Below are 114012 nucleotides of genomic sequence, written 5' to 3' on the forward strand. Positions count from 1 at the left end.
CCCGGCGTGGGGCAGCCGCGGGGGGGCCGGATCTACGAGCTGGGGGCCCGCCGCCACACCGGCGCACGGGGGGGGCCGGACCGGCGGGAGGGGGGTCGACCCCCCTCCGGCCGGTCCGCTCGCCGTACCGCTCAGCGGTCCAGCCATGCCCGCTCCAGCTGCACACGTCCGTAGCCGGGCAGGGTGGGCAGGCCGCGCACCGGGGCGGTGGCCAGGTCGATGCCGTCGGCCATGCCCCACAGCAGGTAGCCGGACGCGTCGTGTTCGATCTGCTGCAGCCTCTTCAGCGCCTTGGCGCGCCGGTCCGCGTCCTTGGTGCCGATGGCCTCGCGGTAGGCCGCGTCGAACGCGGCGTTCTTCCAGCCGGCCTCGTTCTGGGCCGCTTCGGAGACCATCGTCTTGCTGGCGAAGAAGACGACGGAGTCGTTGGTGCCCCAGTACGTGGTGTAGAGATCGGCCTTGAGCCAGGTCTTGTCCCAGAAGGTGGCGGACTCCTGCCGGACCACGTCGATCTTCACCCCGGCCTCGCGGACCTGGGTGGCGAACAGGGTCGCGGACTCGGCCAGGCCGGGGATGTCCTCGGTGGTCAGCAGCCGGTACGTCTTCGAGGTGTCGAAGCCCGCGTCCTTCAGCAGGGACCTGGCCCTGGCCAGGTCGCGGGTGCGCTGCGGGACGGACGTGGCGTAGGCGGGGTCCCCGGTGCCGAGGATGTCGTTGGCGACGGTGCCGTAGCCGGACAGCACCTGCCTGACCATGGCCTTGCGGTCCACCGCCAGCCGCAGCGCCTGGCGCACCTTCGCGTCCGCGAAGGGGCCGCCGGACGTCCGCATGACCAGGGGCATCGCCATGTCGTCGGGGCGGCGGACGATCTGGATGTCCTTGCGCTTCTCCGCCGTGCGCGCGGCCACCGCGCCGGCGTTGGAGGCGAGGTCGATCTGCCCCTGGAGCAGCGCGTTGGACATCGCCTGCGGGGATTCGAAGATCTTGACCTCGATGGCGTCGAGGAGGACCTCGCCGCCGTACCAGTCCTCGTTGCGCACGAGCCGGGCGTTGCCGGAGCGGAACCAGTCCAGCTTGAACGGGCCGGCGCCGGGCGCCTTGCCCACCTCCTTGTCGGTGGTGCCCTTCTTGAGCACGAAGGTCGTCAGGCGGGTGAGCAGGGGCAGTTCGGCGTTGGCGTAGTCGGAGACCAGGACGACGGTGTCGGCACCCTCGGCCTTGATGTTCTCGGCCTTGATGCCGGGCAGACGGGTGGCGCCGGTGGGGGTGGCGCGCAGCCGGCGCAGCGACCAGGCCATGTCCTCGGCGGTGACCGGGCTGCCGTCGTGGAACTTCGCGCCCTTCGCGACGGTGAAGCGCCAGGTCTTCAGATCGTCCGAGGCCCGCCAGCGCGCGGCCAGCCGGGGAACGGTGTTGGTCTTGGCTCCGGGGGCGGTGAGGGTGTCGTGCACGAGGGCGATGACGAGGTAGTCGCTCTCGTTGGCCTGGGTGGCGTGCGGGTCGCGGGTGACGGCGGAGGCCCGGCCGAGGGCGCCGACCCGGAGGGTGCCGCCCCGCCGGGGCTTGCCGCCCGCGGCGCCGGCGGGGGTCTCGCCGCTTCCCGAGCACGCGGCCAGCAGCGCCGCCGCGCCTATCGCTCCACCGGCCCACAGAACTTGACGCCTGTTCATGTCCACGTTCGTCCTCGATCCGCTTCGGGGCGACTGGGGGGTGCTTAGGTTTGCCTACCCTAATGACAACCATTACCGCAAGGGGTTCGGCGCCGATGAACGGATGGTCGAATCGCGGTTCCACTTACAGAGGTGCCGGCGAAGTGGAGTGCGGTGCCTGCTTTTTGACGGACCCTCAGAGATTCAGCCAAAAACCGACCGGACCGGCCAGTAAGGGTTGCCTTGCCTAAGTCTGATGTCTAGCGTTCGGGCCGTTCGTCGGTGAACCACCGCCCCGGCCGCCCCCGCAGCGGCCGCTCCGCCCTGCCCGTCACGGATCAGCGCAGCCCTGACCGCGGCTCCCCACAGCACGCGATTCCCCCTGCCGAACGACGGAACGGAACCCATGCCATGAGCACGGCAGCCGCACCTGTCCGCCAGCTCGACGAGCACACCGTGAGCGAACTCCGCGAGGCCGCGGAGCAGATCCTCACCGAATCCGGCACCTCCACCCCCTCTCCCCGGCTCCTGCGACGGATCGAGCGGACGGCCGCCGGGTTCGGCGACGCCCTGCGGCACCACTGCCGCCCCGTCGACACCGCCGACGGCCTGTTCGTCCTGCGCGGCATCGACGTCGACGACGACGCCATCGGGCCGACGCCCGGCCACTGGGCCACCGCCGGCACCGGCGGGGCCCGCCACGACATCCAACTGCTGCTGCTCGCCACCGTGATGGGCAACCCCCTCGCCTGGAAGGGCCAGCAGGACGGCCGGTTCGTCCACAACATCGTCCCCTCGGCCGGGCACGAGAGCGAGCAGACCGGTGCCAGCAGCACCGTGCTGCTCAGCCCGCACACCGAGGACGCCTTCCACCCGGGCCGTGCACACCTGCTGATGCTCTGCTGCCTGCGCAACCACGACGCCGTCGCCACCACCGCCGCCAGCATCCGCCGGACCCGCCTCGCGGACGAGGACATCGCCGTGCTGACCCGGCCCGTGGTGCCGATCCTCCCCGACGACGCCTACACCGCCGCGCAGAGCTACGCCGAGCAGGCACCGCCCGCGGTACCCGCCCTCTTCGCGGCCGAAGCGGGCCTGACCCTGCGCTACGACCCGGCGTACACCCCGCTCGACGAGGCGGACCCGGCCTACCGGGCCGCCTACGGCCGGCTCACCGCCGAACTCGCCCGGGTGTCGGTCGCCGTGCGGCTCGCCCCCGGCGACGTCCTCGTCGTCGACAACGACCTGGTGGTGCACGGACGGGTGCCCTTCCGGGCCCGCTACGACGGCACCGACCGGTGGCTCAAACGCGCCTCGGTCCGTGTCCCCGGACGCCGCAGCCGCCCCCTGGCCGAAGCCCGTGAGCACGGATACGGTCAGGCCGCCCTCGAAGCGCACACCAGCTGACCACTCGTACGGTTTGGAGGCACCACACGATGACCGACACCTCGATCACCGCCCCCGCCGACCCCCCGATACCCGGCGACGACCGGCACCTGCGGATCCTGACCACCACCGACCTGGCCGGGATCGACATCTCCCTGAGCGACGTGGTCGCCACCGTGGAGAGCGCCTACCGCACCCTGCACGCCGGACGGTCCGACAACCCCCGCAAGCTGACCGTCAAACCACCGGACGGGCACTCGGTCTCCTACGCGATGCTGGGCCGCGACGGCTCCCGCGACGTCGTCGCGATCAAGACCTCGTACAAGCACGGCCTGGACAAGGGCCGTACCGAGCAGCACTACTACACCGCGCTCACGCTCTACGACGACGTCACCGGCCTGCCGGTGGCGATGATGGACTGCTCCCGGATCGGATCGCTGCGCACCCCGGCCGCCTCCGCGCTGCTGGCCCGCGCCTGCGCGGCGCCCGGCGCCCGCAGCGCCCTGGTCATCGGCACCGGCACCCAGGGCCGCCTGGCCCTGCCGTTCCTGCTGACCACCCTGCCGGACCTGGACCGGCTGATGCTGTCCGGCACCCACCCCGGCGGCATCGCCGCGGTCCGCGAGCGGCTGCGCGCGCACTTCCCCGACCGCGACGTGGAGGTCGTCGGCGATCTGCGGGCCGCCGCCGCGGACGCCGACGTCGTCGTCGCCACCGCCGGGCCCCACACGCCCGCCGCCGTCGAGGCCGACTGGCTGCGGCCCGGTGCGCTGGCCGTCCTGGTCGGCCACGGACTCGCCCCCTCGACACTGCACCGGGCCGACCGGGTCGTCGCCACGAGCGAGGCGCAGATGAACGTCACCGGCACCGACATGGCCGACGCCGACGGCCGACTCCCGGCGGTGGACGCCGAGTTGCCGGCCGTGCTCGCCGGCGCCGCGCTCGGCCGGGGCTCGGACAAGGAGCAGATCTTCGCGTACAACAGCGGCCTGGTCGTCACCGACATCGCCCTCGGCCACCGCTTCGCGCAGCTCGCGCTGGCGCGGGGCCTGGGAACCGAGGTGGCGCTGTGGCGGTGAGCACAGCGTCCGCCTGGCCGACGCTGCCCGCCCTGCCCGACCCCGCCACCCGGGCGGTGCTGGACAGCGGACTGCCGGCGGAACTCTCCTACGCACTCGGCGGGCCGTTCCACTTCCTGCTGCCCGACGCGTTCGACGCCAATCTGCGGGCCCTGCGCTCCGCGCTGTCGGACGCGGACGTGGCGGGCTTCGTGTACTTCGCGAAGAAGGCCAACAAGGCCGCCGTGTGGAGCGAGCGCTGCGCCGCGAACGGCGCCGGAGTCGACACCGCCTCCGTCGGCGAGCTGCAGGACGCCCTCGGGCACGGGGTCCGCGGGGAGCACCTCGTCGTCACCGGACCGGCCAAGGACGGTGCCCTGCTGCGCCTGGCGGTGCGGCAGGGCGCGCTGATCGCCGTGGACGCGCTCGACGAACTCGACGCGCTGCTCGCCATGGTGGGGCCGGACCCGGTCCGCCCGGCGCGGGTGGTGCTGCGCTGCCTGCCGCCGGCCCAGCCGCACAGCCGCTTCGGCCTGCACGACGCCGAGCTGGAGGCCGCCCTGGAGCGCTGTGCGCGAGCAGGCGGGGCGGTGCGGATGGAGGGCTTCAGCTTCCACCTGTCGGGATACGCCGTACAGCCCCGCGCCGACCTGGCCGGGCGCCTGGTCGAGCGGTGCCTCAAGGCCCGCGCCCGGGGGCTGGTGGCCGACCGGATCAGCATCGGCGGCGGCCTGGCGGTCAGCTACACCGACGCCGTCAGCTGGCGCACCTTCCTCGCCGGGCAGCACAGCGGGCACTACCACGCGGGAAGGTCCTTCACCGCCGGCGACTTCTATCCCTACCACTCCCCGGCCGCCGGAGCCGGGGCGCTGCGGGCCCTGCTCGCCGCCCGGCCCGAAGGGCACCACCGCGGCCTGGCCGAGCTGCTCAAGGACGCCGGCCTCACGCTGCTGTTGGAGCCCGGCCGCGCCCTGCTGGACAGGGCGGGCGCGACGGTGTTCCGGATCCAGGGGGCCAAGGACCGGGCGGGCTATCAGCTGCTGACCGTCGACGGCACCAGCCTGAGCCTGTCCGAGCAGTGGTTCAACAGCGAGTACCTGCCCGACCCCCACCTGCTCTCCCGCGACCCGGACGCCCCCGCCGGCATCCACCCCGCCAGCGTCGGCGCGGCCACCTGCCTGGAGTCGGACCTGCTCAGCTGGCGGAAGATCCCCTTCCCCCGCCGGCCCCGCGTCGGCGACCTGCTGGTCTACCCCAACACGGCCGGCTACCAGATGGACTCCAACGAATCGCCCTTCCACGACCTGCCGCTGCCGCCCAAGGTCGTCATCGACCACACCGAGCGCCCGCGCCCGCGCTGGCGGCTGGACCGGCAGCGCGGCTGACCCCGGACACCCCCCAGGCCCGTACACCCCCTTCGCAGGAGTACCCGAACACAGGAGTAGTCCGATGCCCGGAGCACTGTCCCGCCCCGCCGTGGTCTCCCGTATATCCGACCTCATCGGCCGCACGCCGCTGCTGGAACTGGCCCGCTCCGAGACCGGCAGCCGACTGCTGCTGAAGCTGGAGATGTTCAACCCCACCGGTACGGCGAAGATCCGGATGGCCCGCCAGATGGTGCTCGACGCCGAGGAGCGCGGCGCGCTGCGGCCCGGCGGCCGCATCGTCGAGTCGACGTCCGGCAACACCGGCCTCGGCCTCGCCGTCATCGCCGCCGAACGCGGCTACACCTTCACCGCCGTCGTCGACCACCACGCGTGTGCGGACAAGCTGCGCGCCATGAAGGCCCTGGGCACCGAACTCGTCCACGTCGCCGACGACGGCACGGGGGAACTCGCCACCGCCGCCCGGGAGGAGCTCGCCGAGGACCTCGCCCGCGGCCGGGACAACACCGTCTTCACCGAGCAGCACAACAACCCCAGCAACGGCGTCGGCTACTTCCCCGTCGCGCACGAGCTGTACGAGGCCCTCAACGGCCGGCTCGACGTGCTGATCGGCGCGGTCGGCACCGGCGGCGCGCTCTGCGGGACGGCCCGCGAACTGCGTACGCTGCTGCCGTCGTTCACCACCATCGGCGTCGAGCCCAAGGGGTCGATCGCCTTCGGCGGCCCGGCCCACGACTACTACCAGTCCGGCACCGGCACCCCCGAGGGCGCGGAGATCGGCGCCCTGGTCGACTTCCGCCTCATCGACGAGGGCGTCAAGGTCGGCGACGTCGAGGCGTTCGCCACCTGCCGGGCCGTCGCCCGCACCGGTCTGCTCATCGGCGGCTCCGCCGGCGGCGTCGTCCACGAGGCACTGGTCCGGCTACCGCAGTTGCCGCCCGGCAGCACCATGGTCGCCCTCGTCAACGACGGCGGGGAGAAGTACCTGGACACCGTCTTCAACGACACCTGGATGCACGACCGCGGCCTCCTCGACCCCGCGGCGGAGCGGGAGATCGAAGAATTGCTGAGCAAGCTCCGCGGGAGCCGCTGACCCATGCCGACCACTCTGCTGCGCGACAGCCGCGCCCTGGCCACGCTCGCCGTCCCGCTCATCCTCACCCAGCTCGCCCAAGTCGCCCTGACCACCACCGACACCGTGATGATGGGCCTGCTGGGCACCGAGGAGCTGGCGGCCGGCGGTCTGGCCCTGGTCCTGTTCAACCAGCTGCGCACCATGGGCGTCGGCCTGGTGACCGCCGTCGGCAACCAGACAGCGGCCGCCGCGGCCCGCGCCGAGCGGGCGGGCGCGGACGGGGGGGACGGGGCCGGCGGGCACGGGGAAGTCCGTGCGATCGTCCGCGCGAGCCTGGCGGTGGCCACGCTCGCCGGTCTCGCCGGCGCCGTCGTCCTGGTCCTCATCGGCCAGGGCCTGACCTGGCTCGGCCAGGACGCCGCCGTCGTCGCCCGCACCCGGACCATGCTGCTCGCGCTGGCCCCCGGGCTGCTGCCCTGCCTGTGGTTCCAGGCCGTCCGCCAGTTCACCGTCGGCATGCGCCGCCCCCAGGCCCTGCTGCGGATCACGCTGGCCTCCATAGCCGTCAACGCGGGCCTGAACTGGCTGCTGATCCACGGCGTGTGGGGGCTGCCCCGGCTGGGCCTGACCGGCATCGGCGTCGCCACGACCACCGTCCACCTGCTGTCCTTCCTCGCCCTGTACGCCTCGGCGCGCAGGGACGGGCGACTGGCCCCCCTGCTCTCGCTCCACGCGGCCGGGGCCGACGCGGCCACCGTCAAACGGCTCGTCGGCCTCGGCGTACCGATCGCCGCGACGTACGGATCGGAAGCCGGGTTCTTCTCCCTCACCGCGCTGATGGCCGGCTCCTTCGGCCCCGCCGCCCTCGCCGCGCACACCGCCGTCAACCAGCTGGTCTACATCGTCTTCCAGGTCGCCGTCGGCCTCTCCCACGCCGCGTCGATCCACGTCAGCCGGGAGCTCGCCCTCGGCCGCGCCGACGACGCGCGCCGCATCAAGAACACCGCGCTCGCCTGCGCGGCGGCCGTCATGACGCTCGTCGCCGCCGGCTATCTGACCGTGCCCCACCTCGTCCTCGCGCCGTTCCTCGACGCCGGCTCCGACCGGGCCCTGACCCTCGCCACCCAGCTGCTCCTCGTCACCGCCGTCCTGCAGTTCTTCGACTGCGCGCAGAACATCGGCGTCGGACTGCTGCGCGGACTCGACGACACCAGGAGCGGATTCCGCATCACCCTCGTCGGCTACTGGGCGGTCGGGCTGCCCGCGGCCTGGCTCCTGGCCTACCCCCTGCACCTGGACACCCTCGGCATCTGGCTCGGCCTGCTCACCGGCCTGGCCACCACCGCCGTACTCCTCCTGCGCCGCTACGACAGGCAGCTGCCCGGCCACCTGAGCCGGCGGATCCCGGCCTGATCACCCACCGTGACATCACGTGCGGTGGCGGCGCGCCTCCGTCCCCCACCCGTTGCGTCTCGGCGCGTGGAACGCCCTGCCGGATCGCAGGAAATCCGCCATCGTGGCCGGATCACCCGCACCGGCTAAGGTGCTCCCGCGAACTGTTCAGGCGTGCGATGAAGGGGAAGGTCTGACGGTGTCCGATCTGGGGCGGCTCATAGCCGGCCGGTACCGGCTGGTGGAGCGGGTGGGCCGCGGCGGCATGGGCACCGTGTGGCGGGCCGAGGACGAGCTGCTCGGCCGGCACGTCGCCGTGAAGAAGCTGCACGTCCCGCCGCATCTGCACGACGACGAGGTCCTCACGCTCCACGAGCGCACCCGCCGCGAGGCCCGCAGCGCCGCCCGGATCACCCACCCCCACGTGATCGTGGTGCACGACGTCGTCGACGACGAGGGCCTGCCCTGCATCGTGATGGAGTACATCCCCTCGGTCACGCTGAGCGACGTGGTCAAGCGGCAGGGCGCGCTGCCCCCGGGCGAGACGGCCCGGATCGGCCGCGCCATGGCCGCGGCGCTGCGCGCCGCACACGGCGTCGGAGTGCTGCACCGGGACGTCAAGCCCGCCAACGTCCTGCTCGGGCACGACGGGCGCATCGTCCTCACCGACTTCGGCATCGCCGTGGAGTCCGGCACCACCACGCTGACCAAGACCGGCGAGCTGGTCGGGTCGATCCACTACCTCGCGCCGGAACGCCTGCGGCCCGGCATCGCCGAGCCCGGCCCCGCGAGCGACCTGTGGTCCCTGGGCGCGACGCTCTACCAGGCGGTCGAGGGGCGCCACCCGTTCCAGCGGGACACCGCCATCGAGACGGCGTACGCGATCGCCGTCGACGCGTACCACCCGCCGCGCAACGCCGGCCCGCTGACCTCGGTGATCGAGGGGCTGCTGGTGAAGGAGCCGGGGCGGCGGATGGACGCGCACGAGGCCGAACGCCTCCTGGCCGACGCGGCCGGAGCGAGCGGCGGGGCCCCGTCGGGGCCCGGGATCGTCCCCACCGCCCCCGCCGCCTTCCCCTCCCCCGCCGACCCGGCCACGCGTCCGGAGCCGGTGGCGGGCCCCGTGCCCCCGGCGCACGGGGGCCGGCGCCGCCGGGCGGCGCTGTGGCTGGCGGTGGCGGCCGCGGTCGCCGCTTCCGTGACCGGCGGCACCCTGCTGTGGCCCAGGGGCGAGACCGATGCGACGGCGAGCGCGCCGTCCAAGGCCCCCGCCTCCGCCTCCAGCAGCCCGAGCCCCAGCCCCTCGCCGCCGCCACCGCTGCCCGCCGGCTACCACCTGGAGAAGGCCGGGGAGGGCTTCTCCGTGCCGGTACCGGACGGCTGGATGCCCAAGGACGTGCCCGGCGGCGAGGTCGCCTACGTCGACCCGACCCGGCTGGTGGGACTGCGGGTCGACGTCGTGGAGTTCGCGGGGTCCGATCCGGTGCGGCACTGGGAGGAGACCGAGGAGGAGCAGACCCGCCGGGACAACCCCGGCTATGAGCGGGTCCGGATGGGCCCGACGACCTTCCGCGGACGGCCCGCCGGGTACTGGGAGTTCACCTTCCCGGGCCAGGCCCGGGATTTCCGCGCCGTGGAGCTGTCCTTCAGCGGCACGGACGGCACGCAGTACGTGGTCTACCTCTCCGCGCCGAACGCCCAGTGGAACCAGTACCGGACGGTCTTCGACAACGCGGTCAAGGGGATCCGGCTGCGGGCCTAGGGGCTGTGCTCCCGGGCCTTCGCGCCTGGGGCCCGGCGTCCCCGCCCCGCGCGCCGCCGGGCGGACCTCACGCCCGGACGCGCGCCTTGAGGACCTGGGTGCCGACGGCGAGCGTGACGCCCAGGAGCAGGACGTAGAAGACGCCGATCTTGTTCAGGTCGTCGAGGAAGAACCAGACCGACCCCAGACCGGTGAACCAGAACGCCACCAGCGGGAATCCGCCGGTGCGTTCGTCCTTGTAGCCGGCGGCGAGGCAGAGCGCGGCGACGACGCCCAGGACCAGGGCGATGATGACGTAGTGGGTGTCCCAGCCGACGTAGCCGCGGGCGAGCTCGGACCAGACCGCCACGGCCTCCGCCACCGGCCCCCACACCACCGCGCACGCCAGCCGCGCCGACCACAGCAGCAGCACCGCCCCCGCCACACCGGCGAGCAGGGCGACCTGGGAGAACCGGCCGACCTCGATCACGTCGGCCCGGGAGATCACCAGCGTCAGCAGACAGCCGAGCAGTGCCACCGCGCCCTCCGCCGTCGGCCGGAACACCACCCGCGCCGGGCTCCGGCGCCGGGCCGGCGGGGCCTGCCCCTCGACGGCCCCCCGCTCACCGCCGGACGGCTGCCCCTCACCTGACGGCTGCTCGCCACTGGACGGCTGCCCACCGCCGGCCGCCCGCTCACCGCCGGACGGTGCCGCGAGCGCCGCCCCGGCCGCGGGGTCGACGGTGGTGGGGGTCCGCAGCGGGACGGCCTGCGCCGCGACCGCCGCGGCGAGCGCCGTCTTCATCGCGGTGGCGTCCGCGAAGCGATCCGCCCGGTCCTTGCGCAGCGCCCGGACGATCACCTCGTCCACGGCGGGCGGCAGCTCCGGGCGCAGCCGGGAGGGCGGCACGGGTTCCGCGGCCAGATGCTGGTGCATGACGGAGAACGGCGAGTCGCCCGTGTACGGGGGCCGCCCGGTCAGCAGCTCGTACAGCAGGCAGCCCACGGCGTACAGATCCGTACGGTGGTCGGTCTCGGCGCCGTTGATCTGCTCCGGGGCCAGATAGGCGGGGGTGCCGACCGCCACTCCGGTTCCGGTCAGCCGGGTGACGGCCTCGCTGAGCGCCTTGGCGATCCCGAAGTCGACGACCTTGACCTGCCGGCCGTCGGTGAGCATGACGTTCGCGGGCTTGATGTCCCGGTGCACGATGGCGTGCCGGTGGCTGTGATCCAGGGCCGCCAGCACCTGGCCCACGATGTCGGCCGCCTGCGCCACCGGCAGCGCGCCGTCCTTCAGCACCTGGCCGAGGGTCCGGCCCGCCACGTACTCCATCACCAGGTACGGCTCGGCCGAGCCGCCCCCGGCGTCCTCACCCACGTCGTGGACGGTGGCCACACCGGGGTGGTTGAGCGCCGCCGCGGCGTGCGCCTCGCGCTGGAACCGGGCGAGGAACTCGGGCTGCAGCGCCAGCTCGGCGGAGAGGGTCTTCACCGCGACGGTACGGCGCAGCCGGCGGTCGACGGCCCGGTAGACCGTCCCCATCCCGCCCTGCCCGAGCTGCTCCACCAGCTCGTAGCGCTCCCCCAGGATTCTGTGCTCCACCGGATTCCTCCCCGGGCCGAAAACACCAACACGGCGGAAGACGGACTGGAGCGCGGCCGGGTTCCCCCTGACCAGGGGCGGTGCCGGGTCACTCGCCGATGCCGAGGAGGGCCAGCGTGATGTTGTCGGGGCCGCCCGCCTCGATGGCGGACTTCCACAGCTCGAAGGCGGCCCGGCCGTTTTCGTGGGCCCGCAGCAGGTCGTCGAGCTCGTCCTCGGGCACCAGGTCGGTCAGACCGTCGGTGCAGATCAGGTAGCGGTCGCCGGCGGTGAGCGGAGCGGTGGTGACGTGCGGGGTGATGGCGCTGAAGCGGAAGGCGCCGCCGAGCGCCTGGGTGACGAGGGAGGTGGTGCGGCGACCGGGCGGCAGGGGCGGGCTGTCGTCCACGCTGACCTGGCGCAGGCCGTCCCCGGTCGCGTCGAGCACCCTGCTGTCACCGACGTTGAAGACCAGCAGCGACTCGGCGAGGACGACCGCGCCGGCGACCGTCGTCCCCATGGTGAGCAGGTCCGGGTCGCGGCCGGCCGCGGTGTACACCGCCCGGTTGCACAGGTTCAGGGCGTCGCGGACGGCCTTCTCACTGCTGAGGGACGGGCCGAGCGCGGCCAGTTGCCGTACGGTCAGGGCGCTGGCCACCTCGCCGCCCGGCTGGCCCCCGATGCCGTCGGCGACCGCGACGACGAGCGGGGTGCCGAGCGGGAAGACCAGGGTCTGCGGGTTCTCGGTCACGGTGCCGCACAGCGTCCACGGGCCGGCGACCAGGCTGTCCTCGTTGTGGTCGCGGAGCAGGCCGGGGTGGCTGAGGGCCGTCACGGTGATGTACCGCATGGCTGGATGCGCCGCCTCTCTGCGTCGTCGGGCTCAGTCGCCCGGCTCGGTCCTCGGACCGGACGTCGGGCCGGGCGCTCCCCCGCCGCCCAGGGTGTGCCGCCGCATGAGCCGGGAGACGTCCTTGCCCGTGACGATCCCGGCCAGCCGGCCCCCGTCCACGACCAGCAGGCGGGTGCCGGTCCGCAGGGTGAGGCGTTCGAGGGCCTCGCTCAGCAGGTCGTCCGGGGCGGCGACCGCGCACTGGGACAGCGGGGTCGCCACGTCGCGCACCCGCAGCTCCTCCCGCTCGGCCGGCGGTACCACCGCGAGCCTGCGCAGTTGCACGACGCCGCTGGGGCGGCCCTCGAAGTCGAGCAGGGGGAGCGCGGAGTGGTGGGAGGGCACCGCCACCTCGTCGATGAAGCGCTGGACGGACAGCCAGTCGGCACCCGTCACCACCGGGCTGGTCATGGCGTCGGCGACCCGTATGCCGCGCAGTGCGGTGTGCAGCGTGGCCCGGCGCCGCTCCGCACCGGCGACGATCATGATGAAGAGGCCGACGAAGACGATCCACAGCCCGCCCGGCGCCCCGCGCAGCACGGAGATCCAGCCGACGGCCACCATCAGCACGCCCATGACCTGGCCGCTGCGGGAGGCCGCCAGATCGGCCCGCTCCCGGTCACCGGTGCGCCACCACAGGACCGCCTGCACCACCCGCCCGCCGTCCAGCGGCACCGCGGGCAGCAGGTTGAACACGCCCAGGAACAGATTCGCCCAGCCGAGCCAGAGCGCGACCACCGCGGGGATCTCCGCCCAGCCGGACAGCAGCTGCAGGCCGATACCCGCGCCGAGCGCGGCGCCGCCGATGACCAGGCTGGTCAGCGGGCCGCTGACGGCCACCAGGAAGGCCGCGGCGGCGGTCTTGGGCCGCCCCATCCGCGTCATCCCGCCCAGTGCCCACAGCGTGACGTCCTCGACCGAGATCTGCTTGCGGCGGGCGGTCGCGGCGTGCGCCGCCTCGTGCAGCAGCAGGCTGCCGGTGAGCAGCGCGGCTCCCACGACACCGGCGAGGGCGTAGACGGCACCCGAGCGGCCCGGGGTCCAGGCGGGCAGGGCCTGCCGCCCTAGTCCGACCGCGAACAGTCCCACCAGCAGCGGAACGCTCCAGTGCATCCGCAGTGGTACGCCGACAACCTGTCCGACCCGGACCGATCCGTTCATCGTCGTCCTCACCCACCCCAATTGTCGCTCGCGGAATCTACGCTGGACGTAATGACGGGAGCGCTGTACTGCCGGAGGTGCGTCATGGGGCACAGCCACCACTTCCACCTGGACCAGGGCGGTCACTCGATCACCGTGAACGTCGGCCCCGGCCGCGACGGGGAGATCGAGGTGCTGGTCAACGGCAAGGTGATCGCCTACCAGAGGCAGCACGGTCCGGGGATGAACGTCCTGGCCGGCGAGCTGCCCGACCAGCCCGCCCACCCCTTCCGCGTCCTGCTCCGCCAGCCGCACCTCGTCCCGTCCGTGCCCCGCTGCACGCTGGAGCTGGACGGCGTGGAGCAGCCGATGCCGGAGCGGCTGGTGCTCTGAGGAGGGGTCGGTGCTCTGCGGAAGGGTTGGGCCACCCGGCTGATTCTCGGCTTCGAGCGTTTTATTCCCTGCGGGTTGAACGACGATGCGGATGGACAACGGCAGCACGATACGTCTGGCATCGAAACGATGAACAGGCGAGGAGCACCGTGAGAAGAATTGCGCAGGCGGGAAGTGTCATCGGGGCATGCGGACTGGTGCTGTTCGGGGCCGGGGCCGCGCAGGCCGTGACCGTCCCGGGCGAATCCCTGTTGTCGGCCGTGGCGGGCGCGGACGTCGGCACCGTCACCGGCATGATCTCCGGGGTGGTCTGCAACAACCGCCTCGCCGACTTCAATTACAAGTCGCCGGTGCGCAAGGCGCCGCACCCCTGCATCAACGGCCCGGTACGCAGCGGCAACAGCAAGAACAGCGGCAATTTCATCAACCGCGGCAACCCGAACAACAGCGGCAACCTGTCCAGCACCAACGGCTCCACCAACAGCGCCAATTCGGTCGAGGGCGCCTCGCAGGGCAGCGGCAACCACATCCAGAAGATCCTCGGCCTGCACCACTGAGACCGAGCGGGCACGCTCCCGGCGGGCCCGGCAAAGCGGCCCCGCTCCCGGTACGTTCCGGGAGCGGGGCCGCCTCGCGCGAGCGTCAGAAGTGCGTGGAGCTGCTGCCCCGTCCGATGTGCTGGACGTCGTTGCTGGTCTTGTTCTCGGCGCCGGTGGTGCCGCCGGCGTCGTCGTTGGTGTTGCCGTTGACGTTGGTCGGGCTGCCGCTGTTGTTCGGGTTGCCCTTGAGGTCGACGTTCTGTGCGTACTTGACGTTGCCGCTGTTCACCGGCCCGTTGACACAGATCTTGGCCCGGGGACCGCAGCGGAGGACGGCGTGGAAGCTGGCGATGGTGTCGCTGTTCCACACCCCGTCGCCGTACCCGTCGAACCCGTCCCAGGCCTGTGCCGGCGACGCCCCACCGACGGCCAGGAGCAGGCCGCAAGCTCCTGCGATCACATATTTGACGCGTGCCATGTTCTTCACTGTGTGCTCCTGCACCTCGCGGTTTGGTCACCCGCGGACTTGCTACCGGGCGGGCCGGTCTCCACCAAGCCTGAGGAACGGCCCGTTGCCCGTATTCACCCTCTCCGACCACCGGATTCACCATGACGGCCCTCCGGTTGGTCAGGGACCGGCGACCGGCCGCCCCGTTCAGGCCCGCAGCTGGTGCCCCGGGTAGAGGTGGTCCGGGCCCTCGGGCAGCCGGTGCTCGTTGTGCTCCTGTCGGGTCCCGGCGCCGTCGGGGGTGTCCTTGCGTGCGGAGGTTCCGGTACGTGCGGCGGAGTCGCTGCGCTCGGCGGTCACGGTGCGCTCGTCGGTCTCCGTGCGTTCGGCGGTCTCCGTGCGCTCAGTGCGCTCGTCGCTCTCGCTCCGTTCGTCGCTCTCGCTCCGTTCGTCGCTCTCGCTGCGTTCGGCGCTCTCGCGGCGGCACTCCCGCCGTTGTCCACCATCCCTGCCGTCCCTGCCGTCCCTGCCGTCTCTGCCGTCTCTACCGGCGTTCGCGGGGGACTGCTGGGTGGTGCGGGTGGCGGCGTGGCCGCAGTTGGGCCAGGCGGACAGGCCCTGGTCGCGGACGATGCGCCGGCCGATGGCGATCTGTTCGGCGCGGGTGGCGAGGTCGGCCCGCGGGGCGTAGCGGCGGCCGCCGTAGGCGCGCCAGGTGCTGAGGGCGATCTGCAGGCCCCCGTGGTAGCCGTTGCCGGTGTTGATGTGCCAGCGGCCGTTGCTCTCGCAGGCGGCGATGCGCTCCCAGTCGGGCACCGGTGACCCGGACGGCACGTCCTGCGCGGCGCTCGGACCGGCCGGGCCTAAGATGCCCAGCACGGCCAGCAGCACGGACAGGACCGATTCGGCGGACCGCTTGGCGAGGGGCGACGGCATCACGGGCATCCTCCGCAGTGCTCCGGCAGCGCCACGGCGCAGTGCACGCCACGACGATGGGCACACACCAACTAACCCGGAAATATGGTTTTCTGCATGCCGGGAGAGCGCGACATGCGGGCGATTCACCCGGCTGGGCCATTGCCTGAGCCGTCGCCCCGATAGAACGTCAAGGACCGAATTCAGGCCACCACTGGGGAATTGACGGCGGTACGGTCGCGGACTCGGCCGGAAACGGACAATTACGTGACCGAATAGGCGAAGGACGGGGTGAGCGGAAGCGGTTCGGGGGTCGCCACGGCGAACTCGTAAGCGGCCGAGAAGGCGAAGTTCCTTACCGAGACCCGGACTTCGAGCCCCAGGGGATCGGGCACCGTGACCGTACCGTGGTCGGCGGCGAAACCCGCCTCGATGCGCTCGGGGGACACGGACAGACCGCGGCCCACGGCCTGCATGGCGGCGTCCTTGCGCACCCAGAAGCGGGTGATCAGACGCTCCCGCTCGTCGGCGGGGCAGCTCGCCGCCAGCTGCGACTCCCGGGCCGTCAGCACCTCGTACGGGGTGTCGGGCGGGCAGCTGTCACGGCGGACGGATTCCACCGAGAACCCCATCTGGCGGGCGTCGTCACCGCACGCCACGACCAGCAGGCCACGGGTGCCGTACAGCTCCCAGTGGCCGGCGGCGGCCATCGCGGTGCTCACCCGGTCGGGGAGCCTGGCCAGCAGCCAGCGGCGGGAGGCGGTGTCGAGGGTGGCTCTGGAATGGCCGTTCAGGCCCAGGCAGTTGTCCGGGGACAGCGTGCCCTTGGTGCCGCCGCGCGGGGAGGACGCGGCGGAGGGGGAACCCACGGGGACGACGAACATGGGCACGGGGGTGGCCGCCACGCCCGGGTGCGGATGCGGGTACGGTCGAGCGGGCGGCCCCGCGGGAGTGAGGGATGCGGGGCGGGCCGGGGCCCGGTGGTGCGGGTAGTGCTGGTGGTGCCGGTGGTCAGAAGCGTCCTGGTCAAGGTGCTCCGGACAGAGTTCGAGAAGAGCGGCGTTCGTTTCCACGTACTTTCCGTCCTCCACAGTTGAACGGTGCCAAGGCCGCACTGGGAGAGTGGCGGCCCGTCATACAGATGGTGTCTCCCCCTTTTTCGCCTACATCGATCGATACAGACAGCCCAAGGTTTGCAGATCCTCCGGAGCCTGCGGGTCATCCCTCCTGCTGATGTACGGCTACATACTTCGATGTACGGGAGACCGCCCCAAATTCGGGCGCCAGGGCCAAGAGAACGGGCAGCGCGCCGAAGTACTGTCCTGGTGTGTGGTTACGCCCTTTCACAAGTACGCACGCACGCCGCCGGCCCATACCGCTCCGTGACCTCAGAATGGCGGTGGGTTTCTTCGCCGGCTGTCTGATTCTGTATGTCCTGGGCGGCCCCCGGGTCATGGGCAGCGACATACCCGCCTGGCAGGCGGTCCTGCCGGTGCTCGTGCTGTGTACGGCGACGGCGTTCCGCAGCGCGCTGCCGCCGCTGGCGGTCGCCGTCGGCACCGTCACCGTCACCGTGGAGATGACCTCCAGCGGCGGCCTGGGACCCGTGCTCATCTATACGGACCTCCTCTACGCGGCCGCCCTCTACGGCGCCCAGTGGCTGTGCCGGGTCCTGCAGTTCGGCACCGTGGCCGTCACCATCGCCACCACCGTCACCCTGGTCGCCATCAGCGACCGCTCGGAGGGGGTGACGACCGGCGTCATCGTCGCGATGCTGCTCATCTCCCCGGTATGGACCGGGCTGTTGATAAGGAACCACAAGGAACGTGCCGACGCCGAGCGCGAACGCGCCGCGCAGATCAACCGGCTGGCGGAGCTGGACCGCAAGACCGTCCTGCAGACCGAGCGCACCCGTATGGCCCGTGAGCTGCACGACCTGGTGGCCAACCACCTCAGCGCGATCGCGATCCACTCCAGCGCGGTGCTGTCCCTGACGGAGGCCAAGCGGGCGGCGGAGACGGCGGCCGAGGCCGACGGCGTCGCGGCAGGGACGTCCACCGTGCGGCTCAAGGCCGACGACGACCCGATACTGCAGGCCCTGGCCGTGATCCGAGAGAACAGCGTGCAGGGACTGGCCGAAATGCGGCGCATGGTGGTGCTGCTGCGCTCCGACCGCGGCGTGGACGACGACTGGGACCGCCCGCAGCTCAACGCCCTGGGCGCGCTGGTCGAACAGGCCCGCCCGGCCGCCGACGCCGCGGCCCTGACGCTGGACACCGAATTCCCCGACCAGTTCCCCGAGGTGTCCTCGGTCATCGAGGTGACGGCGTACCGCATCGTGCAGGAGGCCCTGACCAACGTCCTCAAGCACGCCTCGGCGGGGCGGGTACGGATCCGCTGCCAGGCCGGCGCCGAACAACTCACGATCACCGTCGACAGCCCGCTGGCCCGCCCCGACCCCCGGACCCGGCAGCACCCCGTGGAGCGGCTGGCCAGGGGCGCCGGAGCCGGCCTCACCGGCATGTCCGAACGGGCCGCCCTGGTCGGCGGCGTCTTCGACGCGGGCCCGGACCGCACCGCCCCCGGCCGCTGGCGGGTACGGGCGGTACTGCCACTGACCCAGAACTCCTAGGGCAGCCCATGAACTCCTAGGGCAGCCCATGGACCAACACAGATCGACTCCCGGAGCGGAACCACTCCGGGTACCAGCACGGGGGCGGTGAGGACGAGAGGTGGAGCAGCAAGTGGAGGAGCCGGTGGACGAGTTAGTGAACGCCTACGCGACGAACGGCCCGACGGCAGGACCCGCGCCTGTCACGGCCGCCGAGCCGATGCCGGCGCCCGCGCCGATGACATCCGCCGCGCCGACGCCGGCCGCCGAGCCGCCGTCGTACCCCACCCCGCCCATCCGCGTCCTGGTGGCCGACGACCAGGCCGCCGTACGCTCCGGACTGGTCCTGGTCCTGCAGACCGCCCCGGACATCACGGTCGTCGGCGAGGCCGGCGACGGCGAGACGGCGGTCCGCATGGCCGCCGAACTCCGCCCCGACGTCGTCCTCATGGACGTCCAGATGCCCCAGCTCAACGGTGTCGCCGCAACCCGCCGCATCGTCGAGCGCGGCCTCGCCGAGGTCCTGGTCCTGACCACCTTCGACCTCAACGAATACATCTTCGGCGCCTTACGTGCCGGAGCCGGCGGCTTCATCCTCAAGAACGCCGAGCCCGCCGTCCTGGTCGGCGCCGTACGCGAAGTGGCCCACGGCGACGGCTTCCTCACCCCCGCGATCGCCCGCCGCCTGATCACCGAGTTCGCGGACCGCCCCCCGTCGGCCTGCCCCGGCCCCGGCCCCACCCTCCCCGAAGGCTCCGCCCAGGCCCTGGCCACCCTCACCAAACGCGAACTGGAGGTCCTGGCCTGCATCTCCCAGGGCCTGGCCAACAGCGCCATCGCAGAAACCCTCAACCTGGCCGAGGGCACGGTAAAAACCCACACAAGCCGGATCCTGTCCAAACTCAACCTACGAAGCCGCGTCCAGGCAGCGATCCTGGCGCAGCAGTGCGGGGTGGGGGTTCGGGGGTAGTGGGGGTGAAGGGGTGGGCTGTGGGCGGGCCCTCACTGCCCTATTCCGGCCCGACTGGGCAGGCGCAGATCACCGTGTAGGCCGTCCCGGTAGCCGGATCCACCACCATCACGCATCCTGAGCACCGTCGGCGTCGCCGTTGGCTCCCCCACTTGCTCCCAGGCCGCCGAGGATGACTGCCGGCGTCGACGGCCTTCCGGTACGCACTCACCGTCGCCGCGTGCTGCGGATTGATCCATTCGCTCATGTCGGCCTCTCCTCCGCTCCCCCAACGACGGTAGAGCCGTTGGGGGAGCGGGCACAGGGGGTCGGATCAGTTGGGCCCGGTGTTCGAGCAGTCGGCACCGCACCCGGCAGGTGGCGGCTCGGAATGCTCGCAGGTCGCCGCTACGGAAATCGTGCCGTCGGTCGGGCCGGCCCACAGTTCCGGATCGGGAACGTACCCGGCGGCCCGGATCGCGTCCTGGGTCCGGGCGAGGGCTCCGGGGTCGTGACGCTCGGGACCCGGGGGTTCCGGCACATGGTGCACGAACAGACCGAGCTTGCGCGCAAGATCAGCCTTTACGCGGGTGTGCAGAATCAGGGCATGCCATCCCTCGTCGACCACGCGGGACGGCTTGAGGCGCAGGCGCGGCCGTTGGGCGCAGGCGGCTTCGAACTTGATCGCCTCGACAACGATGCGTTCGGCGGTGGCACGGTCCATGCCGGGGTTGTTGGTTAACACCGTCTGAGTAATGCCTGCGAAAGCGGGTGGAGTGACCAGGTCGCGGGGGTCGGGGGGCGCCTGCACGTGCTCTTCGGGGCGGCCGTCGCGCTCCCCAGCCTCGCCCATTTCCGGACCGTCATCGCCCAGCACGGACAGACGCGCACCCCTGCTCTCCGCCACCCGCCGCACATCGACCAGCGATGCGGTCAACTCGACTGCCAGCAGGTGAATTTCGCCCGGCGTCCAGGTGCGGGCGTCCAGGACACGGCGCGCTTCCTCGATCAGTTCGGCGGCCAAGTCGAGTTGCACCAGCTCCATTTCATCGGCAAGACGGGACACGAACCCCGACCCGTCCCCCACCAGGAAGCACGGGTTTCCATCCGGGCGCTGCCACGGCAGGAGTCGCGTGGTGCCAGTGGGACTCATCGGCCCGCCACCTCCACACGGTGCATGCGGCGCGGCCCGGCGTCGATCCCATGCCCCGCAAGCCACAGCGCCCGCCCCCGCCCACGCTGCAACCGTCGTTCTCGTCGTTCCTCCGGCGTGAGGACGTAGGGCCGGATCAGGCCCGTGTCCTCGCCCCGCAGCAACCCGGTCCACTCGCCGGGCACGCGGGGAGCCATGAAGGTCGATGTCGATGTCGCCCCACGCCTCACGCCGGGCAGAGAGCCAACGGACCGGTGACGCCCTCGCGCGGGCAATAACAGCCGGACCAGCGGTTCGAAGATCCTGGCGATAGTCTTCGCCATGTCGTCAACCTCCCAGGGGTTGATGGCCACGCCCCCGGACGTTGGCGCGTCGCGGGGGTCTTGCTTGCCTGCGGTGACTCAGGGCGTACGCGAAGCCCTCAAGCCGGATCAGCCAGTCACCTCGCGACCTCCGGGCGCAGGGGCCCGAGGTACATACGCACAGGAGCCGAGGGCTTCCACAAGCGAGGCGAGTAGCGATGCGCCGTCCGCGCGCGACAGAACGAGGTCAACAGCGCCGCAGTGCTCATCGACGGAGTACAGGGCCAGCGGAACGCGGATCTCCCCTGTAACGGAGTCGATGACGTGCGGATCATCCCGGCAGGTCGATGCGTGCACTCGGGTGCCCAGATGCTTGTCCATGTGTCACCCCGTTCGGTTGGCGCGGAGGCAGGTGCGTCACCGTAGGGGCCCGTGCAACAAAGAAGGGGGACAGTCCGTCCCCCTGTCCCTGCTTGTCCCCCTGGTTAGACGGTACGGACTCCGACGGCCTCAGCCAGCCGGCCGGCTTCCTTGCGCATCGCGCGCGGCGCGGAGCGCCACAAGTCGGCGGCCACGACGCGGGCGGACGGGGTGTAGGTGACGGTCTCCGCGCCGATCTGGTGGGCCTTCTGCATCACATGCAGCGCGGCGGTCCGGTCGCCACGCTGGAGGTGCCCTCGGGCGACTTCCACCCACAGCCGTGCGCGCCGCTCGCGGGAGGGCATCACGTCGGGGTCGAGGTCGTCAGCGAGTCCAAGAGCCTTCTGCGCCTTGCGCAGATCAGTCGCGACGCTGACCGCGTGGAAGTCGACGTTGGCCCGACCGAACACCGTGGAGGGATGGACGTACGAAGCGGGCAGGGACTTCGCCACTTGGTCGCCCTTGTCCCAGTACCGCCACGCGTCGCCCTCACGCCCCTCCCGCGCCACCGTCACCGCGGCATGCAGCTGAAGCGCACCGTAGATGCCGCGCCAGTCGTCCGGAGCGCCATCGAGGTGCGGCCGGATGAGATCGCCGGCCTCGGCGACGATGCGCAACGCTTCCTCGGGATACGAGGTCTCGCGCAGGATGTTGCCCATGTTCCATGCCGCAGCGGCTATGGCAGCAGGCTGATCGGCGTCCTGAGCCGTGGACAGGGCGCGGTCGGCAACGACCCACGCCAGCTCGGCGGGGGCCACGTAGGCGGTGGCTTGACCCGTGAGCCGGTACACGTCGGACAGTGCCACCAGGGCGGCACGACGCTGCTCACCCTCATGAGCCCGCACGGCGTCTTCGCCGTCGCGGATGAGCGCAGGCAGCAAGGCCCCTACCTCAGTGCGGTTGCGATCGGACGTGTGCCACAGCCGCCACGTCTGGTCGACACGGCCTTGCAGCACCGCCGGCTCGGGGGGACCCGTGACCGCCGCAGTCAGAGAGCGGTTCATCACCGCAGCCAAGATCTCAGGCATCACCGGATGGTTCATCCTGCCGAGCGAGACCAGCTGCGCGGGACCTCCCTCACTGCCCCCGGTGAGAACGGCTAGGTCAGAGACCTGAAGCGCCGCCCCAAGACGCAACAGCAGTGAATGCGAACGGAGTTCACGCTCCCCCGTCTCGATCTTCTTCAGCCAGTCAGGGCCTCTCCCACAGAGATTGGCGAGCGTGGCACGCGTCATGCCACGCGACTCCCGAAGAACCCTGATCCGCTCGCCGGTGCTGAGCTCGTCTGACAGATCCATGCATGCCCCCTCGGTGGCGTGGCCGTCCTAGCCAGAGTACGGCTGGGAAGGAGGCGCGGGCAGGTGCATGCTGCTTGGCCTTGCTGCCGCCCAGTGAGGGCCGTGGGCGCGCTCACCTAGGCAAATGAGCGGCTGCGGATTACTGCGGCTACGGATGCCGACACACCCAGGACTTCAGGGCGGGGCATCCTCAGTAATAGTCCACGCCTGCTACAAGTACTGATGTGAAGTACATGGGAAGTCCGTCCAATTCACGGGGCACGTCTTGACCGGTTTCGCGGGTAAAGGCCAGCGTGACTTCCGGAATCACGGGGTTCTCCGGGTCGCTCTCGTCAACCCTGCGACCTCGCTCAGCCTGTTGCCGCAACACTTCGCGAGCCGGAGTGCGAAAAACGTCAGCGCCTTCGAGCAGGACCCGTACATCCGGTGAATCTTCTTCAAAGCGCCACAGCTCGATAGCAGTAACGGTTTCTCCATCTTCGAGGTGAGCAAGAATATCCATGCTGCGATAATCCACACGAATTTTCACAGTGGATGTATGAGCATAAGGCCCTGACACGCTCGGGGTTCCCCAATCGGAGATCACTTCCAGCGCCTGCTCGTATCCCATTCCGATCCACAGTGCGGAAACACCATTCGGCGGGTCGAGGATGAAGTCCATGGAGTACCTCACTTCAATAGGTCGTAGTTGATGGTCCAGCCGTGTTGGTTGAGCAGGTTTTGAAATCCTCTGTTGTCCGGCAGGCTTTGAACCATATCTTGGATGTGCTGATCGTACTTGTTGCCGAACCTGGCCCGGATGTCGTCGATGTCCATCTTGATGGCCTCATCGATTCTGCCTTGGTCGATGAGGGCTCGCTGCTGGGCCTGCCAGGCTTTGGCCTCCCGGCTGCTCCCGGTACTCGACACATCGCGGTGATCGGGTCGTTCCATCCGGATGGCTGGCCCCATGTGTTCGGTGAGCCGGGGGTCTGCGAGGTGCTTGTACGCCGACTTGGCGGGGATGTGGTTGATTTCGTTCCCGGTACGTGCTGGCTGGAGTGCTCCGTACCAGCCTCCCTTATCTGTGCACGGGGAGAGTCCCAGCAGGTCGAAGCCAGCAGTGGGATTGTCTACGTAAGTGTGGTGATTTGGGGCAGGGAGGAGACCAAGGGGATCTGGGCTTAGGTAGCGCGCTGCAGTTGGGTCGTAGTAACGGTGAGCGTTGTAGTGGAGTTGGGTTTCGGTGTCGAAGTACTGGCCCGGGAAGCGGATGGGGGTATAGGCGGTGGCGTCTCGGTTCCAGGCGGTGGTGCCCCAGAGGGTCGTGCGGGCCTGCCAGGCAATGCAGCCGGAGGTGTCGAAGAGTTCGGTGGGGGAGCCGACTAGGTCGGTAGTAATGGCAAAGAAGCGTTGATCTATTACCTGTTGAGGGGAAATGGCCAGGGCAGTGGTTCTGCGTTCGGTTTGAGTTAGGGGGGAGAGGCCCTGGTGGTCCCAGGTGAGGGATAGGGCTTCCTGGCGGTGTGGCGCGTGGGTTGTTTGTTCGGTGAGGTTAGGGCCGTCCCAGGTGAAGTCTGTTTGCTCGACAACTGCTTCGCCCTCGGAGGCGAGCCGTCGTTTGGATATTCGACGGCCGAAGGGGTCGTAGAGATAGCGCCAGGTGGTGCTGTCGGGGGTGATGACCGAAGTGAGACGGTCTTCGGGACTCCAGGTGTAGTGCCAGGTGCCAGGTTTGCGGGAGATGCGGGTCTTCTGGCGGAGGGTAACGCGGCCGAGCGCATCGTGTTCGAAGCGGATGCGGCCGGCTCGGGAAATGTTGGTGCCGGTGTAGGCGCGGTCGCCTCGGGCTGAGGGGTTGGGGTGGTGGTCGGGCCAGGTGGCATGAGTTTGGTTGCCGGCTTCGTCGTAGGCGTAGGTCTCGGTCCAGTCGGTGGCCTGGACTGCGATAACGCGGCCGGCGCGGTCAAGGTCGAAGGTGCGGCGGCCCGTGTGGGAGTCCTGGATCGCGGTGAGGTGGCCGTCGGGGCGGTAGGTGTAGGCGCGGTCGAGGACCTTCTGTACCTCTGCAGCGGCGGTGCGGGGTGTTTGGGCGGTGCCGGTACCGACTGTGGTGAGCGACTGGGCGGCCAGGCGGCCGCTGGGGTCCCAGGTGTGGGCGAGTTGGAGTGTGTCGCCGATGGTGCGGGTGAGTTCTTGGCCGGCTGCGTCGTGGTCGAAGGTGAGGACGTGGCCGGCGATGTCCATGGCGGTGCGGTTGCCGGCGGCGTCGTAGGTGTAGGTGGTGGTGTGGCCGGTGGGGGTGGTGCGGGAGGTGCGGCGGCCCAGGGCGTCGTAGGTGAACGTCATGGTGCGGCCGTTGACCGATTCGGCAGTGACACGGCCGAGGACGTCGCGGGTGTAGGTGACCGTTGCGTCCGGGTTGGCTGCTTGCTTCAGGTTGCCGGCGGAGTCGTGTGCGTAGGTGGTGATGAGGCCTGCGGCGTCCTTGGTCGTGATGCGGCCGAGGGTGTCGCGGGTGTAGGTGGTGACCTCGTCGAGGGCGTTGGTGCGGGTGGTGAGTTGGCCGGCGGGGTCGTGGGTGTAGGTGAGGGTGCGGTCGTCGAAGTCGGTCTCGGAGGCCAGGCGGCCTGCGGGGTCGTAGGCGTAGTTCCAGGTCAGGCCCTGGGGGTTGGTGACCTGGGTGAGGCGGAGTTCGGTGTCGTGGGTGAACTCGTGGCGGACGCCGTCGGGGTCGGTGCGGGCCGTGAGCAGGTCGAAGTGGCCGTATTCGTAGTGGGTGGTTTGGCCGATGGCGTCGGTGTGGGTGAGGCGGTTGCCCTCGCCGTCGTAGGTCCATTCTTCGGTGGCGCCGGTGGGGTCTATTCGGGCGGCGAGTTTGCCTTCCGGTGTCCACACCATGTGGGTGGTTTCGCCGAGGGGGTTGGTGACGGAGGTGGTCCGGCCGAAGGCGTCGCGGCGGTAGTGGGTGGTGGCGCCCAGGGGATCGGTGACCGAGAGCGGCAGGCCGGCCTCGTTGCAGTAGAGGCGGGTGGTGTTGCCGAGGGCGTCGGTGATGGAGGAGACGTGGCCTCGGGTGTCGTGGGTGTAGGTGGTGGTCGCGCCCAGTGGGTCCGTCGACGAGGTGCGGTTGCCGGTGGCGTCGTAGGTGTGGGTCCAGGTGGTGCCGTCCGGGCCTGTGGCGGTGACGGGGTGGCCGTCGGGGTCGTAGGTGGTGGTGGAGGTGGAGCCGTCGGGGAGGGTGACGGTGACCGGGCGGCCGTCGTCGTCGTAGTCGATGTGGGTGGTGCGGCCCAGGGGGTCGGTGGTGGAGAGGATGCGGTGTGCCGCGTCGCGGATGGTGCGGGTGGTGGCGCCGGTGGGGTCGGTGGTCGCGACGATGTGGTGGTGGTCGTTGACCTGGTGGGTGGTGAGTTGGCCCAGGGAGTTGTAGTGGAGGTTGGTGCGTAGGCCGGATTCCGGGTCCGGCTCGCCCCAGGTGAAGTTGCCGCGGAGGTGGCCTTCGATGCCGCCCTGGGAGATGCAGCGGTCCTGGTCGTCGTAGACGTAGTGGTAGCTGCTGTTGTTGGTGTCGGTCCAGGACGTGATGCGGGCGGCTTCGTCGTAGGTGAAGCGGAGGGGGAGGCCGGAGGAGTTGGTGACGGATACCAGGTTGCCCGTGTCGTCGTAGCCGTACGTCTTCAGGAGCTGGTCGGTGCCGTCGGGGGCCGCGCCGGCGAGGTGGAGGGCGGTGATGCGGCCCTCTTCGGTGGTGAGGAGGAGGCGGTAGCCGGCGCTGTGGGTGAGGGCGGTGGGGGTGCCGTCTTCGGTGTAGTCGAAGGTGATGTGGTTGCCGCGGCGGTCGGAAATCTCGTCGAGGACGGCGAGGTTCTCGGTGTAGGTGGTGAAGTAGCGGCGGGTGCCGGTGGCCCGGTCGGTGAGGAGGTAGTCGCCGTCGGGGGTCAGTTCGAGGGGGGCGCCGTCGCCCTCGACGGGGTGGGTGGGGACGCCGACGGCAGGGTGGGGGTAGAGGAGGAAGTTGCCCTCTTCGCCGATGAGGATGACGCCCTCGGAGTCGATCTCCAGGCGCTGGTCGACCGTGGACATCCAGGTCGGGCCGAACCAGCGGCCCTGGCGGTAGGACGACTCGAAGGTGCGGGAGAAGGTCAGGGGCAGACTGCCGGGGAGGGTGATGTCGGTCTGCGGCAGGTGCATCCGGCCGGTGGCCATGTCGATGGGGTCGCTGCCGAAGATCTTGCAAGCGGCGATACGGGCCCGGTCCCGGACGGTGATCTTGCCGCCGTTCTTGGCGGCGTGCCGCGCCCACCCCTCGGCGACATTCTTCGCGGTCGACTTCGCCGCTCCCTTGGCCAGTCCCCCCGCGCCCTTGCCGCCGATGGCGTTGACGACCAGGGCCCCGAACGCGTCGCCGGGGTCGCTGCCCCAGCCGGAGCCGAGCATGCCCTTCGCCGTGTCGATGGGGTGGAGCGGGGCCTGGGCCAGGCCCATGAGCATGGTGGAGGCGTTGTTGGCGAACTTCCAGGGGTGGGTGATGTTGTAGGGGTCCAGTGGGTTGACCGTCCGGGCCAGCTTGATGGTCTCGGCGCCGGCCTTGAGGGCGCCGCCGACCATGTGCGCGTTCTGGAGGACGAACGCCTTGCCGCCGTCGGTGAGGGCCGCGCCCGCGAGGTCGGTGAAGGCGGGCTTGTCGGGGGCGTGGGCCAGGGCGCCCTTGATGGCGTTACGGGCCCGCTCGGCCGCTTCGTCGCGCTGGCTGCGGGCGGTCTTGAGCATGTCCTGGGCGGCCTCGCGGCCCTCGGCGCCCGGGTCTGCGTAAGCACCGGGCTTCTGCGGCTGCGCGCCGGGGTTCTGCCCGTTCTCGACGGCCGAGTTGTAGGTATCGACCTGCGCGTTGTACGTGTCGAGCTTGGACTTGTAGGCGTCCAGGGAACGCCGGGTCGCCTCCGTCGCGTTGCGGTACTTCTCGATGGCGTCGGCGGCCTTGCCCTGGGCCCAGGACACCGTTTCCGCATAGGACTTCAGGGCCTTGTAGGCGTCGTCGCAGGCGTCGGCGGCGTGCATCCACTGCTTGGGGTGCATGTCGAACTTCTCGCGGAAGGCGTCGGCGGCCTTGCCGCTCCAGTGCTGGTGCGAGCCGATCTTGCGCATGCCCTCGGCGACCCGGTCGAAGGCGGCGGAGAAGTCCTTGAGGTGGGACACCGTTTCGTTGATCTTCGCGACGTCGCCGTGGATGAGTTCCTTGGGATCCTCGGATTCGCCGAGTTGGCGTTCGTCGACGTGTGCGCCCAGGGCACCGGCCACGTCGGCGCCGGCGGAGCGGACCGCGTGTCCGGCGTCGTCCAGGCCGACGGTCTCCAGGGTGTCACCGGCCAGGTCGGAGCCGTGCTCGGCCAGTTCGCCCGCGCCGCGCTCGACGGCGTCGGTGAACTTGCTCGCGCCGTCGCCGATCGCGTTCAGACCATCGCCGAGCCAGTTCACTTGCCCTCACCCCTCTGACCCTGCGAACCCTTTGGCTCCTGGAACTCCGTGGTGACCTCGTCACGATCGTCGAAGGGGTGCTTCACCCGGTCGGGGATCGACTGGACGTCCTGGCCGAGCTTGTCGGCCGTCTGCAGCATCCGGTCACGGGACTCCAACGACTCCGCGGACGTCGGGTCGAAGTCGACGTTGAAGGGGTTGTCGGCGGCTATGTCGCCCCAGGACGTCTTGTGCAGCTGCTCGGCCGTCTTGGACGGGTCGCCGATGGCGGCGTTCGCGGTCTGCTTCAGCGCGTCCGAGACGTACTGCTCCTGCTCGTAGTAAATGCCGGCGGTCAGGCCCAGCTTTTTGGAGAATTGGTTGGCGTCCTGCATCAAGCTGCGGACGCCCCAGCCCCAACGGTCACAGAAGGACTCCAGGACGGCGGCCAGGCCGTCGTCACCGCATTCCATGTTGTCCAGGGACAATTTGTCGAAACCGCGGCCAAGTTGGGCTTCCACGTCAAAACCCAGCTCTTTGAGTTCGGCCGTCGCGGCCTTGATGCCTTTCGTGAGCTGCTCGAAAGCCTCGGGCTCAAGCTGGTACCCACTCCCGCCTATCAGGCCCATTGCTGCGCTTCCCCCCTGTGCGGCGCGAAGTCGTCCGACCCGTCACCCGTTGATACGTCGATGGCCGCGCTGTCGGGGACGATCCCGGCGACCGGCGGGAACAACGCGCCCTGCTCGCTACCGGCGTCCAGGGCCACCCCCGTAGGGCCCTCGATGTCAGGAATCAGCACGTCAAGGACGCGGGCGCCGGACACCGTGACGTACTGCCACTCCGCGCCGGGCTCACTGCCGCGGGAGAGCGCGAAGCGCGAGAGGGCGTCCTCGTCGGTGAAGGCGTACAGCCAGCGGATGCCGTCCGACTCCGTCGAGAGGAGGGTGTCGTTGACCGTCGGAATCAAGACATGAGTGCGGCGGAATTCGCCCACCAACGCGGCTGGATCCGGCTGTCCCGCGTGAATTGCCGCTACCTCTTCGGCCAAAGACATGGTGGTCCGGCCCCTCCCCCGATTCCCGATTCCCCGCTCAACTGTTCCACCAACTCTGGCATACGGCACTGACAACGCCGCCGGGGACACGAGGAGGAAAAACCGGCCGTCGGTTCTTTTTGTTTTCAAATAAAGGTGGGATGGGGAGGCAAATAGGGCGAGTTGGGATGGGATGGTGATTTCAGGCGGGAATGGCGGAGGCTATGACGGCTTGCTGCGGCCCGCCATGGCCTCGTTCTCGATCGCCCTCAGGCGTCCCCGAGCAGGTTCCGCGCAATGGCGTCGTTCTGGCGGAAGTACACGGCGTCGGTTCCCGGGCGGGGGAACTGGGCCGGGCCGGCGATGATGCGGTCCGTGTGCTCGGCGCCTTGTGCGTCGACGGGGTGGAGGTCCGCGCCGGAGAGGTGGAGTTGGCCGGTGGGGGTGCCGTCCGGGGTGCGGGCCGGGACGAGTTCGCCGCGGGAGGTCAGGACCCGGAGGAGGGGGTCGGCGGGCCGGGTGAGGTCGGGGGCCGCCAAGCGCGCGTCCAGGAGGATCGCCGCCTCGTGGACGGTGCCGGGGAGGGCGGGGCTGGTCGCCCGGAAGAGCGCGGGTGTCCCCGACAGGCCCGGTTCGGCGACCTCCACGCGCATGTCGGGCCCCACGAACGTCACCACCCCCGCCTCGGCGAGCGCCAGGAGTTGTTCGGCGCGGAGGGGCGGGGGGCCCGAGCTGAGGTAGGCGCCGAGAGTGAACTTTGCCAGGGCGTCGCCTACTTGGTCGGGCGGGAGGTCGCCGGAGCGCCATAGTTCCTCGATGACCGTGCCGAGTCGTGCGAGCGCGTCGACCAGGGCGGTGGCGACGCCGCGCGCGGGTCCCGTACGGCTGCGCAGGACCGCGGTGAGGTGGGCGTGCAGGTGGCGCTGGAGGGCGGCGGTGTCGGGGAAGGTCAGGCCGTCCAGGGGGGCGGTCAGGCGCTCCAGGTCGAGGCGGTCGGCCGGGTCGGGGACCGCCTCGCGGGCGAGTTTGGCCAGCCGTTCGGCGTCGGTGAGCAGCAGCGCGTACTGGGCGTCGAAGTCGTCCCAGGTCATACGGGTGCGGTCGGGCCGTTCGGCGAAGAGGGCGCGGTAGTGGCACCAGGCCGACTCGGCCAGCACCAGCGGCCAGACGTCACGGCTGAAGGAGGCCCCGGGACGGGCGAGCAGGGCGCGGCAGGCGTCGAGGGTGGCGAAGCGCAGGGACGGCGGGACCGGAGCCGCCGAGGGCGGGGCGGTGGGCGCCGGTTTCGGGGGGAGCGGGACGCCGCGACGGGAGCCCGCGTGGAGGCGGGGCTCGTGGCCGGACGGCAGATAGCGCAGACGGCCGTCGGGGGTGCGGTCGTAGCGGCCGCCGCGGCCCTCGGTCAGCAGTGCCAGGCAGTCGATGAAGACCAGGCCCAGGCCGCGGACGAGGACCGGTGCGCCGGGCGGTATCCGGTCCAGTGCGGCGGGGTCGGCGGGGCCGGGGCCGATGCGGGTCAAGCCGGGTGGGGCGGGTTCGGCGAGGGCCTGGGTATGGCCCTGGGCGAGGACCACCCGGTCGGCGAGGAGGGGCGGCCGGCCGGAGTCGAGGATCACCTGCTGGCGTCGGCCGGAGGGCGAGTTCCCGTCCGCGTCGGTACGCCGTAGGTCGACCGCGCGTGCACGGTGGACGAACAACCGGACGGACGCGGGCAGGTCGCGGGTCACCGTTGCGAAGAAGTGGCGCAGGTAGCGGCCCTGGTCGCGGCGGGCGGCGTAGGCGCCGTCGTGCAGCGGGGCGTCGAGCCAGCCGGCGGTGGTGGGGCCGGGGCGCGGCGGTCCGGCGCAGGTCACGCTCCGGTCGGGGTACATGGTGACGTGTTCGGCGGCGGAGTTCATCCACAGCAGGCCGGGCTGGTCGGTGCGCCAGGTGCGGCCGGCGCCCGGGGGGTACGGATCGACGATGTGCAGGTCCAGGGGACGGTCGCCGTACAGGGCGGGGACGTTGGCGAGGATCCGCTCGACGATGGAGGCGCCGCGGGGGCCGCAGCCGATGACGCAGAGGGAGCGGGCGGGGGAGCGCGGCACGGAACGGGGCCGGCCCGGGGAGCCGTTCGATCGTCCGGTGTTCAACTGGCCTCCGTCCGTACGGCGCTTGCGTTCTCCCTCCCGAACAACACAGGGCCCGGTGGCCCGCGCCGAGGCACGGGACCACCGGGCGCCGTGTCAGCAGCCGGTGCTGACGGTGGAGCCGAGCGCCTGGGCCTCACGCTCGCCCGGCACCTCCAGGCCCTGAAGGTCCATGATGGTCATTGACGACACCTCCCTTCCGTTGTCCGGTCCTGATGTGTACCGTGCGTACTGGACACCGAACTCGGTGTCAGCAGCCGCCGCTGACGGTGGAGCCGAGCGCCTGAGCGTCACGCTCGCCCGGCACCTCCAGACCCTGAAGATCCATGATGGTCATTGACGACACCTCCCTCCGGGGATGTGGCAGTGACGGTGGACAGCGGTACTGACGTGCCAGGTGCCGTTGCGGGACACCTGGAGCCCCGGGCCCGTGCACAGCGGTGCACGGGCCGCCGGGCGCCGCGTCAGCAGCCGGTGCTGACGGTGGAGCCGAGCGCCTGGGCCTCACGCTCGCCCGGCACCTCCAGACCCTGAAGATCCATGATGGTCATCTACGACACCTCCCTTCCGTCGTCCGTAGTGGCCGCCGCCCCGGACGGGGCGGTGGTGGCGCGTTCCGGGACGGCCGAGTGAACGGCCGCGGCGGACCGCGGGTCGGTGAGGAACGGGAGCAGTTCGGTGCCCCGTTCGGCGGCGGCGAGGGCCAGCAGTACGCCGGCCCCGCCGGTGGCCACGTCCATGGAGATCCGGGCCCGGCCGTCACAGGGGAAGACCGTCGCGCCGTTCAGCGTCATGGCGTGCTGGTGGAGATTGGTCAGATGGCGCCGCAGGTGCCGCTCGGCGGTCGCCGCGGGCAGCGGTACGTGCTCGCGCAGGGTGGCCAGGGCGCCGATCAGTCCGGCGCGGCCGCCCCACAGGCCCGATTCGATGGTGAAGTCGCAGGAGCAGGCGCGCAGCAGGCCCGGCAGGGCCTCGTGGAGCCGCGCGTCGTCGCGGTGGCGCAGGAGTTCGGCCGCCACCAGGGCGATGCCCGCGCTGCCGTTGTCCAGGTAGGGCAGCAGACGGAATCCCTCGTCGACGTGGAGGGTGTCCTGCGGGCCCGGCGCGCAGCGGTCCAGGTCGCGGTGGACGGCGCGCAGCGCCTCGTCCAGGAGGGCCGGGTCGCCGGTGGCCTGATGGGCGCGGAGCAGGAACAGCGCCGGTCCCGACCAGCCGTACATCAGCCCGGCGGCGTGGGTGGAACCGCGTCGGCGCTTGCGCTCGACGGGTTCGCGGCGGGCCGCGGTGAGCCGTTCGGTGACGCGGTCGGCGAGGCCGAGGGCCTGCCGGCGCAGGGCGTCGTCGTCCAGGGCGTCGGCGAAGTGCAGCAGGTTCAGGCCGACGCCGGACAGGCCGCGGTAGAGGCTGGGGCAGTGCCGTACGGGGAGCCGGTCGGCGGCCCGGTCGAGGGCGCGCAGGGCCGCCTCGTCCTCGCCCAACTGCCGCAGGACGTAGGCGATGCCGTGCAGTCCGTCGTAGAAGCCGGTGCGTTCGGCGGGGACCCGGTCGACGGCGGCGCGCAGCCAGGCCGCGCCCTCCTCGTCGTGCTCCCCGAGGACGGTGTGCCGGGCCCACAGGACACCGGCCGCGCCGTGTGCGAAGCCCGCGCCGCCCTCGGCGAACTGGGCGAAGTCGCCGGGGTAGAGCCGGTCGGTGCGGTGCGGGGTGGCGGCCTCGCGCAGCCCGCGACCGATGGAGGCCAGCACGTCGGGTGGCGGGAACGGGCCTTGGACGCTGCGGATCTTCGCGGTGGTGTTGTCGTTGGGGGCGAGCTGCGGGGCCAGCCGGGACACCAGGTGGCCGGGGAGGCCGAACCGCCGTGCCGCGGTGTCGAGCAGCGCCGGCACCTTGTCGGGGGCCAGGCCGCCGAGCGCGGCGAGCGGCAGGAACAGCCACAGCGCGATGGCGGCCAGCGCGTAGTGGTCGCCGTCCGTACCGGTGGCGTCGGCCCGGTGGAAGCCCGGGGCGCCGAGGCTGCTGGGGGTGGCCCGGTCGACGGCGTCGGCCACCTCGAAGTCCAGGAGGACGGGGATGTCGCCGGGCTGGATGATGAAGTTGCCCGGGTGCAGGTCGCCGATGCGCACGCCGCGTCCGTGCACCGAGGCGATCAGCGCCTCGATCCGGCCGAACAGGGCCAGGGCGCGGTCGCGGTGGGCGGCCACGGCCGCCTCGTCGGGCTCGGGAACGGTCAGCGGGTAGATGCCGGCGAGCCAGGACTGGAAGTCCTGCCCCTCGATGTCCTCCAGGACCAGGAACAGGTGGTCGCGGACCTGGAGGGTGCCGAAGGTGCGCGGGATGCCGGGCAGTCCGGCCAGCTTCGTCAGGATGCGGTGCTCGTGGGCGAGCCGGCTGACCGCGTCCCGGCCGACACCGTCCGTACCGGAGTAGGGCCGGCCCTCCTTGAGGACGACGCTGCGCTGTCCGGCGCCGAGGGCCTGGTCGCCGACCGGCTCGGCGCGGTAGACGCCGCCGCCGTGCGAGAAGTGCAGCGCCCCGGTGATCCGGTACGGGAAATCGTCCACGGTCTGGCGGGCGGCCAGCGAGTCCTTGAGGACGTCGGGCAGTGCGACCCAGTCCGGGGTGTGGAAGACGGGGGTGCGGCGGTCCGGCTCCAGGGAGCCGTCCGGGCGCCGCAGTGCGGTGACCAGGTCGCCGTCGACGTCTTCCGTGTAGAAGGTGCGGAAGCCTCCGTAGCGTACGTAGAGCGGACCCTGCCGGAAGCGCAGATCGGTCAGGACGTAGGGGCCGGGGCGGCCGCCGACGATCGCGTCCAGCCCTTCGAGGGTGCGGGCCAACTCGGCCTCGTCCGCCGGGTAGACGGTCAGCAGCTTGCCGGCGGAGGAGCGCTGGGCGTACTTGCGGCTCAGGGCGCGCAGGACGTTGGCGCTCTTGAGGTACTTGAAGGGCAGGCCGCGCACGGTGCAGTAGGCGGCGACGTCGGCGATGGTGCGGTGGGCGTCGTCGGCGGCCGCGCTGACGTGGATCTTCCAGCCCTGGTCGGGGAGTCGGTCCTCGGGCGGGCGGCAGAAGGCCCAGGCCTCGTTCTCGTCGTGCGTCCAGCCGTCGGGGAGGGGCGGGACGGGGAAGCGGGTGGCTTCCAGGTCCCAGTTGCCGGGCCAGTCGAAGAAGGTGCGGTCGGCCAGGGCGAAGCTCTCGGCGCCGTCTCTCATGCGGCACCTCGGGCGGATGCGGGGGCGTCGGCCTCTTCCAGGTAGGCGCTCAGCGCGGTGCGGCGGCCGGCGGTCGACAGGTGCTCGGCCAGGATGGCGCGGGCCTGGGTCTTGTCGTCCTCGGAGACGAAGTCGTCGAGCCCGACGTTCAGTACGCGGTTGTCGTCGCTGGGCTTGAGCGAGGCGTAGTGCTCGTCGCGGAGCAGGCCCCACACGATCGCGTCGTGGTACTGGCCGTCGAGGTAGCAGTGGTCGCGCAGGATGCCCTCGACCGTGAACGGGGTCTTGGTCATCAGCCGGATGATGCCCTTGTTGTAGCCGGCGGTGGTGACCTGCACCCGGTGCGCGTCGAGCTGGTGGAAGAGGTAGTCGACGAGCAGTACCACGGCCTCCGCGCCGTAGCCGCGGCGCCACAGTTCGGGGGAGCCGATCGCGCCGCCGACGGTGAAGCCGCCGATCCGGCCGGAGCGCTGGTAGCTGACGGTGCCGATGCGTTCGCCGTCCTTCGTGCGGATCACCAGGTGGTGCACCCGCCCCGAGCGGTTGGCCTGCTCGACCTCGGCGGCGCCCAGCAGCTCCCAGTCACCGCTGAGCACGGCGGCCGGCGAACCGGGCCGCAGCCAGGAGGCGATCGCGGCCCAGTCGTCGTCGCCGGGCCATTCCAAGGTCACCAGTCGTCCCTGCACGGTGCGTCTACCTCCTCGGTGGTGTCGTGGATCTCGGTGTTGTGGATCTGGGGGTCGTGGGTCTGGGGTCGCGGTGCGGCGGGCGCCGCGGGCCTCATGCGGTGTGGCGCTTCAGTACGAGGACGGCGTTGTGGCCGCCGAATCCGAACGAGTTGCTCAGCACCACGTCGCCGTCCCAGTCGCGGGCGCCTTTGACGACCAGGTCGAGGTCTTCCTCGTCGGGGTGGTCGCAGTTGCGGATCGGTGGGATCCGGCGGTCCCGCAGCGAGAGCACCGCGGCGGCGGCCTCGGCGGCACCGGAGGCGCCGAGCATGTGCCCGGTCATGCTCTTGACGGCGGTGACCGGCGTACGGCGCAGGTGGTCGGAGCCGAACACCTCGCGCAGGGCGGCCGCCTCGATGCGGTCGTTGAGGACGGTGCCGGTGCCGTGCGCGCTGATCTGTCCGACGTCCTCGGGGGCGCAGCCGGCGTCGTCGAGTGCGCCGCGCATCGCGCGCACGGCGCCGGCTCCGGTGGGGTCGGGGGCGGTGGCGTGGTGGGCGTCGGTGGTGGCGGCGTAACCGGCCACCTCGGCGAGGATCCGTGCGCCGCGGCGTTCGGCGTGCCCGGCCTCCTCCAGGGCGAGGACGGTGGCGCCGACGGACATCACGAAGCCGTCGCGGTCCCGGTCGAAGGGCCGGCTGGCGCCTTCGGGGTCGTCGTTGCGGCGGGAGAGGGCCCGGGCGTTGGCGGTGCCGGCCAGGTCGACGGCGGTGAGCGAGTCGTCCGTGCCGCCGGCCAGCGCGAGGTCGGCGCGGCCGCTGCGGATCAGGGCGGCCGCCTCGCCGATGGCCACCGCTCCGGTGGCGCAGGCCGCGGAGACCGCGTGACTGGGGCCGGCGATCCCGTACTTGATGGACAGCAGGCTCGTCGGGTGGTCGATGGCGGTGAGGACCGAGTGGTACGGGGAGACGCGGCGCGGGCCGTGCTCCTTCAGTACGTCGTACTGCTGCTGGATCGCGGGGGCGGCGCCGTAGCCGGAGCCGATGACCGCGGCGAAGCGGTACGGGTCGATGCCGGCCGGCGGTTCGAGGCCGGCGGCGCGCAGCGCCTGGGCCGCGGCGACGACCGCGTACTGGGTGAAGGCGTCGCTGCGCCGGGCCTCCTGCGGGGTGAGGTGGCCGGTCGTGTCGAATCCGGTGAGGTCACCGCCGATACGGACCGGGAGGCCGGAGGCGTCGAAGCGGGAAAGGGCGCGTACCCCGCTGCGGCCGGCGAGCAGAGCGGCCCAGAAGTCCGCGGTGGTGTTTCCCACGGGGGACACCACGCCGCAGCCGGTGACGACAACGCGCCGCCGATCCGTGCGTAACTCCATGAAACCCGCCTCCTGATTTTCAGCCCCTGTTGTCGCTCCGGGGCGTCCTCATGACCAGAAACATGACAGGAGAGTCATTGGCCTGTCAACAGGTTGGCGCGGGAAGAGTCAGGCGAGCGCTCTCATCGGAGACATGGCGCAGGTGACAACCAGGCCGCACACCAGCGAAAACGCTCTCAGGAGCGTGACTTGCAGAGTCATGAAAATTGACTATGGGGTGCGTGGAGGAGGGGCCGAGGGGCCGGTCGGGCGGCCGAGGGCGGGGCCCGTCGCCGCCTGAGCGCCCGCCCGGGTGGCGGCCGGCGGGCGGCCGGTGGGCGGCCGGTGGGCAGCTGTTGGCGGCCGGTGGCGGTTGACGCCCAGGCCCTTCGTCGGCGCCCGTCGCCCCCCGGCAGGGCCCGGTGTACATAGAAAGTGACAGACGGCGGGGCGGAAAGTGCCTACCTGCGGATGATCCGAATGCCCCGGTCGGCCGGGACGCTGGTCCGTACAACCGGCTCCGCCCGCTTGTGCGGGGCCCCGCCTCAAGGGACGAGGGAACTGATGAAGGGTATTGCGGTAGGTATTGTTCTGGCGATCGTCGGCCTGATCATGTGGCTGACCACAAAGGAAGTGGAGACGCCGTACGTCTCGCTTTCCAAGGTCGGGCTGGTGCTGGCGATCGTCGGTGGCGCGGAGGCCTTGTTCGCGCTACTGGGACTGGGAAAGAAGGCCAATAAGTAATTGCGCATTGCGCGCAATCACGGCATTTGCGTCGCCTGGGCACGTGGGGCCGGGCGGTCGTCAGCCCCGCTTTTCGAGGAGGTCCGCCAGCCGTTCCCGGGCCCGCTCGGCGTGCCGGTACGCCTGGGCCCGGCGGAACAGCTCCGCGGAATACCGGAAGTGCCCGGCCGCCCTTTCCCGGTCCCCCGCCCGCTCACACGCCGCCGCGATCTCCAGGAGCGCGGCGGCCTTCTCATGACTGCGGCCGGTGTCGGGCAGCGCGGCCACCTCCTCGCCCAGCTCCGCCAGCCGGCCCCGGTCGCCGGCCGCCTGCGCACCCACCGCCTGCGCGGTCGTCAGCCACAGCGGGAAGCCCGGCTCCTGCGCCACCGAGGCGACGACCAGGCCGCGTTCGACGATGCCGCGGGCCGCCGCCGTCTCACCGCGGTCCAGCAGCAGCAGGGCGTAATGCCCGTTGATCTTCTCCCAGAGCGGGAAGCCGGCGGCCGGGGTGACCCGGCGGGCGCACTCCCCCAGCAGCGCCGCGGCGCGCTCCGCCTCGCCGCGGTCGCGCAGGTCGAGCGCCCGGTGCAGATCGATGACGGCCCGGGGCCCCGGGAACACGCCGTCCGCCGGGGGCCGGCCGTGATCGGTGTCGGGCGCCCAGTCGGGGCAGCCGCTCCAGTAGGCGCAGCGGGTGAGCACATCGAGGACGAGCAGCGAGTGGAATCCGGTGCCGGGGTGCCGGTCGGCGCATTCGAGGGAGCCGGTGAGCGCGTAGCGCAGACCGTCCTGGACCCGGCCGGCCGACTCCAGCAGATCCGCGAGCGCGATCAGCGCCCGCAGCCGGGCCTCGGCGTACGGCGCGGGGGCGAGCGCGTCCAGCATCCGCAGCAGGACCTCGGCGCCCTCGTCGGCGCGGCCGAGGGTGCCCAGTATTTCGGCAATGGCGAGCTGCGCCTCGGTGAATACGTCGTCCTGCCGGCCGGCCGGATCGCTCTCGGCCAGTGCGCGGAATTCCGACAGCGCGCCCTCGGCGTCGCCGCCCTCCCATTGTCGGCGGGCCGCCACCAATCGTCCGACCAGGTCGAGCCTGCGCACCCGGCCGGGGCTTTCCACCGGCTCACCGGCCGCGGATATTTCGTCCACGCCGACCCCGAGGCGGGCCGCCAGGATCTTGAGTGCCCGGCCGCTGGGAATGCGCTTACCGCGTTCGACGAGCGAGATGTAGCTGGACGACATTTCGGACCCGGCAAGGTCGTGCTGTGTCATTCCCGCGCTGACCCGAAGCTCTTTGATTCGCCGCCCGGTATCCGCCAGCTCAGGCATTCGACAAACCCTCCGGATTTCAACGGTGGATGACTCCTGCCGGCTGCACCAAATCGGCGAGTCACAATGAGTGCTGGGCACTTTACCAACGAGTCAAGAAGAAGTCGACCGAAGTTTTGATTCCTTCACCGGTCTTCACCCGGGCTACCGAGATCATTTCGTCGACAGGATCGGGACCGGAAAACCGGCCGTCGAGTACACCGAACTGTGTGCGCCGGATCCCGGTGTCAACCTTTCGATGTACTACCCCACGGCGATGTCCGGGCCCGCCCTGACGTGGTCGGATGAAGTCCTCACCACCCCTTCACCGCCGGACCCTGCGGAGGCACCATCCATGACGCAGCCCCAACGCCCCGATCTGCACAAGGATCCGGCCTCCCCGCCCGCCACCGGCACCTCGTCGCGCGCGGTGCTGGCCTCGGACGCCGAGCGCGAGGACATGGTCGAACGGCTCAGGGAGGCCACCGCGGAGGGCCGGTTAACCCTGGAGGAACTGGCCGAGCGGTCCGAGGCGGCGTATCTGGCGCGCACCCGCGAGGAGTTGCTGTCCATCGGCGAGGACCTGCCGCATGTGACGCCCCCGGAGTCGGCCGGCTCCGCGACCGGACAGCGCACCTTCCGCGCCCTGTTCGGCGACCTCGTCCACCACAGCCCCTCGCTGGAGCACGGCGTCGAGGCCACCGCGGTCTTCGGTGATGTCACCCTCGACCTGTGCGCCTCCCCGGCGCCACCGACCGGCGAACTGACCATCCATGCCCGCGCGTTGATCGGCGATGTGCATCTCCTCCTCCCCGAGGGCGTACGGGTCGAGATGAACTGCGGCAACGTCTTCGGCGATGTGCGCGATCTGACCCGGGCGCACTCCGGCCCGGAGGCCGTCACTCCGCGCGTGCGGATCACCGGCTCCGCCGTCCTCGGCGACATCGTCGTCGCCCACCCCAGCTCCGACCGGCGCACGTACTGGCAGAAGTGGCTCGCCGAGCGCCGCGGCCGAGTGGCCTGACCGGAGGGGAAGCCGTGACGTCGTATCGAGCCCGGCCCCGCATCGCGCCGCCGGCGGACCTCGCCGACGAGGGCCGGATCGGCCTGCGGGCCACCGCCCGGCACACCGGCGCGCTGGTCCGCCGCAATCTCCTGCAGATCCGGCAGAACCCGGCGTCGATGACCGACGCCCTGCTGATGCCGATCGTGCTGACGGTGCTGTTCGTCTTCGTCTTCGGCGGTTCGATCGGCGGATCCCGCGCGCAGTACACCGCGTTTCTGATGCCGGGGCTGATGGTCATCCTCGGGATGACCATCGCGATGGCCGTCGGCCTCGGCGTCAACGACGACTTCCGTACGGGCGTGATGGACCGCTTCCGTACGATGCCCATCGCCCGCTCCTCGGTGCTGCTGGCCAAGGTGGTGGTGGAGACCGGCCGGATGCTGGTCGCCATCGCGGTCCTGCTGCTGGTCACCGCGGTGCTCGGCTTCGACTTCAGCGGCCGCTGGCCGGGCGTACTGGCCGCGATCGCCCTGACCGCCGTCTTCGGCACCTCGCTGGTCTGGATCTTCATGCTGCTGGGCCTGACGCTGCGCACCGCACAGGCGATCCAGGGCCTGTCGGTGCTGGTCCTGACGCCGCTGCAGTTCGGCTCCTCGATCTTCGTCTCGCCGGCGACCATGCCGGACTGGCTGCAGGCCTTCACCCGTATCAACCCCCTGACCCATATGGCCGACGCGGCCCGCGGACTCGCCTTGGGCGAGGGCCCGGTGGCCGGCCCGGTGACCTGGACGCTGGTGTGGTCGCTGGGCCTCACGGCGGCCACCGCGCCACTGGCCGTCGCCAAGTTCCGCACCAAGACCTGACACCGATCCGTACGGAACGTGGTGCATCCCCGTGCACGCCCCCGGCGTGGCACCCACCGTACGAAGAAGCCGTGACCCGGCCCCCTCCCGGCCACCCCCGGGCCAGAGGGAGCCGGGTCACGCGAACATCCGCCGGGCATCAGGGAATACCGCCCTTGCCCCCACACGTTGTGGCCCCGCAGGGGGCCCTCGCATCCCCTACGGGTTCCGTTCCCCCACACCCCAGGGGCTCCCCGCCCCCGCCCCCTCGAACGAGCCCCGCCCCCCGAGGGGAAGCCCCCTAGGGCTGTTCGCCCGCACGCTCCGGGAAGTCGCCCGCCGAACCGGTCATCCCCGGTGGGGTGTCGCTCAGCGCGACCGCCACCTCGACCACTGCGGTGGTCCCCGCGGCGACCCGGCGCCAGGCGTCCGCCAGCGCGGCGGGCAGTTCGTCGGCGGTCGTCACCCGGCGGTGGCCGAGGCCGTACGCGCCGGCCAGGCCCTCGGTGCCGGTGGGGCGGGGCGTGGTGAAGGCGAAGCGCGAGGCCGGGCCGGAGACGCGGTCGAGGTTGGACTGGAGCCAGCCGTAGCCGCCGTTGTCGAGGACGACGTAGAGGACGGCGGCGCCCGCGTCGGCGACGGTGGGCAGTTCGCCGCGGAACAGGTTGAACGCGCCGTCGCCGACCACCGCGACCACCGGCCGCCCGGCCGGCTCGGCCAGCCGTACGCCGACGGCGGCGGCCGCGCCGAAGCCCAGCGGCGTCTGCTCGCTGGGGACGACGGAGCCGCCGCCGGCGCCGAGCGCGTAGTGCGGGAAGAAGTACGACCACATGTCCTGCAGGCCGTTCTCCTGGACCAGGACCCGGTCGGCGGGCACGGCGTCGTCCAGGGCCGCCAGCACCCGGGCGACGGGCACGGTGCCCTCGGGCGCCGCCTTCGCGGCCGCCTCCGCCCGGTCGGCGGCGCGCCGCGCCAGCGCGGCCTTCGCCGTGCGGACCCGCTCCGGCCAGTGGCCACCCGGCCGGTGGCCGGCCAGCAGTTCCGTCCAGCCGTCCACGATCCGTCCGGCGTCCCCGAGGACATACGCCCCGGGCCGCTCCATGACCAGGCTCTCCTCGCCCAACACGGCTTGGACGACCGGGAGTTGTTCCGCGTCGTCCGGCCAGCCGAAGGTGGCGGTCTCCTCCAGGCGGCTGCCCAGCGCGATGACCAGACCGGCCTCGTGCCACAGGGCGTCCATCGGCGCGACGGTGTAGAGGCCGCTGACGCCGCAGTAGAGGGGGTGGTCCTCGGCGACGGTGCCACGGCCGGAGGCGGTGGTGAAGATCCCGGCGCCGAGCCGCTCGGCGAGCCGCTCGATGCGGCGGCCGGTGTTGCGGTGCCGGGCGCCGCCGCCGACCAGCAGCAACGGCCGTTCGGCGGCGGCGATCCGCTCCGCGGTGGCGGCCAGCGCGACCGGGTCGGGGGCCGGTCGCTGGGGCGCGGCCGGGCGCCACGGCCCGCCGCGGGTGACCGGTTCCGCCGCGACCTGCTCGGCGAGCTCCAGGTAGACGGGCCCCGGGGTGCCGTTGACGGCGACGGCGGCGGCCTTCTCCAGCGCGGCGGGCAGCCGCTCGGCGTGGTCGACGCGGGTGGCCCACTTCACGTACGGGCGGACCGCGGTGAGCTGGTCCAGTTCCTGGAAGGCGCCGGTGCCCAGCCGGTCGAGCCGGGTGCCGTCGGCGATCAGGATCAGCGGCGCGGCGGCCGAGCGTGCCTCCAGGACGCCGGTGAGCGCGTTGGTCAGTGCCGGGCCCTTGCCGATGACGCAGACCCCGGGGCGGCCGGCGGCGAGCGCGTAACCGGTCGCCATGAACACGGCGTTGCGCTGGTCGCGGCAGAGCACCACGGCGGTGTCGGACCGCTCCAGCTCGCCGAGCAGTGCCATGTCGTCGCCGGGCAGCCCGAAGACCGCCGTGGTGCCGAGGTGGCGGAGGTGGTCGGCGATCGCGGCCCAGGCGGTGGGGTGGGTCGGTGCGGTCATCGGACGCCTCCCGGGCGGTGGGCGGCTACGGCCTTGGAGAGCAGTACGGGCTCGGCGTGCAGTTCCCGGCCGTCGGAGATGTAGTTGGCCATCCGGCCGTAGCCGCCGAAGGGGGCGTTGCCGTCGTCGATGGACATCAGGGTGGTGTCGAGGGTGACGGTGGTGCGCCGGCGCAGGGCCTCGACGAGGGCGGGGGCGTGGCCGTAGACGCTGGATCCCAGGGCGCGTTCGGTGAACATGCCGGTGGTGAGGGTCGCGGCGAGGGCGTCCTCGTCGCGGTAGCCGGCGACGTTGAAGATCGGGGCGAAGAACTCCGGTACGTGGGTGCGCGGGGTGACCTCCGTGCCGACGACGACGGTGGGGTCGAGGCGGCGGGCGCGGAAGTCGACGTGCCCGCCGTGCACGATCTCGCCGCGGTTGCCGGCGAGGAACTGCGCGCCGTCCGCCAGCGCGCTGTCGTAGAAGATCGGCCCGAAGTCGGCCTCGGGGTCGGTGTACGGGCCGTAGCGCAGGCCCTTGAGCTCCCTGACCAGGGCGTCGACGAACGGGTCGAGCAGCGACTCGTGGACGCTGAAGAGGTCCGGGCCCAGGCAGTCCTGGCCGGTGTTGAGGACCCGGATGGCGATCGCGTCGCGGGCCGCCTGCTCGGGGTCGGCACCGGGGGCGACCACGAACGGGTTGACGCCGGAGCCGAGGAAGACGAACAGCTGGCCGGGGGAGAGCTGGGCGCGGATCTGCTCGGCGTTGGCGTAGGCACCGGTGAAGACCACGACGTCGGCGGGGAGTACGTGGTCGTGCAGGAACGCGCGCTGGCTGGCGCCGGTGAGGGTGATCGGCAGGCCGTGCTGTTCGGCGAGCAGGGTGTGCAGCCGGTGCATCTGGTCCTTGACGCGGCTGGAGGGGCGGAAGACCAGGCGGTCGGTGTAGAGCGCGGGTACCAGGAGGTAGAGGGCGTAGGAGTAGAGGATGACGTTCGACGGCATGAAGGCGGCCAGGCGGGGGACCCGGCCGGGCCGGTGGGCGGCCACCTCGTCCAGGGCCCCGTCGAGGGTGGCGACGGTCGACTCGATCTCGTAGCGCGCGGCGCGGTGGGTGGAGATCTCGCACAGCAGGTCGTGCACGGTGCCGGTGTCGTTCACCAGGAAGTCCCGGACCCGGTGCACGGCCGCCGCACGTCGGCTGTCGATGCTGCCCTCCGGCTCGGCGGCCACGGTCGGCCATGCGGGAGCGGAGCTCATATGTCCCTCCTCGGGGCGTAGTCCATGGAGGGTCAGCGTCAGCCAATTGTCATTTATTGTCAAGCAAAGTCAATGCACTCGACTAGCCCCTGTGACAAGCGACGCCGGTCCTGGCCGCCGCCCGGCGCCCGCCACTCCCCCGATCTCCCTGCCCGAAGACCTCGAACGGGCCTCTCATCTGTCGCGATACCCACACCGAGGCAAGAGGAATGCCGACCTCCGGGCATGACAAAAAGTGACTCCTCGGCCGGGGGAAGGTCGCCCGTGCGCGCCCCCGCGCGGGCGCCCGATGAGTAGACTCCCCGTCATCTGGCTCCCTCCGTACGGAGCCGTCCGTAGACCGTCACTGTCCGTCCCCCCAACTCAACTGCGAGCGATTTTCTTGGTGATTGAGCAGCCTGCTTTCGGGAAGCGAGTGCGGGAGGTCCGGCGCACCCAGGGTCTGTCCCAGGGGGACCTCGCCGGGGACGATCTCTCCCCCAGCTATGTCTCGCTGGTCGAGAACGGCCGCAGAATCCCGAGCGCCAAGATCGCCCGATCCATCGCCGAACGGCTCGGCACGACGGTCGAGGCGCTCAGCGCCACCGAGGACGCCGGGGACCGGCTCGCCCAGCGCCTGGGCCTGGTCGGCGAGTTGGTGGCCGCCCGCGCCAGTTCGCTGGCCGGCGACTGGCCGGCGGCGCGGCGCCAGCTGGAGTCGGTGGTGGAGCAGGCCGGCGCCGATCAGGACGAGGTGCGCTGGGAGGCGCACTGGGAGCTGGCCGGCGTCCTGGGCCGGCTCGACGAACCGGAGCGCCATGAGGCCGCCCTGCGCCGGCTGCTGGACGACCCGCTCACCCGCTCCGCCCCCGTGCTGCACGCCCGGGTCGCCGTCGAACTCTCCCAACTGCTGCGCTCCGCGGGCCGCCTCTCGGACGGCGTGCGCTACGCGGAGGAGGCGGTGCGGGTCACCGGCGAGCTGGAGTCCGGCCGCCCGGAGCGGGCGCAGGCCAAGGTGGCGCTGCTGTCCGCGTCCGTCGACAGCGGGGAGTGGAACCGCGCCGAGCAGCTCGGGGCGGAGCTGGGCGAGGAGATCGCGGCCCTGCCGGCCGGTGAACTGCGGGCGAGCGCGCTGTGGGCGGTGGCCGGTGCGCGCTATCTGGGCGGGCACGCGGACCGTGCGCTGGAGCTGTTCGCCGAGGCGGAGCAGCAGTTGGCCGCGACGGACGGCGTACGCCTCCGGCTGCGACTGGCCCGGGCCCGTACGCTGCTGGCGCTCGCGGCGGGTCCGGCCGACGAGGCGGACGCCCTGATGGCGCGGGCCCGGCAGGCCGCGGCCCTGGTCGACACCCCGTCCGGCGGGACCTGGCTGGCCCTGCTGGAGACGGCCGCGGCGCTGCGCCACGACGACGCCATGGCGGCCGCCGGGCACGCCGCCTCGATCGACCTCGGCGCCGGTGGACTCCCGCCCCTGGACCGCGCCCGCTGTCTGCTCCATCAGGCCCGCGCCCATCGCGCGGACCGCTCCGAGGAGGCCGCGGAGGCCGATTTCAAACAGGCCGCCGAGGGGTACGAGCAGGCCGGCGCCTTCCGGTTGGCGCTGGAGAGCTGGCGTGAGCTGAGCGCCGGCGGCCGCACGGGCGAGGGGCCGGATCCGCACGCGGTGCTGATGCCGTAGGGCGTGTCCCGGCTGGAGCCGGACGGCCGGCCTGCGGCGTCACGTCGTCGGCTGCGCCTCGGGGAAGTCGGGCTGCCACATGCGCACGCCGGGCGCGGGAGCGGTGGTGGCCGCGCAGGCCACGGTCTGCGGGCCGGCGGGCAGATCGTGGACGTAGGCGACGCCGCCGGGGTGCGCGCGGGACGCCGGGATCACGACCTTGCCGTCCCGCGCCTCGCTCAGCGCGTCGATCTCGTCGACGGTGGCCAGCCCGCCCGGACCGGTCAACCGCAGGGCCGCTTCCTTACGGGTCCACAGCTGGGCCAGCCGGTGCGCCCGCCGGTCCGCGGGCACCTCCTGGATGTGCCGGCGCTCCGACGCGGTGAAGGGGAGCAGCAGTTCGCGGACGGGGCCGGGCGGAACGGTGTGCACGGACAGGGCCACCGGGAGGTCCCGCATCAGGGCGAGGAGTTGCCGTCCGGGGTCGGCGGTGACGCCGAGGCAAAGGCGGGCGCCCGAGGGCCAGCCGGTGTCGGCGGGCGGTTCGGCGAACGCCGGCCGGCCGAAACCGTCCCGGATCACCGGAATATCGCGCGGAGAACAATGCAGTAATCGACCGAGAAAGTCCGCCAAACAGTCGTTCTCTCGAATATCGCCGGTCGTGGGCGAGAAGATATGTAAACCGCCGTCGGCTAATTCAGGGGAGCGGGAGGGGTCCCAACTCCCATACCAATCAGGTGAGTTGACCGTGCCGCGTGGGCCCTTGATGCGCCTACTGCAGCCGCTTGCGCTGGCGCCGTCGTAGCCGTTGTCATGGTTGAGTGAATGCACGCCATGGAAAGACTGGTCCCCCCGCATAGATCCCCTCGCACCATGTCTCCTTTCCGCGGACCGTCGTATCCGGGAAAGCAGTGCAGTGAGTCGATTTGGTTTTCCCTCCGGAGATCCTCAAGGTAACCCTGGTCTATGCCTGCGTCAACAAGCGACGACCGGAAATCAACTTCGGTTTACTCGCGGGCATTACCAGATTTCGCCGCGCCGGGCCCTCGTCGGGGCGCCCGCGTTCTCCGGTTCACGGCGGCTGGAGCGCCGGGTGATCTGCGGCCTTTCCGGGGGGTGATCGGCGGGCGGGCCACCGATACGCCAAGGAGAAGCGGGGAACTGACTTTTATTCATGCGCCTGAGGCAAAGCTGCTCCTGCCGGACGGGCGGCCCGGCAGGAGCGCGCCGATCGGGTACCGGGCGGTGTACGCGGCGCCGCCGGATCAGGACGCCAGCTGCTTCTCGACTCGTAGCACTATGTCCAAAACTGTACGCATGTCCTTCATCTCCTCTTCGGGCAGCGCGATCCCGAATCGCTCCTCGGCGACGACGATGACCTCCGCCATCGCCAGGGAGTCCACGTCCAACTCCTCGACCAGGGACTTCTCCTCGGTCACCTCGGCCGGCAGGACACCGGCCACCTCGTGCAGGATCTCGGCGAGTTGGACAACGATCTCTTCGCGGGTCGGGACGGTCACGGCGGTCACCTCTCTGCGGAACTGCGGAATGGGGGAGTGCGTCACCGGTCGGCCGCGAGGCCCGGGCGTCGCACGGAGGTCGCACGGGGGTCGCACGGGGTATGAAGGCGTGCGGCGCACGGCGGCCGGGGCGACCGAAGCCGGCGCGGCCCGAAGCGGTCCGATGCGGTCCGGCGCCGGTTCGAGGCCTGCGCCTACACCACCGGCCGGAAGGCGTGACATCAGAGTCATTCCTTTGACTACACTTGACAGTTCCAGTCAACTGGAGGTCCGATAGGTTGTCAATGACGATCTATCAAGACCATGCCAAGACAATGCTTCTGAGTTATCTTCAGTGACTCTGGAGTCGATGACGAGTCAGACGGAGGAACCGCAATGGGCGGTCTGCTCGACGGAAAGCGGCTGGTTGTCACCGGTGTGATCACCGAACGCTCCATCGCCTACGCGGTGGCGCGGCTCGCCCAGGAACAGGGCGCCAAGATCGTCCTCACCGCGTACGGACGGCCGAGCCTGGTGGCCCGGCTCGCCCGGCGGCTCCCGGAGGAGCCCCCCGTCGTGGAGTTGGACGTCACCGACGAGGCACAGCTCGCCACGCTCGCCGACCAGGTCGGCGCCCACCTCGACGGGCTCGACGGTGTGCTGCACTCCATCGCCAACGCCCCCGCGGCCTGCCTGGACGGCGGGTTTCTGACCGCGCCGTGGCGCGAGGTGTCCGCCGCGCTGCACACCTCGACCTACTCCCTGGTGGCGCTCACCATGGCCTGCCGGCCGCTGCTGTCCCCCGGCGCCTCGGTCGTCGGTGTGGACTTCGACGCCTCCCGCGCCTGGCCAGGCTATGACTGGATGGGCGTCGCCAAGGCGGGACTCGAGGCCTGCTCGCGCTATCTGGCGCGCGACCTCGGCGGACAGGGCATACGGGCCAACCTCGTCGCGGCCGGACCGCTGCGCACCCTGGCCGCACGGGGCATCGGCGGCGACGGACCGTCCTTCGAGAAGAGCTGGGCGACCCGCGCGCCACTGGGGTGGGACCCCGAGGACGCGGAGCCGGTGGCCCGTACCTGCGTGGCCCTGCTGTCGGACTGGTTACCCGCCACCACCGGCGAGATCGTGCACGCGGACGGCGGCCGCCACATGATCGGCGACTGACGGCCGATGACACAGCCCACGAGCCTGCGCTGCGGCCCGTACGCCATCGACCGGGAGCGGATCGCGGCCTTCGCCGCCGCGCTCGGCGACCCCCACCCCGCGTACACCGACCCGGCCGCCGCACGCGCCCTCGGCCACCCGGACACCATCGCCCCGCCGACCTACCTCGCCGTCCTCGCCGCACGCGCCGAGGACGCCCTGCTCAGCGCACGGCCCCAGATCACCACGCTCGACGGTGCCGTGCACCGCTCCCAGTCGCTGCGCCACGCCCGCCCCGCACACGCCGGGGACACCCTCCACGCCACGGTCCGCCTCACCGAGGCCACCGCCCTCGCGGGCTGCGAACTGCTGACGCTGGACTGCGAGTTCCATGACGCGGACGGCCTGTGGGTGGCCACCACCACCTCCGCACTGCTGTGCCGGGCCGCCCCCGGCCCGTCTCCCGCCCAGCCCAGGCCGGGCAGGAGGCGGCCCCGCCCCCGGCGCCCCCACGACCCCACGGGATCGGAGCACCCATGACCGACACCATCGCCCCTCCGGTCGCCGCCGCCCGGCTCGTCGACGGGACCGCGCCCTCGCTCGGCGGCACCGGCCGGCTCGACGGACCGGCGCTCACCCGCCGGGTGCAGACCACCGCCCACGCCCTCGCCCGCCTCGGTCTCCGCGCCGGCGACCGGGTCCTGGTCCAGGGCGACAACAGCGTCGACTACGTCGTGACGCTGCTGGCCCTGATGCGGCTGGACACCTCGCTCATCCCGGTCGACCACCGGCTCTCCGCCGCCGACGCCACCGCGGCCGCCCGCCAGGCCCGCGCCCGCTGGCTGGTCACCGCCGCCGACCACGCCACCGGCTTCCCCGGCATCCCCGACCGGCGCGTCGTCCACTACCCCGGGCTCGCCGCCGACGCCCCGCCGCCGCCCCCGGCCGAGGTCGACCTGACGCCCTGGTTCCGCCGCCCCGACGCACTCGTCCTGTGGTCCTCGGGCACCACCGGCCGCCCCAAAGGCATCGTCAAGCCCGGCCACGCGGTCCTCGACAACTCCCTGCGCACCATCCAGGCCATGGGCTACCGCGCGGACGACGTCCTCGCCCCGCTGCTGCCGTTCTCCCACCAGTACGGGCTCTCCGTCATCCTGCTGTGGTGGCTGGCCCGCTGCACCCTGCTGGTCACGCCCTACCAGCGCCTCGACGCGGCCGTCACCCAGGCCGCCGCGCACGGGGCCACCGCCGTGGACGCCGCCCCGTCCACCTACCACTCGCTCCTGGGCGTGGTGCGGCGCCGGCCCGAGGTGCGCGCCGGGCTCGCGGGCGTCCGCATCTGGGGCGTGGGCGGGGCACCGCTGCCCGCCCCGCTGGCGGATTCCTTCCGCACGACAATGGGCCGCCCGCTGCTGGACGGCTACGGCCTGACGGAACTCGGCAACGTCGCGCTGGCCACCCCCGACGCACCGCACGGCTGCGGGCGTCCGCTGCCCGGCGTGCGGCTGCGCGTGCTGCGCCCCGACGGCACCGCTGCCGACCCCGGCGAGCTGGGCGTCATCGAGGTGCGCTCACCCGGGCTGATGGCCGGCTACCTCCAGGAGGACGGCTCGCTCACGCCCGTCGATCCGGACGCCTGGTACCCGACGGCCGATCTGGGCAGCGTCGACACCGAGGGGACCGTACGGGTGGTGGGCCGCAATCAGGCCGTGCACCGGCTGGGCTTCACGCTCTACCCCGAGAGCCTGGAGCGTCGTGCCGAGGCCTGCGGGCGCCCGGTCAAGGTGCTGGCGGTCGCGGACCAACGCCGCGGCAGCGCACTGCACTTCGTCGTCGCGGACCCCGAGGGCGAGGCCCCGCTCACCTGGCGCCGGCGGCTCGCCGAGCACCTCGCGGAGTACGAACAGCCCAACGCGGTTCATGTCGTGGGCCACTTCCCGCTCACGGCCAACGGCAAGCCGGACACGCGTGCGTTGCGTGCTCAGCTGGGGCTGGAGCTGGGAGTGGGTCCGGAACCGGTGCCCCAACAGGGGGGCGGCCGCTAGAACTCCGGGCGCTGTGGGGGTGGTTCAGGTCTGTGGGTGTCCGCTGCTGCTGCGTGAACGGGAGTGGCTCTGCGGGCGTTTCACGTGAAACATCTCGGAGCCTTCACCGGTTCTGTGTGGCCTGCGCTCTGCGTCCGTCTCTGCCCGGTTCTGTGGTGGCCTGCTCTATCGGTTGTGTGGCCTGCTCTGCGTCCGGCTCTGCTCGATTCTGTGGCCTGCTCTGCGTCTGGCTCTGCCCGGTTCTGTGCCCGGTTCTCGTCCAGGGCTGTTTCCGGTCTCGCGCTCAAGAACTGCCGCTGACCGGCTCAGATGCTGCGGGTGATGGGCGTATGACGACGGGCCGCCGGGATGACCGCGGAGCGCGCGTCCACGTCGGATTGCAGCGCGGCGTCGGCCGTTGCGGCGGGCAGCGGCTCCATACCGCGGATGCAGCGGCTGCGCAGGCCGGGCGAGGCTCCATGCGCCTCGGCGCTGATCCGCTGCTTGATCGTCGGCGGCAGCTCCGGCCGGGCGAACATCCGCAGGCTGGACGCGGATCGGCCGGTCACCGGCACGCCACGCGGTCCGGGCACGGTGGGCACGGCTCCGGCGGCAGGCACCTTGCGGGCGCCCGTTCCCGGGTCGTGGTCCGGCTCGGTGCGGTGCACCGCCTTGGGCGTCTCGTCGCCCGGGGCGTCGGAGTCCGCGTTCGCGTCGCCCAGGGTCCGCTCGTACAGCGCGGCGTCCCGGCGCGCAGCCGACGCCGCCGCGGAGACGCCCAGTGACGCCAGCAGCTTGCCCAGCATCGCCAGGCACACCGCCCAGAACTTCATGACCTTGGTCGCAGCCATGGTCCCCTCACTTTCGATCTGGATCTCCCCGTGAGATCCGTTGCCGCTACTTCCTTGTTGTGCGTGCGCTTCGTGGTGCGTGTGGTGCGTGTACTTCTCCTGCACCGCTGCAGTTGCGGAGCTCCGCTCGTATCGCTTACGTTGCGCCGCTTCTGTTGCGTTTTCTTATGATGAGTACGCAATGGGAGGATTCACGGACCGACGCCCCCGGATCGGCGTTCTTCGGATGAACACCACCCGTACGCAGTAGCCGCGGCCCTCGGACAGCAGGTCGGCGATGGGTCGCCGGCCGCTCGGGCGACCGGTTCGCGACCCCTTCGAGCACACGGGGCGAGGCGCCGCGGATGCGCGCGGCGGATTCCTGGGATAAGGCGGGTCTGCCGGCTCAGGCCGGTGCCGGCTCCCCTGTGCGGGCCATCTCGGCCATGATGCGGACGGCCTCGGGTTCGGGGGTGTCGGGCGGGATGATCAGGAGGTCCCAGCGGCCGTGGCCGGGGGAGACCAGGCAGACGGTGTCCGGGCCGGGGCGGCCGGTGGTTCTGCGGAGCCGGACCACATGGCCGCCGACGAGGGTGTGGGTGGGGAGGGCGGGCCAGCCCGCGCCGTTCACCGTGGCGTGGGTGATCCGCGGCCAGTCGAAGGGCAACGCGGTCAGCAGCTCGGGGAGTTCGGCCAGCAGGTCGGTGGAGTGCGGCCACCAGACACCGTCGATGCGCCGCACCGTGCCGGCGTGCGGCGCGATGGTCAGACGGGCGACGAGCGGTGGGGCGTGGTGCTCGGGAGGTGCCGGGTGGACGGGGTCCCCGGAGGCGGTGGTCATGCGGTGCTCCTGACGCGACGGGCGGCGACCCTGGCGGGGTCGGGCCAGCGCACGTCCCAGACCCAGCCGAGGCGTTCGAAGAGCCGGATGACCGCCGCCGACACATCGATCTGGCCGCGGTCGACGCCGTGCCGGGCGCAGGTCGGATCGGCGTGGTGCAGGTTGTGCCAGCTCTCGCCGAACGACAGCAGGGCCAGCGGCCACAGGTTGGTCGCCCGGTCGTGGCGCCGGGTGCGGAACGGCCGCTCGCCGATGACATGGCAGAGCGAATTGACGCTCCAGGTGACGTGGTGCAGCAGCGCGATCCGGATGAACCCCGCCCACAGCAGGGCGGTCAGCGCGGTGACCCAGCTGCCGCCGAGCGCGAAGCCCAGCGCGAACGGCAGCCCGAGGGTGAGCAGGCACAGCGCGGGGAAGGCCCGGTCCACGGCGCGGATACCGCGGTCGGCGAGCAGGTCGGGCGCGAAGCGCCGGTGCGAGGTGGGGTCGTTGCCGAAGAGCCAGCCGATGTGGGAGTGGACGAGTCCGCGCAACTGCCCGCGCAGGCTGGTGCCGTAGCGGTAGGGGGAGTGCGGATCGCCGGGGCGGTCGGTGTAGGCGTGGTGGCGGCGGTGGGTGGCGACCCAGTCGATGACATCGCCCTGGAAGCTGAGCGAGCCGGCGACGGCCAGCGCGATCCGCAGCGCGGGGGCGGCGGTGTAGCTGCCGTGGGTCAGACCGCGGTGGAAGCCGATGGTGACGCCCAGGCCGGAGACGACGTAGAAGACGGCCAGTAGGACGAGGTCGGTGAGGTGGACGACGCTGCCCCACAGGAGGGGGATGGCGAGGCCCAGGCCGACGAAGGGGGCGACGACGATGATGCCGGTGACCGTGACGTACATCCGCCGGCCGCCGCTCGGTGGGGTGTCCGCGCCGCTGTCGGGAAACGGCGAGGTCCCGTCGTAGTCCCGCGCCGACGGGAAGGTGCGAGCGGTCGAGGTCACAGGTCGCTGCCCGCCTTACCGGAGGGGGGCGGGCCGGCCACCCGTGGTCCGGCGCGGCCACCGCCCCGCGGCCGCTTGTGCATCCGCTGCCGCACCGACTGCTTCCAGTCCGCGTACCGGTGGGTGGCCATCCGTCCGGCCTGCTGCGCATTGACCCGGGCGATGAACAGCGCCCCCAGTGCGACCAGCGCCAGCAGCACGACCACGGTCAACAGAGTCTGCACGGTGCTCACCTCACCGAATCGCTGGGTGGTCCCTGGGCGTCCCCGGGTGTCGTTCGGTGTTCCGGTGCCTCCAAGGTACCCCTCGTCCGCCCGGTACATCCCCTTATGGGTGGTGATACCCCGTGGACTCCCGATGCACCCCGACTCGGGGGGCGCGGCACGGCAACTTCTACAAGACTGTAGATTTTACTTACGCATGACCATCACGCGTGACCATCGCTTCACACATGGAGGAGACCTCATGGCGCTGTGGGACCGGATCAAGGATTCCGCCCAGACGATGCAGACCCAGCTCGTCGCCAAGAAGAACGACCTCAAGAGCGGCGCCTTCCGGGACGCGAGCATGGCGATGTGCGCCCTGGTGGCCGCCGCCGACGGCACCGTCGACCCGACCGAGCGCCGGCGGGTCGCCCAGCTCATCGCGACCAACGAGGTGCTGCAGAACTTCGCCGCGGACGATCTGCAGCGCCGCTTCGACGGCTACCTCGACAAGCTGACCGCCGACTTCGACTTCGGCAAGGTCAGCGTGCTCCAGGAGGTCGGCAAGGTGAAGAAGAAGCCGACCGAGGCGCGCGCCGTCATCCAGATCGGCATCGTCATCGGCGGCGCGGACGGGGACTTCGACAAGACGGAGCAGGCGCTGGTGCGCGAGGTGTGCTTCGCCCTGGGCATCGCGCCGGCCGAGTTCGATCTCTGACCCGCGCGGTCCGGTTCCCCGGCACGCGCGCCGTCCGGCCTCCGGGCGGGCGGGAGCGGGAGGGCGGGAGGGGCGCGGCGCCCAGCGGCGGCCGCCCCTCCCCCGCCCGTGCGGGAAACGCTCAGACGTTGACGCCGAAGTCCGCGGCGATGCCCGCCAGACCGGACGCGTACCCCTGGCCCACCGCGCGGAACTTCCACTCCGCACCGTGCCGGTAGAGCTCGCCGAAGACCATCGCGGTCTCGGTCGAGGCGTCCTCGCTCAGGTCGTAGCGGGCCAGCTCGGCCCCGTCCGCCTGGTTGACGACGCGGATGAAGGCGTTGCGGACCTGGCCGAAACTCTGCCCCCGGCTCTCCGCGTCGTGGATCGACACCGGGAAGACGATCTTCGCGATGTCGGCGGGCACGGCCGACAGGTTCACGTTGAGGGACTCGTCGTCCCCCTCGCCCTCACCGGTCAGGTTGTCGCCGGTGTGCTCCACCGAGCCGTCGGGGCTGGTGAGGTTGTTGTAGAAGACGAAGTGCGCGTCCGAGGCGACCTTGCCCGCCTCGGTGCACAGCAGCGCGCTGGCGTCCAGGTCGTAGTCGGCGCCCGTCGTCGTCCGTACGTCCCAGCCGAGGCCGACCGTGACCGCGGTCAGTCCGGGCGCTTCCTTCGACAAAGAGACGTTGCCGCCCTTGGCCAGCGAGACTCCCATGGCTTCCTCCAGGTGTTGCCTGCGTTCCGGGATCGGCCAAAATCTACAGGAGTGTAGAAGTCAAGGGGTCGTGTCTGCGGCGTCGGGCTACAGGCCGGTCTCCGACCGCCCGGATCCAGCCACTCGGCGGCCGGCCTCGCCGTAAAATGCCCCGATGTCCCGGCCAGCGGGACCCGGCGTGATGGGAGGCGACGGCATGGGCGGCAAGCCCTTCGGGAAGGCGCCGGGCGCTGGGGGTGTCCGCCGGCGTGGACAGGGCGAGCTGGAGGCCCAGGTGCTGGCCGCGCTGCACCACGCACCGGGCCCGGCGTCCGCCGCCTGGGTGCAGGAACGGCTCGGCGGCGACCTGGCGTACACGACGGTGATGACGATCCTGTCCCGGCTGCACGCCAAGCAGGCCGTCACCCGCGAGCGGTCCGGCCGCGCCTATCTGTGGACTCCGGCCGCCGACGAGGCCGGGCTCGCCGCGCTGCGGATGCGCCGCGTCCTGGACGGCGAACCGGACCGCGATGCCGTACTGACCAGCTTCGTCTCCGCGCTCTCGGCGCACGACGAGCAGCTGCTGCGCACCCTCCTCGACCGCGCCACGACCGGCGAGGGCGACCCGGCCGACGCATCGGCCGCGGAACCGCCCGCGGCCCCCGCCCGGCACCGCCCCTCGGACGAAGCGCGCGGAGGCTGACGGTGGGCGTCTTCGTGTTCCTGCCGCTCGTCCTGCCGCTCACCGCGCTGCCGATCGCCCGGCTCGCGGAGCAGCACCTCCACCCGCGCGTCACCACCCGCCTGCTGACCCTGCTCGCCACCGTCCTGGGCGTGTGCAGCACCCTGTGCCTGGCGCTGCTGATGGTCGTCGGCACCGCCCAGCTGCCCGGCAACCCGCTGCCCGACGGGTGGTCGGACCCCGAGGTGCGGGCCGCGGTCCCGTACGCCGAGGTGGCCGGCGCCGCCGCGATCCCGCTGCTGGCCGGCGCGCTCACCGTCTGCGGCGCCGCGCTGCGCCGGCACCGCCGGATCCGGGCCCGTACGCACCGCGCGCTGGACGTCCTGCCCGCCGGGGCCGACCCCGCGGTGCTGCCCGACGACGATCCGTACGCCTACGCCGTGCCCGGCACCCCGGGCCGTCCCGGCCGCCCCGCCCGGCCCGGCCGGATCGCGGTCTCCCGCGGCATGCTGCGCAGCCTGGACGGCGACGAGCGGCGCGCCCTGTTCGCCCATGAGCGCGCGCATCTGCGCTGCCACCACCACCGCTATCTGCTCGCGGTACGCCTGGCCGGCTGCGTCAACCCGCTGCTGCTGCCGCTGCGCTCCGCGGTCGCCTTCGCCACCGAGCGCTGGGCGGACGAGGAAGCGGCGCGGGTGGTCGGCGACCGGCGGCTGACCGCGCGCGCCGTGGGCCGGGCCGCGCTGATCTCGCGGCCCGGGCCGGCTCCGGAGCTGGCCCACTTCGCGGCGCCCGCACCGGGTCCGGTGCCGCGCCGGGTGGCGGCGCTGCTCGGGCCCGTGCCGCCGACCCGGCACTGGCCGCCGGCGCTGACCCCGGCGGGCCTGGCGGCGCTGATGGCCGCCGCGGGCACGGCCGCCTCCGCGCTCTCCGCGCTCAATGCGGCGGTGGCGCTGTTCCTCGTCCTCAAGGCGGCGACACCGCTCTGACGGCGCCGCCCGGGGTGTGGTCGCCGGTGCGGTCCCCGGTCCGGTAGGCCATGCGGTCGCCGGTCCGATCACCGGTGTGGTGGCCGGCCCCTCATCCGCGCATGGCCGGCGGACCGGGCCGGACACGCCAGAGTGCGCCCGGTTCGCCGTTCCCGGGGCAGCGAGCCCGCTCTAGCGGCACACTGATCCCTGGCCCTCACCGGGACCGCCCGCAGACCGCTGTGAGCGGTCGCACGACCGGCAACTTCTACAACCGTGTAGACGCACCGGTAGAGTTGCGCGGACATATGCGCAACAGGCGCGTCCGGAGGGGGAGATGGCGACGAGGTGCGGACTCCTGAGCTGGGACTGCCCGCCTCCAGAGGCGGAGGTGCGATGGGTCTATCAGCCCGTGGAGGTCCAATATCCGGATGGCACATGGGAGTTGGGGCGCATCAGCGCCTGGTGGACCGACGATGCGGGCGAGGTGTGGTGCCGGCTGCGCACGCTTCCCGGCGGCACGGGTCCGCAGTGGCATCGCTACGACCCCGACTCCATCCGGCTCCTGCCCAGTACCGGCATCTGACCGTCCGCCTCCGCCGGTTGCCGCTGAGGCCGGCCTCGGGCGCGGTTTCACGTGAAACCGTGCCGTCCCCCGCACAGCACCACCCGCACTATCCGCACCGCTCGCATCACCAGCAACAGAAGGACCAGAAGGGCCATCGGCGTGCATGACAGGCAGACGCACCAGAAGACGGCCCGACGGGGCGGCGGCGCACCCGGCTCGTTGCGTACCGGTGACGGCTCACGTACCCGTGGCGACGACTCGCGCACCGGTGACGACGACTCCCGGGCGGTCCGCGACGACTCCCGGACATCCGGTGCCACGTCCCGCCGTCGGCCCGCCGGCTCCTCCCGTGCGGCCGGCGGGTCCCGGCGCGCGGCCGGCGGCTCCCGGCGGGCGGCGGCCGGAACGGGGAAGGTGCGGATGACCCGCCGCGGGCGCATCGTCGCCTGGACCGGCGGCGCGCTCGGCGTACTGCTGCTCGGCGCGGCGGGTGTCGGCGTCTGGGCCTATGTCCAGCTGGACGGCAACATCCGCGGCGCAGACATCAGCATCGACGGCAAGCGGCCGACCAACCTCAGTCCCGGCTCCAAGAACATCCTGCTCGTCGGCTCCGACAGCCGCGCCGGCGCCAACGCCAAGTACGGCAAGGACCTGACCACCATGCAGTCGGACACGCTGATGGTGCTGCACATCGCGGCCAACCACGAGTGGGCCACCGCGCTGTCCTTCCCCCGCGACTCCTGGGTGCAGATCCCCTCCTGCACCCGCGGCAACGGCACGAAGTCGTCCCCGCACCACTTCAAGATCAACGAGGCGTTCTCGATCGGCGGCGACTCCGGCGACATCTCCAAGGCGGCCGCCTGCACCATCAAGACCGTCGAGCGGAACACCGGACTGCGCATCGACAACTTCGCCTCGATCGACTTCCAGGGCTTCAAGGGCATGGTCAACGCCCTGGACGGCATCGAGGTCTGCCCCAAGCACGCCATCCACGACAAGAAGGCCCACCTCGACCTGGAGGCGGGCTGCCAGACCGTACGAGACGAGAAGGCGCTCGGGTACGTGCGTACCCGCTACAGCGTCGGTGACGGCTCCGACCTGGGCCGCATCGGCCGCCAGCAGGAGTTCATGAAGGCGCTGGGCCAAAAGGCGCAGGACAAGCTGACCAGCCCCGGGTCCCTCTACAACTTCCTCGACTCCGCGACCAAGTCCGTGACCACCGACAGGGACCTGGACAGCATCGACGCGCTCACCGACCTCGCCTCGACGGTCAAGGACATCCCCAGCGACCGCCTCACCTTCGTGACCGTGCCCAACTACTACCGCGAGGCCGACGTCCCCACCGACAAGGCCAATGTGGTCTGGCAGTACCCACAGGCCAGCCAGCTGTTCAGCGACCTCGCGCATGACCGCGAGCTCGGTGCCGCCGGCAAGAAGCGGCTCGCCGAGGCCTCGAAGAACCCCGTCACCGCGCACTCCGTCCAGGTCCGCGTCCTCAACGGCACCGGCACCCCCGGTCAGGCCGCCTCGGCCGCCGAGCAGCTGCGCAAGCTCGGCTTCACGGTCATCGCCACCGGCAACGCCCCGGCGACCGACAAGACCACCCTCACCTACCCCGCGGGGCTCAAGGTCCAGAGCGAGGTGCTCGCCGCCCACCTGTCCGGCGCCAAGGCGACCGAGTCGGCCGGCGCGGCACCGGGCGCGGTGACGCTGACGATCGGGCCGGACTTCGCGGCGAAGTTCGGCGGGTAGGGGCGGGTGAGGGCGTGCGGTGGATGAGGCTGTGCGGCGGATGAGGGCGTGCGGCGGCGGCCCGCCGCCGCACGTCGTCGCCGCGCATCGCTCCGCGGCGGCAGCCGTCGCGCAGGGCGTGGGCCGTCAGACCCGCAGGTGCTCCACCGGCCGGGCCGTGTGCACCTCGATGTCGTGCGCGGCCCGCTGCACCAGCTGATGGCTGAGGTCCGACATCGCCCGGGCCACCGCCAACTCGTCCCCGATGGCCGGGACGTTCTCATCGGCAGGGTTGCAGCGAGCCGTCCCCTGGCCGACCATCTGCCCGCCCTCCTTGCCGCGCAGCCTGGCCTCGGCTCTGACCTCGCTGTCGGTCTCGGTGATGGTGATCTCGGCATTCCATGTCTTCGTGGTCACCGGAAGCCTCCTCATACGCCCCATACGCAGCACAGGACCTGCCCCCACCAAAATCGTCGCACCACCGCCGACGGGTCGCACCTGGGGATCACCGCACCTCAGATGTGGGGTTTTCCCCATGGTGGGGGCCGTGGCGGACGACCTAGCCTGAGGTTCGTGGCGCCGGAAGGGAGACCGGGCCGGCCACCTCAGCAACTTTCCAGCACATCGGGGGACTTCATGAGCAAGCGCGTCCGCGTCATCGGGGCCGTCGCGGTGGTCTGCGTCGGGGCGTGGGGCCTCGGTGCCTGCGGCCTGTCGCCGGCCGAGACCTTCAAGGACGACGCCGTGGTGTCGAAGAAGATCACCGCCATCCGGCTCGACGGCGACTCCGGCGGGCTCACGGTGCACGGCGGCAAGGCCGGCGGCGCGACGGTGTCGGTCCACCGCTCGGTCAGCTACCACGGCGACCGGCCGAAGGGTGCGACGCATCGCGTCGAGGACGGCGTGCTGGTGCTCGGGGACTGCGGCGACGACTGCACGGTGGACTACACGCTCGAGGTGCCGGCGGGCATACCGGTGAGCGGGGAGACCTCGAACGGCTCGGTGAACCTGAGCAAGGTCGGCGCGGTGAATGTGACCACCAGCTCCGGGGAGGTCGAGCTGGACGGCGTCACCGGCCCGGTCGACGTACGGACCTCCAACGGCCAGATCACCGGACGCGGCCTGTCGGGCAGGCACATCGACGCCGAGACCTCCAACGGGGGCATCGAGCTGTCTCCCACCACCGCGCAGAGCATCCGGGCGAAGACGTCCAACGGCTCCGTCACGGTCAAGGTGCCGAAGGGGCCCTACCGAATATCCGCACAGACCAGCAGCGGCGACAAGAACATCGACGTGGCGAGCGACCCCGCGGCGCGGTACCGACTCGACCTGATCACCAGCAACGGAGACATCACCGCGGAGCCCGCCCCGGCCGGCTAGCCGGCCGGGCGGCCCGGGCCCGACCGGTCCGGGCGTGCCCCGCAGAGCCCGCCCGGCGGGTCGGCGACCGAAGGGTCAGTGGCCGGCGGCGGCCGGCCTGTCCGCCCGCCCGGCGGTGCTCAGTCCTCGCCCTCCAGCTCGCCTTCCGTCTCCAGGAAGGCCTCGCGCAGGGCTGCCAGCGTCTCGGCGTCCGGCTTCTCCCACATGCCGCGGGATTCGGCCTCCAGGAGGCGTTCGGCGATGCCGTGCAGGGCCCAGGGGTTGGCCTCCTGGAGGAAGGCGCGGTTCTCGGGGTCCAGGACGTAGGTCTGCGCGAGCTTGTCGTACATCCAGTCGGCGACCACACCCGTGGTGGCGTCGTAGCCGAACAAGTAGTCCACGGTCGCGGCGAGTTCGAAGGCGCCCTTGTAGCCGTGGCGGCGCATCGCCTCGATCCAGCGGGGGTTGACCACCCGGGCGCGGAAGACCCGGGAGGTCTCCTCGACAAGGGTGCGGGTGCGGACCGTCTCGGGCCGGGTGGAGTCGCCGATGTACGCCTCGGGGGCCTTGCCCTTGAGCGCCTTGACGGTGGCGACCATGCCTCCGTGGTACTGGAAGTAGTCGTCGGAGTCGGCGATGTCGTGTTCGCGGGTGTCGGTGTTCTTGGCCGCGACCGCGATGCGCTTGTAGGCGGTCTCCATCTCGTCACGAGCCGGGCGGCCTTCCAGCCCACGGCCGTAGGCGTAGCCGCCCCACACGGTGTAGACCTCCGCGAGGTCGGCGTCCGTGCGCCAGTCGCGGGAGTCGATCAGCTGGAGCAGGCCCGCGCCGTAGGTCCCCGGCCGGGAGCCGAAGATGCGGGTGGTGGCGCGGCGTTCGTCGCCGTGCGCGGCGAGATCCGCCTGGGCGTGGGCCCGTACGAAGTTCTCGGAGGCGGGCTCGTCGAGGGAGGCGGCCAGCCGTACGGCGTCGTCCAGCAGGCCGATGACGTGCGGGAAGGCGTCCCGGAAGAAGCCCGAGATGCGCAGCGTGACGTCGATACGGGGGCGGCCCAGCTCGGTGAGCGCGATCGGCTCCAGGCCCGTGACACGGCGCGAGGCGTCGTCCCAGACGGGGCGGATGCCCAGCAGTGCGAGGGCCTCGGCCACGTCGTCGCCGCTCGTGCGCATCGCGCTGGTGCCCCACAGGGAGAGGCCGACGGACTGCGGCCATTCGCCGTTGTCGGTGCGGTAGCGCGTCAGGAGGGAGTCGGCGAGTGCCTGGCCGGTCTCCCAGGCGAGCCGGGAGGGGACGGCCTTGGGGTCGACGGAGTAGAAGTTGCGGCCCGTCGGCAGGACGTTGACCAGCCCGCGCAGCGGGGAGCCGGAGGGTCCGGCCGGGACGAAACCGCCGCTGAGCGCGTGGACGGCGTGGTCGATCTCGTCGGTGGTGGCGGCGAGGCGCGGCACGACCTGGCGGGCGGCGAAGTCGAGGATGGCGGCGACCGCGTCGGGGTGCCCGTCGGCGACACGGGCCACCGCGTCCGGGTCCCAGTCCGCGTCCTCCATCGCCTGGACCAGGGCGCGGGCCGTCTCCTCGGCCTCGTCGGCGGTCGTGCGCGTCGCGGCGGACTCGTCGAGGCCGAGCGCCTCGCGCAGACCGGGCAGGGCCTGTGTGCCGCCCCAGATCTGCCGGGCCCGCAGGATGGCGAGCACGAGATTGACCCGGGCCTCACCGGTGGGCGCGCCGCCCAGGACGTGCAGACCGTCGCGGATCTGGGCGTCCTTGACCTCGCACAGCCAGCCGTCGACATGCAGCAGGAAGTCGTCGAAACCCTCGTCGTCGGGGCGTTCGTCCATCCCCAGGTCGTGGTCGAGCTTGGCGGCCTGGATCAGCGTCCAGATCTGGGATCGGATCGCCGGCAGCTTGGCCGGGTCCATGGAGGAGATCGCCGCGTACTCGTCGAGGAGCTGCTCCAGGCGCGCGATGTCGCCGTAGGACTCGGCGCGGGCCATCGGCGGGACGAGGTGGTCGACGAGGGTGGCGTGGACCCGGCGCTTGGCCTGGGTGCCCTCCCCCGGGTCGTTGACCAGGAAGGGGTAGACGAGCGGGAGGTCGCCGAGCGCGGCGTCCGGGCCGCAGGCGGCGGACAGGCCCGCGTTCTTGCCGGGCAGCCACTCCAGGTTGCCGTGCTTGCCCAGATGGACCATGGCGTCGGCGCCGAAGCCGCCGTCCTCCTGGGAGGCCGCGATCCAGCGGTAGGCCGCCAAGTAGTGGTGCGAGGGAGGCAGATCGGGGTCGTGGTAGATCGCGATCGGGTTCTCGCCGAAGCCGCGCGGCGGCTGGATGAGGATGAGCAGATTGCCGCGGCGCAGTGCGGCCAGGACGATGTCGCCGTCGGGGTCGCGGCCCGGCTCGCCCGCGTGGCTGCGGTCGAGGAACATCTCGCCCGGAGCCGGCCCCCAGTGCTCCTCGACGGAGTCGCGCAGCTCCTGCGGCAGCGTGGCGTACCAGCGCCGGTAGTCCGCGGCCGGGATGCGGACCGGGTTGCGGGACAGCTGCTCCTCGGTGAGCCACTCCTGGTCGTGGCCGCCGGCCTCGATGAGGGCGTAGATCAGCTCGTCGCCGTCGCCGGATTCCAGGCCGGGTACGGGCTCGGCGGTCTCGTCGCCGAAGTCGTAGCCCTCCGCCCGGAGACGGCGCAGCAGAGCGACCGCGCTGGCCGGGGTGTCCAGGCCGACGGCGTTGCCGATGCGGGAGTGCTTGGTCGGGTACGCGGAGAGCACCAGCGCCAGGCGCTTGTCGCCGGCCGGGATGTGGCGCAGCCGGGCGTGGCGCACGGCGATGCCGGCGACCCGGGCGGCGCGCTCGGGATCGGCGACGTAGACCGGCAGGCCGTCCTCGTCGACCTCCTTGAAGGAGAACGGGACGGTGATCAGGCGCCCGTCGAACTCGGGGACGGCGATCTGGCTGGCGGCGTCCAGCGGCGACAGGCCCTCGTCGTTCTCCTCCCAGGCGCTGCGCGACCCGGTCAGGCACAGGGCTTGGAGGATCGGCACGTCGAGCGCGGCGAGCGCGCCCGCGTCCCAGGACTCGTCGTCGCCGCCGGCGGACGCCTCGGCGGGCTTGGTGCCGCCCGCGGCCAGGACGGTGGTGACGATCGCGTCGGCCGGGCGGAGGGCGTCGATCAGCTCCGGCTCGGGTGCGCGCAGCGAGGCGACGAAGAGCGGGCGGGCGCGGCCGCCGGCCGCCTCGATCTGCTCGCACAGGGTCCGTACGAAGGCGGTGTTGCCGCTCATGTGGTGGGCGCGGTAGTAGAGCACGGCGACCAGCGGGCCGCTGTCGTTGCGGCTCTCCCAGTCGAGGGGGCCCCAGCTGGGCGCGGCGGCCGGCGACTCGAAGCCGTGGCCGGTCAGCAGGACGGTGTCGGACAGGAAGCGGGCGAGCTGGTCGAGGTTGGCGGGGCCGCCGTGCGCGAGGTAGGCGTGCGCCTCGGCCGCGATGCCGACCGGGACCGTGGACTGCTCCATGAGCTGGGCGTCGGGGGCCTGTTCACCGGTGAGCACGACGACCGGCCGGTGCTGGTCCTCGGCGAGCAGCAGGTCCAGCCCCTCCTGCCAGGCGCGGATGCCGCCGAGGAGGCGTACGACGACGAGGTCGGTGCCCTCCAGCAGTGCGGGCAGCTCGGCCACGTCGAGGCGGGCGGGGTTGGCGAGACGGTACGGCACCGGGCCCGTGGCCGCGCGGGCGCTGAGCAGGTCGGTGTCGGAGGTCGACAGCAGCAGAAGCATGCGAGCGCAGGCCTTCCTCGGGGTGTCCGCGCCCCGGGTGGTCGTATGGACGGCGGGAGTTCCTGGCTCGCCCGGCACCTGCCGGGTTCACAGTGGCGGGACCGCGCCGGATTCTCACCGGGCTTCCTCCCTTGGGCCGTAGGCCCGGCGCCGTCGCTGGCGTCCGGTGGGCCAGCCGACCCACCGACCTGCATAGTAAGGGCTGCGGGCGGCCGAGGTAAGCGGGCCTGGGGGCCGGCCGTCGCGGACCGCCCCGCTCCGCCACGGACGGGTCCGCGGTCGTGTGCGTGGCCGGTCGGCGACCGGTCCGTGGCCGGATCCGCCCCGGATCGGCCGCCCGGCGTCGTGGGTATGCTCGCCGCCATGCCGCCCTCCCCCTCGATCCGGCCCCAGGGGTCCGAACCGCCCATACGGGACCGCGGTGACGCCTGCCCGGGGGCGCTGCGGCTGCACCCGGCGGCCGATGGACGGCTGGCCCGAGTGCGGGTACCCGCAGGCGACTTGACGGTGCGTCAGGCCGATGCGCTGGCCGACGCCGCGGACGCTCTCGGGGACGGCCGGCTCTCGCTGACGTCCCGGGGGAACGTGGAGCTGCGCGGGCTTGCCGAGGGCTGCGGCGGCCGGCTCGCCGGTCTGCTGCGCGAAGCCGGTCTGCTGCCCTCCGAGCACCACGAACGCATCCGCAACATCCTCGCCTCCCCGCTGGCCGGACTCGACCGGCACACCCCGGCTGACGTGCGGTTGTGGGCCCGTGACCTGGACTCTTCGCTCTGTGCGAGCCAATCCGCGACCGCGCTGTCCGGCCGTTTCCTCTTCGTCCTGGACGACGGACGCGGCGATGTGGCGGCGCTCGGCGGGGATGTGAGCTTGGTCGCAGAACCCCTCGCGGTGGCCGGACGGGCCGGCGCCGGCGCCGGTGGCACCGCGCTGCTGCGGGTCGGTGACGATCCGGCGGCGCTGCGGATCGCCCGCCCGGACGCACCGCGCGCCGCGCTCACCGCCGCCCTGGCCTTCCTGGACGCCGCCGCGGCGAGCGGCAGCGGCGCCTGGCGGATCCGCGAACTGCCGGACGGGCACGCGCTGACGGCCCGGCACGTCGCCGAGCGGCTACGGGCGGCGGGCATCTCGACGGAGCATGTGCCGGACAGGGCAGGGGCCCTGCGCTCGGTGACCGCGCACGCCGAGGGGTTCCCGGACTCCTCCGCCCCGGGAGTGGTCGAGGGCTCCGACGGCCGCCGCGCCCTGTGTGTCCTGGCCCCGCTGGGCCGGCTGAGCACCGCCCAGTGGCGCCTGCTCACCGCCATCGCCGCCCAGGACGGCACCGGCGCGCTGCGCCTGACGCCCTGGCGCGGCATCGTCCTGCCCGGTCTTCCGGCCGCCGCGGCCGCCGCCCGGTCGGCCGAGCTGTCCGCCGCCGGCCTGGTCACCGACCCGTCCTCCCCCTGGCACCGGCTCGGCGCGTGCACCGGCCGCCCCGGCTGCGCCAAGTCCCTTACGGACGTCCGCGCGGACGCCGCGGACGCGGTCGCCGCGGGCGCGCGGACGCCGGACGGCGGCCCGGCCGCCGGGGCGGGCGGGGCGCCCGTCCACTGGTCCGGCTGCGAGCGCCGCTGCGGCCACCCTCACGGCACCTGGGTCGACGTCCTGGCAACGGCGGACGGCTACCAGATATCGGTCGTACGGCCGGATGCACCACCAGCAACGCAAGAAACGAGGCCCCAGTGACCGCCTTCGACTACGAGAAGGACGGTGCGGCGATCTACCGCCAGTCCTTCGCCACGATCCGCGCCGAGGCGGACCTCACCGGGCTGCCCGCCGACGTCAGTCGGGTGGCGGTCCGGATGATCCACGCCTGCGGCATGGTCGACCTCGTACGCGATCTGGCGTTCACCCCCGACGTGGTGGCCAACGCCCGTAAGGCGCTGCGCGCCGGTGCGCCGATCCTGTGCGACGCCAACATGGTCGCCAGCGGCGTGACCCGCAAGCGGCTGCCGGCCGACAACGAGGTGCTGTGCACGCTCGCCGATCCGTCGGTGCCGGAGCTGGCCGCCCGGATGGGCACCACCCGCAGCGCCGCCGCGCTGGAGCTGTGGCGCGACCGCATGGAGGGCGCCGTGGTGGCCGTCGGCAACGCGCCCACCGCGCTCTTCCGCCTGCTCGAAATGATCGAGGAGGGGGCACCCCGCCCCGCCGCCGTCCTCGGCATACCCGTCGGCTTCATCGGCGCGGCGGAGTCCAAGGACGCACTGATCGCCCACCCGTCGAAGCTGGACCACATCGTGGTGCGCGGGCGCCGGGGCGGCAGCGCCATGGCCGCGGCCGCGATCAACGCCCTGGCAAGCGAGGAAGAGTAAGCGTGAGCGAGCAGCAGCTGACCGGTCGCCTCTACGGCGTGGGCCTCGGCCCCGGTGACCCGTCCCTGATGACCGTCCGTGCCGTCCAGGTCATCGCCGCGGCCGACGTCATCGCGTACCACAGCGCCCGGCACGGGCGCTCCATCGCACGCGCGATAGCCGCCGAGCACCTGCGCGCCGACCACATCGAGGAGGCGCTGGTCTACCCGGTCACCACCGAGTCCACCAACCATCCCGGCGGCTACCGCGGTGCGCTCGACGAGTTCTACGAGGAGGCCGCGGCCCGCCTGGCCGTGCACCTCGACGCCGGCCGCACGGTCGCCGTCATCTCCGAGGGCGACCCGCTCTTCTACGGCTCCTACCAGCACATGCACAAGCGGCTGGCGCACCGGTACCCGACCGAGGTGATCCCCGGGGTCACCTCGATCAGCGCCGCCGCGGCCCGCCTGGGCAAGCCGCTCGCCGAGGCCGACGAGGTCCTGACGATCCTGCCCGGCACGCTCCCGGAGGAGGAGCTGACCGCCCGCCTGGCCTCGACCGACACCGCGGTCGTCATGAAGCTGGGCCGCACCTTCCCCACCGTCCGCCGGGCGATGGAACGTTCCGGCCGCCTCGCCGAGGCCCACTACGTCGAGCGCGCCACCATGTCCGGCGAACGCACGGGCAAACTGGCCGACATCGACTCCGACACCGTCCCCTACTTCTCGGTCTCGGTCGTCGCCAGCCGCGTCGCGGAGCAGTCCTACCAGGCCCCCGAGGCGGCACCGGCCCCCGCCGCCGAGCCCTCCGGCCCCGGTGAGGTCGTGGTCGTCGGCACCGGCCCGGCCGGCCCCCTGTGGCTCACCCCGGAGTCCCGGGGCGCCCTCGCCGCCGCGCAGGACCTCGTCGGCTACACCACCTACCTCGACCGCGTCCCGGTACGTCCCGGCCAGCGCCGTCACGGCTCCGACAACAAGGTCGAGTCCGAACGCGCCGAACTCGCCCTCGACCTGGCCCGCCGCGGCCGGCGGGTGGCAGTGGTCTCCGGCGGCGACCCGGGCGTCTTCGCCATGGCCACCGCAGTCCTCGAAGTCGCCTCCCAGGACCCGTACCGCTCCGTGCCCGTACGCGTCCTGCCCGGCGTCACCGCCGCCAACGCGGCCGCCGCCCGCGCCGGGGCCCCGCTCGGCCACGACTACGCGGTCATCTCCCTCTCCGACCGCCTCAAGCCCTGGGAGGTCATCGCCGCCCGCCTCCGCGCCGCCGCGGGCGCCGACCTGGCCCTCGCCCTGTACAACCCCGGCTCCCGCAGCCGCACCTGGCAGGTCGCCAAGGCCCGCGAACTCCTCCTGGAACACCGCGCCCCGGACACCCCGGTCATCCTCGCCCGCGACATCGGCGGCCCCGAGGAGTCCGTCCGCACCGTCGCCCTCACCGACCTCGACCCCACCCAGGTCGACATGCGCACCCTCCTGATCATCGGCTCGTCCCAGACCCAGGTCGCGCGACGCGACGACGGGCGCGACGAGGACGTGGTGTGGACCCCGCGGAGGTATCCGGAGGAGTAGCCGGGTTGTGGCCCCGCCCCCGTAAGGGGCAGGGGCCACACGACGTCACTTGGACCAGTAGGGGTCGCGCAGGTCCGGCGCGTAGTCCGGTCCACCATTGGGCGCCTTGGGGAATTTGTCGCCTTCTTCTCCCTCGATGTCACCGCTGACCAAGTCAGCTTGGGCACCAGCGCCAGCAGAGATGGCGACATCTCCGAAGCCGGTCACCGAGAAGTTAACGGTACAACCATCCGACCTTTCGCCCATAATCGAGGGCTCACGGGGATTCAGAAGGGTAATCTTGAACCCCTCCCTCCTCCAATACTTGTCTACATCCGTGAGCAGCTCAGTGAGCTTCGCTTTCGATATCCTAGTACGCACATGGCGCTCCCTTCCAACACTCATTTCTCCATTTGCCGTATTCGTGAACGAATTCCTGCGCTCCGACATGTGGGCAGGCTCGTCACGCCATTGGAGCCGTGGGTGGACCGCCTTGAAAGTTCCGTCCAGAATTGAGTCAACCTGCTTGACGGCCTGCTTCACATTAATGGTTTGCTCGGGATCATCTCCACCCCAGATCGAGCAGCCACCAAGAAGCGTGGAACCCAGCACCACACTGACGGCCACCCGGGAAAGCACTTGTCGGCTCATCACCGTTACCGCCTTGCCTGGAAGGTAACCTTTTCCGGGTGACCGGCAACAATCGCACCCATGTTATTCAATGATCGAGGATCTCCCTTGTCGGCCTGATCAAAGTAGCCGGAATGTGAATCCTTCGTGTTTCCATCTGCGACACCGAATCGGATCCCACCGAACTCCTCGCTGGCCGGATCCTGACCGAAACGCAGCTCGTGCGGATCCGCGAGATGCGCAATGGCGGCGCCGGGGCCGAGTTCGTACGGCGACGGAGAATGAGTAACCGGGTCGTTCTCCGCCGCACCCACCCATACGTGGTCCGCACCCACGCCAAGCTGCTCAGCCCTCTGGGCGCCGGTGCCGGGACTGCCTACGAGGACGATGTCGTCCGCAGGGATTCCGCCTTCGCGCTGGGCGGCCTGCCCCACCGTGAACGAACCATAGCTGTGCCCAATGGCCGTCACATGTGGCCGTTCACCTTGATGAGTGGCCTGGATGCCGTCGAGGAACTGCCCGAAGGCCGCCCCACCCTTCTGGCCCCGCTCCGGGTCAGCAACCGAAAGGTCGCTCTCGGAGAACCTATCCGGGCCCATCTGCGGAGCGTCGTATCCGAGCCAAACGATTGAAGCGGTTTTGTGCTTCCCGCCATCAGCGGCGTTCGCCGACTTCCAGACGTCCATGGCGCGGTCGCCGTCGTCTTTCCCTACGTCCTTGAGCTGCGTGTTGAGCCCGGGCACGTAGGCAGCAACGTTGTCCGCCGTATCGGGATCGCCATACGACAGAATTGCCCTCCCCTGCCCCTCCGGCCCGATGCCCAGCAGAAGCGGTTCCGGCTCCTTTCCGGTGTCGCGCTCCAGGCGGGCCCTGATCATCTCGAAGCCCTGCCGTTGCCGCTGAACGGTCGGTGACACAGGCGTCCCCGGCGGGTACATCGCGATCAATCGGTCGAGGTTGACGCGATTAGCCTTGTCGCGAGCCTTCGCCGGGATTCCGTCGAGGTTTCCGATGACGCTCGGATTCAGCGCCATCTGTTCCTCCTGCTCCTCCTTACTCAGACCGTTCCACCAGTCCCGGACCTTTTTCGGGTCAGTTCCCTTCGCGGGAGCAGAAGCGAGCCCGACGGCCACTCCCGCAATCCTGGAGATGTCCGAGGCGTCCCGCTGCGACTCCAGGCCGTTCACGGCAAGCCCGCGGCCGACCCGGAGCCTCGCGAAAGCTTCTCCATAACGGCCGTCTATCTCCACAGCGCTCCGCAGGGCGTCGAATATGTGCTCCTCAAGCGTTTGCCGCTCCCGCTCCTTCTCAGGCACTCCCGCGTCCGGGTCTCCGGTGGGTATGTCCCCCTCATCGGCGTACATGACCTCACCGGTCGGAGCCACCCGGTACCCCCGCCGGGTGGCTTCGTCGATTGCCTGATGGAGCGCCTTCTGCTGCGCCCGGAGTTCAGTGATGGCCCCATCGAGCGTCGTCTGGATCAGTGCGCATTCCTCGCCGGCGAACTGCAAATTCTCGCTCAGCCTGCGCATGCGCTTCTGCGCGGCAGTTGCGGCCTCGCCCGACCAGGCATGAGCCAGCGGCCGGCGCATATGGACGTCCACGCGGTCGGTGTAGCCGCCGAGCCGATGGGCGATCTGCGCCCACTCGTCCTTGGCGCTCTCCAATGCGGAAAAGCGGAGGTTCTGAAGGTCTCGCACGGTCAGAGTCATGGGCCGTCACCCAAAGGGGCTGTCGTGGCGGGCAGCGCTCTGCATCGCCGGGCGGACGGAAACAGAGCTGCCGGCGGCAGGACGAGTGAACGCGTTGGCGGTTTCTTCGTCGTTCTTCTCGTAGTTGTCCGCAGACGACCGGAGCGAGCGGGCGATCTCACCGCTCTCTTTCCGGACATCATTGAGGCGTTCATGCCAAGATTTTTGGGTTCTCAGCAGATCTTGAACGAATGTGAAGCCCTCCGCCTGCCCAGGCACGGCCTGATGATGCGCGTTCAAACTACTCAGAGCAGTTCCGATGCCGCCTTGCATCTCTTCGCCATGGACGGCGCCAGCGCGTAACGCAGCCGGATCGACATTGGTGGTCGACATGATTCCCCCGATTCCCCGTTTTCTTCAGCCTTCTGGACCCAGCACCGGGGAGGGCACACACCAGCTCCCCCCAGGGCTGGACGACCTGTCACCATACGTGACGGGTCCGGGAGAACCCTTGCCGCAACGGCGCGCGATCCGGCCAACCTGTGTCTAGTTCGAAGTCGGCCCAAGACGGCCGGCCTTGACGGCGCGTATGAACGCCGACCAGGCCCCGGCCGGAAAGAGCAGCACCGGACCGGCGGGGTTCTTGCTGTCGCGGACGGGGACGGTGGTGGTGAGGTCATCGGCGATCTCGATGCAGTTGTCGGCTCCCCCATCGCTGAAGCTGCTCTTGCGCCATGCCACGCCAGCGTCCGCGACCTCGACACAGTTGTCGTCTCCGCCGTCGCTGTAGCTGCTCTTACGCCATGTCGCACCGGTCAGGTCGGGCGTCGTTTTCATGGCCTGCTCTCCTCTACCAACTGCCTGATCAGCGATAATGAGTTACGGGGCGTCAGCGCGGCATCCCGCAGGTGATCGTAAGACAGTCGGTAACGCTGCACTTCTTCCGGATCCTCGATCAGTTCACCCGACCCGTTGCCTTCCAGGTAGGCAACAGCACTGTCATCCGCCATCCACAGGAGCGCGAGCGGACTGCCCGACAATCGTTGTACCCCAGCAGAGAACGGAAGCACCTGAATCGTGATAGCCGGCGCTTCGGCGACATCCGCGATTCGATCCAGCTGAGCCCGCCAGACCTCGGCGTCGAGAACCGGACGCCGTAGAACCGACTCGTCGAGAATGAACCGCACGCTCGGCGACGGGTTGCGGTGCAGCAGTTCCTGTCTGCCCAAACGGGCCGCAACGTTCTCATCCAGCTCGTCAGGGCTTATGGGCGTCGGCCCCATCGACAACGCGAGCCGTGCGAAGGCTTCGGTCTGCAGCAGGCCAGGAACGATCAATGAGTACTTGTGGATGATCGTGGCCTTGGCCTCGTACCGCATGAACGCCCGATACCTGTCCTTGAACGCATCCAGCCGCGCCAGCCTCCACAGCCGCACCAGCAGTTCGCCCGTGCCGTACACCCGGTCCAGTGCCTCCATGACCGGCAGTTTGGAGAGGCGTTCGCCGGTCTCCAGGCGGTGGAGGTAGGTGCGGTCGTAGTTGGTCTCCTCGGCCAGTTGGGCCAGCGACCTGCCGGACGTCTCCCGTAACCGGCGGAGTTCGCAGGCGAGGACCCAGCGCGCGGAATCCTCGGTCTCGGAATTCTTTTCGACCATCTTCGAGTCCCTTGTTGCCCTTTCCCGCGACAACGCCGACTCCCTTTCGCGAGCGGCGCAGGAGCGACAACTCTAGGGCCATACAAGGCAATTGACAGCCCAGCCAGGACTCGAACGGAGAAGAGAAGGAATGGGAAATGTGGAGCGTGGCTCGGCGGCCGAGCGGGTCATGGACGCCGAGAAGGCACGGGACGAACTGCGGACGGCTCTGAAGGCGGCGGGGATCACCTTGCCGTCGCTGTCGCTCGACGGAGTCTCGCTGGCCGGGGACTTTCCGCGGCCGCTGGTGAGTCTGGGGCGCTGCACACCCGAACTCGCCCGACGGATCGCCGAGGCGCTGCGAAAGGGCGCGCCATGAAAGGCGAGGACGAGGCGACTGCGACGGCGGAATCCTCGCCGCCATATGACACGAATACGGAGGATGACCGGAAGGCGGCGGCCGACGGCGTTGCGCGGCGCCGCCGCACTGAATTGCAGGAGCGGGTCCGGGAAGCGAATCGGTTCAGTTCGCGGTGCCAGCCTCGTTGAGGTCGGTGAGGTCGGGGAAAAGGGTCCGCAGCCAGGTGGCTGCGCCCTCCGGGGTCGGTGTCTCCGGTACGCCTTGGGGGGTCGGCGGGCGGCGGACGAGGACGACGGGGATGCCGGCCTCTCGGGCGGCGGTCAGCTTGGGGGCCGTCGCCGCGGCGCCGCTGTCCTTCGTCACCAGGACGTCGATGCGGTGGGTGCGCAGCAGTTCGCGCTCGCCTTCCAGGGTGAAGGGGCCCCGGTCGAGCAGCACCGTCATACGGGGCGGGTGCGGGGGCTCGGGCGGGTCGACGGAGCGGACCAGGAACCACTGGTCGGTGAGGTGGGCGAAGGAGGACAGGCCCATGCGGCCGGTGGTGAGGAAGACGCGGGTGCCGAGGGCGGGGAGGGCGGCGGCCGCGTCGGCCAGGGAGGTGACCTGGTGCCAGGTGTCGCCGGGTCCGGGTACCCAGCCGGGGCGGCGGAGGGCCAGCAGGGGAACATGGGCGGTGACCGCGGCCAGGGCCGCGTGGTGACTGATCGTGCCGGCGAAAGGATGGGTGGCGTCGATGAGCGCGTCCACCGCGTGCTCGCGCAGCCAGCGGGCGAGGCCTTCGGGGCCGCCGAACCCGCCGATGCGGACCTCCCCGTCGGGCAGGCGGGGCGCGGCGACCCGGCCCGCGAGCGAGGTCGTCACGCGCAGGGCCGGCTTTGGTGCCAGGGTGGCGGCCAGGCGGCGGGCCTCCGTCGTACCGCCGAGGATCAGTACGTGGCGTGGCGGGCGGGCTGCGTCGGGCATGGGATGTGGGTTCCTCCGTGGCTGAAGAGCAAACGAAGGGTACGGGAGGCGGGCCGCGGGGAGCGGGCCCGGGCGAGGGCACGGCCGCGGGCGGGCGCAGCGCGCAGCTCGCCCACACCGGGCTGCGGCACGGCTGGACGACCGGGGCCTGTGCGACGGCGGCGAGCACGGCCGCGTACACGGCGCTGCTGAGCGGCGAGTTCCCCGACCCGGTGACGATCACCTTGCCGAAGGGGCAGACGCCGTCGTTCGCGCTGGCGGTGGAGGAGCTGGACGCCGGTGGCGGCAGCGCTCTGGCGGGTGTGGTGAAGGATGCGGGCGACGATCCGGATGTGACGCACGGTGCGTTGATCAGGGCCAGGGTGCGGGCCCTGCCGGCCGGGTCGGGGGTGCGCTTCAAGGCCGGTCCGGGGGTCGGGACGGTGACCCGGCCGGGGCTGCCCCTGGACGTCGGGGAGCCGGCGATCAACCCCGTGCCCCGGCAGATGATGCGGGAGCACCTGGCGGAGGTGGCGCGGCGGCACGGCGGTGCGGGGGCGGCGGCCGACGTCGAGGTGGAGGTGTCGGTCGACCACGGTGAGGAGATCGCGCGCAGCACCTGGAATCCGCGGCTGGGCATTCTGGGCGGGCTGTCGATCCTGGGGACCACCGGGATCGTGGTGCCGTACTCCTGCTCGGCGTGGATCGACTCCATCCGGCGCGGGGTGGACGTGGCGCGTGCGGCGGGTCGGACGCATGTGGCGGGGTGCACGGGGTCGACGTCGGAGAAGGTCGCCGTCGCGCTGCACCGCCTCCCCGAGGACGCGCTGCTGGACATGGGGGACTTCGCGGGCGCGGTGCTGAAGTACCTCCGGCGTCATCCGGTGGACCGGCTCACCATCTGCGGCGGGTTCGCCAAGCTGTCCAAACTGGCGGCGGGGCACCTGGATCTGCACTCGGCGCGGTCGCAGGTGGACAAGGGGTTCCTCGCGGAGCTGGCCCGGCGGGGCGGGGCGGACGCGGCGCTGGCGGCGGCGGTGGCCGAGGCCAACACCGGGCTGGCGGCGCTGCAGTTGTGCGCGGCGGCCGGCGTTCCACTGGGGGATCTGGTGGCGGCGGTGGCGCGGGACGAGGCGCTGGCCGTGCTGCGGGGCGCGCCGGTCGCGGTCGATGTGATCTGCATCGACCGGGCGGGGATGGTGGTGGGTCAGTCGGAGCCGCGGGGGCCGGGGGGCGGCGGCGGGCGAGGGTGATCCGTGGGCCGGTGAGGGCTTCCCCTCTGCCCTCACCGGCCGTTGCGGTCTCGGATGGTCTCCGGATGGCCTCGGATGGTCTCGGATCCGTCTACCGGCCGTTTCCGGGGCGCCGGCTCCCTATCTGCGGTACTCGGCGGTCCTGGCCGGTCCCTCGTTCGAGAAGGGCGGGTAGTTCACGCCGAGCCGCTCGTGCACGCAGGAGTTGTCCAATCCGGTCAGCGAACCCAGCGCCGTCCCGAGGGCGCAGGCGGTCAGCCGTAGCGGGCTGTCGCGCAGCTCGGGGTGCTCCTCGCGGCCGTCGTGCCGCTTGCCGTGGTGCTTGCGCTCCGGGTCGTCGTGCACCACGCGCGCCTGGTCGCCCGCCGGCGCGGCGGCGGCCTTCGGGCGGGCGTGGTGGGCGGTGTCGTCGGCGCCGGCGGAGGTGGTGGTGCCGAAGAGGGTCAGCAGGGCTGCGGCGGCCACCGATCCGGCGGCCAGTCTGGTGCGCATCGTGGCGTACTCCTTCGATTCGGGTAACGCGGGTTCCCGTAGGTGTGCACCGTGTCCCTACCGGCATCCGGAGGGCGGATAACGGATATTCACCCCGATGCGGTCATATGATCAGTCAGACGCCGCAGGGTCCGTGCGGCCGCTCCCGGTCCGCCGAGTACAGGTGGCTGTCGCGGAACTGCTCGGCGCCCAGGGTGCGGCCGACCATGATGACGGCGGTGCGGACCACGCCCGCGGCCTTCACCTGCTCGGCGATGTCGGACAGCGTGCCCCGCAGGACGAGTTCGTCGGGCCGGGAGGCCATGGCGACGACGGCGGCCGGGCAGTCGGCGCCGTAGTGCGGCAGGAGCTCGGCGACGACCCGGTCGACGTACATCGCGGCCAGGTGCAGCACCAGCAGTGCCCCGCTGCGGCCCAGGGTGGCCAGGCCCTCGCCCTCGGGCATGGGGGTGGCGCGCTGGGCGACGCGGGTGAGGATGACGGTCTGGCCGACGGTGGGCACGGTCAGTTCGCGCTTGAGGGCGGCGGCCGCGGCGGCGAACGCGGGGACGCCCGGCACCACGTCGTAGGGCACTCCGGCCGCGTCCAGTCGGCGCATCTGCTCGGCGACCGCGCTGAAGACGGACGGGTCGCCGGAGTGCAGCCGGGCCACGTCGTGGCCCTCCTCATGGGCGCGGACCATCTCGGCGGTGATGGTGTCGAGGTCCAGCTGCGCGGTGTCGACGAGCCGGGCGCCGGGCGGGCACTCGGCGAGCAGCTCCCGCGGCACCAGGCTGCCGGCGTAGAGGCAGACCTGGCAGGAGGCGAGCGTACGGGCGCCGCGCACGGTGATCAGGTCGGCGGCGCCGGGACCCGCGCCGATGAAGTGGACGGTCATGGTGGGTGGACTCCTGGGGGAGGACGGGCACAGGGCGGACGAGAGCGGAACGGGGGCGAGGGGGCGGGGCTGCCCGGCCGGCCGGGTCGGGGCGGTGGGCCGCGGGGCTCGGCCGCCGCCTTACGTCAGCCGCGCCGGAGGCATCACGGCTGCTGCCCCGCCGCGGGTTTGACGGCCGCCCACTGCGTGACCGGCATCGCCTGCCGCCAGCCGGTGAAGCCGCCGACCGGCACCGCGTGGGAGACCGCGAGGCGGATCAGGTCGCCGCCGTGCCGCCGGTACCACTCGGTGAGCAGCGCCTCGGACTCCAGCGTCACGGTGTTCGCGACGATCCGGCCGCCCGGGGGCAGCGCCTCCCAGCAGGCGGCCAGCAGGCCGGGGGCGGTCAGGCCGCCGCCGACGAACACCGCGTCCGGCGTCGGCAGGCCCGCCAGCGCGGCGGGCGCGGCGCCGGGCACGACGCGCAGCGCCGGTACGCCGAGGGCGCCCGCGTTGCGGCCGATCCGCTCGGCCCGTACCGGGTCGCGCTCGACGCTGACGGCGCGACAGCCACGGTGCGCCCGCAGCCATTCGATGGCGATGGAGCCGGAGCCGCCGCCGATGTCCCACAGCAGTTCGCCGGGGGCGGGGGCCAGCGCGGCGAGCGTGGCGGCGCGAACATGGCGCTTGGTCAGCTGGCCGTCGTGCTCGTAGGCGGTGTCGGGCAGGCCCGGGACGGTGGCCAGGGCCGGGGTGCCGGGCGCGCGGACGCAGTCGAGGGCGATGACGTTGAGCGGGTCGGTGGGCGGCGCGTCCCAGTCGGCGGCCACCCCCCGCACCATCCGCTCGCGCTCACCGCCGAGTTGCTCCAGTACGCGCATCCGGGTCGGGCCGAATCCGCGGGCCCGCAGCAGGGCGGCGACCTCGGCGGGGGTGCCGGCGCCGGCGGACAGCACCAGCAGGCGGTGGCCGTCGTACAGCGCGCGGGCCAGGTTGTCGGTGGGCCGTCCGACGAGCGTGACGACCTCGGTGTCCTCGACCGGCCAGCCGAGGCGTGCACAGGCGTGGGAGACGGCGGAGGGGTGCGGCAGGACGCGGAGCCGAGGCCGCGTGGCGGGCGGGCGGTGGCCGTCGGGCGCGACGGCGCCGCCCGTCTCCTGCTCCTCCGGCGCTTCCCGCGCTTCCCGCGCCTCCTGCTCCGCCAGCACCTCGGTCAGCGTCCGCCCGATCCCGTAGAACATCGGGTCGCCGCTGGCCAGCACGCACACCCGGCGTCCGGCGTGCGCGGCGAGCAGCCCCGGGACGGCGGGGCGCAGCGGCGAGGGCCACGGGACGCGCTCGCCCGGGACGTGCGCGGGCAGCAGCGCCAGCTGGCGGGCGCCGCCGATCAGCACCTCGGCCGTGCGCAGGGCCTCCTGGGAGGCGGCGGGCAGTCCGTCCCAGCCGTCGGCTCCGATGCCGACGACGCAGAGGGGTTCAGGAGCGGCCGGGGCGGGTGGTGCGGGGCTCACTGCCGATTACCTCTTACCTCGGACGGGGGTGGGTGACGGGAGCCGAACTCTACTGACCGGTCGGGTGGGGCCGGCGACCGGGGACGGCCCCGCGGCCGCGGCGACCGGAGAGTCGGCCTCCATTTGAGCACTGCGGCACCGGCCCCTTCGCACCGCTCTGACCAGGCACGATCGGCCGTTCGACGGTAATGACAACGGTCACCGGTGCAGCCTTTGGATCTTTCGCGGAAGTGCGGTTTGCTTCGCCATCAGGAGCCAGGAAGGAGCGCGCCCATGACCGAGCACGCCCACAGCCACGGGCACGGCCACAGCCACGGGGTCTCACCGGACGCCGACCGGCGCTGGCTGCGCGCCGCCCTCGCCCTGCTCACCGCGTACATGGCGGTCGAGGTCGTCATCGGCGTGGTGGCGCAGTCGCTGGCGCTGATCTCCGACGCCGCCCACATGCTCACCGACGCGGTCTCGATCGTGCTGGCGCTGATCGCGATGCGGCTGTCCGCGCGGCCGGCCCGCGGCGGCTACACCTACGGGCTCAAGCGCGCCGAGATCCTCTCCGCGCAGGCCAACGGCATCACGTTGCTGCTGCTGTCGGTCTGGCTGGCCTACGAGGCGGTCCAGCGGCTGATCTCGCCGCCCGACGTGACCGGCGGGCTGGTGCTGGTCACCGCGCTGTCCGGGATCGTGGTGAATCTGATCTGCGCCTGGCTGCTGTCCAGGGCCAACCGCTCCAGCCTGAACGTCGAGGGCGCCTACCAGCACATCCTCACCGACCTGTTCGGGTTCGTGGCCACCGCCGTCTCCGGCCTGGTCGTGCTGCTGACGGGCTTCGCCCAGGCCGACGCGATCGCCACGCTGGTGGTCGTCGCGCTGATGCTGCGGGCCGGTACGGGGCTGGTGCGGGAGTCCGGGCGGATCTTCATGGAGGCCGCGCCGGCCGGGATCGACCCGGACGCGCTGGGCGACCACCTGGTCGCCGAGGACGAGGTCGTCGAGGTCCACGATCTGCACATCTGGCTGATCACCTCCGGGCATCCCGCGCTCTCGGCGCACATCCTGGTGGCCCCGGGCGGCGACTGCCACAAGGTCCGCCGGAACCTTCAGGAACTGCTGAGCGGGGAGTACGGCATCACCCACGCCACGCTCCAGGTCGACCACGTCGGCGAGCAGGGCGACGCCGACGAGGTGCTGACGCTGGGGCCGCGCCCCGGTCCCGGGGCCGCCCCGGAGCCCGCCGCCGACCACTGCGAGAACGCGCACGGCCCGGTGCACCGGCCGGGACCGCACCGGCACTGAGCGCCGGGCCGCCGGGGGGGACCGGCCCGCCGCCGCCTCCGCCGGGCGCCGCCCCTCGGGTGAACCCGGCCCCGGCCAGGGGCCGCGTGCCACCGGTGGCGGGCGCCGCGGTGCTCGGATGACGGCATGAGAACCGCCGTTGTCTGCGCGCTGCTGTGCGCCGCCACCGCCCCCGGCCCGATCGCCGCCGTACCCGCCCCGCAGGCACCGCCCCCCGTCTCGGTGTCGGTCGCGGTGACCGACGGCGCCGACGACAGCGAGACCGGCAGACGGCTCGAATACCGCGTCACCGTGCACAACCTGGGCGCCGACCAGGTCCACGGGGCCCGGGTCGAACAGCGGATGCCGGCCACCACGACCTCCGCCACCGCACCCGCCGGCACCGTCCAGGGCCACGGGACGGGCGGCCGGAAGGTCACCTGGCGCGCCGATCTGCCCGCGCACGACGTCCAGGTCTTCACCGCCACCGCCGTACTCGGCGACCGCCCTGACCGCACCACCACCGCCGCCCCCGGCACCCTGCGCGCCGCCGCCACGGCCTGCGTCTACGTGGGCGGCTCCTACGCCCCGGTGGCCTGCTCGGGCGACCTCGACGACCTGCCGCAGACGGGCCCGGCGGGCGACGGCAACGACGGCTGGGGATGGTGGGCGGTGGCCGCCGCGGCCGCGGCGCTGCTGGTGCCCGGGGTGGTGCGGACCGTGCGCCGGCGGCGGGCGGCGACGGCCCCGCGCTGAGCCGGGTCCCCGCGCCGGGTCACCCGTTGGCACCGGCCCCGCTCGCGAGCGACAGCCCTACGGACTTGCCTGGAAGGTGGCCGTACGGCAGGGCTCACGGGAGGACGACGCGATGTCAGCGAGGGGCCCGGCGTCGGCACGGGGCCTGGCCGGCGGGGTGCTGCTGCTGGTCGGTGCGCTGCTGCTGCCGCTCGGGCTGGCCGCCACCTGGGCACGCGCCGAACTGACCGAGACCGACAGCTATGTGGAGACGGTCGCGCCGCTGGCCGGCGACGCGGCCGTACAGCAGGCCGTCGTCGACGACGTCACGGACGGGGTGATGGCGCGCATCCAGCTCGACGGTCTGCTCAAGGGGCTGCTCAGAGCCGTACCGCGCGCGGAACGTCCGGCCGTGCGCCGCCACTTCACCCACGGCATCCGGGAATCGGTCGCCAAACAGGTGCGCCAGGTCGTCACCGGCAGCGGATTCCCCGCCATGTGGAACGGGGTGCACCGGACCGCCCACCGGTCCCTGGACGGCACCCTGGCCGCCCCCGGCAATGCGGCGGTCACCCTCGACCTCACCCCTGTCCTGGAGCGGGTCAAACGCCAGCTGTCCGACAACGGCTCGGGCATGGGGGTGGACTTCGTCCGCCGGGTGCCGCGCTCCGGCGTGGAGGTGGTGCTGCTGGAGGCCGCGTACGTACCCCGGGTCCGGGCCGTCTACGACGTCGTCCGGCACGGGGCGCTGCTGCTGCCGCCGGCCGCGACGCTGTGCCTGATGGGCGGGCTGCTGCTGGCGCGGCACCGGCGGCGGGCGCTGATCTGCGCCGGGGCGGGCTGCGCGGCGGCCGCCGCCCTGCTGGCCGTGGCGCTCGCACTGCTCCGCGGCCGCACCCTGGACGCGCTGCCCGCCATGGTCTCCCGGCCCGCCGCGGACGCGTACGCCGATGCGCTGACCGGTCCGCTGCGGACCGGCGTCTGGCTGGTCGTCGGCGCGGGAACGCTGACCGCGGTGCTGGCCGCGGCGGGGCCGCCGGCGGTCCGGGCCTGGCGCGCACGGCGCGGCGCCGGTCCCGGCTGAGGGCCGGTCAGATCGCCAGGACCGTCTTGCCCTGCGCCCGGCCGGTGCGGCTGGCCGCCAGCGCCTCCGGGGCCTCTTCCAGGGAGACCTCGCGGCCCACGAGGACGGTCAGGCGGCCCGCGTCGACATGGCCGGCCAGGATCTCCAGGAGCTGCGGGGAGGGCCGGTTGACGAAGTTGAAGCCGCGCAGGTTGTGCTCGGTCAGCTCGTCGGCGTCCGCCGAGCCGATCAGCGAGACGGCCGTGCCCCCGTCGCGCACGGTCCGGGTCAGCTCGCCGAACTCCGCGGGACCGCTGATCATGTCGATCAGCACGTCCACCCCGTCCGGATGCGCGGCCAGGACCTGGTCGGCGAGCGGGCCGGCGGTGTGGTCGACGGTCTCCGCCGCGCCCAGGTTGCGCATCAGCTCCGCCATGGCCGGGCGGGCGGTGGCGATCACCTCGGCGCCGCGGCCGGCCGCGAGCTGGGTGGTGAAGGTGCCGACGCCGCCGGTCGCGCCGACGATCAGCACGCGCTTGCCGTCGCCGATCCGGGTCTCCTCGACCAGGTTGTACGCGGTCATGCCGGCCGTCGGCAGCGCCGCGGAGGTCGCGTAGGTGACGCTGCGGGCGGCGTGCGCGATGCGCTCCTCGTCGGCGATGGCCAGTTCGCAGTACGAGCCCCCGCCCTGCTCCGGGCGCTGGAACTGGCCGAACACCGCGTCGCCGACGGTGAACCGCCGTACGCCGGTGCCGATCGCGAGCACCTCGCCCGCCCCGTCCGTCCCCAGGACCAGGGGGAAGGAGGCCGGGACGGCATCCCCGAACATCCCGTCGGCGAGCTTCCAGTCGATGGGGTTGAGTCCGGCGGCGGACAGCCGCACCAGGACCTCACCGGGCCCTGGATCGGGCTGCGGCAACTCCATGAGCTGCGGCTGTTCGCCGAATGCGCTGACTGCTACGGCTCTCATCGTGGCGTTCCCTTCCACCCTTCCGACCGGTGGCCGAAGTGGATCGTAAGCACGCCGGTGCGGCCGGATGCGGCAGGAGCAGAGGCGGTGCGGCGGAAGCAACTCGTACGGCCCCCCGGGGCGGGCGGAAAGTCGCCCCCGCCCCGGGGGCGCGACGGCGGACCCGGCCATGCCCCGTCGGACGGGCCCTAGACCGCCTGCAGTGCGAGCGTCGGTGACAGCCGTGCCGCCCGTACCGCCGGGTAGAGGCCCGCGACCGTGCCGATCACCAGCGTCGCGCCGAAGCCGCCGCCGACCGCCCAGGCGGGGACCACCCAGGGCATCCCGCCCGACGCCGCGAAGACGTAGGTGGCGGCGGAGCCCAGGACGATGCCGGCGAGGCCGCCGAGTCCCGACAGCAGCAGTGACTCGGTGACGAACTGGAGCCGGATCTGACCGCGGGTGGCGCCCATGGAGCGGCGCAGCCCGATCTCGTGACGGCGTTCCAGCACCGAAATGATCATGGTGTTGGCGACGCCGACACCGCCGACGAGCAGCGCCACACCGCCCAGTCCGAGCAGCAGGTCGGTGAACGCGCCCTCGGTGGCCGCCTTGGCCTGGAGGGCCGACGACGGGTCGGTGACCTCGATGTTGCGCGGGTTCTCGGGGTCGACGGTCTGCGCGATGAGGTCGCGTACGTCGTGCACGGACGCGTCGGTGGAGCGCTCGTAGACCGCGGTGGGGTGGCCGTCGAAGGAGAGCAGCTCCGTCGCGGCCGCCCAGCCGACGAGGGCGGAGCGCTCGATCTCGGGGGCCAGCGGAAGCGGGTCGAGGATGCCGAGGACGGTGAAGTAGCGGCCTCCTATGGAGACCTGCTGGGAGGGGTGGGTGACGCCGAGCCGCTGGGCGGCGACATGGCCGAGGACGACGGCCGGGTAGCGGCCGTTGGCGGCGTTGAGCCAGGTGCCGGACGCCATGGTGCCGCGCAGCGTGCCGAGCAGCCCCTCGTCGGCGGCCTTGACGGTGATGCCGCCGGTCTCCTCCTCGGGGATCTTCTCGCTGCGCCGTACCGAGGAGCTCAGATCGCCGGTGGCGCCGACCCGCTCGACGCCCGCGATCCGCCCCACCATCCCGGGCGCGCGCTTGGGTAGCTTCACCTCCCCGCCGAACATGTCCTGGCCGGGCGTGGCGACCAGCATGTTCGTCCCCAACGCGTCCAGTTTCGCCAGGAGCTGGGCCTTGCTGGAGGCGGAGATGCCGACCACCGCGATCATCGTGGCGATGCCGAGGGCGATGCCGAGGGCGGAGAGCACCACCCGCAGGGGGCGGGTGCGCAGCCCGGCCGAGCCGACGTGCAGGACGTCGCGCGGTCCCAGGGCGGCGGGGGAGAGCCGGGTGGGCCCGGTGCCCCGTCGCCCGGCTCGTGCGCCGGATCGTCCGGGCGCCCGGCTCATCGGGTCACGCTCCGCGCCTGGGCTGCCGCGCCCCGCCGGTCGGCGACCACCCGGCCGTCCCGTATCCGTACCTGCCGGGGCAGGCCCGCGGCGATCTCGCTGTCGTGGGTGATGACGGCGATGGTGGCGCCCTCCTCGTTGAGGTCGTGCAGCAGCCCGAGCACCGCCTCGCCGGAGGCGGAGTCCAGGGCGCCGGTGGGTTCGTCGGCCAGCAGCAGATCCGGCTCGCCCACCACCGCGCGGGCGATCGCCACCCGCTGCTTCTGTCCGCCCGACAGCTCGTGCGGGCGGTGCGTCATCCGGTCCGCGAGCCCCACCCGGGCCAGCGCGTCGGCCGCCCGCCGGCGGCGTACGGCGCGCGGCAGCCCGGAGTAGAGCAGTCCCTCGGCGACGTTGTCCCGGGCGCTGATGCCGGGCACGAGGTGGAAGGACTGGAAGACGAAGCCGATGTGCCGGCTGCGCAGTGCGGAGAGCCGCCGGTCGCCGAGCGTGGCGATGTTGTGCCCGGCGAGGGTGACCGTGCCGGCCGTGGGGCGGTCCAGGGTGCCGATGATGTGCAGCAGCGTGGACTTGCCGGAGCCGGACGGGCCGACGATGGCCAGCAGCTCGGCGCGCGCCACCCGCAGGTCCACCCCGCGCAGCGCGGCGACGCCGCCCGGGTACTCCTTGGTGACGCCCGCCAGTTCGACGACGTGGTCGGCGGGTCCGTCCGGGCCGCGCAGGCCGTCGCGGGGTTCGGTGGTGAGGGTCATGCCTTCGGCACCCCGACCTTCATGCCCGGCTTCAGCCGGCCGCCGGTGATCTCGACCCGGCCCTGCCCGAACATGCCCAGCTTCACCGGTACTTCCCGCACCCGGCCGCCCTCGACGACCTGCACCCCGAAGCCGCCGCCGGGCAGCGCAAGCAGCGCGCCGACCGGCACCGTCAGGGCGTCCTCGCGCACCTCGCCGACGACGTCGACGGTGACCGGCGACCGGTCGAAGGCGGTGCGGCCCCCGGGGTCGGTGAAGGTGACCCGGGCGGTGATCTTGGGGGTCCTGCTCTGCGGGTCGGTGCCCTCCTCGGTGACGGTCCGGTCGACGGAGTCGACCCTGCCCGCGGCGGTCCGGCCGTCCGGCAGGTTCACCGTCACCTTCGTACCGGGCCGGGCCAGATCGGCCTGGGCGACATCGAGCTTGACCTGGACCTCGCGGGTGGAGCCGGTGGCGGTCAGCACCGGGCGGCCGGGCGCGGCCGGATCACCGACCGCCGCCTCCTTCTTGTCGACCCGCACCGCGCCCGGCTGGAAGGAGATCTGGTCCGGGCCGGTGGTGCCGGTCCGCTTCAGGCCGTGCGCCTTCTGCCAGCGCTTGACCGCGTCGGTGGTGCCCGCGGTGAACTCCTCGTCGACGGCGAGCCGGTCGCCGTAGCCGAGGGCGCGCAGATTCTCCTTGAGCTGGCGGACGTCTTGGCCCTCGTCGCCCTGCTTGAGCTGCCGGTACATCGGCTTGGGGCCGTACATCAGCCGCACCTGGTGGCCGTCGACCTCATAGAGCGCGCCGTCCCGCCGCACCGTGGAGCCGCCGGCCGGCAGCCAGGTCAGGGTGCCGGACGCACCGGCGTTGACCTTGCGCTCCTTGGCGTAGCCGAGGGTGCCGTCGACCTGGGTGCTGCTGCTGAGGTCCTGCCGCCGGACGGTGTCGGTGGCCGGCGGCAGGCCCTCGCCCGACGCCCGGCGCCCGGTGTCCGCGCGGCCGGTGACGGTACCCAGGGCCACGCCGCCGCCGGCCAGCAGCGCGGCGACGACCAGCGCGGGGACGAGGTACGTGGTGCGGCGGCCGCGGCGCGCGGGTCCCGGGGCACCAGCGGGGCGGCCGCCCGCTTCGGGCTCAGCCATTCTTGCCACCGCACGCCGCGTTGGCCTTCTCGAACTTCTTCTGCTGGTCCGGGGGGATGCGCTGCGCCTGCTGCATCCCGTCGCCGCCGAACTTCGGGTCCGGCATGTTGAAGCCGTGCTGCCGCATACAGCGGGCGAACCTCAGCATCTTGTCCTTGTCGGCCTGGCTCGGGCCGTTCGCACCGGCCTGCGGGCCGCCTTCCTGACAGGCCTTGAACGCCTTCTTCATCTTCTCCGGATCGCTCTTGCCGCCGCCGACGACCAGGCTGCGTGGGTCCTGGCCCGGCTTGGGCTCCTGGACCTGTACGCCGTGCTCGCGCAGGCACTGGCGGTGCTTGTAGGCCGCGTCCGCCTCCTTGCCCCTGCCGCTCGCGTCGGAGCCGCCCTTGTCCTTCGCCCCGCCGCCGTCGTCGCCGGAGCAGGCCGTGGCGAACAGGGCCAGGCCGGCCATCAGGGCCGCCGCCGCGAGGGACGTACGCCGCTGCCCGGCTGATGGACGCGTACTGCGCTGCCGCATGGTGTTCCTCCTGGGATTCCTCGGCACACGGGAGGTGCCCGACGCGGCAGAGGCTGGCAGCGGGCCGCCTTTCGTTTCTCTAACCGCTCGGCGGCGTCCGGCTCCAGCGTGGTGAATTCCCTGGTCCGGGGCGTTGCGGCGGAAGAGGTTTACGTCGAGGAAAGGCGGCCCTCGGGTACACATGACCGCATGCGTGTTCTGGTGGTGGAGGACGAGGAGTTCCTCGCGGACATGATCGCCGCGGGCTTGCGCCGCGACGCGCTCGCGGTGGACATCGCTCATGACGGCCGCGAGGCGCTGGCCAAGCTGCGGCTCGGCGCGTACGACGTGCTGGTCCTGGACCGTGATCTGCCCGGGCTGCACGGCGACGAGGTGTGCCGGCACGTCGTGGAGCAGGGGCTGCTGACGCGGGTGCTGATGCTCACCGCGTCCGGCACGGTCCACGACCGGGTGGCCGGTCTCGGGCTCGGCGCCGACGACTATCTGACCAAGCCGTTCGCGTACGAGGAGTTGCTCGCCCGGGTCCTGGCGCTGGGCCGGCGGGCCCGGCCCGCCCTACCGCCGGTCATCGAACGGGCCGGCGTCACCGTCGACACCGCGCGCCGGCTGGCGGTGCGCGACGGCCGTCCGCTGGCCCTGTCGCGCAAGGAGTTCGGGGTGCTGGAGGTCCTGCTGCGCGCCCAGGGCGCGGTGGTCAGCGGCGACGACCTGATCGAGGAGGTGTGGGAGGAGCACACCAGCTACCGCACCAACGCCGTCCGCGTCACGCTGAGCAAGCTGCGCGCCAAGCTCGGCGAGCCGCCGGTGATCGAGACCGTGCCCGGCGCCGGATACCGGATGGGCGAGGGGCCGGGCGAGCGACGGTGAAGCGTGCCTGGCTGCCCGGCAGCGAACGGGTCCGGCTCACCGCGCTCTACGGCGGGCTGCTGGTGCTGGCCGGCGCGATGCTCATCGGCCTGGTCTACGTCCTCGTTCGGCAGGGCCTCTACTCCAGTCTGAGCACCGCCGTCACCACCGCCGCACCGCGCGGTCGGGGCCCTTACGCCACCGGGTCCGCGCCCGCCCTCGGCCCGACCGTGGTGCCCGCCTCCCCGCTGCCCGGCTACGAGCAGGCCCTGGGCGACGGCGGCCGCTACCGCGTCACCAAGGACATCACCGACGCCACCGAAGCGGCCGCGCTGGGGCGGCTGCTGACCGTCTCGCTGATCGCGCTGCTGGTCTTCGCGGTGATATCGGTGGCGCTGGCGTGGTGGATGGCCGGCCGGGTGCTGCGCCCGGTCGGCGTGATCACCCGCACCGCCCGCCGGCTGTCCACCGCCAATCTGCTGGGGGTCCCCCCGGGCGAAGGCTGGGGGAGGATCGCCCTGGACGCCCCGCCCGGCGAACTCAAGCAGCTCGCCGACACCTTCGACGGCATGCTGGACCGGATCGAGCATCTGGTCTCCGCGCAGCAGCGGTTCGCCGCCAACGCCGCCCATGAGCTGCGCACCCCGCTCGCCGTACAGCGCGCCGCCGCCGAGATCGGCCTGGCCGACCCGGACCCGGCCAACGTACGGCGGATCCGCGGCAAGCTGATCGAGGTCGCCGAGGACAGTGAGCAGCTGATCGAGGGGCTGCTCCTGCTGTCCGTCTGCGACCAGGGCCTGCAGCGCCGCGAGCCGGTGGCCTTCGGTGAGCTCACCGAGTCCGTCGCCGCCGAGTACGCCGAGGACGCCTGGCGGCGCGGTCTGACCCTCGCCACCGACATCCGGGCCCACGCTCCGGAGGAGGGCGGACCCCCATCGCCGACCGTCGACGGCGACCCCGTCCTGCTCGCCCACCTCGTGCGCAACCTGGTCGGCAACGCCGTGCGCCACAACCACCCCGACGGCCGGATCACCCTCAGCGTCCACGGCCGCACCCTGGAGATCAGCAACACCGGGCCGGCCGTGCCCGCCGCGTCCATCCCCTATCTCTTCGAGCCGTTCCGCCGCCTGGAGGAGCGCCGGCACGCGCCCGGGGAGGGCGCCGGGCTGGGCCTGTCGATCGTCGCCTCCATCGCCCGCGCACACGACGCCTCCGCGACCGCGCACCCCAACCCGGACGGCGGTCTGACGGTCCGCGTCACCTTTCCGCCGCGGGCGGTCTGACGGTCCGTGGAGCACTCCACACCCGATTGCCCACATGACGGGACCCGTCGCGGGCGGCGGGATTCAATGACTCAATGATCCGGTTCGAGTCCGTCACCAAGCGCTACCCCGACGGGACCACCGCCGTCGACGACCTCTCCTTCGAGGTCGGCGAGGGGGAGCTGGTGACCCTCGTCGGACCGTCCGGCTGCGGCAAGACGACGACCATGATGATGGTCAACCGGCTCATCGACCCCACACAGGGACGGATCTACGTCGACGGTGCGGACATCGCCGGTGTCGACCCGGTCCGGCTGCGCCGCCGCATCGGCTATGTCATCCAGCAGACCGGCCTCTTCCCGCACCGCACGGTCCTCGACAACACGGCCACCGTGCCCGTTCTGACCGGTTGGAAGAAGGCGGCGGCCCGCGAGCGGGCGGCCGAACTGCTGGACCTGGTCGGCCTGGACCCGGCCGTCTACGGCGCGCGCTATCCCGAGCAGCTCTCCGGAGGCCAGCGCCAGCGCGTCGGCGTGGCCCGCGCGCTCGCCGCCGACCCGCCCGTGCTGCTGATGGACGAGCCCTTCGGCGCGGTCGACCCGGTCGTGCGTGACCGGCTCCAGAAGGAGTTCCTGCGGCTGCAGTCCACCCTCCACAAGACGGTGCTGCTGGTCACCCATGACATCGAGGAGGCCATCCGGCTCGGCGACCGGATCGCGGTCTACGGGGCCGGACGCATCGAGCAGTACGACACCCCCGCGAGCGTCCTCGGTGCCCCGGCGACGCCGTACGTCGCCGAATTCGTGGGCACCGACCGGGCGTTGAAGCAGCTCTCGGTGACCGGTATCGACCGCGGCGACCTCGAACGCCCGCCGTTCGCCCGGCTCGGCGAGCCGGCCGCGCGGGCTGCGGGACGGCTACGGGCCGAGGGCGCCCGCTGGGCGGTGGTACTGGACGAGGACGGCGAACTGCACGGCTGGGTGGGCGCGGAGGAGCTGACCGGTGCCGTCGGCACGGTCGCCGGACACGCCCGCCGCATGGAGGCCTGGGTACCGGTCAGCGGCACCCTCAAGGCCGCCTTCAGCGAGATGCTCAAGCACGACGCCGGCTGGATCGCGGTCCTGGACGGCCGGCGCTTCCTGGGCGTCCTCACCCCGACCAAGCTCCATGAGGCGCTGCGCCGCACCATCGACTCGGACGAGCGGGGAGTGCCGCGGGAGCGGGCGCGGGTGGACTCGGTGCCCACGGAGTAAGGCGGAGGGGAGGGAAGGCTGTGCGCGGAGGCGTCCGGCGCGTGTTTCACGTGAAACGTCCGCTGTGCTGGCCTGCGTGCTGTTTCACGTGAAACAGCGGCCCGCTCGCCGTTGCGGCGATACGCATGCCACACCGGACCGCCCGTGGGACGCGGCTCAGCTCTTCGGCAGCAGCCCCTTCGCCACGAGGTAGTTGCGCGCCACGTCCGCCGGGAGCCGTCGCCAGCTGTCCACCTGTTCGTTGAGGTGCGCCAGATCGGCGGTGGTCAGAACCGTGTTGAGGCGATTGAGCGCGGCGGTGGCGCGCGGGCCGCCCGCTCGGGCGCGGTTGACGACGGGGAGGACGTAGTCGGCGTTCTGCAGCTTCTTGTCGTCGGCGAGCAGCACCAGCCCGAACTGGTCGAGGGTGGCGTCCGTGCTGGTGGTCAGCACCAACTGGTCCTGTCCGTTCTGCACGGCCTGCTTGGCGGGCGTGGTGCCGACCCCCTTCGGATCGATGGCGGTGATGTCGATCCCGTACTTCTTCCGCAACCCCGGTGCGCAGAAGGGTCGTTGGACGCACTCGTCGCCCGCTGCGAGCCGCACCGGCAGCTGGGCGCGGCCCAGGTCGCTGAGCGTCTTGAGGTGGTGCTTGCGGGCGTATGCGGCGCTCACCGCGAAGGCGTTCTGGTCGACGGCCCGGCCGGGCGGGAGCACGGTCAGGCCGCGGCGGGCGGCAAGCCGGCGGAGCACGGCCATCGTGGTGCCGAGGTCGGGCGAGGCGACGGGGGCCGCCTTGGAGCCGTTGTCCTTGGCGTTGAGCCAGTCCGCGAAGGTCGCGGCGTACTCGGGGACGACATCGATCTGCCCGGCCTCCAGCGCGGGTTCGTACAGCTCGCGGTTGCCGACGGTCAGGACATGGGTCCGGTAGCCGGCGTGGTCGAGCAGCGCCGCGTACATCCGGGCGAGCAGCTCGCTCTCGGTGAAGCCGGCCGAGCCGATGGCCAGTTCGCTGCTGTCCCCGGGCGAGGCGGTGATCGCGGAGCGGGTCTCCAGGGAGGGGCCGGTGGCGCATCCGGTGAACCCGACGACCGCCAGGGCCGCGACGGCCGTGCGGACCGTACCGGCGGCCCTCATCCGGCCCGCCCCCGCGCCCGCCCCGGCGCGAACCGCTCCACGAGCTCGAAGACGGCCTCCATCAGCAGCGCGAACACCGCGACCAGCACCGCACCGGCGACCACCTGCGGGGTGCTGGCCAGGTTGAACCCCGCGGTGATGATCCGGCCCAGGCCCCCGCCGCCGACCAGCGCGGCGAGTGTGGCGGTGGCCACGAGCTGGACCGCGGCGATCCGTACGCCGGTCAGCACCAGCGGAAAGGCCAGCGGCACCTCCACCCGCCACACCAGCTGCCACCCGGTCATCCCCATGCCCCGCGCGGCCCGCACCACGCTCCGGTCCACCTCACGCATCCCGACGTACGCATTGGTCAGCAGCGGCGGGACGGCGAACAGCACCAGCGCGATGATCGTCGGCCACTGCCCGTGCCGCCCGAGAGGGGTGAGCAGCAGCAGGACGAGTACGGCGAAGGTCGGCACCGCGCGCCCGACATTGGCGAGGTTGACCGCCAGCGCGCCGCCGCGCCCGAGGTGGCCGAGGGTCAGCGCGATCGGCAGCGCGATCAGGGCGCTGATGACCAGGCAGGCGAAGGTGAGGACGAGGTGCTGTTCGAGGCGGTGCCAGACGCCGTTCTCACCGGCCCAGTTGGCGCCGGTGGTCAGCCATGTCCAGACCTCGGAGAGGGTGTTCATGACCGCTGCCCGGGAGCCGCGACCGGCCGCCTGAGCCCCGCGCCGGCCCGGATCCGCACCCGCGCCCGCCGGCCGGCCCGCCGCCAGGGGGTGAGCAGCCGTTCCGCGCCGAGCAGCAGCAGGTCGAAGACGACCGCGATGAGCACGCACAGCACGGACGCGGTGAGCACCTGCGCCTTGAAGAACCCGTTCATCCCGGCGTAGATGAGGTTGCCTAGCCCCCCGTAGCCGACGATCGCACCGACCGTGGTGAGGGCGACCGCCGAGACCGTGGCGATCCGCAGCCCGGCCATCGCGGCGGGCACGGCCAGCGGGAACTCCACGGTCAGCAGTTGGCGCAGCGGCCCGTAGCCCATGCCGCGGGCGGCTTCCGTGGCCTCGGCCGGGACGCCGTTCAGCCCGGCCAGGATGTTCCGCACGAGCAGGGTGAGGGAGTAGAGGGCGAGGCCGACCACGACGAGGGTGGCGGAGAGCCCGTAGACCGGCAGCAGCAGCGAGAACATCGCCAGCGACGGAATCGTGTAGAGGACCGTGGTGATGCCGAGCACCGGCCCGGCCGTCCACCGCCGGCGACGGGCCAGCACGGCCAGCGGGACCGCGATCACCAGCCCCAGCGCCACCGAGACCACCGTCAGCTGGATGTGCTGGACGACCGCGTCGAGCAGGATCTGCCGGCGGGTGCTCAGGTACTCGCCGCAGATCCAGTCGTTACGGGCCAGGCAGTCGTCCGGCGGCGGTGCGGTCACGGTACGAGTCCACCGCGGCGGGGGCGGGGTGTCGCGGCGGACGCGTCCGATCGGGCTCCCCCTTCGCCCACCCCGCACGGACCTGCGCACTCGGCGTAGACACCCCACGTATACACGCAGTGTGTACTACCTATGTATAGTTCCCCGGAGTCCATGGGACCGGTGCGACCGGCGGTCGGCGCGACAGGGCACGCCCCTGTGCGCGCCGGCCTCGCCATGCCCGAAAGCGCAGGTCACGGACTCCTTGCCGACCACCCCGCGCCCGAAGAGAGACCCGCATGCCGAAGCAGAAGTCCACGGCCCGCAGCCTGTCCACCGCCGGGCTGCTGGCAGCCACGTCCCTGGTCCTGGCCCTCAGCGGCTGCGCCACGTACGACGTCACCGCGCCGGCCGACGCCCGCGCCGAGGCCTCGGCGGAGGGCAAGGCGACGGACGGGAAAGCGAGCGACGGAAAGGCGAACGGCGGAAAGGGCACGGAGGCCGGCGGCGTCGACTGCGCCAAGGCCAAGTGCGTCGCGCTCACCTTCGACGCGGGCCCCAGCGAGAACACCGCACGCCTGCTGGACATCCTCAAGAAGGAGAAGGTGCACGCGACCTTCTTCATGCTCGGCAAGAACCATGTCGCCAAGCGCCCGGCCGAGGTCAAGCGGATCGACGCCGAGGGCCATGAGCTGGCCAACCACACCTGGTCGCACCAGATCCTGACCGAGATAGCGCCCGAAGAGGCGAAGCGGGAGCTGTCCCGCCTCCAGGACGCGGTCCGCAAGATCACCGGCAAGACGCCCCGGCTGATGCGCCCGCCGCAGGGCAGGACCGACGGGGAGGTCTCCAAGATCAGCAAGGACCTCGGGCTGGCGCAGGTCCTGTGGAGCGTGACCGCCAAGGACTACCAGACCAACGACTCGGCCCTGATCACCAAGCGGGTGCTCGAACAGACCGAGCGCGACGGCGTCATCCTGCTGCACGACATCTACCAGGGCACCGTGCCGGCCGTCCCGGGCATCCTCAAGGAACTGAAGAAGCGCGGCTACACGGTCGTCACGGTCTCCCAGCTGCTCTCCCCGGCGAAGCCGGAGCCGGGGATGGTCTACCGGCCGGAGTGACGGCAGCGCCCACCGACCCCGGACCGTCGGCGAGCCCACAGCGGATACGCGCGAGCCCGGCCCACGCACAGGGGACGTGGGCCGGGCTCGTGAACATCCGGCGATCGCGTGCGGCCTCGCGGACCGCGTTCGGCCTTACGGAGTGCGGTCAGCCCTGCGGGCGCTCCGCCTCCACGCGGCGGCGGCCGCTCTCCTCGGACGTCGTCGGCGCCTGGCCGGGCGCGCCGCCCTGCCCCGGCTTTGCCCCCTGCTTGCGCGGCGGGACGATGGCCTCGGTGTCCTGCGGGAACGTCAGCTGCTGGCTCTGCCACTCCAGGGCCGGTACGACCTCCCGCCGCCAGGTGGCGAACTGGTGGCTGCCCTGCGGCAGGATGATCGAGTCGACCGTCATCGGCGACTTGGCCGCATGGAGGAACTTCATGGTGGGGCCGTAGTTCGCCTCACCCTTGCGGCTGCTGGCCACCAGCGCGGAGACCTGCGGCGCGGGCAGGTTCTTCAGACGCCACAGCAGATCGTGCTCGCGCTCCCGCTGGGCGCCCGCCGCGCCGGCGCCGAAGAGGCTGCCGGTGGTCAGGTCGTCCTTGATGGCGTAGTCCCCGGAGAGCGAGACCGCCGAGGTGTACACCTTCGGGTTGCGCATCGCCAGCTGCAGCGAGCAGGTACCGCCGGACGAGTAGCCGAACGCGCCCCAGGCACTGGGGTCGCGGCCCACCCGGTAGGCCGACTTCATGGCGTCCGGCAGGTCCTTGGTGAAGAACGTCTCGGCCTGCGGACCGCCCGGCACGTCCACGCACTCGGTGTCCCGCGGCGGCGCGATCGTCGGCCGCACCATCACGATCACCGTCGGCTGCATCTTGCCCTGGGCGATCAGCCTGCCCGCGTTCTGCGGCACCTGGAGGTGCTGCGCGAGGTTCATGATCCCGCCGGGGTAGCCGCTGATGACGACCATGACGGGGAACCGCTGCCGGCGGAACTGCTCCTGGAAGTACTGCGGCGGCAGGTAGATGAAGCCCGGGTTGATGGCCCGGGTGCGGCGCCCGACGATCCGTACGGACTCGACCTTGCCCACCTTGTCGGCAGGCCCCTTGGGCAGACCGGTCACCCGATCGAGACCCTGCGGGCCCGCCGGTTGGACCAGCCCGCCCTTGAGGTTGCCGACCGAGGCGTACTGCCCGCCGCCCTGGCTCACGGACACCGGCGCCTCTTCGTTGTTGCCCAGCAGCTCGTCCCAGTTGCCGTAGAACTCGAAATTCGCATTCACGGCGAGGGCGAGCGCGCACACGATCGACACCTGGGTGACCACGATGGCGCCCAGCCTGCCCAGTACGGCACGGATCCCGCGCTTGGCCAGCCGGGGCCAGAGCCACACCGTGGCGGCCACACAGGCCACCGCCAGCACGACCACCGTGTATTCGAGCGACTGACTGGTCAGCCCCATGCGCCCACATCTCCCGTCACCCTCGGAAGGGTTCTTGCCTTCTTATTGGCCGCCTAGGCACAACGGGCGGCTCAGGACAATGGTCACCGGAGGAGACGGGCACACCTGCGCATCGGATACCTGAACGACTCAGTTCTTACCCAGCTCTTGCCACTTCGTTTCCGGGGCGTGATGTGAGGGCGTCGCGCGAAGGTGCACTCTCCCCACTCCGGCCAACTCCCCCACCTCCCACCACTTCTACCAACTCCCCCAACTTCACTAACTTCGCCAAATCCCCCAACTCGGCCAACATGCGCCCCATTCGCCACCCCCGCATCCCCGTCCCCCGCAGCACCGTCCGGCCGCCGCGAGACGGCACACATGAACAGGCAGTGAATCCGGAGCCGCGGCAGACCTCGGCGAGCGGCCGCCCGGCACGCCGTACGGGACCCTCCACGGAACACCGTTCAGCCCCGTACGCAGGGCAGATGCACCACAGCCAGGACGCCGGCGGCCTGGCTGAAACCCCCTCCCCGGCGATACCCCCCGGATAGCCCACCACGCAAGGCGCGGGGTCCCACGATGAGGCCGGTCCCGGCCGCTACGCTTACGTATCCGTCCTGGTCAGGGACATGTCCGCGCTTCACGGACATACGCCGCACCCACCACACGCAAGAGAGGTTCGCCGATGGGCATTCGGAGTCTGCTGCGCAACGCTTTCGGTCGCTCCAAGGCGACCCGTGAAGAATCCGGCGCGGCCCCGAGCGGCACGGCCGACAAGCCGGAGTCCGCGACCATTCCCGAGGCCCGCGAGGAAGCCACCCCGGCCCCCGCCCCGGAGGCCGAAGTCCCCGCCGCCCGCACGGCGCCCCCGGAGACCTCGGACGCGGCCCCGAGCCCGGCGCCGACGACCGCGAGCCTGCCGGCCCAGAGCAGCCCGGTGGACCGCGCGGAGACGCCCGTACGGACCGAGACGCCGTCCGTACGCGAGGAGTCCACCGGCGACGCCGACGAGGCGCCCACGGCGGAAGCGGCCGACGACGAGCCCGAGACCGCGTCCGCGGACAAGGCCGACACCGTCTCCGCACTCGTGAGCCAGGCCTTCGACAACCCGGGCCCGGCGGCGCCGGCGTCCAGCGAGTCCGCCACGGAATCCGTCACGGAATCCGTCACGGAATCCGTACCGGCCGTGGACGAGGCGAAGGCCGAGGCGAAGGAGGACGCTGAGGCCGAGGCCCCCGCCGAGGCCCCCGCCGAGGCCGAGGACGAGCCGACCGCAGAGGCCGCCCCGGCAGAGGAGCCGACCGCAGAGGCCGCCCCGGAGCCGGAGGCCCAGCCTGAGCCCCAGCCGGAGCCGCAGGTCGAGGCCGAGGCGGCGGCGGAGCCCGCCAAGAACGCGGACGCCAAGACCGCGGACGCCGAGACCAGCGAGGCCGTCGAAAGCCCCGCGGACACCAAGGGCACCAAGAGCCCCGAGGCCACCAAGGGCACCGAGAACGCCCTGGCCGCCACCGCACCCGCCCTGGTCAGCCTCTACAAGTCCGCCGGCACCACGCTGGAGAAGCACGGCCTCGGCACCCAGCGCGCCGCCGTCTACCTGGTCCTCGACCGCTCCGGCTCGATGCGCAACTACTACAAGGACGGCACGGTCCAGAACCTCGCCGAACAGGCCCTCGGCCTCGCCGCCCACTTCGACGACGACGCCACCGTCCCCGTCGTCTTCTTCTCCACCGACGTCGACGGCACCGCCGAGATCGACCTCACCAACTACGAGGGCCGCATCGAGGAGTTGCACGCCGGCCTCGGCCACATGGGCCGCACCAACTACCACTGGGCCGTCAACGCCGTCGTCGAGCACTACAAGAAGTCCGGCAGCACCGCCCCGGCCTTCGTCATCTTCCAGACCGACGGCGCCCCGACCTCCAAGCCGGCCGCCGAGCGGGCCCTGTGCGAGGCCGCCGAACTGCCCATCTTCTGGCAGTTCATCGGCTTCGGCGACCCGGAGGCCAAGGGCTTCGACTTCCTGCGCAAGCTCGACGACCTGGCCGTCCCGGAGAAGCGCGCCGTCGACAACGCCGGCTTCTTCCACGCCGGACGCGACCCGCGCAGCCTCTCCCACGACGAGCTCTACCAGCAGCTGATGGTCGAGTTCCCCGAGTGGCTCATCGAGGCCCGCGCCGCCGGCGTCCTCAAGGACAACTGACCCGCGGGCACCACCACCAGCACCCCACCGGCCGCGGCCGGGCCCCACGGCCCGCCGCGGCCGACGCCTTCCCCGAGACCACGGCAGCGGCGGCACAGCAGGCGAGCCGTGTCCCCGCTCCCTAGGCTGAATGCGTGAAGCACCTGCGCGGAGCGGGAGGTGCCGCGCCGCCTCCCGGGTCCGGGACGCCCAGATGGGCCGCGTCGGCGGAGCCCGACCCCCGGCGCTGGTGGGCGCTGGTGGTGATCGCGACGACGCAGTTGATGGTGGTGCTGGACGCGACCATCGTGAACATCGCGCTGCCGTCGGCCCAGCGGGCCCTGGGGATGTCGGACGCCGACCGGCAGTGGGTGATCACCGCCTACACCCTCGCGTTCGGCGGGCTGCTGCTGCTCGGCGGGCGGATCGCCGATCTCGTGGGGCGCAAGCGCACGTTCATGATCGGGCTGGTGGGGTTCGCCGTCGCGTCGGGGCTGGGCGGTGCGGCCACCGGCTCCGGACTGCTGTTCGGGGCGCGGGCGCTGCAGGGGGCGTTCGCCGCGCTGCTGGCGCCGTCCGCGTTGTCGCTGCTGACCACGACGTTCCCGCGGGGCAAGGAGCGCAGCAAGGCCTTCGGGATATACGGGGCCATCGCGGGTGGCGGCGCGGCCATCGGGCTGATCGCGGGTGGGCTGCTGACCGAGTACCTGGACTGGCGCTGGTGTCTGTATGTGAATGTGCCGGTCGCCCTGGTCGCCCTCACGGGAGCGGCGGTGTTCCTGCGGGACCGGCCGGAGCGGAAGCGGGTCTTCCTGGACGTACCGGGTGCCGTGCTGGGGTGCGGCGGCCTGGTGGCGATCGTCTACGGGTGCAGTGAGGCGCAGCCTCGGGGGTGGGGGGACGGACGGGTCGTGGGGTTGCTGGCGGGGGGCGCGGCGCTGCTGGCCGTCTTCGCGTGGTGGCAGACGCGGGCGCGGCATCCCCTGCTGCCACTGCACATCGTGCGGGACACCAATCGCGGCGGCGCCTTCCTGACCATGGCGCTGGTGGTGATCGCGATGTTCGGGATGTTCCTCTTCCTGACCTATTACTTCCAGACCGTGCTCGGATATTCGCCGGTCAGGGCCGGACTGGCCTTCCTGCCGATGGTGGCGGCGATCGTGGTCGGGTCGACGCAGATATCGGCGCGGCTGCTGCACCGCGTCCCGCCGCGGTTCCTGATGGTCCCGGGTGCGCTGCTCGCCGCCGCCGGGCTGTTCACGCTGACGTTCCTGACCGCCCGGCCGGCGTACGTCTCCCATGTCCTGCCGGCGGAACTCCTCGTCGGGCTGGGGATGGGGCTGACGTTCATGCCGGTGATGGCGACGGCCACCACGGGGGTCGCACGGCAGGACTCCGGAGTCACGTCCGCGACGGTCAACACGGCACAACAGGTCGGGGGTTCGATCGGTACGGCGCTGCTGAACACGATCGCCACGTCGACGAGTGCGGCCTACCTCGCGGACCGGCTGGCCGAGGCGGCCCGCCGGAGCGCGGGGCATCAGCTCCCCCCGGCGGTCCGGGAGGGCCTGGTCAAGGACGGGGTGGTGCACGGATTCACCGCGGCCGTCGGGACCGGGTCGGTGATCATGCTGGTCGCCGCCCTGGTCGCCGGGACGATGGTGAAGGCGCCCGGCCCCGCCTCCGCGCTCCCGGAAAAGCCCGCGCCGGAGCCCCCGACCCGTCCAGTACGATATTGACGTTCCGTAAAGCAAATCCTCACTCACCGTAGCGACTTGGGAGCAGCCGGCAATGGCTCGACACCTCATCACCAGCGCCCTTCCGTATATCAACGGGATCAAGCACCTGGGCAACATGGTGGGGTCCATGCTCCCGGCGGACGTCTACTCCCGGTATCTGCGGCAGCGCGGGCACGACGTGCTCTACATCTGCGCGACGGACGAGCACGGGACGCCCGCCGAGCTGGCGGCCAAGGAGGCGGGTCAGTCCGTCGACGCCTTCTGCTCGGAGCAGCACGACAAGCAGAAGGCGATCTACGAGGGCTTCGGCCTGGAATTCGACTACTTCGGGCGCAGCTCGTCGCCGGAGAACGTCGAGCTCACCCAGCACTTCGCGCGCAAGCTGCACGAGAACGGCTTCATCGAGGAGCGGGCGATCCGCCAGGTCTTCTCGGTCACCGACGACCGCTTCCTGCCCGACCGCTACATCGTCGGCACCTGCCCGCACTGCGGCTACGACAAGGCGCGCGGCGACCAGTGTGAGAACTGCACCCGGGTGCTGGACCCGACCGACCTGATCGACGCCCGCTCGGCGATCAGCGGCAGCGGTGATCTCGAGGTGCGGGAGACCAAGCACCTCTTCCTGCTCCAGTCGAAGCTGCAGCACGAGGTCGAGGGCTGGCTGGAGGGCAACGGCAGCAAGGAGTGGCCGACGCTCGCCTCCTCCATCGCGCACAAGTGGCTGACGGAGGGCCTCCAGGACCGGGCGATCACCCGTGACCTGGACTGGGGCGTTCCGGTGCCGGCCGATGTGTGGCCGGAGCTGGCGGCCGAGGGCAAGGTCTTCTACGTCTGGTTCGACGCCCCGATCGAGTACATCGGCTCGACGAAGGAGTGGGCGGACGTCGCGCCCGAGGAGCGCGACTGGAAGTCGTGGTGGTACGAGGCCGACGACGTCCGCTACACGGAGTTCATGGCCAAGGACAACGTCCCGTTCCACTCCGTGATGTTCCCGGCGACGCAGCTGGGGACCCGCGAGCCCTGGAAGAAGGTCGACTTCCTCAAGGCCTTCAACTGGCTCAACTACTACGGCGGGAAGTTCTCCACCTCCCAGCGGCGCGGCATCTTCACGGACGCGGCGCTGGAGCTGCTGCCGGCCGACTACTGGCGCTACTTCCTGATCGCCAACGCCCCCGAGTCGGACGACACCTCCTTCACCTGGGAGCTCTTCGCGTCCTCCGTCAACAAGGACCTGGCGGACACGCTCGGCAACTTCGTCAACCGGGTGCTGTCGTTCTCCCGTAAGCGCTTCGGCGACGAGGTGCCCGCGGGCGCCGAGGCCGGGGCCGCGGAGCAGAAGCTGGGCGAGGAGATCGCCGGGCTGCTGGCGGAGTACGAGGGCCACATGGAGGCCCTGCAGTTCCGCAAGGCGGCCGCCTCGCTGCGCGCCCTGTGGAGCGCGGGCAACTCCTACCTGGAGGAGAAGGCCCCGTGGCTGGAGATCAAGACCGACAAGGACGCGGCGGCGCTGACGCTGCGCACCGCGATGAACCTGATCCATCTGTACGCGGTGGTCTCCGAGCCCTTCATTCCGGCGACGGCGAAGGCGATGCGGGGCGCGTTCGCGCTGGAGAACGACACCGCGGTGTGGGTCTCGCAGGACGAGGCGAAGGCGCTGGCCTCGGTGCCGGCCGGTGTCCCGTTCACGGTGCCGCCGGTGCTCTTCGCGAAGATCACCGAAGAGGACCTGGAGTCCTACCGCGAGCGCTTCGGCGGCGCGGAGCAGTAGGCACGCCGGTGCACTGAGCACGGCAGCTGCGACAGTCCGGCCGTGTGGTCGGCACGGACGAGTACGGCATACGCGCGCCCGTCCGGTCCTCGGGGCCGGGCGGTCGCTCGCCGGGAGGCGCGGCGCCCGCTCAGGGCCGGGCCGCCGGGGACACGTAGGCGTTCAGCCGCTTCAGGCCCGGCGTCGACGGGAGGCGGATCGGTCGCCAGCCGCGGGCGTAGCCCGGCGGCGCCTCGCCGGCGGCCAGGACGACGGCGGCGGGGCTGCGGGCGCCCAGCCGGGTCAGGCCGGCGGGGGTGATGCTGGCGTCGTGCCCGCCGGGCTGCCGGGAGGCGCAGCCGAGCTGGTACGCCACCCGTACCGCCTCCTCGCCGCTCACCGCGCACGGTGGCCGTACGCCGGCGGCGCGCAGCGTATCGCCGATCCGGCCGATGTCGGCCTGCGCGCGTGCGGTTCCCCGCTGCATCTTGTGCACGATCGCCAGTTGCATCGCTTCGTGGCCGAGGAGCGCGATGGCCAGCACGGCGACCGCCCAGGCGCGCCGGCGGCGGGGCAGCAGCGTCATCCAGTACAAGAACCACGCGGCGGGCAGCAACAGCAGGGCGTAGGCGGGCAGCAGGAAGCGCGGCGCGGCGTAGTCCACCGTCAGCAGGTAGGGGGCGGCGAGGCAGAGGCCGACCAGCGCCGGGAGGGCGATGGGGCCCGGACCGTAGCGGTGCCGTGCGCCGCCGGGGTCGCGCAGGCTCGGCGGCCAGACCGGCGTATGCGGCTGCAGCGCGCCGTCGAGCCCGAGGCCGACCGCCCGGAGGGGATGCAGCCCGAAGGTGTCCATCCGCACGGGCTCCAGTCCCAGTTCGCGACGACCGCCGGGCTCGCGGCCGCGCGGCGTCGGCCAGACCGGACCGTACCGGTGCAGCGTGCCGCCGGGCTCGCGGGCGCGGGCCGACGCCCACACCGCCCCGGCGACCGCCAGCGGCAGCGCGAACCACCAGCCCGCCGTCACCGGGTACGTCCAGTCCATGTCGCAGGGGCGGCACAGCGTCTTGCCCTGCAGCGCCCGTGCGTGGTCGCCGAAGGACGGGTGCCAGCCCAGGCCGCCCTGGATCCCCCCGGCCTGGCGCAGCCGCTCCACCAGCCCGCCGTAGGACACATACGCCTCCACGACCCACTCGGCACATCCGAGGGCTAGACCGGCCGGGATCGCCAGCAGCACCGTCGAGCGCCGCCAGGCCGGTACACACACCGCCGCGGCGAACAGCGGCAGGGCCAGCCACACCCCGTCGAGGGGCCGCATCAGCGCGGCCAGGGCCACCGCGGCGGCGACGCCCACCGCCGCGCCCCGGCCGGCCTGCGGAGCCAGCTGCGCCGACGGCTGGCGTACGGCCAACAGGAAGCAGCCGGTGGCGACGAGTGCGGCGTAGCCGGTCCACAGGTTGGGCATCACCTGCGGACCGTAGAAGAGCGTGACCCACAGACCGGCGAAGAGCGCGCCGCCCAGGGCCGGCACGGGAGCGGGCAGCAGACGCCGCCAGAGGCACAGGGTGAGCAGGAACGTGGCGCCGGAGAGCACCGCGAGGTAGCAGTGCAGGGCGGTGGCCGATGTCGTCAGGACGGCGGCCGGGGCGAGGAGGAGGGTGACGCCGCGGGCGCGCGGGGCGCTGAAGAACGCGGCCGGGGCGTGGGCGTCGACCTGGCTGACATAGACCGTCTCGTCCCATCCCAGGCCGGGCGTGGTGAGGGCGAGGTAGAGCTGGCCGGCGGTGAAGACGACGGCCAGGGCGATGAGCCAGGGCAGGTCGCGGACCTGGGCGAAGTGCGCCGTACGGGGCCGTGAGACGAGGCCGGGCGCACGGGGGAGGAGGCTGGCTTGCTGCATGAGCACCACCCTGCGTGCGGTGCAAGAGCCCGGCCACACGTGTGGTGCGGTTGGAGCACCCGGCTCACACGCGCTGAGGGTGGTGTTTCACGTGAAACACCACCCTCAGCGCGTTGTTCGAGGCCCGGCCCCGCGGGTGACGCCTACTTCACCTGTGGCTTGCGGACGTTCAGGTGCAGCTCCTTGAGCCGTACCTCTTCCAGCTCCGTCGGCGCACCCATCATCAGGTCCTGCGCGTTGCCGTTCAGCGGGAACGCGATGGTCTCGCGGATGTTCGGCTCGTCCGCGAGCAGCATGACGATGCGGTCGACGCCGGGGGCGATACCGCCGTGCGGCGGGGCGCCGAAGCGGAAGGCGCGCAGCATGCCCGCGAACTTCTCCTCGACGGTCTCACGGTCGTAGCCCGCGATCTCGAAGGCCTTGATCATGATGTCGGGCTCGTGGTTCCGGATCGCGCCGGAGGACAGCTCGACGCCGTTGCAGACGATGTCGTACTGCCAGCCCAGGATGTCCAGCGGGTCCTTCTCCTCCAGGTCCTTCATACCGCCCTGCGGCATGGAGAAGGGGTTGTGGGAGAAGTCGATCTTGCCGGTCTCCTCGTCCCGCTCGTACATCGGGAAGTCGACGATCCAGCAGAAGCGGAAGACGTTCTCCTCGAAGTGGCCGGCCCGCTTCGCGGCCTCGACGCGCACCGCGCCCATGATCTTCGAGACCTCGTCGAAGTCGCCGGCGCCGAAGAAGACCGCGTGGCCCTCCTCCAGGCCGAGGCGCTCGGTGAGCACCTTGACGTTCTCCTCGGTCAGGAACTTGGCGATCGGGCCGGTCAGCGCGCCGTCCGCACCGACGCGCACCCAGGCCAGGCCCTTGGCGCCGTGCTGGATCGCGTACTCGCCGAGCTGGTCGAAGAACTTGCGCGGCTGGTCCTGCACGGCCGGCACCGGCAGCGCACGGACGTGCTTGCCGGCGAAGGCCTTGAACGCCGAGTCCGCGAAGACGTCGGTGATGTCGACCAGCTCCAGCTGGGCGCGCAGGTCCGGCTTGTCGGAGCCGTACTTGAGCATCGCCTCGCGGAACGGGATGCGCGGGAAGGGGGAGGTGACGTGGCGGCCGTTGCCGAACTCCTCGAAGAGCTCGGTCATCAGCTTCTCGACCGGCTGGAAGACGTCCTCCTGCTCGACGAAGGACATCTCGATGTCGAGCTGGTAGAACTCGCCCGGCGAGCGGTCCGCACGGGCGTCCTCGTCCCGGAAGCAGGGGGCGATCTGGAAGTAACGGTCGAAGCCCGAGATCATCAGCAGCTGCTTGAACTGCTGGGGGGCCTGCGGCAGCGCGTAGAACTTGCCCGGGTGGAGACGCGAGGGCACCACGAAGTCGCGTGCGCCCTCCGGCGAGGTGGCGCTGAGGATCGGCGTCGCCATCTCGTTGAAGCCGAGGGTCGTCATCTTGTGACGGATGGACGCGATGACCGCCGAGCGCAGCATGATGTTGCGGTGCATCCGCTCGCGGCGCAGGTCGAGGAAGCGGTACTCCAGGCGCCGCTCCTCGTTGACGCCGTCGTCGGCGTTGATCGTGAAGGGGATCTGCTGAGCCGCGCCCAGGACCTCGACCTCGGTGGCCTCGATCTCGATCTCGCCGGTGGGCAGCTCCGGGTTGACGTTCTCGGCGCCGCGCGAGACGACCCTGCCGTCGACGCGGACGACCGTCTCCTTCGTCAGCTTGTCCAGCGCCTCGGCGGCCTGGGTGCCGGGACGGGCGACGAGCTGCACGAGACCGTAGTGGTCGCGCAGATCGATGAAGAGGATGCCGCCCAGGTCACGACGATTGTGCAGCCAGCCGCTGAGGCGGACGTCCGTGTCGACGTCCGCGGCTCGGAGCTCGCCGCAGTTATGGGACCGGTACCGGTGCATCGCTCATCCAAGTCGTCGCGAGTGTCGAGGTGAGGAGTTGACGGGAGCGGAGGAGAGGGATCGGAACACGGGCTCGCACGCCCGGTCGCTCTCCCCGGCGGTCACCCGAAAGGCCACCCCAGGATTGACATAACCGCTCCAGGTTACCGTCCCGGCACCCGCCCCTTCGTTGACATATACGCATCAGCGCTTCGCCGGGCCGAGGCGGGCGCTCCCGGCGGGGACGACGGTCACATTCCGCTCACTGGTCGGGCTCCGCCAAACACACATAAAGTGATGCAATGCGCACCAAGGACCTCCTGGCCGCCCTCGCGACCGGCCTGTGGCGCTGGGACAACGCATCGGGACGGGTGACCCTCGATGCCGAGGCGGCCCGGCTGCTCGGACTCCCCGACGAGCCGGCGGAGCTGAGCGAGGCCGCCGTACGCTCCCGTTTTCATCCCGTCGACTTCGCCGAGATCAACGGGGTGATCCAGCTCGCGGTGTCCGAGGAGACCCTCGCCGAGGCCCGGCTGCGCATCGTGGACGAGCGCGGGCGGATACAGCGCATCGTCCGCACCCGTGCCCGCCCCCGGGTCGTCGACGGCGGCCTCGAACTGGTCGGCACGCTCCAGGAGGTGCCCGAGCCGCAGCCCGGCACCTCCGCCCCGATCACCCCGATAACCGGCGACTGGCGCCGCTCCCGCGAGGCCTTCCTGCTGGACGCGGGGCGGGCACTGGCCGAGGCGCGGTCCACGGCCGAGGTGCTGCGGGTGGCGGCCGGGCTGTCCATGCCCGGGTTCATGCCCGACGGCCTGGCGGTCTTCGGCATCGAGGGCGACCGGATCTCGGTCATCGGCCATCACGGCCACCGCCCCGGCGACGAGAAGCCCTTCCTCAACATGGCGCTGGAGACCGACTACCCGGCCGCCGAGGTCATCCGCACCGGGCGGGCCATCTATCTGCCCACGCCCGAGGACTACAGCCGCCGCTACCCGGCCACCTGGCCGCTGGCCGCCCGCTTCGGCCGTACGTCGTGGGCGTTTCTGCCCCTGGTCAACGCGGGCCGGACGATCGGCGCCTGGATGGCGGGGTTCGCCCAGCCGGTCGCCTTCACGCCCGACGAGCGCTCGGTGCTGACCACCGTCGCCCGGATGCTGGCCCAGGCGCTGGCCAGGGCCGGTGTGCAGGAGGAGCAGCAGGAGCTGGCGCTGGGGCTGCAGCGCAGCATGATGCCGACGGTGCAGCCCGACATCCCGGGGATGACGGTCGCCGCCCGCTACGTACCGACCGGCGGCGGGCTGGAGGTCGGCGGTGACTGGTACGACATGATCCCGCTGCCGTCCGGGCGGATCGCCCTGGTCATCGGGGATGTCCAGGGGCACGACGTACGGGCCGCGGGCCTGATGGGGCAGCTGCGGATCGCCCTGCGCGCCTACGCCTCCGAGGGCCACCATCCCGATGCGGTGCTCTCGCGCGCCTCCCGCTTCCTGGCCGGGATCAACGAGACCGCACTGCACGGCAACGGCGAGGATCAGCGCTTCGCGACCTGCCTGTACATCGAGGTGGATCCGGCGACCGGGTTGCTCGACATCGCGCGGGCCGGCCACCCCGATCCGGCGATCCGCCTGAGCGACGGCACGATGCTGGTCCGGCCCACCGCGGGCGGGCTGCCGCTGGGCATCGTCCCGGACACCGACTACCCCACCACCCGGCTCGTCCTGGAGCCCGGCGAGACCATGGTGGTGTGCACCGACGGGCTGATCGAGACCGGCGGTCATGATCTGGAGACCGGCTGGGCCCGGCTGCGCGGCATCATCGAGGCGCATGAGGTCGGCGAGGGCGACAAGGACCTGGAACGGCTGGCCGACGCCCTGGTCCAGGCCGTGCACGGCCCGTCCTCGCACCACACCACCGGACCGCTGGTGGACCGCCGCGAGGACGACATCGCCGTACTGCTGCTGAGCCGCGAGGCCGCCAGCTGCGGAGTGGGCACCGGCGGCCCGCTGGCCCAGCAGCCCGTACGGCGCACCGTGCTCGCCGTCGCCCAGGCCGAGCCGCGGCGGATAGCCGAGGCGCGCCGGCAGGTCCGCGACGTGCTCCACGACTGGGCCGACGCCGACCAGGTCGACTCGGCGGTGCTGATGGTCTCCGAGGTCGTCACCAATGTGCTGATGCACACCGACGGCGATGCGCTGCTGGTCGCCGAGATCTCCGGCCCCCGGGGCGCGCGGCGGATCCGCGTCGACGTCTCCGACAGCAGCGATGAGCTGCCGCACCGCCGCAGCCCCGGCGAGCTGGCGTCCTCGGGGCGCGGGCTGGTGCTGCTGGAGCTGCTGGCCGGGGCCTGGGGCGTGGACCCGCGCGGCAACGGCAAGTCGACGTGGTTCGAGCTCTACGAGGACGCGGGGGAGGCGGCCGGCCCGGTGTCGCCGGGGCCCGCGTCGGAGTCGGAGTCCGAGCCGGCCGCGTAGTGCTTGCGCAGCTCGTGCAGCACGCCGGTGGCGGCCGCGGTCAGCGGGACGGACAGCAGCATGCCGAGGATGCCGCCGACGCTGGCGCCCGCGGTGATCGCCAGCATCACGCTCGCCGGGTGCATCTGGACCGTGCGGCTCTGGATCATCGGCTGCAGCACATGGCCCTCCAGCACCTGCACCGCCAGCACGACGCCGAGCGCCCACAGCGCGATCACGAAGCCGCGGTCCGCGAAGGCCACCAGGATCGCCACCGCCCCCGAGATGAACGCGCCGAGGTAGGGGATGTAGGCGCCGACGAAGACCAGCGCGCCCAGCCCGACGGCGCCCGGCACCTGGAGGATCAGCAGTCCGACGGTGATGCAGAGGGCGTCGATCAGCGCGATGAAGGTGGTGCCGCGCATAAAGCCCTCGATGGACTGGAAGCCGCGGCGGGCCATCCGCTCCAGCTGGGGTGCGGATTTGCCGGGCGCCCAGTCGTGCAGGGCGCGTACGGCCTTGTCGGAGTCGCGCAGGAAGAAGAAGGTCAGCAGCAGGGCGAGCACCGAGGCGGCGAGGAACTGGCCGACGATGCTGACGCCCGCCAGTACCCCGGAGGCCGCGGTGCCACCGAACTTGCTGACCAGCTCCTTGGCGTTGGAGGCGAGGTCGTCCAGTGAGGTGCCGGCCGTACCGAAGTGCTGGGAGAGGCCCTTGGCGGCGTCCTTGAGCGAGGCGATGATCTGGTCGCCGGTGTCCACCAGCGCGCTGACGACGATGTATCCGGCACCGCCGACCACCACCACCAGGACCGCGCAGGTCAGCCCGGCCGCCAGCGAGCGGTTGAGTTTCATCGCCACCAGCCGCCGGTAGAGCGGTCCGAGCAGCGCGCTGCCGAGCAGCGCCAGCAGCACGGGCGTGACCGCGGCGCTCAGGACGACGCACAGCCACACCCCGAGGGCCAGCACGGCCACGATCAGCAGCAGCACCCCGCACCAGGCCGCGGCACGGCGGGCCTCGATCGGCAGCAACGGCTTGCCGGACGGCGGCCGTTCGCCCTCGGCGCCGCGCGAGTCTTGATCCGAGTCGTTTCGCACCCGGACAGTCCACCACGGCGAACGGCCCCAGGGCGGGGCGTGGAACGGGCCGGGGCGGTGTTTCACGTGAAACACCGCCCCGGCCCCTCATCGGATCCGACGGGGCGTCAGTGCTCGCCCGCCGGGATCGTTCCGAGCCGGCCGGCCTGGAAGTCCTCGAAGGCCTGGGCCAGCTCGGCGTGGGTGTTCATCACGAACGGGCCGTAGTGCATCATCGGCTCGCGGATCGGCCGCCCGCCCAGCAGCACCACCTCGAAGTTCGGGCTGCGCGACTCCTGGGACTCGTCCGCCCGGATCGTGATCGAGTCTCCGGCCCCGAAGACCACCGCCTGCCCCATACGGAACGGGCGGCCCTCCGCGCCGGCCGAGCCGCGGCCGGCCAGGCCGTAGGCGAGGGCGTTGAAGTCCTTGCGCCAGGGCAGGGTCAGCTCGGCGCCCGGGTTCACCGTCACATGCATCATCGTGATCGGAGTGTGGGTGATGCCCGGCCCCTGGTGGCCGTCGAGGTCCCCGGCGATCAGCCGCAGCAGCGCACCGCCGTCGCCGGAGGTCAGCAGCTTGACCTGGCCGCCGCCGATGTCCTGGTAGCGGGGAGCCATCATCTTGTCGCTCTTCGGCAGGTTCACCCACAGCTGGAGGCCGTGGAAGAGGCCGCCGGACATCACCAGCGACTCCGGCGGCGCCTCGATGTGCAGCAGGCCGGAGCCGGCCGTCATCCACTGGGTGTCGCCGTCGTTGATGACGCCGCCGCCACCGTGCGAGTCGCGGTGCACGAAGGTGCCGTCGATCAGGTACGTGACGGTCTCGAAGCCGCGGTGCGGGTGCCAGGGCGTGCCCTTGGGCTCTCCCGGCGCGTACTCCACCTCACCCATCTGGTCCATCATGATGAACGGGTCGAGGTGCTTGTAGTCGATGCCGGCGAAGGCCCGGCGCACCGGGAAGCCCTCGCCCTCGAACCCGCTCGGAGCGGTGGCCACGGCCAGCACGGGACGGGTGTGCGCCTCGGCGGGTGCCGCCACGCGCGGCAGGGTCAGCGGGTTCTCAACGGTCACAGCGGGCATGACGGCCTCCTCGGTCGCTCACAACTTAGTTGAATCCTGAACAACCTGCAAGGCATGCGGCATTCCCACCCGCGTTTGCGCAGGTGAAAGCTGGTATGAAAGAGGATCGAGCGGCGCTTCGGCGGCCGCCGTCAGCCGTACATCCGCCGCATCGCGAAGTCGACCATCTGCTCCACGGCCTTCGCGTCGAAGACCATCCGGTGATCGCCCTCCATGTCGAGGACGAACCCGTAACCCGTCGGCAGCAGGTCGAGCACCTCGGCACCGGTGATCACGAAGTACTTGGACTCCTTGCCCGCGTACCGCCGCAGCTCCTTGAGCGAGGTGAACATCGGGATCACCGGCTGCTGGGTGTTGTGCAGCGCCAGGAAGCCGGGGTTGTCACCGCGCGGACAATAGACCTTGGACGTGGAGAAGATGCCCTGGAAGTCCTCGGCCGACATCGAGCCGGTGGTGAAGGCCCGCACCGCGTCGGCGAGCGAGGGCGGCGACGGCTCGGGATACAGCGGCTGCTCGCCATAGCCCCCGGGGGCCGGTTGCTGCGGCGGGGGCGGTGGCGCACCGTACTGCTGCCCGGCACCCGCGTTCTGGTCGTAGCCGTACATGCGCCACAGCGTACTGAGTCGGCGATTCACCGGGGGACGCTCGTCACAGATGGGCGGAAGGGGTTGATTCTTATTACCCGCGGGTAGCATCATTTAACTACTAGCCGGTATTGCGTCTGAGGTCCCTCCCTTGGGGCCCTCTCCCGAACCCTTACGGAGCCGTACCCATGGGCCACTACAAGTCGAATCTCCGCGACATCGAGTTCAACCTCTTCGAGGTGCTCGGCCGTGACAGCGTGTACGGCACCGGACCGTTCGCGGAGATGGATGCCGACACCGCCAAGAGCGTGCTGTCCGAGCTCGCCCGCCTCGCCGAGAACGAGCTGGCCGACTCCTTCGTCGACGCCGACCGCAACCCCCCGGTCTTCGACCCCGAGACCAACACCGCGCCGATCCCGGACTCCTTCAAGAAGAGCTACCAGGCCTTCATGGACTCCGAGTACTGGCGTCTGGGCCTGCCCGAGGAGATCGGCGGCACCACCGCTCCGGCCACCCTGATCTGGTCCTACGCGGAGCTGATCCTCGGTTCGAACCCGGCCGTGTGGATGTACTCCTCCGGCCCCGCCTTCGCCGGCATCCTGTACTCCGAGGGCAACGAGGCGCAGAAGAAGGTCGCCCAGATCGCCGTCGAGAAGCAGTGGGGCTCCACCATGGTCCTCACCGAGCCGGACGCCGGCTCGGACGTGGGCGCCGGCCGCACCAAGGCCGTGGAGCAGGAGGACGGCTCCTGGCACATCGAGGGCGTGAAGCGCTTCATCACCTCCGGTGAGCACGACATGTCGGAGAACATCCTCCACTACGTCCTCGCCCGCCCCGAGGGTGCCGGTCCGGGCACCAAGGGCCTGTCCCTCTTCCTCGTGCCGAAGTACCACTTCGACTGGGAGACCGGCGAGCTGGGCGAGCGCAACGGCGTGTACGCGACGAACGTCGAGCACAAGATGGGCCTGAAGGCCTCCAACACCTGCGAGATGACGTTCGGCGACCAGCACCCCGCCAAGGGCTGGCTGATCGGCGACAAGCACGACGGCATCCGCCAGATGTTCCGCATCATCGAGTTCGCCCGGATGATGGTCGGCACGAAGGCCATCGCGACGCTGTCGACCGGCTACCTCAACGCCCTTGAGTACGCCAAGGAGCGCGTCCAGGGTCCGGACCTGGCGAACTTCATGGACAAGACCGCGCCGAAGGTCACCATCACCCACCACCCCGACGTGCGCCGCTCGCTGATGACGCAGAAGGCGTACGCGGAGGGCATGCGCGCCCTGGTGCTGTACACCGCCTCCGTCCAGGACTCGATCGCGCTCAAGGAGGCCGCGGGCGAGGACTCCTCGGAGCTGAACGCGCTCAACGACCTGCTGCTGCCCATCGTCAAGGGCTACGGCTCGGAGAAGTCCTACGAGCAGCTGGCACAGTCCCTGCAGACCTTCGGTGGCTCCGGCTACCTGCAGGAGTACCCGATCGAGCAGTACATCCGGGACGCCAAGATCGACACCCTCTACGAGGGCACCACCGCCATCCAGGGCCAGGACTACTTCTTCCGGAAGATCGTCCGTAACCAGGGCCAGGCGCTGAACACCCTCGCCGAGGAGATCAAGAAGTTCCTGGCCGAGGGCACCGGCGGCACGGAGCTGGAGCAGGCCCGCGGCGAGCTGGGCAAGGCCGCCGCCGACCTGGAGGCGATCGTCGGCGCCATGCTGACCGACCTCGCCGCCACGGAGAAGGACGTCAAGTCCATCTACAAGGTCGGCCTGAACACCTCGCGCCTGCTGCTGGCCTCGGGCGATGTCGTCATCGGCTACCTCCTGCTCAAGGGCGCGGCGGTGGCGAGCGCCAAGCTGGCGGACGCCTCCTCCAAGGACAAGGCGTTCTACGCCGGCAAGATCGCCGCGGCGAAGTTCTACGCCCACAACGTCCTGCCGGGCGTCGCCGTGCAGCGGCAGCTGGCCGAGTCCGTCGACCAGTCGCTGATGGAGCTCGACGAGGCCGCGTTCTAAGAGCGTCGTCCGCGACCGGTCCGCGGCGTTTCTTAGAGGTCTCTCAGATTCGCCGTTCAGACTGACGGAGCCCGCCTCTCTTCCCCCGGAGAGGCGGGCTCCGTCCTGTCCGCCGGGTGCCGCCACGCGGCCCGGACCGCGGATGCGGCCGCCCGGGCGACCGGAATCGTTCACTCCATGGGGTTTTCGGCGTGCACCGCGGAAATCCTGGCCGGAAGGGAGCGGCGTCACGTCGCACGCGCACGGGGAATGCGGGGCCTTGCTCCTTATGCTGAATCCATGACCAACTCCGCCCGCTTCGATCGCGGCCACACCGACGACTTGATGTCCTTCCTAGCCGCCAGCCCGTCGCCCTACCACGCGGTCGCCAACGCGGCGGAGCGGCTGGAGAAGGCCGGTTTCCGGCAGGTCGCGGAGGTCGACGCATGGGACGGCGAGAGCGGCGGGAAGTATGTGCTGCGCGGCGGCGCGATCATCGCCTGGTACGTGCCGGAGGGCGTGAGCGCTGCGACTCCGTACCGAATTGTCGGGGCTCACACCGACTCTCCCAATTTGCGGGTCAAACCGATTCCCGACACCGGTGCCCGCGGCTGGCGGCAGATCGCCGTGGAGATCTACGGCGGCACCCTGCTCAACACCTGGCTCGACCGCGATCTGGGCCTCAGCGGTCGGGTGACGCTGCGGGACGGCAGCAACCGGCTGGTCAATGTCGACCGGGCGTTGCTGCGGGTGCCCCAGCTGGCGGTGCACCTCGACCGCTCGGTGAACTCCGAGGGCCTCAAGCTGGACAAGCAACGCCATATGACGCCGATCTGGGGGCTGGGCGAGGTGGCCGAGGGCGATCTGATCGCGTTCGTCGCCGAGGAGACCGGCGTCCCGGTCGAGGACATCAAGGGCTGGGACCTGATGGTGCACAGCATCGAGCCACCGTCCTACCTGGGCCGCGACAGCGAGCTGGTCGCCGGACCGCGGATGGACAACCTGCTGTCCGTGCACGCCGGTACCGCCGCGCTGACCGCCGCGGCCGCCAGCGGCGGCGCGCTGACCAGCATCCCGGTGCTGGCCGCCTTCGACCACGAGGAGAACGGCAGCCAGTCCGACACCGGCGCGGACGGCCCGCTGCTCGGCACGGTGCTGGAGCGCTCGGTGTTCGCCCGCGGCGGCTCGTACGAGGACCGGGCACGCGCCTTCGCCGGCACGATCTGCCTGTCGTCGGACACCGGTCACGCCGTGCACCCCAACTACAGCGAACGGCATGAGCCCGGGCACCACCCGATGCCCAACGGCGGGCCGATCCTGAAGGTGAACGTCAATCAGCGCTATGCGACGGACGGCAGCGGACGGGCGGTCTTCGCGGCCGCCTGCGAGCGCGCCGGTGTGCCGTGGCAGAGCTTCGTCTCCAACAACTCGATGCCGTGCGGCACCACGATCGGGCCCATCACCGCGGCCCGGCACGGCATCGCGACGGTCGACATCGGCGTGGCGATCCTGTCCATGCACTCGGCCCGCGAACTGTGCGGCGCCGAGGACCCCTACCTGCTGGCGAACGCCCTGACGGCCTTCCTGGAGGGCTGAGTTGGAATTCTCACTGCTCGGCCCGATCGCCGTGACGACCGGCTCCGGGGAGCTGTCGCTCGGGCCCGCCAAACGGCGCAGTGTGCTGGCGCTGCTGTTGCTGCAACCCAACACCACCGTTCCACTGGAGCAGTTGATCGACTCCCTGTGGGAGGACGAGCCGCCCGAGCATGCCCGAACGGTCGTCCAGGGGCATGTCTCACGGCTGCGCGCCACGCTCGCCGAGGGCGGGGCGCAGACCTTCGGCATCGAGCTCACCACGCATGGCTCGGCCTATCTGCTGCGGCTGCCGGAGGAGCTGATCGACGCCCACCGGTTCGGTGAGCTGGTGACGCTGGCGCGCCCCGAGGCGGCGCCGGCCGATGCCGTACCGCTGCTGCGCGAGGCGCTGGGGCTGTGGCGCGGGCCCGCGCTGACCGGCACGGTCACCAGCCCGCCGTTCGCGGCCGCGGCGCACGCTCTGGAGGAGCGCCGGCTGACGGCGGTGGAGGCGCTGGGACGGGCCCACGGCACGCTCGGTGAGCACGAGCAGGCCGCCGCCATCCTCTACTCCGCGGCCGTCAACCACCCCTTGCGGGAAGGGCTGATCGCGGAGCTGATGCGGGCGCTGTTCCGCACGGGCCGGCAGTCCGACGCGCTGGAGTGGTTCCACCGCACCCGCCGGCTGCTCAACGAAGAGCTGGGCGTCGACCCGGGCGAGCGGCTGCGCGGAGCGTACGAGGAGATCCTGCGGGCAGAGGCGGCGGGTGGAGGGCGTACGGCCGCCCGGCCTGCGGCGGGCGCACACAGGACCGGTGACGACGCCAAGGACGCACCGGCGTTTCACGTGAAACATGGCCCCGGCGGGCCACTGCCCGCGCAGAGCACCGGCACGGCCGGTGGGTCCGACACGAAGGGCACGTCTGCGGGCTCGGCCGGCGGTGCCGGGGACGGTTCGCGGTCCGGCCCGGGGACCGGCTCGGGGCGGGCCGGTGCGGCTCCGCGGCTGCTGCCCCGGGCGCCGGCCCGGTTCCTCGGACGCGAGGCGCAACTGAGCGCCCTGACCGAGGTGTTGACCGACCGTACGACCGGCGAGAGCCCGCTCGCCGTGGTCGCGGGGCCGGCCGGTGTCGGCAAGACGGCCTGCGCCGTGCAGTGGGCGCATCTGTACGCCAGTGCCTTCCCCGACGGCCAGCTCTTCGCCGACCTGCGCGGCTTCGGCGAGGGCGACGAGGCGCCGCCGGCCGAGATCCTGCGCGACTTCCTGCTGGCGCTCGGCACCCCTGCCGAGCGGGTGCCCGGTTCGGCCCAGGCCGCCTCGGCACTGTTCCGGTCGTTGGTCTCCGAGCGTCGGCTGCTGGTCGTCCTGGACAATGCGCGCAGCTCGGCACAGGTGCGGCCGTTGCTGCCCGGAGGCCCGCACTGCGCCACGGTCGTCACCAGCCGCAGCCGGCTCGACGGCCTGGTCGCCACGGACTGGGCCCGGCCGGTGGGACTCCAGGCGCTGGGACACGAGGAAGGCGCGGCGCTGCTCGGCGCCATGCTCGGCCCGGAGCGAGTGGCCGAGGACCCGGCCGCCGCCCGCGAGTTGGTCGACCTGTGCGACGGTCTGCCGCTGGCGCTGCGGGCCGCGGCCGCCCAGCTCACCGCCCGGCCCCGCTGGCGGCTGGCCCGGCTCGCCGCGGCGCTGCGCGACGAACAACGGCGGCTGGCCCTGCTGTCGGCGGAGGACACCGGGATGGCGGCGGCGCTGCGGATGTCCGTCGCCCGACTGTCGGCGGACGACGCACGGCTGCTCAGGGCGCTGGCGACCAGCGCTGACGGGCATCTCAACGCCTCGGTGGCGGCGGCCCTGGCCGGGTACGACCAGGAGCGCACCCAGGACGGTCTGGACCGGCTCGCCGAGATGCATCTGGTGGACGAGGAAGCCACCGACGTCTACACGATCAGCACGCTGACCCAGCTCTTCGCGCGAGATGAGCGAGGGGAGGGCGGCAAGGGCGGTGCGGAGGGCCGCGGCGTCGCCGGCGACGAGGGGGAGGGGCGCCGCTGAGCGGTGCGTACCCCGCTTCATGTGCGGGGACGTTAGGCGCACGTTAGTGGCACGGCAGCGGCGCGCGGCAACCTGGTGGACAGCTCGCAGGACCGACCGCACCAGTCCACCGCCCGGGGGAGACCGACCATGCCGTGCAGCCAGGACCACCTCAGCAGCCCGCGCTCGTCCCGTGGCGTCCGCCGTCGTACGCTCCGGATCGCCGCGGCCGGCCTGACCGCCGTCGCCGCGCTCACCCTCACCGCCTGCGGTGGCCAGGACAACCCGCTCCAGACCAGCGCGGCCAAGCCGTTCAACCCGGCGCCCGGGACCGCCGAGCACCCGGCGGCCGAGGCGGGCGAGGAGCCGGCGGCGAACGGGGACGGCTCCGCACAGGGCGGTACCCGGCCTGACGGCGGCACTGCGGAGCAGGTGTCGGCGGGACGCGGCGCCACCGGGGCGGGCGCCGGGACCGGCGGTGCGGGCAGGAGCGACAGGGCCGACGACGTCCGGCACCCCGCCTGCGACGCCGCCGCGGTGCGGATCGTCGCCAAGCCGCTCAAGGAGCCGGTCAACCATCTGCTGCTGGTCGCCACCAACACCTCCGGCGCCACCTGTGACCTCTACTTCGCCCCGAACCTGCGGTTCGGCCAGGCGCAGTCCCCGCTCCCCGAGCTGCCGGACAGCAAGCCACACGGCCTGGTCGCCCTCGCCCCCGGCGAGTCCGGCTACGCCGGTGTGCTGACCTCCTCCGCCGACGGTTCCGGCCGCGGCGGCAGGACCGTGACCGGCCTGTCCGTCGGCCTTCCCGGCCGCGACGGCAAGGGCAGCATCGGCGGCGCCGCGCAGGTGGCGCTCCCGGGCGGCTCGGTGTACGTCGACGACAGTGCGTGGGTGACGTACTGGCAGGCGAACCCGCGCGAGGCGACCGCTTGGTGAGTCGGCTCCACCGAGCCGCCTTCCGGCGAGATCCCCCAAAGCCAGGGCGCCCGCAATCCCCCAGCGGGCGCCCTTTCGCCTGCCCGCTGTCCCGTCATGTCTCGCACAACGGCCCGCCTTATCCCATGACGTTGACGTCTTCGCAGGTCACAGCCGTGCTCAGGCCCGGCACATCCCATGGGACGAAGAACCTCCGGCCGGCTGCCGCACCCCCCTCCACGATGGTCCCCGTCGCCGCGAACGGACTGCCCGGCGGCTCACCATCGGCCGGCGACCACCAGGTCGACCGGCCGCATACGGAGGGGAATTGGCATGTACGAGCACAGCGGCACGCACCCGGCGGACTCCACGACCCCCGCGGACCGCAC

The 114012-nt window shown here is 71.9% G+C and carries 98 protein-coding genes and 1 riboswitch (1 of these 99 only partly in view); of the genes, 44 read left to right on the top strand and 54 right to left on the bottom strand.

What is annotated here, in order from left to right; genetic code table 11:
- Positions 1-131 precede the first annotated feature (131 nt).
- Positions 132-1670, bottom strand: a complete 1539-nt coding sequence (locus tag ACFWZH_RS00565; protein ID WP_384424070.1) for an ABC transporter substrate-binding protein — start codon at positions 1668-1670, stop codon at positions 132-134.
- 390 nt (positions 1671-2060) lie between these two features.
- On the opposite strand from ACFWZH_RS00565, the gene ACFWZH_RS00570 reads away from it, so the two are divergent.
- From ACFWZH_RS00570 to ACFWZH_RS00595, 6 genes are all read left to right on the top strand, one after another.
- On the top strand, positions 2061-3056 hold the full coding sequence (locus ACFWZH_RS00570) for a TauD/TfdA family dioxygenase (protein WP_384424071.1): 996 nt from the start codon (positions 2061-2063) through the stop codon (positions 3054-3056).
- 29 nt (positions 3057-3085) lie between these two features.
- A complete protein-coding gene (locus ACFWZH_RS00575) occupies positions 3086-4114 on the top strand; it encodes an ornithine cyclodeaminase family protein (RefSeq protein WP_384424072.1) in 1029 nt (342 codons plus the stop codon).
- Entirely contained in the window at positions 4105-5478 is a 1374-nt protein-coding gene (locus tag ACFWZH_RS00580) for a Y4yA family PLP-dependent enzyme (protein ID WP_384424073.1), read from the top strand. Before ACFWZH_RS00575 ends, ACFWZH_RS00580 begins: the two co-directional genes overlap by 10 nt.
- A gap of 64 nt (positions 5479-5542) precedes the next feature.
- Positions 5543-6571: a cysteine synthase family protein gene (locus ACFWZH_RS00585; protein ID WP_384424074.1), complete on the top strand. Its 1029-nt coding sequence runs from the start codon at positions 5543-5545 to the stop codon at positions 6569-6571.
- Between the two features lie 3 nt (positions 6572-6574).
- Positions 6575-7966, top strand: a complete 1392-nt coding sequence (locus tag ACFWZH_RS00590; protein WP_384424075.1) for an MATE family efflux transporter — start codon at positions 6575-6577, stop codon at positions 7964-7966.
- Positions 7967-8144: 178 nt separating this feature from the next.
- Positions 8145-9707, top strand: coding sequence for a serine/threonine-protein kinase (locus tag ACFWZH_RS00595; protein ID WP_384424076.1), 1563 nt, complete (start codon positions 8145-8147; stop codon positions 9705-9707).
- A gap of 67 nt (positions 9708-9774) precedes the next feature.
- Here ACFWZH_RS00595 and ACFWZH_RS00600 read toward each other — a convergent pair whose 3' ends face one another.
- From ACFWZH_RS00600 to ACFWZH_RS00610, 3 genes are all read right to left on the bottom strand, one after another.
- Entirely contained in the window at positions 9775-11289 is a 1515-nt protein-coding gene (locus ACFWZH_RS00600) for a protein kinase (protein ID WP_384424077.1), read from the bottom strand.
- Between the two features lie 88 nt (positions 11290-11377).
- Positions 11378-12118 (bottom strand): PP2C family protein-serine/threonine phosphatase, encoded by a 741-nt coding sequence (locus ACFWZH_RS00605; RefSeq protein WP_384424078.1) that lies wholly within the window; start codon positions 12116-12118, stop codon positions 11378-11380.
- Positions 12119-12151: 33 nt separating this feature from the next.
- Positions 12152-13321 carry a site-2 protease family protein gene (locus ACFWZH_RS00610; protein ID WP_384424598.1) on the bottom strand — a complete coding sequence of 390 codons (1170 nt, stop codon included), beginning with the start codon at positions 13319-13321 and terminating at the stop codon, positions 12152-12154.
- An 84-nt stretch (positions 13322-13405) separates the two neighbouring features.
- Between ACFWZH_RS00610 and ACFWZH_RS00615 the strand changes: the two genes are divergently transcribed.
- On the top strand, positions 13406-13693 hold the full coding sequence (locus ACFWZH_RS00615; RefSeq protein WP_384424600.1) for a hypothetical protein: 288 nt from the start codon (positions 13406-13408) through the stop codon (positions 13691-13693).
- A gap of 149 nt (positions 13694-13842) precedes the next feature.
- Entirely contained in the window at positions 13843-14250 is a 408-nt protein-coding gene (locus ACFWZH_RS00620) for a hypothetical protein (RefSeq protein WP_384424079.1), read from the top strand.
- A gap of 85 nt (positions 14251-14335) precedes the next feature.
- Here the strand turns inward: ACFWZH_RS00620 and ACFWZH_RS00625 are convergent, their stop codons facing one another.
- From ACFWZH_RS00625 to ACFWZH_RS00635, 3 genes are all read right to left on the bottom strand, one after another.
- Positions 14336-14710: a hypothetical protein gene (locus ACFWZH_RS00625; RefSeq protein WP_384424080.1), complete on the bottom strand. Its 375-nt coding sequence runs from the start codon at positions 14708-14710 to the stop codon at positions 14336-14338.
- A 177-nt stretch (positions 14711-14887) separates the two neighbouring features.
- Complete coding sequence (locus ACFWZH_RS00630; RefSeq protein ID WP_384424081.1) at positions 14888-15616, bottom strand: transglycosylase family protein; 729 nt, start codon at positions 15614-15616, stop codon at positions 14888-14890.
- Between the two features lie 242 nt (positions 15617-15858).
- Entirely contained in the window at positions 15859-16500 is a 642-nt protein-coding gene (locus ACFWZH_RS00635) for a 4'-phosphopantetheinyl transferase superfamily protein (RefSeq protein WP_384424082.1), read from the bottom strand.
- A gap of 494 nt (positions 16501-16994) precedes the next feature.
- Here ACFWZH_RS00635 and ACFWZH_RS00640 point away from each other — a divergent pair, with 494 nt between their 5' ends.
- Together ACFWZH_RS00640 and ACFWZH_RS00645 are read left to right on the top strand one after the other, a co-directional pair.
- A complete protein-coding gene (locus ACFWZH_RS00640; RefSeq protein WP_384424083.1) occupies positions 16995-18227 on the top strand; it encodes a sensor histidine kinase in 1233 nt (410 codons plus the stop codon).
- A gap of 217 nt (positions 18228-18444) precedes the next feature.
- Positions 18445-19176, top strand: coding sequence for a response regulator (locus ACFWZH_RS00645; RefSeq protein ID WP_384424602.1), 732 nt, complete (start codon positions 18445-18447; stop codon positions 19174-19176).
- A 313-nt stretch (positions 19177-19489) separates the two neighbouring features.
- Here the strand turns inward: ACFWZH_RS00645 and ACFWZH_RS00650 are convergent, their stop codons facing one another.
- The 12 genes from ACFWZH_RS00650 to ACFWZH_RS00705 form a co-directional block, all read right to left on the bottom strand.
- Positions 19490-20308, bottom strand: a complete 819-nt coding sequence (locus ACFWZH_RS00650) for a hypothetical protein (protein WP_384424084.1) — start codon at positions 20306-20308, stop codon at positions 19490-19492.
- A gap of 787 nt (positions 20309-21095) precedes the next feature.
- The gene (locus ACFWZH_RS00655; protein ID WP_384424085.1) at positions 21096-22328 is read right to left on the bottom strand and encodes a multiprotein-bridging factor 1 family protein; all 1233 of its coding nucleotides are present in this window, start codon (positions 22326-22328) and stop codon (positions 21096-21098) included.
- A gap of 190 nt (positions 22329-22518) precedes the next feature.
- The gene (locus ACFWZH_RS00660; protein WP_384424086.1) at positions 22519-22989 is read right to left on the bottom strand and encodes a hypothetical protein; all 471 of its coding nucleotides are present in this window, start codon (positions 22987-22989) and stop codon (positions 22519-22521) included.
- Positions 22990-22997: 8 nt separating this feature from the next.
- Entirely contained in the window at positions 22998-27785 is a 4788-nt protein-coding gene (locus tag ACFWZH_RS00665) for a putative T7SS-secreted protein (RefSeq protein ID WP_384424087.1), read from the bottom strand.
- Positions 27782-28393 carry a hypothetical protein gene (locus ACFWZH_RS00670; RefSeq protein WP_384424088.1) on the bottom strand — a complete coding sequence of 204 codons (612 nt, stop codon included), beginning with the start codon at positions 28391-28393 and terminating at the stop codon, positions 27782-27784. Before ACFWZH_RS00670 ends, ACFWZH_RS00665 begins: the two co-directional genes overlap by 4 nt.
- A complete protein-coding gene (locus tag ACFWZH_RS00675) occupies positions 28384-28818 on the bottom strand; it encodes an SseB family protein (protein ID WP_384424089.1) in 435 nt (144 codons plus the stop codon). Before ACFWZH_RS00675 ends, ACFWZH_RS00670 begins: the two co-directional genes overlap by 10 nt.
- Before the next feature lie 248 nt (positions 28819-29066).
- A complete protein-coding gene (locus tag ACFWZH_RS00680) occupies positions 29067-30929 on the bottom strand; it encodes an FAD/NAD(P)-binding protein (RefSeq protein ID WP_384424090.1) in 1863 nt (620 codons plus the stop codon).
- A gap of 93 nt (positions 30930-31022) precedes the next feature.
- Positions 31023-31109: a class III lanthipeptide gene (locus tag ACFWZH_RS00685; RefSeq protein ID WP_199812551.1), complete on the bottom strand. Its 87-nt coding sequence runs from the start codon at positions 31107-31109 to the stop codon at positions 31023-31025.
- Between the two features lie 281 nt (positions 31110-31390).
- Positions 31391-31477, bottom strand: a complete 87-nt coding sequence (locus ACFWZH_RS00690; protein WP_199812551.1) for a class III lanthipeptide — start codon at positions 31475-31477, stop codon at positions 31391-31393.
- The gene (gene lanKC / locus ACFWZH_RS00695) at positions 31478-34135 is read right to left on the bottom strand and encodes a class III lanthionine synthetase LanKC (RefSeq protein ID WP_384424091.1); all 2658 of its coding nucleotides are present in this window, start codon (positions 34133-34135) and stop codon (positions 31478-31480) included. It lies immediately after the preceding gene.
- A complete protein-coding gene (locus tag ACFWZH_RS00700; RefSeq protein ID WP_384424092.1) occupies positions 34132-34821 on the bottom strand; it encodes a GNAT family N-acetyltransferase in 690 nt (229 codons plus the stop codon). Before ACFWZH_RS00700 ends, lanKC begins: the two co-directional genes overlap by 4 nt.
- Positions 34822-34915: 94 nt before the next feature.
- Positions 34916-36175: a beta-ketoacyl-[acyl-carrier-protein] synthase family protein gene (locus ACFWZH_RS00705; RefSeq protein ID WP_384424093.1), complete on the bottom strand. Its 1260-nt coding sequence runs from the start codon at positions 36173-36175 to the stop codon at positions 34916-34918.
- 543 nt (positions 36176-36718) lie between these two features.
- Here ACFWZH_RS00705 and ACFWZH_RS00710 point away from each other — a divergent pair.
- Entirely contained in the window at positions 36719-36898 is a 180-nt protein-coding gene (locus ACFWZH_RS00710; protein ID WP_384424094.1) for a DUF5708 family protein, read from the top strand.
- A 60-nt stretch (positions 36899-36958) separates the two neighbouring features.
- Here the strand turns inward: ACFWZH_RS00710 and ACFWZH_RS00715 are convergent, their stop codons facing one another.
- The gene (locus ACFWZH_RS00715) at positions 36959-38206 is read right to left on the bottom strand and encodes a helix-turn-helix domain-containing protein (RefSeq protein WP_384424095.1); all 1248 of its coding nucleotides are present in this window, start codon (positions 38204-38206) and stop codon (positions 36959-36961) included.
- Positions 38207-38540: 334 nt separating this feature from the next.
- Between ACFWZH_RS00715 and ACFWZH_RS00720 the strand changes: the two genes are divergently transcribed.
- Positions 38541-39209 carry a DUF1707 domain-containing protein gene (locus tag ACFWZH_RS00720; protein WP_384424096.1) on the top strand — a complete coding sequence of 223 codons (669 nt, stop codon included), beginning with the start codon at positions 38541-38543 and terminating at the stop codon, positions 39207-39209.
- 14 nt (positions 39210-39223) lie between these two features.
- Entirely contained in the window at positions 39224-40054 is an 831-nt protein-coding gene (locus tag ACFWZH_RS00725; RefSeq protein ID WP_384424097.1) for an ABC transporter permease, read from the top strand.
- A 280-nt stretch (positions 40055-40334) separates the two neighbouring features.
- Here the strand turns inward: ACFWZH_RS00725 and ACFWZH_RS00730 are convergent, their stop codons facing one another.
- Positions 40335-42056 (bottom strand): thiamine pyrophosphate-binding protein, encoded by a 1722-nt coding sequence (locus ACFWZH_RS00730; protein WP_384424098.1) that lies wholly within the window; start codon positions 42054-42056, stop codon positions 40335-40337.
- On the bottom strand, positions 42053-43294 hold the full coding sequence (locus ACFWZH_RS00735) for an aldehyde dehydrogenase family protein (RefSeq protein WP_384424099.1): 1242 nt from the start codon (positions 43292-43294) through the stop codon (positions 42053-42055). Before ACFWZH_RS00735 ends, ACFWZH_RS00730 begins: the two co-directional genes overlap by 4 nt.
- A 385-nt stretch (positions 43295-43679) precedes the next feature.
- On the opposite strand from ACFWZH_RS00735, the gene ACFWZH_RS00740 reads away from it, so the two are divergent.
- Positions 43680-44951 carry a helix-turn-helix domain-containing protein gene (locus tag ACFWZH_RS00740; RefSeq protein ID WP_384424100.1) on the top strand — a complete coding sequence of 424 codons (1272 nt, stop codon included), beginning with the start codon at positions 43680-43682 and terminating at the stop codon, positions 44949-44951.
- A 39-nt stretch (positions 44952-44990) separates the two neighbouring features.
- Here the strand turns inward: ACFWZH_RS00740 and ACFWZH_RS00745 are convergent, their stop codons facing one another.
- Positions 44991-45512, bottom strand: a complete 522-nt coding sequence (locus ACFWZH_RS00745) for a 4'-phosphopantetheinyl transferase superfamily protein (RefSeq protein WP_384424101.1) — start codon at positions 45510-45512, stop codon at positions 44991-44993.
- A 683-nt stretch (positions 45513-46195) separates the two neighbouring features.
- Positions 46196-46450 carry an acyl carrier protein gene (locus ACFWZH_RS00750; protein ID WP_384424102.1) on the bottom strand — a complete coding sequence of 85 codons (255 nt, stop codon included), beginning with the start codon at positions 46448-46450 and terminating at the stop codon, positions 46196-46198.
- 375 nt (positions 46451-46825) lie between these two features.
- On the opposite strand from ACFWZH_RS00750, the gene fabI reads away from it, so the two are divergent.
- From fabI to ACFWZH_RS00765, 3 genes are read left to right on the top strand one after another with little or no spacing between them, the layout of a single operon-like run.
- A complete protein-coding gene (fabI, locus tag ACFWZH_RS00755) occupies positions 46826-47596 on the top strand; it encodes an enoyl-ACP reductase FabI (RefSeq protein WP_384424103.1) in 771 nt (256 codons plus the stop codon).
- Between the two features lie 6 nt (positions 47597-47602).
- A complete protein-coding gene (locus ACFWZH_RS00760; RefSeq protein ID WP_384424104.1) occupies positions 47603-48115 on the top strand; it encodes a MaoC family dehydratase in 513 nt (170 codons plus the stop codon).
- On the top strand, positions 48112-49620 hold the full coding sequence (locus ACFWZH_RS00765; RefSeq protein WP_384424105.1) for a class I adenylate-forming enzyme family protein: 1509 nt from the start codon (positions 48112-48114) through the stop codon (positions 49618-49620). Before ACFWZH_RS00760 ends, ACFWZH_RS00765 begins: the two co-directional genes overlap by 4 nt.
- Before the next feature lie 305 nt (positions 49621-49925).
- Here the strand turns inward: ACFWZH_RS00765 and ACFWZH_RS00770 are convergent, their stop codons facing one another.
- The 4 genes from ACFWZH_RS00770 to ACFWZH_RS00785 form a co-directional block, all read right to left on the bottom strand.
- A complete protein-coding gene (locus ACFWZH_RS00770) occupies positions 49926-50450 on the bottom strand; it encodes a DUF6344 domain-containing protein (RefSeq protein WP_384424106.1) in 525 nt (174 codons plus the stop codon).
- 385 nt (positions 50451-50835) lie between these two features.
- A complete protein-coding gene (locus tag ACFWZH_RS00775) occupies positions 50836-51270 on the bottom strand; it encodes a DUF5994 family protein (protein WP_384424107.1) in 435 nt (144 codons plus the stop codon).
- Positions 51267-52253 (bottom strand): acyl-CoA desaturase, encoded by a 987-nt coding sequence (locus tag ACFWZH_RS00780; RefSeq protein WP_384424108.1) that lies wholly within the window; start codon positions 52251-52253, stop codon positions 51267-51269. The genes ACFWZH_RS00775 and ACFWZH_RS00780 overlap by 4 nt, the downstream gene beginning before the upstream one ends.
- Positions 52250-52477 carry a hypothetical protein gene (locus tag ACFWZH_RS00785; RefSeq protein ID WP_384424109.1) on the bottom strand — a complete coding sequence of 76 codons (228 nt, stop codon included), beginning with the start codon at positions 52475-52477 and terminating at the stop codon, positions 52250-52252. Before ACFWZH_RS00785 ends, ACFWZH_RS00780 begins: the two co-directional genes overlap by 4 nt.
- Before the next feature lie 241 nt (positions 52478-52718).
- Between ACFWZH_RS00785 and ACFWZH_RS00790 the strand changes: the two genes are divergently transcribed.
- Positions 52719-53174 carry a tellurite resistance TerB family protein gene (locus tag ACFWZH_RS00790; protein ID WP_384424604.1) on the top strand — a complete coding sequence of 152 codons (456 nt, stop codon included), beginning with the start codon at positions 52719-52721 and terminating at the stop codon, positions 53172-53174.
- A gap of 121 nt (positions 53175-53295) precedes the next feature.
- Here ACFWZH_RS00790 and ACFWZH_RS00795 read toward each other — a convergent pair whose 3' ends face one another.
- Positions 53296-53871: a TerD family protein gene (locus ACFWZH_RS00795; RefSeq protein ID WP_384424110.1), complete on the bottom strand. Its 576-nt coding sequence runs from the start codon at positions 53869-53871 to the stop codon at positions 53296-53298.
- Positions 53872-54067: 196 nt separating this feature from the next.
- Between ACFWZH_RS00795 and ACFWZH_RS00800 the strand changes: the two genes are divergently transcribed.
- From ACFWZH_RS00800 to ACFWZH_RS00815, 4 genes are all read left to right on the top strand, one after another.
- Positions 54068-54553, top strand: coding sequence for a BlaI/MecI/CopY family transcriptional regulator (locus ACFWZH_RS00800; protein WP_384424606.1), 486 nt, complete (start codon positions 54068-54070; stop codon positions 54551-54553).
- Positions 54554-54555: 2 nt separating this feature from the next.
- A complete protein-coding gene (locus tag ACFWZH_RS00805; protein ID WP_384424111.1) occupies positions 54556-55521 on the top strand; it encodes a M56 family metallopeptidase in 966 nt (321 codons plus the stop codon).
- Between the two features lie 316 nt (positions 55522-55837).
- On the top strand, positions 55838-56086 hold the full coding sequence (locus ACFWZH_RS00810; protein WP_384424112.1) for a hypothetical protein: 249 nt from the start codon (positions 55838-55840) through the stop codon (positions 56084-56086).
- 402 nt (positions 56087-56488) lie between these two features.
- Entirely contained in the window at positions 56489-57820 is a 1332-nt protein-coding gene (locus ACFWZH_RS00815) for an LCP family protein (RefSeq protein WP_384424608.1), read from the top strand.
- A gap of 126 nt (positions 57821-57946) precedes the next feature.
- On the opposite strand, the gene ACFWZH_RS00820 is transcribed toward ACFWZH_RS00815, so the two are convergent.
- Positions 57947-58216 carry a DUF1876 domain-containing protein gene (locus tag ACFWZH_RS00820; RefSeq protein ID WP_384424113.1) on the bottom strand — a complete coding sequence of 90 codons (270 nt, stop codon included), beginning with the start codon at positions 58214-58216 and terminating at the stop codon, positions 57947-57949.
- A 219-nt stretch (positions 58217-58435) separates the two neighbouring features.
- Between ACFWZH_RS00820 and ACFWZH_RS00825 the strand changes: the two genes are divergently transcribed.
- On the top strand, positions 58436-59179 hold the full coding sequence (locus tag ACFWZH_RS00825) for a DUF4097 domain-containing protein (protein ID WP_384424114.1): 744 nt from the start codon (positions 58436-58438) through the stop codon (positions 59177-59179).
- 119 nt (positions 59180-59298) lie between these two features.
- Here the strand turns inward: ACFWZH_RS00825 and cobN are convergent, their stop codons facing one another.
- A complete protein-coding gene (gene cobN / locus ACFWZH_RS00830) occupies positions 59299-62928 on the bottom strand; it encodes a cobaltochelatase subunit CobN (RefSeq protein WP_384424115.1) in 3630 nt (1209 codons plus the stop codon).
- Positions 62929-62972: 44 nt separating this feature from the next.
- A riboswitch (cobalamin riboswitch) is annotated at positions 62973-63083 on the bottom strand.
- A gap of 208 nt (positions 63084-63291) precedes the next feature.
- On the opposite strand from cobN, the gene cobG reads away from it, so the two are divergent.
- From cobG to ACFWZH_RS00845, 3 genes are read left to right on the top strand one after another with little or no spacing between them, the layout of a single operon-like run.
- Positions 63292-64653, top strand: a complete 1362-nt coding sequence (cobG, locus tag ACFWZH_RS00835; protein WP_384424116.1) for a precorrin-3B synthase — start codon at positions 63292-63294, stop codon at positions 64651-64653.
- The gene (locus ACFWZH_RS00840) at positions 64650-65282 is read left to right on the top strand and encodes a precorrin-8X methylmutase (protein ID WP_384424117.1); all 633 of its coding nucleotides are present in this window, start codon (positions 64650-64652) and stop codon (positions 65280-65282) included. Before cobG ends, ACFWZH_RS00840 begins: the two co-directional genes overlap by 4 nt.
- Positions 65283-65284: 2 nt before the next feature.
- Positions 65285-66829 carry a precorrin-2 C(20)-methyltransferase gene (locus ACFWZH_RS00845; RefSeq protein ID WP_384424118.1) on the top strand — a complete coding sequence of 515 codons (1545 nt, stop codon included), beginning with the start codon at positions 65285-65287 and terminating at the stop codon, positions 66827-66829.
- Positions 66830-66874: 45 nt separating this feature from the next.
- On the opposite strand, the gene ACFWZH_RS00850 is transcribed toward ACFWZH_RS00845, so the two are convergent.
- The 5 genes from ACFWZH_RS00850 to ACFWZH_RS00870 all read right to left on the bottom strand — a co-directional run bounded on the left by ACFWZH_RS00850 (position 66875) and on the right by ACFWZH_RS00870 (position 70784).
- A complete protein-coding gene (locus tag ACFWZH_RS00850; protein ID WP_384424119.1) occupies positions 66875-67459 on the bottom strand; it encodes a hypothetical protein in 585 nt (194 codons plus the stop codon).
- A gap of 5 nt (positions 67460-67464) precedes the next feature.
- Positions 67465-69150, bottom strand: a complete 1686-nt coding sequence (locus ACFWZH_RS00855; protein ID WP_384424120.1) for an alpha/beta hydrolase — start codon at positions 69148-69150, stop codon at positions 67465-67467.
- A gap of 6 nt (positions 69151-69156) precedes the next feature.
- Positions 69157-69522 (bottom strand): type VII secretion target, encoded by a 366-nt coding sequence (locus ACFWZH_RS00860; protein ID WP_384424121.1) that lies wholly within the window; start codon positions 69520-69522, stop codon positions 69157-69159.
- Positions 69523-69675: 153 nt separating this feature from the next.
- Entirely contained in the window at positions 69676-69966 is a 291-nt protein-coding gene (locus ACFWZH_RS00865; RefSeq protein WP_384424122.1) for a DUF397 domain-containing protein, read from the bottom strand.
- Positions 69963-70784, bottom strand: coding sequence for a helix-turn-helix domain-containing protein (locus tag ACFWZH_RS00870; protein WP_384424123.1), 822 nt, complete (start codon positions 70782-70784; stop codon positions 69963-69965). Before ACFWZH_RS00870 ends, ACFWZH_RS00865 begins: the two co-directional genes overlap by 4 nt.
- Before the next feature lie 130 nt (positions 70785-70914).
- On the opposite strand from ACFWZH_RS00870, the gene ACFWZH_RS00875 reads away from it, so the two are divergent.
- Complete coding sequence (locus tag ACFWZH_RS00875; RefSeq protein WP_384424124.1) at positions 70915-71142, top strand: hypothetical protein; 228 nt, start codon at positions 70915-70917, stop codon at positions 71140-71142.
- A gap of 144 nt (positions 71143-71286) precedes the next feature.
- On the opposite strand, the gene ACFWZH_RS00880 is transcribed toward ACFWZH_RS00875, so the two are convergent.
- Positions 71287-72087: a cobalt-precorrin-6A reductase gene (locus ACFWZH_RS00880; RefSeq protein WP_384424125.1), complete on the bottom strand. Its 801-nt coding sequence runs from the start codon at positions 72085-72087 to the stop codon at positions 71287-71289.
- Between the two features lie 17 nt (positions 72088-72104).
- Between ACFWZH_RS00880 and ACFWZH_RS00885 the strand changes: the two genes are divergently transcribed.
- Positions 72105-73319, top strand: a complete 1215-nt coding sequence (locus tag ACFWZH_RS00885; RefSeq protein WP_384424126.1) for a cobalt-precorrin-5B (C(1))-methyltransferase — start codon at positions 72105-72107, stop codon at positions 73317-73319.
- A gap of 120 nt (positions 73320-73439) precedes the next feature.
- Here ACFWZH_RS00885 and ACFWZH_RS00890 read toward each other — a convergent pair whose 3' ends face one another.
- The 3 genes from ACFWZH_RS00890 to cbiT all read right to left on the bottom strand — a co-directional run bounded on the left by ACFWZH_RS00890 (position 73440) and on the right by cbiT (position 76178).
- Complete coding sequence (locus tag ACFWZH_RS00890) at positions 73440-73811, bottom strand: hypothetical protein (protein WP_384424127.1); 372 nt, start codon at positions 73809-73811, stop codon at positions 73440-73442.
- Between the two features lie 115 nt (positions 73812-73926).
- A complete protein-coding gene (cobM, locus tag ACFWZH_RS00895; RefSeq protein WP_384424128.1) occupies positions 73927-74688 on the bottom strand; it encodes a precorrin-4 C(11)-methyltransferase in 762 nt (253 codons plus the stop codon).
- 143 nt (positions 74689-74831) lie between these two features.
- On the bottom strand, positions 74832-76178 hold the full coding sequence (gene cbiT, locus ACFWZH_RS00900) for a precorrin-6Y C5,15-methyltransferase (decarboxylating) subunit CbiT (RefSeq protein WP_384424129.1): 1347 nt from the start codon (positions 76176-76178) through the stop codon (positions 74832-74834).
- A gap of 273 nt (positions 76179-76451) precedes the next feature.
- Here cbiT and ACFWZH_RS00905 point away from each other — a divergent pair, with 273 nt between their 5' ends.
- The 3 genes from ACFWZH_RS00905 to ACFWZH_RS00915 all read left to right on the top strand — a co-directional run bounded on the left by ACFWZH_RS00905 (position 76452) and on the right by ACFWZH_RS00915 (position 79269).
- Positions 76452-77471, top strand: coding sequence for a cation diffusion facilitator family transporter (locus ACFWZH_RS00905; protein ID WP_384424130.1), 1020 nt, complete (start codon positions 76452-76454; stop codon positions 77469-77471).
- A gap of 126 nt (positions 77472-77597) precedes the next feature.
- Positions 77598-78206 carry a hypothetical protein gene (locus ACFWZH_RS00910; RefSeq protein WP_384424131.1) on the top strand — a complete coding sequence of 203 codons (609 nt, stop codon included), beginning with the start codon at positions 77598-77600 and terminating at the stop codon, positions 78204-78206.
- A gap of 112 nt (positions 78207-78318) precedes the next feature.
- On the top strand, positions 78319-79269 hold the full coding sequence (locus ACFWZH_RS00915) for a hypothetical protein (RefSeq protein WP_384424132.1): 951 nt from the start codon (positions 78319-78321) through the stop codon (positions 79267-79269).
- Positions 79270-79276: 7 nt separating this feature from the next.
- Here the strand turns inward: ACFWZH_RS00915 and ACFWZH_RS00920 are convergent, their stop codons facing one another.
- From ACFWZH_RS00920 to ACFWZH_RS00940, 5 genes are all read right to left on the bottom strand, one after another.
- Positions 79277-80218 carry an NADP-dependent oxidoreductase gene (locus ACFWZH_RS00920; RefSeq protein ID WP_384424133.1) on the bottom strand — a complete coding sequence of 314 codons (942 nt, stop codon included), beginning with the start codon at positions 80216-80218 and terminating at the stop codon, positions 79277-79279.
- Positions 80219-80406: 188 nt separating this feature from the next.
- Positions 80407-81651 carry an ABC transporter permease gene (locus ACFWZH_RS00925; RefSeq protein WP_384424134.1) on the bottom strand — a complete coding sequence of 415 codons (1245 nt, stop codon included), beginning with the start codon at positions 81649-81651 and terminating at the stop codon, positions 80407-80409.
- The gene (locus ACFWZH_RS00930; protein ID WP_384424135.1) at positions 81648-82403 is read right to left on the bottom strand and encodes an ABC transporter ATP-binding protein; all 756 of its coding nucleotides are present in this window, start codon (positions 82401-82403) and stop codon (positions 81648-81650) included. Before ACFWZH_RS00930 ends, ACFWZH_RS00925 begins: the two co-directional genes overlap by 4 nt.
- Positions 82400-83527, bottom strand: coding sequence for an efflux RND transporter periplasmic adaptor subunit (locus ACFWZH_RS00935; protein ID WP_384424136.1), 1128 nt, complete (start codon positions 83525-83527; stop codon positions 82400-82402). The genes ACFWZH_RS00930 and ACFWZH_RS00935 overlap by 4 nt, the downstream gene beginning before the upstream one ends.
- Positions 83520-84044: a hypothetical protein gene (locus ACFWZH_RS00940; RefSeq protein WP_384424137.1), complete on the bottom strand. Its 525-nt coding sequence runs from the start codon at positions 84042-84044 to the stop codon at positions 83520-83522. The genes ACFWZH_RS00935 and ACFWZH_RS00940 overlap by 8 nt, the downstream gene beginning before the upstream one ends.
- A 189-nt stretch (positions 84045-84233) precedes the next feature.
- Between ACFWZH_RS00940 and ACFWZH_RS00945 the strand changes: the two genes are divergently transcribed.
- The 3 genes from ACFWZH_RS00945 to ACFWZH_RS00955 all read left to right on the top strand — a co-directional run bounded on the left by ACFWZH_RS00945 (position 84234) and on the right by ACFWZH_RS00955 (position 87405).
- Entirely contained in the window at positions 84234-84911 is a 678-nt protein-coding gene (locus tag ACFWZH_RS00945; protein WP_384424138.1) for a response regulator transcription factor, read from the top strand.
- A complete protein-coding gene (locus ACFWZH_RS00950; RefSeq protein ID WP_384424139.1) occupies positions 84908-86173 on the top strand; it encodes a sensor histidine kinase in 1266 nt (421 codons plus the stop codon). The genes ACFWZH_RS00945 and ACFWZH_RS00950 overlap by 4 nt, the downstream gene beginning before the upstream one ends.
- 74 nt (positions 86174-86247) lie before the next feature.
- Positions 86248-87405: an ABC transporter ATP-binding protein gene (locus tag ACFWZH_RS00955; protein ID WP_384424140.1), complete on the top strand. Its 1158-nt coding sequence runs from the start codon at positions 86248-86250 to the stop codon at positions 87403-87405.
- A 156-nt stretch (positions 87406-87561) separates the two neighbouring features.
- Here ACFWZH_RS00955 and ACFWZH_RS00960 read toward each other — a convergent pair whose 3' ends face one another.
- The 3 genes from ACFWZH_RS00960 to ACFWZH_RS00970 are packed head-to-tail and all read right to left on the bottom strand — an operon-like array spanning position 87562 to position 89938.
- The gene (locus ACFWZH_RS00960; protein ID WP_384424141.1) at positions 87562-88521 is read right to left on the bottom strand and encodes an ABC transporter substrate-binding protein; all 960 of its coding nucleotides are present in this window, start codon (positions 88519-88521) and stop codon (positions 87562-87564) included.
- Complete coding sequence (locus ACFWZH_RS00965) at positions 88518-89192, bottom strand: ABC transporter permease (RefSeq protein ID WP_384424142.1); 675 nt, start codon at positions 89190-89192, stop codon at positions 88518-88520. Before ACFWZH_RS00965 ends, ACFWZH_RS00960 begins: the two co-directional genes overlap by 4 nt.
- Complete coding sequence (locus ACFWZH_RS00970; protein WP_384424143.1) at positions 89189-89938, bottom strand: ABC transporter permease; 750 nt, start codon at positions 89936-89938, stop codon at positions 89189-89191. Before ACFWZH_RS00970 ends, ACFWZH_RS00965 begins: the two co-directional genes overlap by 4 nt.
- Positions 89939-90216: 278 nt before the next feature.
- Here ACFWZH_RS00970 and ACFWZH_RS00975 point away from each other — a divergent pair, with 278 nt between their 5' ends.
- Positions 90217-91041, top strand: a complete 825-nt coding sequence (locus ACFWZH_RS00975) for a polysaccharide deacetylase family protein (protein ID WP_384424144.1) — start codon at positions 90217-90219, stop codon at positions 91039-91041.
- Positions 91042-91189: 148 nt separating this feature from the next.
- Here ACFWZH_RS00975 and ACFWZH_RS00980 read toward each other — a convergent pair whose 3' ends face one another.
- Complete coding sequence (locus ACFWZH_RS00980; protein WP_384424145.1) at positions 91190-92479, bottom strand: alpha/beta hydrolase; 1290 nt, start codon at positions 92477-92479, stop codon at positions 91190-91192.
- Positions 92480-93146: 667 nt separating this feature from the next.
- On the opposite strand from ACFWZH_RS00980, the gene ACFWZH_RS00985 reads away from it, so the two are divergent.
- The 3 genes from ACFWZH_RS00985 (at position 93147) to metG (ending at position 98147) form a co-directional block, all read left to right on the top strand.
- The gene (locus ACFWZH_RS00985) at positions 93147-94661 is read left to right on the top strand and encodes a VWA domain-containing protein (RefSeq protein ID WP_384424146.1); all 1515 of its coding nucleotides are present in this window, start codon (positions 93147-93149) and stop codon (positions 94659-94661) included.
- 239 nt (positions 94662-94900) lie between these two features.
- On the top strand, positions 94901-96379 hold the full coding sequence (locus tag ACFWZH_RS00990) for an MFS transporter (RefSeq protein ID WP_384424610.1): 1479 nt from the start codon (positions 94901-94903) through the stop codon (positions 96377-96379).
- A gap of 52 nt (positions 96380-96431) precedes the next feature.
- Positions 96432-98147 (top strand): methionine--tRNA ligase, encoded by a 1716-nt coding sequence (gene metG / locus ACFWZH_RS00995; RefSeq protein ID WP_384424147.1) that lies wholly within the window; start codon positions 96432-96434, stop codon positions 98145-98147.
- A gap of 130 nt (positions 98148-98277) precedes the next feature.
- Here the strand turns inward: metG and ACFWZH_RS01000 are convergent, their stop codons facing one another.
- Complete coding sequence (locus tag ACFWZH_RS01000) at positions 98278-100023, bottom strand: hypothetical protein (RefSeq protein WP_384424148.1); 1746 nt, start codon at positions 100021-100023, stop codon at positions 98278-98280.
- A 143-nt stretch (positions 100024-100166) separates the two neighbouring features.
- Entirely contained in the window at positions 100167-101930 is a 1764-nt protein-coding gene (aspS, locus tag ACFWZH_RS01005; protein ID WP_384424149.1) for an aspartate--tRNA ligase, read from the bottom strand.
- Between the two features lie 281 nt (positions 101931-102211).
- Here aspS and ACFWZH_RS01010 point away from each other — a divergent pair, with 281 nt between their 5' ends.
- Positions 102212-104383 (top strand): SpoIIE family protein phosphatase, encoded by a 2172-nt coding sequence (locus tag ACFWZH_RS01010; RefSeq protein ID WP_384424150.1) that lies wholly within the window; start codon positions 102212-102214, stop codon positions 104381-104383.
- On the opposite strand, the gene ACFWZH_RS01015 is transcribed toward ACFWZH_RS01010, so the two are convergent.
- From ACFWZH_RS01015 to ACFWZH_RS01025, 3 genes are all read right to left on the bottom strand, one after another.
- Positions 104305-105459 (bottom strand): AI-2E family transporter, encoded by a 1155-nt coding sequence (locus ACFWZH_RS01015; protein WP_384424151.1) that lies wholly within the window; start codon positions 105457-105459, stop codon positions 104305-104307. The genes ACFWZH_RS01010 and ACFWZH_RS01015 overlap by 79 nt on opposite strands.
- Positions 105460-105566: 107 nt before the next feature.
- Positions 105567-106520 carry a pirin family protein gene (locus tag ACFWZH_RS01020; protein ID WP_384424152.1) on the bottom strand — a complete coding sequence of 318 codons (954 nt, stop codon included), beginning with the start codon at positions 106518-106520 and terminating at the stop codon, positions 105567-105569.
- 131 nt (positions 106521-106651) lie between these two features.
- The gene (locus ACFWZH_RS01025; RefSeq protein ID WP_030411509.1) at positions 106652-107125 is read right to left on the bottom strand and encodes an SseB family protein; all 474 of its coding nucleotides are present in this window, start codon (positions 107123-107125) and stop codon (positions 106652-106654) included.
- 167 nt (positions 107126-107292) lie between these two features.
- Between ACFWZH_RS01025 and ACFWZH_RS01030 the strand changes: the two genes are divergently transcribed.
- The 5 genes from ACFWZH_RS01030 to ACFWZH_RS01050 form a co-directional block, all read left to right on the top strand.
- Positions 107293-109119, top strand: a complete 1827-nt coding sequence (locus tag ACFWZH_RS01030) for an acyl-CoA dehydrogenase (protein ID WP_384424153.1) — start codon at positions 107293-107295, stop codon at positions 109117-109119.
- 279 nt (positions 109120-109398) lie between these two features.
- Positions 109399-110694, top strand: a complete 1296-nt coding sequence (locus ACFWZH_RS01035; protein ID WP_384424154.1) for a M18 family aminopeptidase — start codon at positions 109399-109401, stop codon at positions 110692-110694.
- Between the two features lies 1 nt (position 110695).
- Positions 110696-112726, top strand: coding sequence for a BTAD domain-containing putative transcriptional regulator (locus ACFWZH_RS01040; protein WP_384424155.1), 2031 nt, complete (start codon positions 110696-110698; stop codon positions 112724-112726).
- 129 nt (positions 112727-112855) lie between these two features.
- Positions 112856-113644 carry a DUF4232 domain-containing protein gene (locus ACFWZH_RS01045; protein WP_384424156.1) on the top strand — a complete coding sequence of 263 codons (789 nt, stop codon included), beginning with the start codon at positions 112856-112858 and terminating at the stop codon, positions 113642-113644.
- A 312-nt stretch (positions 113645-113956) separates the two neighbouring features.
- Positions 113957-114012 carry the beginning of a hypothetical protein gene (locus tag ACFWZH_RS01050; protein WP_384424157.1) on the top strand. It continues 976 nt past the right edge of the window, so only the first 56 of its 1032 coding nucleotides appear in the window; it begins with the start codon at positions 113957-113959; the stop codon falls past the right edge of the window.

The sequence above is a fragment of the Streptomyces sp. NPDC059008 genome, assembly GCF_042749045.1.
Taxonomy (GTDB): Bacteria; Actinomycetota; Actinomycetes; order Streptomycetales; family Streptomycetaceae; genus Streptomyces.

Coding starts and splice junctions, on each gene's coding strand:
- ACFWZH_RS00565 (WP_384424070.1), bottom strand. CDS start 1,670: ATGAACAGGCGTCAAGTTCTGTGGGCCGGTGGAGCGATAGGCGCGGCG.
- ACFWZH_RS00570 (WP_384424071.1), top strand. CDS start 2,061: ATGAGCACGGCAGCCGCACCTGTCCGCCAGCTCGACGAGCACACCGTG.
- ACFWZH_RS00575 (WP_384424072.1), top strand. CDS start 3,086: ATGACCGACACCTCGATCACCGCCCCCGCCGACCCCCCGATACCCGGC.
- ACFWZH_RS00585 (WP_384424074.1), top strand. CDS start 5,543: ATGCCCGGAGCACTGTCCCGCCCCGCCGTGGTCTCCCGTATATCCGAC.
- ACFWZH_RS00590 (WP_384424075.1), top strand. CDS start 6,575: ATGCCGACCACTCTGCTGCGCGACAGCCGCGCCCTGGCCACGCTCGCC.
- ACFWZH_RS00605 (WP_384424078.1), bottom strand. CDS start 12,118: ATGCGGTACATCACCGTGACGGCCCTCAGCCACCCCGGCCTGCTCCGC.
- ACFWZH_RS00610 (WP_384424598.1), bottom strand. CDS start 13,321: ATGAACGGATCGGTCCGGGTCGGACAGGTTGTCGGCGTACCACTGCGG.
- ACFWZH_RS00615 (WP_384424600.1), top strand. CDS start 13,406: ATGGGGCACAGCCACCACTTCCACCTGGACCAGGGCGGTCACTCGATC.
- ACFWZH_RS00625 (WP_384424080.1), bottom strand. CDS start 14,710: ATGGCACGCGTCAAATATGTGATCGCAGGAGCTTGCGGCCTGCTCCTG.
- ACFWZH_RS00630 (WP_384424081.1), bottom strand. CDS start 15,616: ATGCCGTCGCCCCTCGCCAAGCGGTCCGCCGAATCGGTCCTGTCCGTG.
- ACFWZH_RS00645 (WP_384424602.1), top strand. CDS start 18,445: ATGACATCCGCCGCGCCGACGCCGGCCGCCGAGCCGCCGTCGTACCCC.
- ACFWZH_RS00650 (WP_384424084.1), bottom strand. CDS start 20,308: ATGAGTCCCACTGGCACCACGCGACTCCTGCCGTGGCAGCGCCCGGAT.
- ACFWZH_RS00655 (WP_384424085.1), bottom strand. CDS start 22,328: ATGGATCTGTCAGACGAGCTCAGCACCGGCGAGCGGATCAGGGTTCTT.
- ACFWZH_RS00660 (WP_384424086.1), bottom strand. CDS start 22,989: ATGGACTTCATCCTCGACCCGCCGAATGGTGTTTCCGCACTGTGGATC.
- ACFWZH_RS00670 (WP_384424088.1), bottom strand. CDS start 28,393: ATGGGCCTGATAGGCGGGAGTGGGTACCAGCTTGAGCCCGAGGCTTTC.
- ACFWZH_RS00675 (WP_384424089.1), bottom strand. CDS start 28,818: ATGTCTTTGGCCGAAGAGGTAGCGGCAATTCACGCGGGACAGCCGGAT.
- ACFWZH_RS00685 (WP_199812551.1), bottom strand. CDS start 31,109: ATGACCATCATGGACCTTCAGGGCCTGGAGGTGCCGGGCGAGCGTGAG.
- ACFWZH_RS00690 (WP_199812551.1), bottom strand. CDS start 31,477: ATGACCATCATGGATCTTCAGGGTCTGGAGGTGCCGGGCGAGCGTGAG.
- lanKC (WP_384424091.1), bottom strand. CDS start 34,135: ATGAGAGACGGCGCCGAGAGCTTCGCCCTGGCCGACCGCACCTTCTTC.
- ACFWZH_RS00705 (WP_384424093.1), bottom strand. CDS start 36,175: ATGGAGTTACGCACGGATCGGCGGCGCGTTGTCGTCACCGGCTGCGGC.
- ACFWZH_RS00710 (WP_384424094.1), top strand. CDS start 36,719: ATGAAGGGTATTGCGGTAGGTATTGTTCTGGCGATCGTCGGCCTGATC.
- ACFWZH_RS00715 (WP_384424095.1), bottom strand. CDS start 38,206: ATGCCTGAGCTGGCGGATACCGGGCGGCGAATCAAAGAGCTTCGGGTC.
- ACFWZH_RS00720 (WP_384424096.1), top strand. CDS start 38,541: ATGACGCAGCCCCAACGCCCCGATCTGCACAAGGATCCGGCCTCCCCG.
- ACFWZH_RS00730 (WP_384424098.1), bottom strand. CDS start 42,056: ATGACCGCACCGACCCACCCCACCGCCTGGGCCGCGATCGCCGACCAC.
- ACFWZH_RS00735 (WP_384424099.1), bottom strand. CDS start 43,294: ATGAGCTCCGCTCCCGCATGGCCGACCGTGGCCGCCGAGCCGGAGGGC.
- fabI (WP_384424103.1), top strand. CDS start 46,826: ATGGGCGGTCTGCTCGACGGAAAGCGGCTGGTTGTCACCGGTGTGATC.
- ACFWZH_RS00760 (WP_384424104.1), top strand. CDS start 47,603: ATGACACAGCCCACGAGCCTGCGCTGCGGCCCGTACGCCATCGACCGG.
- ACFWZH_RS00765 (WP_384424105.1), top strand. CDS start 48,112: ATGACCGACACCATCGCCCCTCCGGTCGCCGCCGCCCGGCTCGTCGAC.
- ACFWZH_RS00770 (WP_384424106.1), bottom strand. CDS start 50,450: ATGGCTGCGACCAAGGTCATGAAGTTCTGGGCGGTGTGCCTGGCGATG.
- ACFWZH_RS00775 (WP_384424107.1), bottom strand. CDS start 51,270: ATGACCACCGCCTCCGGGGACCCCGTCCACCCGGCACCTCCCGAGCAC.
- ACFWZH_RS00790 (WP_384424604.1), top strand. CDS start 52,719: ATGGCGCTGTGGGACCGGATCAAGGATTCCGCCCAGACGATGCAGACC.
- ACFWZH_RS00795 (WP_384424110.1), bottom strand. CDS start 53,871: ATGGGAGTCTCGCTGGCCAAGGGCGGCAACGTCTCTTTGTCGAAGGAA.
- ACFWZH_RS00800 (WP_384424606.1), top strand. CDS start 54,068: ATGGGCGGCAAGCCCTTCGGGAAGGCGCCGGGCGCTGGGGGTGTCCGC.
- ACFWZH_RS00810 (WP_384424112.1), top strand. CDS start 55,838: ATGGCGACGAGGTGCGGACTCCTGAGCTGGGACTGCCCGCCTCCAGAG.
- ACFWZH_RS00815 (WP_384424608.1), top strand. CDS start 56,489: ATGACCCGCCGCGGGCGCATCGTCGCCTGGACCGGCGGCGCGCTCGGC.
- ACFWZH_RS00825 (WP_384424114.1), top strand. CDS start 58,436: ATGAGCAAGCGCGTCCGCGTCATCGGGGCCGTCGCGGTGGTCTGCGTC.
- cobN (WP_384424115.1), bottom strand. CDS start 62,928: ATGCTTCTGCTGCTGTCGACCTCCGACACCGACCTGCTCAGCGCCCGC.
- cobG (WP_384424116.1), top strand. CDS start 63,292: ATGCCGCCCTCCCCCTCGATCCGGCCCCAGGGGTCCGAACCGCCCATA.
- ACFWZH_RS00850 (WP_384424119.1), bottom strand. CDS start 67,459: ATGAGCCGACAAGTGCTTTCCCGGGTGGCCGTCAGTGTGGTGCTGGGT.
- ACFWZH_RS00855 (WP_384424120.1), bottom strand. CDS start 69,150: ATGACTCTGACCGTGCGAGACCTTCAGAACCTCCGCTTTTCCGCATTG.
- ACFWZH_RS00860 (WP_384424121.1), bottom strand. CDS start 69,522: ATGTCGACCACCAATGTCGATCCGGCTGCGTTACGCGCTGGCGCCGTC.
- ACFWZH_RS00865 (WP_384424122.1), bottom strand. CDS start 69,966: ATGAAAACGACGCCCGACCTGACCGGTGCGACATGGCGTAAGAGCAGC.
- ACFWZH_RS00870 (WP_384424123.1), bottom strand. CDS start 70,784: ATGGTCGAAAAGAATTCCGAGACCGAGGATTCCGCGCGCTGGGTCCTC.
- ACFWZH_RS00875 (WP_384424124.1), top strand. CDS start 70,915: ATGGGAAATGTGGAGCGTGGCTCGGCGGCCGAGCGGGTCATGGACGCC.
- ACFWZH_RS00880 (WP_384424125.1), bottom strand. CDS start 72,087: ATGCCCGACGCAGCCCGCCCGCCACGCCACGTACTGATCCTCGGCGGT.
- ACFWZH_RS00890 (WP_384424127.1), bottom strand. CDS start 73,811: ATGCGCACCAGACTGGCCGCCGGATCGGTGGCCGCCGCAGCCCTGCTG.
- cobM (WP_384424128.1), bottom strand. CDS start 74,688: ATGACCGTCCACTTCATCGGCGCGGGTCCCGGCGCCGCCGACCTGATC.
- ACFWZH_RS00905 (WP_384424130.1), top strand. CDS start 76,452: ATGACCGAGCACGCCCACAGCCACGGGCACGGCCACAGCCACGGGGTC.
- ACFWZH_RS00910 (WP_384424131.1), top strand. CDS start 77,598: ATGAGAACCGCCGTTGTCTGCGCGCTGCTGTGCGCCGCCACCGCCCCC.
- ACFWZH_RS00915 (WP_384424132.1), top strand. CDS start 78,319: ATGTCAGCGAGGGGCCCGGCGTCGGCACGGGGCCTGGCCGGCGGGGTG.
- ACFWZH_RS00920 (WP_384424133.1), bottom strand. CDS start 80,218: ATGAGAGCCGTAGCAGTCAGCGCATTCGGCGAACAGCCGCAGCTCATG.
- ACFWZH_RS00925 (WP_384424134.1), bottom strand. CDS start 81,651: ATGAGCCGGGCGCCCGGACGATCCGGCGCACGAGCCGGGCGACGGGGC.
- ACFWZH_RS00930 (WP_384424135.1), bottom strand. CDS start 82,403: ATGACCCTCACCACCGAACCCCGCGACGGCCTGCGCGGCCCGGACGGA.
- ACFWZH_RS00935 (WP_384424136.1), bottom strand. CDS start 83,527: ATGGCTGAGCCCGAAGCGGGCGGCCGCCCCGCTGGTGCCCCGGGACCC.
- ACFWZH_RS00940 (WP_384424137.1), bottom strand. CDS start 84,044: ATGCGGCAGCGCAGTACGCGTCCATCAGCCGGGCAGCGGCGTACGTCC.
- ACFWZH_RS00945 (WP_384424138.1), top strand. CDS start 84,234: ATGCGTGTTCTGGTGGTGGAGGACGAGGAGTTCCTCGCGGACATGATC.
- ACFWZH_RS00955 (WP_384424140.1), top strand. CDS start 86,248: ATGATCCGGTTCGAGTCCGTCACCAAGCGCTACCCCGACGGGACCACC.
- ACFWZH_RS00960 (WP_384424141.1), bottom strand. CDS start 88,521: ATGAGGGCCGCCGGTACGGTCCGCACGGCCGTCGCGGCCCTGGCGGTC.
- ACFWZH_RS00965 (WP_384424142.1), bottom strand. CDS start 89,192: ATGAACACCCTCTCCGAGGTCTGGACATGGCTGACCACCGGCGCCAAC.
- ACFWZH_RS00975 (WP_384424144.1), top strand. CDS start 90,217: ATGCCGAAGCAGAAGTCCACGGCCCGCAGCCTGTCCACCGCCGGGCTG.
- ACFWZH_RS00980 (WP_384424145.1), bottom strand. CDS start 92,479: ATGGGGCTGACCAGTCAGTCGCTCGAATACACGGTGGTCGTGCTGGCG.
- ACFWZH_RS00985 (WP_384424146.1), top strand. CDS start 93,147: ATGGGCATTCGGAGTCTGCTGCGCAACGCTTTCGGTCGCTCCAAGGCG.
- metG (WP_384424147.1), top strand. CDS start 96,432: ATGGCTCGACACCTCATCACCAGCGCCCTTCCGTATATCAACGGGATC.
- ACFWZH_RS01000 (WP_384424148.1), bottom strand. CDS start 100,023: ATGCAGCAAGCCAGCCTCCTCCCCCGTGCGCCCGGCCTCGTCTCACGG.
- aspS (WP_384424149.1), bottom strand. CDS start 101,930: ATGCACCGGTACCGGTCCCATAACTGCGGCGAGCTCCGAGCCGCGGAC.
- ACFWZH_RS01010 (WP_384424150.1), top strand. CDS start 102,212: ATGCGCACCAAGGACCTCCTGGCCGCCCTCGCGACCGGCCTGTGGCGC.
- ACFWZH_RS01020 (WP_384424152.1), bottom strand. CDS start 106,520: ATGCCCGCTGTGACCGTTGAGAACCCGCTGACCCTGCCGCGCGTGGCG.
- ACFWZH_RS01025 (WP_030411509.1), bottom strand. CDS start 107,125: ATGTACGGCTACGACCAGAACGCGGGTGCCGGGCAGCAGTACGGTGCG.
- ACFWZH_RS01030 (WP_384424153.1), top strand. CDS start 107,293: ATGGGCCACTACAAGTCGAATCTCCGCGACATCGAGTTCAACCTCTTC.
- ACFWZH_RS01035 (WP_384424154.1), top strand. CDS start 109,399: ATGACCAACTCCGCCCGCTTCGATCGCGGCCACACCGACGACTTGATG.
- ACFWZH_RS01045 (WP_384424156.1), top strand. CDS start 112,856: ATGCCGTGCAGCCAGGACCACCTCAGCAGCCCGCGCTCGTCCCGTGGC.